The organism is Saccharothrix tamanrassetensis (assembly GCF_014203665.1).
GTDB classification, from domain to species: domain Bacteria; phylum Actinomycetota; class Actinomycetes; order Mycobacteriales; family Pseudonocardiaceae; genus Actinosynnema; species Actinosynnema tamanrassetense.
Genome location: NZ_JACHJN010000004.1, coordinates 227,556 through 342,898, shown reverse-complemented (window position 1 = coordinate 342,898; position 115,343 = coordinate 227,556). Strand labels below are relative to the sequence as shown.

Here is a 115,343-nt window from a genome sequence, read left to right as displayed (position 1 = left end):
GCATGAGGAAGTCTTTGAAGCCTTTGATCACAGTCGGCTCCTCCATTCGGGGGGACACAGGGGGCTAGCGGAGGGTAACGGCTTCGGTGTTCACCCGTGACGCAGTGGGTACGTGTGGCACGTCGAGCTTTCACGCCCCTTCTTCAGCGATCCGGGACCAGCGGTTCTGGACCAACAGCGGCGATGCGGTGGTCGTGTGGCGAGGTAGCGCAGCGCGGGAGGAAAGCGTCCTCAGCGACGTTCTGGGTAACGGTGGGGCAGCAGTAGATAGGCAGCAGTAGGCGGATAGCAGTGTGGTGGAGGCAGGTGCGGACGGGCGGAAGGTGGGATAGGCCCGCGCGGTTGTAAGGGCGCCCGACCCACCGCGCCTTCCGGCCCAGCCCTGCCAACTCCCGCCGCGCCAAGCCCCGCCGCGCCAAGCCCCGCCGCGCCAAGCCCCGCCGCGCCAAGCCCCGCCGCGCCAAGCCCCGCCGCCCCACGCCCGGCACCCGCCCGCTACGGAGTCGCTGCTCGGTGAGCTGAAGGGTGGCGGCTGTGAGGTCCGGAGTTGGTTGGGCTGGAGGACGACACGTCGTCACCACTTGGCCTGCCAGGACGACCAGCGCGCCGCGTTCAGGACAGTCAGGGCCGGGGCGGGCCAGGGCGGTGGGGTCGGGACGACCAGGGCAGCGTGGCCAGAACAGACAGCCAGGACAGCCAAGCCAGTCAGGGCGGTGAGGGGCCGGGACAGCCAGGACGGCGAGGCCCGGGCAGCCAGGATGACCAGGACGGTGATGCCTGGGCGGTCAGGGTGCGGCAGCCGGGGCGGTGAGGCCGGGGCGGCCAGGGCGGGGAGGTCAGGCAGCGTTCGGTGGGCACCGTCCTTTCCGTTAGCTCCGGTTCGGAACGCGATGTCGGCGGGCACCATCAGATGGCACCGTCGGGTGGGCACGATCGGATGGCACCGCCGGATGGCGCGTCGAGTGGGGCACCGCCGGATGGCGCGTCGAGTGGGACACCGCCGGATGGCGCGCCGAGTGGGCACCGCCGGATGGTGCCGCCGAGTGGGCACCGTCCCATACGGTCCGGTGGGCGAGGCGTCAGCGCAGGGTCAGCGCGACCGGTTGGGTCAGAGACTCCGAAGCGACCCGTGTCGCGGCCTCGCGGCTGACGGCCAGGACCGCCACCTCGTCGGCCTGTACCGCCACCACCGAGGCGTTGTCGGCCAGCACGCGCAGCTCGGCGCCCACCACGTCCACCCGGCTGCCTGTTCGCAGCAGCCGGGCCACCGCCGGGTCGGCCAGGCGCACGGCGACGGAGGCCGTGTCCGGGTCGGCGGGCAGCAGCCGCGCGTCGGTCAGGGGTTCGCCGGGTCTGGCGGCAGCGGCTAGGGCACGGCCGGTCGCCTCGTCACGGCTCAGCGCGCCGGTTGGGGATAACTCGGGTGGGACGTGGATGGTCCTGAGATCGTCAGGGGCCAGCGGGACGCCTGCGGGCAGGTCGTGCGCGGCCACCACGAGCTCCGCGCCGGACGGCGCCGGCCAGGCCGCTACCAGGGCTGCCAGCAGGGTCAATGCCAGGGCCAAGATCTTTCGCGTCAGGTTCATGGGGTCGACGTTAGGGATCTTCGGGGGCCTTGGAAAGCAGGAACCCCCGAGTTGTGGACAACTCGGGGGCCTGTGGACAACTTGGCTCAGGAGGCCGCTGCCGCCGGTGTCGAGGACGAGTCGCTCTTCTTCGGCGCGGACGTCGGAGAAGACGACGTCTCGGACTTGGACTCCGACTTCGACTCGGACTTCGACGAGGCCTCCGCCTTCGACGACGAGCCCGAGGACGACGACGTGCGGCTGTCGGTGCGGTAGAAACCGCTGCCCTTGAACACCACGCCGACAGCCCCGTAGAGCTTGCGCAGCTTGCCCTCGCACTCCGGGCACTCGGTCAACGCCGAGTCGGAGAAGGACTGCACCGCGTCGAACCGGTGGTCGCATTCGGTGCAGGCGTACTGGTAGGTCGGCACGGTTCGCCCCTCCGCGGGTCCTGGTTGGCACTCGGACATCACGAGTGCCAAGAACGATGATGCGCCGGCCGGCATACGTGGCGCAAACACCACAGGTCAACGTCACAGCGGTAGTCGGATCATCCCCGCCCGAGGCGTCAGCACCGCGTCCATCCGGACGTCGTGGGGCTCGGCGGGCAGTTCGGGGATGAACTCCTCGTCCCGCACCACGGCCACCAACGGGCAGCGCGCCAACGGCAGCGAACGGTCGTAGTGCCCCCCGCCCTGGCCCAGCCGCACACCCCGGTGATCCACCGCCAGCGCCGGGACCAGCACCAACGCCGCCTCCGCGATCGCCGAAGCACCCAGCGGCGCCCCCGACGGCTCACGGAGCCCGTGCGGCCCGGGACGCAGGGAACCGTCGTACAACGCCCAGTCCAACGGCGCGGCCCCGACCACGATCGGCAGCAACACCCGGTACCCCGCGGTCCGCAGTGCGTCGAGCATCGCCGCCGAACCCGGTTCACCCCCGATCGCCAGGTAAGCGCACACCGTCTGACCGGCAACGACGTCGAATGCAGCAACGGCCTTCAGCACCTCGGACGACAACGGCGCGGGTAGCGCGGTACGCCGGGCGGTCCGCAACCGTGTGCGCAGAGTCGTCTTCCGACTACGTTGATCGGACGTCATGGCAGGTCACCCTAAGCGCGGCGTTACGCTCGCTGTCCATGAGCGCCTTCCAGACAGCAATCGTGCCCGCGGCGGGATTGGGCACGCGCTTCCTCCCCACCACCAAAGCGGTGCCCAAGGAGTTGCTGCCGGTCGTCGACACCCCGGGCATCGAACTGGTCGCCGGCGAAGCCGCGCAGGCCGGCGCGACCCGGCTGGTGATCGTCACCTCGCCCGGAAAGGACGCGGTGGCCGAGTACTTCCGGCCGCAGCCCGAACTGGAGCGGACGCTCGAGGAGCGGGGCAAGACGGACCTGGTCGAGAAGGTCCGGCGGGCGTCCAACCTGCTGAAGGTCGAGACCGCGATCCAGGACAAGGCCCTCGGCCTGGGGCACGCGGTCGGCTGCGCCGAGGGCAACCTGACCGGCGACGACGACGCCGTGGCCGTGCTGCTGCCGGACGACCTGGTGCTGCCCGCGGGCGTGCTGACCCGGATGGCCGCGGTCCGCGAGCAGTTCGGCGGCAGCGTGCTGTGCGCGTTCGACATCCCCAAGGAGCAGATCTCCGCGTACGGCGTGTTCGACGTGCGCGAAACCGGTGAGGACGACGTCAAGCAGGTCGTCGGCATGGTCGAGAAGCCCAAGCCGGAGGACGCGCCGTCCACCTTCGCGGCGGCCGGCCGGTACCTCCTCGACCGGGCGATCTTCGACGCGCTCAAGCGGATCACGCCGGGCGCGGGCGGCGAGCTCCAGCTCACCGACGCCATCGCACTGCTGATCAACGAGGGTCACCCGGTCCACGTCGTCGTGCACCGGGGTGGGCGACACGACCTGGGCAATCCGGCGGGATTCCTCAAAGCTGCGGTTGACTTCGCCCTTGAGCACCCCGACTACGGGCCCGAGCTGCGGGAGTGGTTGCGGGAACGCCTCGGCAACTCCTGAACGAGGGTCAACACATGAGGTCAGTGGACGAGCAGCTCGCCAAGGTGATCGCCGCCGCCGTGCGGCCCGCCCCGGTGCGCGTGGCGATCTCCGAGTCGCAGGGCCTGCTCTGCGCCGAGGAGGTCGTCGCGGAACGCGCGTTGCCCGGTTTCGACCAGGCGGCGGTGGACGGCTACGCGGTGCGCAGCGTGGACGTGCAGGCCGCTGCCGAGGAGCCGGTGCAGCTGCCGGTGGTCGGCGAGATCCCCGCCGGATCCCGCCAGCCCAGACGGTTGCAGCCCGGCCAGGCGGTCCGGGTCGCGACCGGCGCGCCGCTGCCCACCCTGGCCGACGCCGTGGTGCCGGTCGGCTACACCGACGGTCACGCGGCGAAGGTGACCGTGCAACGGCCCGTGCCGTCCGCCGCGTACGTCCGCCGGACCGGTGAAGACGTGCAGACCGGTGACGTCGCGGTGCGCCGCGGCGCGACCATCGGCGCCGCCCAGGTGGGTTTGCTGGCCGCCGTCGGGCGCAACAAGGTGCTCGTCCACCCGAGGCCCCGGGTGTCGGTGATCTCGATCGGCGAGGAGCTGGTCGACGTCGACCGCACCCCCGGCCAGGGCCAGGTGTACGACGTCAACTCGTACGCGCTGGCCGCCGCCGCGCGGGACGCGGGCGCCGAGGTCAGCCGGGTCGGCATCCAGTCCGCCGACCCGCGCCGGATGCGCGAGGTGGTGGAAGGGCGGCTGCTGCTGTCCGAGATCGTGGTCATCGCGGGCGGGGTCGGCGGGGTGATCGGCGACGAGGTGCGCGCCGCGCTGGCCGACCTGGGCGACGTGGACCCCACCAGGGTCGCCATGCACCCCGGCTCGGTGCAGGGCTTCGGCCGGCTCGGGCCGGACGCGGTGCCGACGTTCCTGCTGCCCGCGAACCCGATGAGCGCGCTGGTCGTCTTCGAGGTGCTGGTCCGCCCGCTGATCCGGGCCGCGCTGGGCAAGCGCAACCCGTACCGGCGGGCGGTGAGCGCGCGGCTGCTGTCGCCGCTGACCTCCACCAAGGGGCGGCGCGGGTACCTGCGCGGCCAGCTGCTCCGGGACGCGGACAACGGGGAGTACCTGGTGCAGCCGCTGGGTATCTCCGGTTCGCACCTGCTGGCTTCGCTGGCCGAGGCGAACTGCCTGATCATGGTCGAAGAGGACGTCACCGACGTCGCGGTGGGTGAAGAAGTGATGGTCAGCTTCCTCGCCCAGAAGAGTTAGATGTGCCGAGAGTCATGTGCCGAGAGTCGGACCCGGCGAGACGATCACCGCGGAGCTGAGCGAGGACGGGCACTGAACGACAGAGGGGACGGATGAGCTCGGGTCTGGCGTGGGAGGGCGGTAGACATCCCGGCTGGCCCGTGCGGCTCGGTCCGCTGCGGGTGGACGCCGGCGTCGTCGCGCTGCGCCCGCCCAAGCTGTTCGACGCCTCCACCTGGTCCCGCATCCGGCTGCGCGACCGGGCGTACCTGGAGAACTGGGAACCCACCGCGATCGACGGCTGGCACGAGCGCAACGCGCCCCTGTCGTGGCCGGCGCAGTGGTCGTCGCTGCGCTCGCTGGCCCGGCGCGGCCAGGCGCTGCCGTTCGTGATCACCGTGGACGGCGACCTGGCGGGGCAGATCACCGTGGGCAACATCGTGCGGGGCTCCCTGCGGTCCGCCTGGGTGGGTTACTGGGTCGCCGCCGACCGGGCCGGGGGCGGCGTCGCCACCGCGGCCCTCGCGCTGGTCGTGGACCACTGCTTCGGCGAGGCCGGGCTGCACCGGCTGGAGGCCACCGCGCGGCCGGAGAACGCGGCCAGCCTGCGGGTGCTGACCAAGGCCGGCTTCCGCGAGGAGGGGCTGTTCCTGCGCTACCTGGACGTGGCCGGTGACTGGCGCGACCACATGTGCTTCGCGATGACCTCCGAGGAAGCCTCGCCGGAGGGGCTGGTACGCCGATTGGTCGCGCAGGGGTACGCCCGAACCGCCTGATCTCAGGGCCGAGCGGCTTATTCAGATCACCCGAAAGTGGGTGATACACCACACTTTGGTACGTACGCCGGTCGGCGTGGCTCCGACACAGGTGTGACTGTTGTGACTAGCGTGGCGTACGCAGTTCGCGTGCCACGGGGTAGGGGGAGGTGACGGGGATGCCGAGTTCGCTGATCGTCGTGGGACTGGTGGTGGCCTGGTTGGTCGTCCTCGTCCCGATGGTCGCGCGCAAGCGCGCCGACGCGCGGAGCAGCATGGAGGAGGAGTACGACGCCATGCCTGATGCCGAGTTCGACGAGTACGAGGACTTCGCCGACCCGGTCGAGGACTTCGAGGAGGAGATCGCCCACCGGCCCTACCGGCCCGGTCGCGGCGGCTACGACCCGGAGACCGCGGCCATCGTCGCCCAGGCGAAGTACGCGTTCCGTCGTCGCGTCGTCGGCACGCTGCTGCTCACCGCGCTGGTCACCGGCGTGGTCGCGGGCGTGCTGTACCCGCTCGTGTGGTGGGGCCACGCGGCCGTCGACCTCGCCCTGGTCGGCTACCTCGGGTACCTGCGCCGCCAGGTGCGCATCGAAGAGGACGTCCGCGCCCGCAGGGTGGCCCGGCTCGCCCAGGTCCGCCGCCGGCCGGTGCGCCCCGTCGAGGACGAACGCGCCACCGAGGACGAGGGGCACGAGGAGGAGCAACCCGGCCTGGCGCCGCAGCCGCGCTTCCAGCACCACGTCCGCCCCGGCACCGTCGTGGTCGACGCGGACGACGAGGACCCGGTGTTCGTCGAGTTGGACGGCCCGGACGCCCTGCCCTACCGCAGGGCCGTCGGCGAGTAGAGGGGGGTGGCAAAGCCACCCCCCGACTACTGATATGCTTCCTCCGCACCACAGGAGAACGACAACTGAACACGGGGCTGTAGCGCAGTTGGTAGCGCGACTCGTTCGCATCGAGTAGGTCAGGGGTTCGATTCCCCTCAGCTCCACCATTGCGGCTCTACTTGAACCCTTGTCCGCAAGGACAAGCGCAAGTAGCTCCGCATCGGTAGCCCGCTCAAAGGCGGCTTCCTCCACCGGGAGGGAGCCGCCTTCGGCGTTTCCGGGCCGTTCGACCCGCTGCCTCGCATCCCGGTCTAGACCAGTCCTGCGATGCCCAGCGCCACGCTGTCGCTCTCCACGACGCCCTCCGCGTCGGGACAACGTCGAAGTGCAGCTTCTCGAGCACACCTTGATCACCCCACGCTTCACCGCGCCGCCCCCCCGCGACGGTAAACGCCCTGTGGATCAGCGAGCAGCCGGAGCGCTGCAACGAAGATCTCCGCCCGACGTCTAGGTTGCTCGATGTGTCGGCGAGTTGCCCGTCGATCCCGCGACGCTCGCTGGCGATCTCCCCTAGGTTCGCCTTGCTGTTCGCCTTCGGCCAGTCGGTGTCACCCAGCAAGTCGAGCAAGCGGTCTTCCTGGCTTCCAACTTGTCAAGCCTGTCTAGCAGCCGCTTCGTGCCCGTCCACGGGGCGACCGCTCTACCCGCTTCCCTCGCACACCTAACTGCCTGCGCAGTCATCCTGGAGCACTTCGACCGGACCGTCCGATCACTGCTGGATCACCCGCGGGACGCCGTCGGCATCGCCAAGGAGCTGATCGAACCCACGGCGAAGGTTGTCCTGGTCGAGCTGGGCGAGCCGGTCGACGAACGCAACGAGGACTTGCCTAGTCTCATCAGTCGCGCGCAGCGGGCCCTCCACCTCTACCCGGCAAGCGCGCCAGGGCCCAAATGGTTTGGACGCCGTCAAGAAGATCCTCGGTGGTCTGACGTCAGCGGCTGTTGGTGTTACAGGGCTCCGCGAACGCGGGTGTTGCACCGGTCAGACTTCAGCTGCGCCACGCCTATCTGGCGGTCGGGGCAGCGCGGGCCTGGTGTCAGCTCATCCTCGACACACTGGCTGGTCCTGAAGCACCGTGGCAGCGGACCACGAGTAGCCGACACGCCGTGTTCAGCGCCCTTCGGCTTCAGCTCCCCGCGCATTCACAATTCACGGCTGCGGGCCCCGCCTCAGTTGACACTCGGTGGGTTGCGTACGCCAAGCGCCACACGCAGACGCTATGCCGCCCTTGTGGATCTTCATGTTCACCTCAGCTTCATCATAGCGGTCGTTCAAATGTGAACTTCTGTCGTATACCTCTACGGTGGGATATCGCGAAGTCGTGCTGTGGTACTCTTGTGCTGCGTCTTTAGGAGGTGATGCCAGATGAAGTTTAACCTGACATCCTTCCGCTCCCTGGGAGCTGTATAGCAGCATGGCCGGACGCATGGCGAGGTGGTTGGTTGGATCAGTGTGGCATTGCTGATCCATGTTTCGATCCCAGGGCACTCCTGCGGAGTAAAATAACAGGAGCAGGGTACGCCAACCAGCCCTGAGAGGCCGATTGAAAGGCCCGCCCTCGGCGGGCCTTTCGCATAAGGCCAACTTAGTCGCAAGCTACAATGGTTCCGTGGTCACGCTCGAGGCTTCGCACAGTCTGTACTATGTGTCGAGTGCAGATGAAGTTGTGTCTGCGGAAAGCGCAGACCTGCTCGCCCCGTTGTGTTTTGCGGGGGTGCAACCCCCGCAGCCCGCCCGGCGGGCTTTGCCCCCGGACCCCCGGCCGTACCCGGTTGCGTCGGGTGGTCGGGGCAGGAACCGCTGAAAGGGGCAGCGGCGGGAACCGGCGGTTTTCGCGGTGGTGCTCTGCGACCGGGTTTCACTGCGTCGGGGTTCGACGGGCTCGTTCTCGTCAGGTCCACAGAACGGCGGTTTGCCGGCGGAGCGCGGCTAGTGCCGAATCGGGGCTGTGCCTGCCGAGCAGTACCTGGACGGTCAACCCGTCGGCGAGGGTGATGAGGGCGTCGGCTTCGCTCGTGGCGTCGACCTCGGGGTTGATCCGCCCGTCCTGTTGGCCCGCCCGGAGCAGGGTGACGAGCAGTTCGGCCAGTCCGGCGTAGTGACCGCGTTGGACGGCGGCGAGGGTCGGGTCGACGACCGCCTGCGCGGTGAAGGCCATCCAGACGCGGGCGTCGGACAGGTCCTCGTCGTCCACCGCCAGCATGGCGACCAGCGTCTGCTCCAGCACGGTCGCGACCGACCCCGGTTCCGGGGACTCGGCGATCCGCGCCCGAGCGCGCTCAGTGCCCCGCTGGTTCACGTGCTCCTGCGCGAAGACCAGCATCTCCTCCTTGGTGCGGAAACACCGCTGCACGGCCCCCATGGACACCCCGCCTGCGCCGCGACCTCGCGCAGGGTCGCACTTTCCAGCCCGCCGGGGTTCGGGTCCGCGGTCACGGATGCGCTGTGGCAGACCACTCTCGGGGTCTCGGCCCTGCTCCGGGCGGTGGGTGCGCCCGCGTGGTCGGATTTCGTGGTCGGCGCGCTCGGTGTCGCGCTGCTCGTTCACGCGCTGGTCCGGCGCGGGACAGTGGCGAGGGCCGCACGTGGTTGAGCTGTCCCGTCGCAGGTTCCCGGGCACTGGCCTGGTCGGGATCGGGCACCGCCGACCCTGATCAACGGATCGGCCCCCAGCCGGACGGAACAGGGTTCTCCGCGTGCGTTGTTTGCCCGTGGAGTTCGGCAAGGCGAATTTCCGCACGGTGTCCGGGTGCGCCGGTCGGATTTTTCGTGGGTGCCACTGGAATCCCGAGCGGTTGCCAGGCATTCTGTCATGCCTGAAGGTGAAGATCGGGCTTCTTGGGGGACGGGATGAGTGCCGCCGATTCTCTTGATCTTGCGAGTGGGAGTGCTGCCCGGACGGGGTGGAATTCTGGCGTTGTCGGGTGGAATTCGATCACCGGCGGGATCGGGTGATGAACACCTTCGAGGCGCGGGTGCACCCCGAGGAATTCGACGACCTGCTGGGCCGGGGGCGGCCGGTCCGGTACGGGGCCGGCGACTACCTGATGCGACAGGGCGAGCAGAGCGACTGCGTGATGGTGCTGCGGCACGGTCACGTGAAGATCCTCAGCCAGGACGCGTCCGGGGGTGAGCGGCTCCTCGCGATCCGGCGCAAGGGGGAGCTGCTCGGCGAGTTCGCGTTCTTCCGGGAGGGTGCGCGGACGGCGTCGGTGAAGGCGCACGACGACGTGACGGTGGTGAAGGTGCCGGGGACGCGGTTCCTGGACTACCTCGCGGCGAACCCGGCCATCCAGCAGGACCTGCTGCGGCTGGCGATCGCGAAGCTGTGCGCGCTGGAGAGCAAGCGGGCCGAGGTGGGTCCGGGGACGGCGGTGCCGCGGCTGCTGCGGGTGCTGGTGGACGCGGCCGACGCGTTCGCGGACGACCCGACCTCCGGTAGGCTGCTGGTGCCGTTGACGCAACAGCAGTTGGGCGAGATGGCCGGAATGGCCGTCCTGACAGCCCATCGAGCCGTCAAGACGCTGCGCGAGCGGGGCATTCTCGGCGTCGGCGCGGGAAAGCGCAAGGTGTTGATCCCTTGCCTGGCCTGCCTCCGGCGAGCCGCGTTGTCAACGCAAATCTACGGAAATTCGGACAGAGATATCAACGGATGTGGTGGCGTCGGTCGGTGCCCTGAAAGGTGATCGGCACCGTTGTCGAACCCCGACCCAGCGAGGCACCGTGAGCGTTCCCCTTGCCACCGACTGCACCGTCGTGCGCCTGGACGTGGTGAACTCCAGTTCCGGCGGCCGGCGCAGGCAGGCGCACCTCGACCAGGCGCTGACCGACGCCCTGGACATCGCCCTCGACACCCTCGGCCACCACGCCCTGTACGCGCCCGTGCAGCGGTTCCAGCGGGATGACGGCGACAGCGTCACCCTGGCCTTCGGGTCCGGCATCCCCAAGGCCTGGGTGACGTCGGACATCGTGCTGCGCGAGTTCGACCTGGCGTTGGCCGAGGTCAACAAACCCTTCAACGACAAGTACCGGCTGCGGCTGCGGGTCGCCATGGACGACGGCGCGACCGTCATCGACCCGCCGCACATCAGCGGTGGGCCGGTGACCACGACGGCGCGGCTGATCGACGCCGAGCCGTTCCGGCAGGCCGTCGCGGACGCCCCGGAGGACTTCGGGGTGATCGTGTCCGACCGCTTCCACGCCGAGGTGGTGCTCAGCGGGGAGCGGGGGCTCGACCGCGTCCCGTTCCGACCGGTCGACGTGGTCGTGAAGGACTTCCACCAGACCGGCTGGGTCTACCTGCCCAAGCGCGACCTCGGATGAGGCCCGGTGGTGGGTGGGGCGCGCACCGCCTGCCCGCCACCGCCGTTGTCACCACTCTGTCCGCTTCTTGGCCGCTGTTCTCCCTATTATTTCGGGTTCGGGCCGCGTTTTGTGGTCGTACAGCGGATGAGTGGAAATACTGTCGGCGGTGGGGGCATTGTGTCGATCGGTTGAGCGATTGTGCGTCGGCGGGTGGGACCGTGGGCGGGGGTGGGGTCATTGGGTGAGGTGTTCGCCGCTCGGGTGCGCACCGCTGATCTGCGCGCGCTGCTGGAGTGCGGCCGGCCGGTCCGCTATGACGCCGGAGATCACCTGATGCGGCAGGGGGATCCGGGCGACTGCGTACTGGTGCTGAGTTCCGGGCACGTGAAAGTGGTGGCCCGGGACGGCGCCGGGCACGACCGGTTGCTGGGGATCCGGGGGCGCGGCGAATTGCTCGGCGAGATGTCCTGCGTGGACGGGGAGCCGCGGTCGGCTTCGGTGGTCGCGCACGACCCGGTGATGGCCACCAAGATCGCCAAGGCCAAGTTCGTCGGCATCATCGGCGAACGGCCCGAGCTCGCCCGCGAGGTGGTCCGGCAGGTCTCCGGGCGGTTGCGGGCCGCCGAGCGCAAGCAGTCGGAGCTGACCTCGGACACCGTGGAGACGCGGGTGTCGCGGGTGCTGGCGGAACTGGCCGAGGTGTTCGCCGAGGACTCTGCCGGGCGCGGGGTGTCCGTGCCGCTGGGGCAGGAGGAACTGGCCCAGCTCGCGGCCGCCGCGCACGTGTCGGCGCAGCGCGCGTTGCGGGGGCTGCGGGCCCGCCGGCTGGTGGTCACCGGGTACGGGAAGGTGGAGATCCCGTGCCTGCCCTGCTTCGTCGCACTGTCCGGTCTGAATCGGGCGAAAGACATCACCGGATGTGGTGGCGTGGGTGCCTGCCCTCAAGGGTGATCGCATCGCCAACACCCCTCCGACCACCTCAGAGAGGCAACGTGAGTTCACTCGCACTCGCCCGCACGGTGCTGCGGTTGGATGTCGTCGGCTCCAGCGCTGGAGGACGCGGCAGGCAGGTGCACCTGGACCGGGCGCTGGAGTCCGTGCTGGACCTGGCGTTCGCGGCGGTCCGGGATCCCCGGTACCCGATCGGCAGCGGCTCGTACCGGCGGGCGGACGGGGACAGCGCGACCCTGGTGATCGACGCCTGCATCGCCAAGGCGTGGATCGTGGCGGACTTCGTGCTGCGCGAGATCCCGATCGCGCTGGACGAGGTGAACCGCGCCGCGAACGCCGAGCACCGGCTGCGGCTGCGGATCGCGATCGACCACGGCGAGACGGTGATGAACCTGCCGCACGTGGGTGGCGACCCGGTGGTGGCGACCGCGCGGCTGGTGGACGCGCCCCGGTTCCGGCAGGCGTTGGCCGACGCGCCGGAACGCGACCTCGGGCTCATCGTCTCGGACCGCTTCCACACGGACGTGGTGCAGCGCGGTGAACGAGGCCTGGACCGCGTCGGGTTCCGCCCCATCCACGTGCCGGCCCGGGACTTCCGCCGGCTGGGGTGGCTGTGGGTGCCTCCCGGAGAGGAACAGGTGCTCCGGCGTGTCCGGGGGGTCAAGCCGGAGACGGCGTCCGTGAAGATCGCGGACGCCGTTCGTGTTTTCCGGGCCGGTGTGCCGGACGTGGTGCTCGGGCTGGTGCGCTCCGACGACCGGGACTGAGCCGTTCAGGGGTTGTTCGTATCAGGGTGGCGGTTGCGGTCTCTTCTCCTGCAGCGGGGACGGGGAGGCCGATGACTACCACGGTGAGTTTTGTCGCCCACCAGGACGACGACCTGTTGTTCATGAGCCCGGACATCCTGTCCGACGTGCAGGCCGGGTACGACGTCTGGGTCGTGTACCTCACTGCCGGGGACCTCCCTTGCGGGGAGGGGTTTCCGGCTTGCGGGATGGACTACGCCGACATGCGGGTCCGGGGCGAGCGGGCCGCTTACGCGAGGGCCGCCCGGGTCGCCAATCAGTGGACGTTCGAGTCATTGGTGTTCGACGGTCACCACGTCGCCACCAACACGCTGGACGGCACGAACGTGCGGCTCGTCTTCACCTTCATCCACGCGGCCGGTGGCAGTGACCAGACCGGGGACCTGGCGCGGATGGTGTTCGACGATTCCTTCGTGGCCCACCCGATCGACGGGCGCGCGCCGTACACGCGGGAGTCGTTCGTGGGGATGCTGCGGGACGTGCTGGCCGTGTCGCAGCCCGACTACATCCGCACGCTGAGCACCGTCGGCCACCGGGAGGTGGACCGCGACCACGTCGACCACGTGGCCGGCGCGATCCTGTCCTCGCAGGCGGATCTGGACCACGAGGGGCGGACCTGGATCCGGCGCGACGAGTACGACGGCTACGTGATCCGGGGGCGGCCGGAGAACTGGGACGGGTACTGGCGGGACGAGAAGTTCGCGGTGTGGAACGCCTACCGGCCGCACGACCCCAACCTGGACCCGACGAGCTGGAACAACGTCATGGGGCGGCAGTACCGGGAACGCGTCTTCGAAGCCGGTGATCCCTGGACGCCGCCGAACGACTTCTCGGTGTAGCCGCACCGCTAGGATCGGCCCGGTGCACTTTGTGGCCGATCTCCACATCCATTCCAAGTACTCGCGGGCTTGCAGCCGGGACTGCGACCTCGAACACCTGACCTGGTGGGCGCGCCGCAAGGGGATCTCGCTGGTCGGCACCGGCGACTTCACCCACCCCGCGTGGCACGACCACCTGCGGGAGAACCTGGTTCCCGCCGAGCCCGGGCTGTTCCGGCTGCGCGCGGACCTGGACCGGGACATCGACCGCACGCTGCCGCCGTCGCTGGCCGCCGCACCGGTGCGGTTCATGCTGTCGGTGGAGATCTCCACGATCTACAAGCGCGGCGACCGCACCCGCAAGGTGCACCACCTGGTGTACATGCCGGACCTGGACTCGGCGGCGGAGTTCAACCGCCGGCTGGCCAGGATCGGCAACATCGGGTCGGACGGGCGGCCGATCCTCGGCCTGGACTCCCGCGACCTGCTGGAGATCACCCTGGAGTGCGGCGGCTACCTGGTGCCCGCGCACGTCTGGACGCCGTGGTTCGCCGTGCTGGGCTCGAAGTCCGGCTTCGACGCGATCGCGGACTGCTACGTCGACCTCGCCGACCACGTCTTCGCGGTGGAGACGGGACTGTCCAGCGATCCGGAGATGAACTGGCGGGTCTCCGGGCTCGACCGGTACCGGCTGGTCAGCAACTCCGACGCGCACTCGCCGCCGATGCTGGGGCGGGAGGCCACCGTGTTCGACACCGAGTTGGACTACCACTCGGTGAAGCGGGCGCTGGAGACCGGTGACGGGCACGCCGGGTCGATCGAGTTCTTCCCCGAGGAGGGCAAGTACCACGTCGACGGGCACCGCAAGTGCGGCGTGCGGATGGAACCCCGGGAAACGCTGGCGCACCGGGGGATCTGCCCGGAGTGCGGCAAGCCGCTGACGGTCGGCGTGCTCAGCCGGGTGGAGGAGCTGGCCGACCGGCCGGAGGGCTCGCGGCCCGAGGGCGCCGCCGGCTTCCGGAACCTGGTGCCGCTGCCGGAGATCATGAGCGAGATCGTCGGCACCGGACCGAAGAGCAAGAAGGTGCTGGCGGAGGTCGACAAGCTGACCGCCGCGCTGGGGCCGGAGCTGGGGATCCTCCAGGACGTCCCGGTGGACGACATCGCGGCGCACTCGACGCTGCTGGGCGAGGCCATCGGGCGGTTGCGGCGCGGCGAGGTGGTGCGGGACGCCGGGTACGACGGCGAGTACGGGGTGATCCGGCTGTTCCAGCCGGGGGAGCTGAGCAGGCGCAGCGCGTCCCTGTCGCTGTTCGAGTTCGCTCCCGCCGAGCCGGCCCCGACCCCGGCGCGGGCTCCGGCCGCGTCCGCCGAGCCGCCGGCGGAGTCCCTTGTGGACTTACCGGGCGCCGTCGAAGGACCGAAGTCCTTGCTCGACGGGCTCGATCCCGAACAACGCGCCGCCGCGTCGTCCGACGACGGGCCGCTGCTCATCATCGCCGGTCCGGGCACCGGCAAGACGCGGACGTTGACGCACCGCATCGCGCACCTGGTGACCGAACGCGGTGTTCCGCCGGAGGAGTGCCTGGCCATCACGTTCACCCGTCGTGCGGCCGGGGAGATGGCCGAACGGCTGGCCGCGCTGGCTCCCGGGCACGCCGACCGGCTGACCGTGGCGACGTTCCACTCGCTGGGCGTGCGGATCCTGCGCGAGCACCACGAGGCGGTCGGGCTGACGAGGTCGTTCGGCATCGCGGACCCAGACCGGCAGCTGGAGGTGGCGGTATCCGTCGCGGGAGCGGAGAAGGAGGCCCGGCGGCTGGTCGCCGAGGGCGACGAGCAGTACAAGAAGGCGTTGCGGGCACAGGACCTGGTCGACTTCGACGACCTGATCGCGCTGCCGTTGTCGTTGCTGGAGCGCGATCCCGCGCTGGTCGCCGCCTACCGCGAGCGGTACCGCCGGATCTCCGTGGACGAGTACCAGGACGTGGACGAGCAGCAGTACCGGCTGCTGCGGCTGCTCGCGCCGGCCGACGGCAACCTGACCGCGATCGGTGACCCGGACCAGGCGATCTACCGGTTCCGCGGTGCGGACGTGGGGTTCTTCCTGCGGTTCCGGGAGGACTTCCCGGGCGCGCGGGTGGTCCAGCTGACCCGCAACTACCGGTCCAGCCCGCAGGTCGTCGCGGGCGCGTTGCAGGTCATCTCGCCGTCGACGCTGGTGCCCGGACGCGAGCTGCGGGCCATGGGCGAGCACGGCGACGCGCTGATCGGTGTGCACCACGCGGCGTCGGAGCAGGCCGAGGCGGCGTTCGTGGCGCGGACCGTGGAACAGGTCCTCGGCGGCGCGTCGTTCCACGCGTTCGACAGCGGCCGGGTGTCCGCGTCCGAGGGCACGCAGGGGCTGGGTTTCTCCGATTTCGCGGTGCTGTACCGGACGGACCGGCAGTCGCGGGCGCTGGTGGACGCGTTGACGCAGTCCGGCCTGCCGTTCCAGAAGCGCTCGCACGACCGGCTGGTGGACCGGCCCGGCGTGTCCCGGATCGTGCGCGAGCTCGGCTTCGCGTCGGGGGACTCGGTGGCGGCACGGGTGCGCGCGGTGGCGGGCGCGGACCACACCGCGTACGAGCTGCTCAAGCCCTTGGCCGTGGAGTGCGGCTCGGACTTCGAGCGGTTCCACACGACGCTGGCGCTGGGCGTGGAGGTGGACACCTGGGATCCGCGCGCGGACCGGATCTCGCTGCTGACCCTGCACGCGTCCAAGGGCCTGGAGTTCCCGGTCGTGTTCATCGTCGGGTGCGAGGACGGGCTGCTGCCGCTGCGGTGGCCCGGAGCCGCCGAGGACGACGACGTGGCCGAGGAGCGGCGGCTGATGTTCGTCGGGATGACCCGCGCCCAACGGCACCTGTTCCTCAGCCACACGGCGGGGCGACCGCGCTCGCCGTTCCTCGAAACGTTGCAAGAGTTCACCCGGATCGGGAACGCTCAGCCGAAGCGGAAGAAGCGCGGCACCCAGCTCAGCCTGCTCTGATGCCGCCCGTCAAGATCACAAGTGGACTGGACCATAAGCCGGCGATATGACTCTACTGGCATATCCGCCATCTCCCTCAGCCGGCTAGCGTCGTCCGCACGGCCCCGCATCCCGTGTCACCACCCCTGCAAGGAGACAACGGATGACTCGACGCATTGCCGCCGCTGTCGCCGTGGCGGTCCTGAGCGCTGCCGGTGTGGCAGCGACTCTGGCCACCACAGCGACCGCCGGTCCACCACCAACGCAAGAAGAGAGCGGTGTCATCGCCGCGATGGCACGTGACTTCAAGATCACGCCCGGTCAGGCGCGAGCACGCCTCGTCCGGGAAGCCAAGGCGACGCAGACCGAGAGCACCCTGAAGTCCCGGCTCGGCGCCGGCTACGCGGGTGCCTGGCTGAACGACGACGCCACCGAACTGGTGGTCGCGGTCACCGACCAGGCGCAGATCCAGGCGGTCAAGGACGCCGGCGCGACGCCCAAGGTGGTCAAGCGCAGCCAGATCCAGCTCGACGCCCTGAAGGCGAAGCTGGACGCCAACCCGAACGCGCCCAAGGACGTGCCCGCCTGGTTCGTCGACGTGAAGACCAACGACCTGGTCGTGCTGGCCCGCAACGTCGACAGCGCCAAGGCGTTCGCCAAGGCCAGCGGGGTCGACGAGGCCGACGTCCGGTTCGAGCAGTCGACCGAGCAGCCGCGGGCGCTGATCGACGTGATCGGCGGCAACGCGTACTACATGGGCAGCGGCGGTCGCTGCTCGGTGGGCTTCTCGGTCAACGGCGGCTTCGTGACCGCCGGCCACTGCGGCCGGGTCGGCACCACGACCACGCAGCCGAGCGGCACCTTCGCCGGGTCCACCTTCCCCGGCCGCGACTACGGGTGGGTCCGGGTCAGCGCGGGCAACACCATGCGCGGCCTGGTCAACCGCTACCCCGGCACGGTGCCGGTGAAGGGTTCCAACGAGGCGGCGGTCGGCGCCTCGATCTGCCGGTCCGGCTCCACGACCGGCTGGCGTTGCGGCACCATCCAGCAGAAGAACACCTCCGTGACCTACCCCGAAGGCACCATCTCCGGAGTTACCCGCACGAACGCCTGCGCCGAACCCGGCGACTCGGGCGGCTCGTGGCTCTCCGGTGACCAGGCCCAGGGCGTCACCTCCGGCGGTTCCGGGAACTGTTCATCCGGCGGCACCACGTACTTCCAGCCGGTGAACCCGATCCTCCAGGCCTACAGCCTCCAGTTGGTCATCGACGGCGGCGGCACTACAACCAGTCCCACCTCGCCGACGACGACGACCAGCAACCCTGGTGGCACGACCTGGCAGCCAGGCGTCGCGTACGCGGCCGGCTCCAACGTCACGTACGACGGCGCCGGGTACAGGTGCTTGCAGGGGCACACGTCCCAACCAGGCTGGGATCCGCCTGCCGTGCCCGCTCTGTGGGAGCGCGTGGGCTAGCGGCAAGCTTCACGCGCGGGGGAGGGGTCCGATTCGCGTCGGGCCCCCCTTCTCCGTCGCGTCTACCGGGGATGACGGGGCGTTTGCGGAGGCGCCCCGCCCCCACTTACCTCCCTGGCCGGCTCCACCGCGGTCAGGTGCCCGCGGGTCTCGACCGCCTCCGGGCGGGGCACCCGAGACCCGCCGGCGGGTTTCCCGGATCGGCCGGTACCCGGCTTCCGCGGCCTTCCGGCCAGCCGAGTCCGACCGGTCCGGTGCACCTCTCCCGCGACCCGGCCGATTCCGGCCGGGTCGACCGCGTGCGGACGGTGGACCGGCCGCGATCCGGTGTCTACCGGTGCGAGCCGCCCGTCGCGTCCAGCCACGCGCCGGTCACCCACCGGGCGTCGTCGGAGGCCACGAAGGACACCACGTCGGCGATGTCGGACGGTTCGCCGACGCGGCCCAGCACGGACCAGCCCGCCACGGCGGACCGGGCGGCCGGGTCGTCGCGCAGCCAGGCGGCGTTGATGTCGGTGTCCACCACGCCGGGGGCGACGGTGTTCACGGTGATGCCGCGCGGTCCCAGTGCGGCGGCCAGGCTGAGGGTGAAGGTGTCCAGGGCGCCCTTGGTCATGGCGTAGGCGATGCCTTCCGGGAACGGGATGCGCGTCACGCCGGACGAGATGTTGACGATGCGCCCGCCGTCGCGGAGCAGTGGCAGGGCCTTCTGCACCACGAAGAACGGTGCCCGCACGTTGACCGCGAACACCTCGTCGAACTCCTCCGCGGTCACCTCGGGGATCGGCTTCGACAGGCCGATGCCCGCGTTGTTCACCACGATGTCCAGTTCGGTCAGCGGCTCGAACAGCGCGTCGATCTCGTCCGGCAGCGTCGCCCGCACCGCGAACGCGCCGCCGCCCGCGAGCGACACGACCTCCTCGGCGGCCTCCGCGTCCCGCGCGTAGTGCACGACGACCCGCACCCCGTCCCTCGCCAAGCGCAGCGCGATCGCCCGCCCGATGCCTCTGCTCGCGCCCGTCACCAGTGCCGTCTTCACGTCTACCTCTTCTGTAGTGGACGTTACAGAATTGACTGTAGCGGTCGTTATAAAATGGTGGCGTGGCGGGGCGCAGACGTGGGTTCGACGCGGAGGCAGTGCTGGACCAGGCGATGTGCGCGTTCTGGCGGGCGGGCTTCGACGCGACCTCGGTCGCCGACCTGACCAAGCTCACCGGCGTCAACCCGCCCAGCCTCTACGCGGCGTTCGGGGACAAGAAGGCGCTGTTCGCCGAGGTCGTGGAGCGGTACCAGCGGACCTACGGCGCGTTCACCACCCGCGCCATCGAGGAGGAGCCGACCGCCCGCGCCGCCGTCGAACGGATCCTGCGCGAAGCCGCCGCCGAGTACACCGACCCCGGACACCCGCGCGGCTGCCTCGTGCTCAGCGCGCCGGAACTCGGTGAGCTGCGTGCCGCCGCCATCGACGTGGTGGAGGCCAAGATCCGCCGCGACATCGCGGCCGGGGTGCTCGCGCGGGACGTGGACGCGCACGGGCTCGCGGTGTTCGTCGCCGTGACCGTGCGCGGGATGTCCTGCCTCGCCCGCGACGGTGCGACCCGGGAAGAACTCGCTCACGTTGCACGTGCGGCCATGTCGGCATGGCCCGCACCCGTACCCTGAGAGTCGACGAGAAGGGGTGGTGGAGGGCGTGGAGCTGGCCGAGTCCCTGTTGGCGTGGCTGCACGGCTGGACCGGCGTCCCCCTCTGCCCCGGCGACTGGGCGTGGACCACGACGGCGCTGGGCGCGTCCATCGGCGTGCTGCCGACGGTCGCCGCGCTGCTGTCGATCATCGTCCGCCGGGTGGTCGGCAACTCGTACGGCCCGGTCACCGGGGCGATCTTCGCGGTGCTGGGCGTGACCGGCACGCTGGTGCTGCCCTGGGTCCTGTTCTCCGGCTCGTTCAACGCCCTGCGCACCAGCTCGCTGGACGGCGCGCAGTCGCTGGCCGAGTCGCCGTGCCGGGTGTTCACCCAGGGCCAGTACCTGGTGGGTGCGCCCTCGATCATCACGGCGTTCAACGACGGGCCCGGCACGGTGTACTTCTACGTGGGCCTGTCGACCGCCGTGCTCGCGCTGCTGAGCCTGCTGTTCGTGATGCTGCAAGCGGGTTCGGCGTTCCGGCTCGGTCCGAACTGGCCGCGCCGGGTGTTCTGGCCGCCGTTCGTGGTCCTGCTGGTAGCCACCTCGGCACTGCCCGTGACGCTGGTCGGCCACCTGCTGCTCGGATTCTTCCCGGTTGCGCTGATCGGCTCACTGGTGGTGCGGGTTTTCGGGTTGACTACCGCCATGCTGAACCGCCCCGGCCGGGACCGCGGCACGCCGGCCTCCTCGTCGCCGCCCGCCGCGTCGTCGCGCCACAACCCGCCGCCCTACCAGGGTCCGCCGAAGCCGCCGCCGTACCAGCCGGCCCAGGTCCCGCCGTACCGGCCGGTGCCGCCGTACAACCCGAACCTGCCGCAGACGCCGGTGCAGAAGCCGGTCCAGACGCCGGTGCAGCCCCGGCAGTACCCGCCGACGCGGATCGCCGAGGTGTCGCCGGCCGACCAGCAGCCGCCCCGGCCGACACGGGTGGAGCAGCAGCCGGCCAAGCTCGCGGACACCCCCGGACCGCTGCCGTTCGGCCCCGGTGCCGGCGCCGGGGCCGCGACGCCGGCGCCGAACCCGTCCGACTCCGGCCAGGTGTGGAACCCTGCGGGCGGTCGGTTCCGGCGCGTCCGGCAGCTGGGGCGCGGCGGGTTCGGCACCGTGTGGCTGGCCGTGGACACCCAGCTCGACCGCACGGTCGCGGTGAAGCTCGCGCACGCCCCGGACAACGACACCGAGCAGCGGATGCTGCGCGAGGCGCGGGCGCTGGCGGCGGTGCGGCACCCGAACTGCGTGCGGGTGTTCGACATCGTGCAGGACCCGGACGGGCTCGCCATCGTGATGGAGTACATCGACGGGCAGCCGCTGTCCGACGTGGTGCTGAAGAACGGGCTGCTCCAGGACAAGCTGGCCGCCCGGCTGTGGGTGAACATGGCCGACGCGCTGGCCGCCGCGCACGAGCGGGGCGTGCTGCACCGGGACGTGAAGCCGTCCAACGTGATCGTCGACGGCAGCGGCACGGCGCACCTGATCGACTTCGGCATCGCCCGGTCCAAGGGCGACAGCACGCTCACCGCCACCGGGATGATGGTCGGCACCCCCGACTTCCTCGCCCCGGAGACCGCGCGCGGCGAGGCGGCCAGCCCGGCGTCGGACGCCTGGCAGCTGGCCGCCACGGTGAGCTACGCGCTGACCGGCCACCCGCCGCGCGGGTCGCGGGAGAACCCGATCTCGTCGCTGATGGCCGCCGCGCAGGGTGAGCCGTGCGTGAAGCTGCCCCAGCACAGCGCCCACCACCGGCTGCTGACCACGGCGCTGGACGGGGATCCGAAGCGCCGCCCCTCGCTGGCGTCGATCCGGGCGGAACTGGGGTCGTGGCTGTCCCAGGCGGGCGTGAGCAAGGAAGGCCCGGTGACCCGGCTGATCGACCGGCCGGAGCCGCCGACCCGTCCCGTGCGCTGAACGGTCACGTGCGAAGAACGGTGCCGTGCGCTGAACGGTGCCGTGCGCTGAACGGTGCCGTGCGCTGAACGGTGCCGTGCGCTGAACCAGGCGGGCAGCACGCGAGCACGAGGGCGATCCTGGTAGGCGGCACAGGGCTGGTCCGTTCACTTGATCGGGTGGGATTCGGTCCGACGCCAGCCACCCGACCGCCCTGTTTCGGCCGTCGCCGAACCTAATTCGGCAGCGACTGCGGACATCGACCTGGCTGCGCTGAACCGCCCCGTGGAGGCCTTCGTGGCCTGCCGCGTGCGGCCGTTGAGCCATGCGGTGATCGACAACTTCAAGGGGGCGCTGACCGGCTTGCCGGAGGTCCTGGCGACCTACGTGCGCGGGCGACGACTTCCTCATCCACGTCGCGGTCCAAGACCTGGAACACCTCTACGAGTTCCTCATCCACCGCCTGAGTGAACGTCGCGAAGTCCTGAGCTTCCGCAGTCCGGTCATCTTCGAAAGCACCCGGAAGCCGGTCCTCACCGAACTGCCGGGCTGATCGGCGCCCGGCACTCGGCGTCACCGAGTGCCGGGCCCCGAGGTCACCGCCAGGACGGGAGCCAGCGTTGGGCTTCCCACATCTCCGGTGTGATGGGTATGCCGTTCAGGATGGGCCAGAGCCACACGAAGTTCGCCACCACCAGCCCCACGTACAGGGCCACGGCGAGCAGGCCGGTGCCCCGGCGTTCCTGACCGGCGGATGCCGAGCCCATGACCTCGCCCAGCGCCAGCGCGATGCCGAGCACCAGGAACGGCGCCATGGGCATCGCGTAGAAGTAGTACATCTGCCGGTCCACGTTGGTGAACCAGGGCAGGAAGCCCGCGCCGTAGCCGACCAGCACGGCCGCGTAGCGCCAGTCCAGCTTCGCGATCGACTTCCACAGCGCCCACGCCAGCACGGGGAACGCCAGCCACCACATCGCGGGCGTGCCGACGAGCATGATCGCCCCGATGCACGTCGCCGCGCCGCAGCCGGTCTGAGAGCCCTCGTAGTAGTAGAGCATCGGGCGCAGGCCCATGGGCCACGTCCACGGCTTGGACTCCCACGGGTGGCGGTTGGTGTCGGACGTGACGAGCTTGGTGTGGAAGTCCAGCACGTTGCCGCTGTAGTACCAGAGCGCCCGCAACGGCTCCGGGATCCACGAGTCCTGCGGGATCTTCACGCCCGCCACGTGCCGGTCGATCGCCGTCTCGCTGGCGAACCACGACCACCAGGTGGCCAGGTACGCCAGGACCGGGATCAGCGCCAGGGAGAACAGCGACGGCAGCAGGTCCTTGGCGAACGTGCCCAGCCACGGCCGCTGCACGCCCGCCGAACGACGTGCCGTCGCGCTCCACACCACGGACAGCACGCCGAAGAACGCGATGTACCAGGCACCCGACCACTTGACGCCGCACGCCAGGCCCAGCGCGACACCGGCCGCGAACCGCCACCACCGGAACCCGAGGGAGGGCCCGAACACCGAGTTGTCCACCCAGCCCTCGCGCACCGCCACGGCCAGCCGCGACCGCACCTGATCGCGGTCCACCACCAGGCACGCGAACGCCACCACCACGAAGAACACCAGGAAGCTGTCCAGCATCCCCATCCGGGACTGCACGTGCGTCATGCCGTCCGCGATGAGCAGCACGCCGGCGATCGCGGCCAGCAGGTCCGACCTGGTCAACCGGCGCGCGATGCGCACCACCAGCAGGATCGTGATCGTCCCGGCCAGCGCGGCGGCGAACCGCCAGCCCACGCCGTCGTAGCCGAACAGCCACTGGCCGATCGCGATGAGCTGCTTGCCCAGCGGCGGGTGCACGATCAGCTCGTAGCCGGCGTTGTCCTCGTACCCGCCGTTGCGCAGCACCTGCGCCGCCTGGGGCACGTAGTGCTTCTCGTCGAAGATCGGCGTGCCCTTGTCGGTCGGGAACCCGAGGTTCCAGAACCGCACCACGCCGCCGACCAGTGCCACGGCCAGCGTGACCAGCCACCCGCGCAGGGCGCCCGACAGCGGTCCGGGTTCGAGCTGTTTGGCCCGCTGTTCGCGGTCGTTGCCCGGAGGCGGGCTGGTCGGGGGCAGCTCCCCGACGTCGACCACGTCGTCTGCGGACTGCGGTGCGATCAGGCTCACGAGGGCGATCGTAGGGTGAAGGGTGTGAGACCTGTATCGGGATCAGGCCGTCTGGTGCTGGCCGCTACTCCACTCGGCGACATCCGAGACGCTTCACCACGCCTGGTGGACGCCCTCGGGACCGCCGACCTGGTGGCGGCCGAGGACACCCGGCGGCTGCGCTCCCTCGCCGCCGCCCTGGACGTGACGCTGAGCGGGCGCGTCATCAGCTTCTACGACCAGGTGGAGACCAGTCGCCTGCCCGGTCTGGTGCAGGCCCTGCACGCGGGGCAGACGGTGCTGCTGGTGACCGACGCCGGGATGCCCAGCGTGTCCGATCCGGGCTACCGGCTGGTGGCGGCGTGCGTGGCGGAGGGGATCACGGTGACGTGCCTGCCGGGCCCGTCCGCCGTGACGACCGCGCTGGCCGTCTCCGGGCTGCCGTCGGACCGGTTCTGCTTCGAGGGCTTCCCACCGCGCAAGCAGGGTGAACGGCAGCGCTGGTTCGCCGCACTGGCTTCGGAACCGCGCACGTGCGTCTTCTTCGAGTCCCCGCACCGGCTGGCCGCGACGTTGGCGGACGCGGCGGCGGTACTGGGGGACGACCGGCGGGCGGCGGTGTGCCGTGAGCTGACCAAGACCTACGAAGAGGTGAAGCGCGGCGGGCTGGGTGAGCTGGCCGAGTGGGCCGGGGAGGGGGTGCGGGGCGAGATCACGGTGGTGCTCGCGCCGGCGGAGGCCCGTGAGGGGCCGTCGATGGAGTCGCTGATCGCCGAGGTGAAGCAGCGGGTGGCCGATGGGGAGCGGTTGAAGTCGGCGGCGGCGGAGGTGGCGGCGGCGGCGGGGGTGAGCAAGAAGGCCCTGTACGACGCCGTGGTCAGCGGCGCCTGACCTCGACCAGCCGGACTTCGACCTGCGGTAGCTCATCGAAGCGGGCACGGCTGTCTGTGGTCACCAGAGTGCGGTTCGTCGCGCGCGCCGTGGCCGCGATGACGAGATCATGCGCACCGCGCGGTGAGCCTGTCCGCTTGACGTGCGCCAGCAGCGCCGCATGGTGCTCGGCGACAGCCGAGGTGTAGTCCTCGATCGGCACGGTTGACAACACGTCGTCCAAGAATGCGCGCTGTACCGCTCGGCGTGCGCGATCGTCGTCCAACAGGACTCCGGTCAGGTATTCGGCGAGCAGGATGGCCGGCAGTGCCACATCGTCCTCGTCCGTGATGGCGGCCAAGTCGAGCTTTCCCCGTGCGCCCGCGACCAGCACGCCCGTGTCGAGGATCAGTCGCGCCACGGGTCCTCATCCAAATCGGAAGCCGCCAGATCGCGCGCGTGAGTCACGTCGGCCTCGAACTTGGCATCCAACCCAGTGTGGTCCTGCCACCGGCGGAACACTTCGCGAAGTGACTTGCCGTTGGCCCGGGGAGCGGGGGTGATCATTGCGACTCGCCGACCGTTCCGCGTGACCACGATCGTTTCACCGTGCTCGGCTTCGTCCAGTACAGCGGAAAAGTTGCGCGACGCCTCGGACGCCGCCATCTCCTTCATGGTCTCAGACTATCAGAATCTGATTATCCAGTCACGGTCGAGCCGGACCGGTCGGGCTTCGCCAAGGAGTCGGTGACGTGCCGGCAGGGCGTCCGTGCTCGTCGACAGTCAGGTCCCGCCGTCCTCCGACCGGGGCACCGCACTGCGCGACTCCTCGAACTCCATGTCCTACGTCACGAAGCTCGGGTCATCCGGACGCCTTGATGGCGCCGTCTACGTGCAGGATCCGGACTACGTCCAGACTTATAGAATGGCGATGAAGAACCTGCAGACAGTCGCCATGTCGCCGCAGCAGACCTTTGTCGTACCTGAAGGTCTCCGCCAACGCCGGTTAGGTCGGGAGGCAGCCTTGTCCAGGCTCCGGTGGTTCAAGAGCAGCTACAGCACCAACAACGGAGCCTGCGTAGAGGTGGCGTTCACCCCCGGCACGGTCCTGGCACGTGACTCGAAGAACCCGCACGCCGGTCGGCTGGCCTTCTCGCCCACCGCCTGGCGCGCCCTGACCGCTCGCCTGGCCCGGTAGCCGCGGCCGGGCCTCGCTCGTCCGGCTGAACGGCACGGCTCACCCCGACGCAACCGCGAGCCGCTGAAAACCAGGTGGCGCCCCCTCCGTAGGCTTAACACATGAGTGCCTCCGTGTTGACCGCGGTGGCGTGGCCGTATGCGAACGGCCCGCGTCACATCGGTCACGTATCAGGGTTCGGTGTCCCCTCCGACGTCTTCTCGCGGTTCATGCGGATGTCGGGGAACCGGGTGCTGATGGTCTCCGGCACGGACGAGCACGGAACCCCCATCTCGGTCCAGGCCGAGAAGGAAGGTCTCACCGAACGCGAACTCGCGGACAAGTACAACCGGGTCATCGCGGAAGACCTGCAAGGGCTCGGGCTGTCCTACGACCTGTTCACCCGGACCACCACGGGCAACCACTACAAGGTCGTGCAGGACCTCTTCCTCGCCCTGTGGCGCAACGGCTACGTCATCCCCAAGACCGAGATGGGCGCGATCAGCCCGTCGACCGGCCGCACGCTGCCCGACCGCTACATCGAGGGCACCTGCCCCATCTGCGGCTACGACGGCGCGCGCGGCGACCAGTGCGACAACTGCGGCAACCAGCTCGACCCGATCGACCTGAAGAACCCGCGATCCCGGATCAACGGCGAGGTGCCGAAGTTCGTCGAGACCGAGCACCTGTTCCTGGACCTGCCGCAGTTCATCGACGCGCTCGGCGGCTGGCTCCAGACCCGCACCGAGTGGCGGCCGAACGTGCTCAAGTTCAGCCGGAACCTGATCAAGGACCTGCGACCGCGCGCCATCACCCGCGACCTGGACTGGGGTGTGCCGATCCCGCTCGACGGGTGGCGCGACCAGCCGCTGAAGCGGTTCTACGTGTGGTTCGACGCGGTCATCGGGTACTTGAGCGCGTCCGTCGAGTGGGCCCGGCGCAGCGGGGACGACGACGCCTGGAAGGAGTTCTGGACCGGCGACGCCCAGGGCTACTACTTCATGGGCAAGGACAACATCGTCTTCCACTCGCTGATCTGGCCGTCGCTGCTGCTCGGTCAGAACGGCCAGGGCGCCAAGGGCGGCGAACCGGGCGCGTTCGGCCCGCTGAACCTGCCCACCGAGGTCGTCTCCAGCGAGTTCCTCACCATGAGCGGCTCCAAGTTCTCCACCTCGCGCGGCACCGTCATCTACGTGACGGACTTCCTGCGCGAGTTCGGCCCGGACGCGCTGCGCTACTTCATCTCGGTGGCCGGCCCGGAGAACCAGGACACCGACTTCACCTGGGACGAGTTCGTCCGCCGGACCAACTTCGAGCTGGCCAACGAGTGGGGCAACCTGGTCAACCGGTCGATCTCGATGGCGCACAAGAACGTGGGCGCAGTGCCGACCCCGACCGCGCTGACCCAGGCCGACCACGACCTGCTCGGCCTCAGCCGGCGGGCGTTCGACCTGGTGGGCGCCAACCTGCGCCGGTCGCGGTTCAAGCAGGCCTCCGGCGAGGCGATGAAGGTGGTCGGCGCGGCCAACCGCTACCTGTCCGAGCAGGAGCCGTGGAAGCTCAAGGACGACCCGGCGCGCCGGGACACCGTCCTGCACACCGCGCTCCAGGTCGTCCAGGACGCGAACACGCTGCTCACGCCGTTCCTGCCGCACTCGGCGCAGAAGGTGCACGAGGCGCTCGGCGGCACCGGCGTGTGGTCGGCGCAGCCGCAGGTCAACGAGGTCACCGACCTGGACGTGCCGGAGCGCGAGTACCCGGTGCTGACCGGTGACTACGCGGCCGAGCAGGCCCGCTGGGCGTCCACGCCGATCGAAGTCGGCCGCCCGCTGGCCAAGCCCGCGCCGCTGTTCGCCAAACTGGACCCGGAGCTGGCGGAGAACGGCCCCGAGTGGGCCCCGATCGTGACGTGAGCAAGCGCGGAGGCGAACGGCCACCGGTCCCGGAAGCACTTCCGGTCCCGGTGGTCGACGCGCACACCCACCTCGACGCCTGCGGGGCGGAAACACCCGACCAGGTAAGGGAAATGCTCGACCGGGCGAACGCGGCGGGCGTCGACCGGGTGATCACGGTCGCGGACGACCTCGCCGCCGCCCGCTGGGCCGCCGAGGCGTCCACCTGGGACGAACGGGTGTTCGCGGCGGTCGCCCTGCACCCGACCCGGACGTCCGCGTTCACCGACGCCGACCGGGCGGAACTGTCCCGGTTGGCCGAACAGCCGCGGGTCGTGGCGATCGGCGAGACCGGCCTGGACTACTACTGGGACTACTCGCCGCCGGCCGCCCAGCACGACGCCTTCCGCTGGCACATCGAGCTTTCCAAGCGCGTCGGGAAGCCGCTGATGATCCACGACAGGGACGCGCACGACGACATCCTGAAGATCCTGGACGAGGAAGGCGCGCCGTCCACAGTGGTCTTCCACTGCTTCTCCGGCGACTTGGCCTTCGCGCGCGCGTGCGTGGAAAGGGGTTTCGTGCTGTCGTTCGCGGGCACCACGACCTTCCGCAACGCGCACGCCCTCCGGGAGGCCGCGGCCTGGACCCCGGCCGATCACGTGCTGGTGGAGACGGACGCGCCGTTCCTCACCCCGCACCCCTTCCGGGGACGGCCGAACGAGCCGTACTGCGCCAACTACACGCTGCGCGACCTGGCGACCCTGCGTCAGGTGGAATCGGCCGAACTTGCGTCAACTGTCACCCGAAACGCCGAACGGGTCTTCGGACTTCGTGACCAGGCGGGTTCGTGATGCTCCTTACGACAAATGGCCGACACCCTTGCTCCGCTGGGCGGGTGACTGATTTCACAACGCCAGTAGGGGTGTTTGCACAACCCCCGCGCACCCGTTACGGTCCCGTGACCGTGCCCCGAGTTCAGTCCTGAGGGGGCGCAGCCCGCAGTCGGGGCGGGTTACACACCAGAAGCGAGAAGACGAACACGTAGCGGGAGATGCCGGAGATCACTAGCTGACCGCCGACACCTAACGTGCGTGAAGCGCGGCTTCGCGCCTTCAGGAGGTATGGAACCCCGTGAACTCGTTCAACGAGGACACCGACTGGTTTACTCCCGTGCAGCCCGCACCGGCGCCACCCACCGCCGTCGACGTGCTGGACAGGCCGGAGTCCGGTTGGTCCGACTGGGACACCACGGTTTTCAGCATCACGCCGGACGACGTCCTGGAGGTCCTCGGACCTGACGCGGACGAACTGCTGGCGAGCGCCGATGTGGACGTCGACGAGCTGATCCGGCTGATCAACGCCGAGACCACGCTCCTCCCGCCGATCATCATCCCGGACGAGGTCTCCCAGGACCGGGTCGCGGGCAGCCTGGCCGCCGAGCAGCCGAGCGCCCCGCCCGCCGCCCTGGTCGAAGCCGCCGGGAAGTGGAAGCGCCGCTTCCTCAAGGCCGCGGTCGCCACCGTGCTGGTGACCATCTCCGGCGGTGGGGCCACCGCCATCGCGATGGACAAGTCCGTCACGGTCGACGTCGACGGCGAAGCCACCACCGTGCGCACCTACGAGTCCACGGTGGGCGAGATCCTCGCCGACGAGGGCATCACGGTCGGCGAGCACGACGCGCTCAGCCCGTCCCCCCAGGCCAAGGTCGGCGACGGCGGGAAGATCTCGCTGGACCGCGGCCGGCTGGTGAAGATGACGGTCGACGGCGAGCAGCGCGAGGGCTGGGTCCGCTCGGTCACCGTGGACGAGGCGCTGGACCAGCTCAAGGTCGACGACGAGGGCGCGTGGCTCTCCCACGACCGCGGCATGGCCGTCCCGCTCGACGGCCTCTCGCTGGAGGTCAAGAGCCTCAAGACGGTCACCGTCTACGACGGCGGCAACGAGCCGAAGCGGATCACCACGACCGCGGTGACGGTCGACGAGCTGATGAAGACCCAGAACCTCGCCCTGGGCCCCGAGGACAAGCTCGAAACCGCCGCGGACCTGCGCATCACCGACGGCGCCGAGGTCCACATCAGCCGCACGGGCGTGTCCGTGGTCAACGCGACGGAGGCCGTCGAGCCGGCCGTCGAGGAGATCCCGGACGGCTCGATGCCGAAGGGCCAGAAAGAGGTCCTGGAGCCGGGCGAGGCCGGCGAGCAGATCGTCACTTACCGGGTGACCATCAAGAACGGCAAGGAGATCAACCGCGAGAAGTTGGGCGCGAAGGTCACCAAGGAGCCGAAGGCCAAGAAGGTCAAGGTCGGCACCAAGCTCCCGCCGGACGGCGAGGTGTGGGACCGGCTGGCGCAGTGCGAGGCGACCGGCAACTGGGCCATCAACACCGGCAACGGCTACTACGGCGGCCTCCAGTTCAACAAGAGCACCTGGGACGCCTACGGCGGCAGCCAGTACGCCGCGTACCCGCACCAGGCCTCTCGCGAGCAGCAGATCGCGGTCGCGACCAAGCTGCGCGACGCGCGCGGCGGCTACTCGGCCTGGCCCCACTGCCGGCAGAAGCTGGGCCTGCCGTAACTTCTGACTGTGACTGGAGCTCCGTCCTCGGCCGGCCCCGGCAGCGCCAGTGCGCTGCTGGGGCCGGCCGACGTTCGTCGGCTGGCCGCCGAACTCGGCATCCGCCCCACCAAGAAGCTCGGGCAGAACTTCGTGCACGACCCGAACACGGTGCGCAAGATCGTGTCGGTGGCGGACCTCGCCGAGGACGACGTCGTGCTGGAGGTCGGTCCCGGGCTGGGCTCGCTGACGCTGGCGCTGCTGCCGTCGTGCCGCGAGCTGGTGGCCGTCGAGATCGACCCGGTGCTGGCGGCGAAGCTCCCGCGGACGGTGGGCGAACGCGCGCCGGACCTCGCCCGGAGGCTCACGGTCGTCGAGGCCGATGCGATGCGCGTCACGGCCGACCGGTTCCCGGCGGAGCCGACCGCCCTGGTGGCGAACCTGCCGTACAACGTGGCGGTGCCGGTGGTGCTGCACCTGCTGGCCGAGCTGCCGTCGCTGCGCACCGGGCTGGTGATGGTGCAGGCCGAGGTGGCCGACCGGATGGCCGCCGGGCCGGGCAGCAAGGTCTACGGGGTGCCGAGTGTGAAACTGGCCTGGTACGCCGACGCCCGGCGGGCCGGTCCGGTGTCCCGGTCGGTGTTCTGGCCGGTGCCGAACGTGGACTCCGCGCTGGTCGCGTTCACCCGGCACGAGCCGTTGTCCACAGTGGACAAGAAGGTGCTGTTCTCGTTGGTGGACGCGGCTTTCGCGCAGCGGCGCAAGACGCTGCGGGGCGCGCTGTCCGGGTGGGCGGGCTCGGCCGCCGAGGCGGAGCGGCTGCTGGTCGAGGCGGGGGTCGATCCGGGCGCCCGCGGCGAGCAATTGGCGGTCGGCGAATTCATCCGGATAGCCGAGGTTTGTTCACCGTAACGGCCGATGATCTTTCGGCCGATAGTGTGATTTGACGAACGATCCTCGCACAAGCTTGCGTTCGAGCCGGTGCGTCAGGTGTACTCGTGCTGCCATCCCGAGCGGCCGAGAGACCTGGCTCTACGACGCCGCAGCAACCACCTCCCCATGGAGGCAGGTGCTTCAGCCAGGATCGATGGAGGATCACGTGCCCAGGATGCTGCTCACACGCAGGCGAGTCGTCGACCACGGCCGCCGCACCGTTTCGGGCTGTCGCAGCTACTCCGCCTAGGCGCCTTTTTTCGAGTCCTCGCCGTCCTCTCCGGACACCCTTTCGAGCTGGCTTTCGGACGCGCACGCCACGAGCGTGCGCTGCCGCGTGCAGTCGTGGAGCGAAACGTGATCACTGTTGAGAACCTCACCAAGACCTTCCCCGGGAGTACCGGTCAGGTTCGCGCGCTGGACGGCGTGAACCTGGACGTCGCCGCGGGCACCGTCCTCGGCGTCGTCGGCCCCAGCGGGGCGGGCAAGTCCACCCTGGCCCGGTGCGTGGCCCTCCTGGAGCGGCCCGACAGCGGCGCGATCCGCGTCGACGGCACCGACCTGGTCTCCCTGGGCGGCCCCGCGCTGCGCGCCGCCCGTCGGCAGATCGGCGTTGTGCCGCAAGGGGATTCGCTGCTGCGCCAGCGCACCGCCGCGGGCAACGTGGCGCTGCCGCTGGAGTCCGCCGGCGTGCCCGGACCGCAGCGGCGGACCCGGGTCGCCGAACTGCTCGACCTGGTGGGCCTGACCGACAAGGCGGGTTCGTACCCCGACCAGCTCTCCGGCGGCCAGCGCCAGCGGATCGCCGTGGCGCGCGCCCTGGCGGCCAGCCCGTCGGTGCTGCTGGCCGACGAGCCGACCTCGGCCCTGGACCCCGACACCACCGGCTCGGTGCTCACCGTGCTGGACCGGGCGCGGGCCGAGCTGGGCGTGACGGTGCTCGTGGTCACCCACGACATGGGCGTGGTCCGGAAGATCTGCGACGACGTGGCGGTGCTGGACGGCGGGCGGGTGGTCGAGCACGGCAAGGTGCTGGACCTGGTCGCGGACGCGGGTTCGCGCACGGCCGCCTCGCTGCTGCCCGCGGTGGACCAGAACCCGGCCGCCGAAGGCGCCTACGACCGGGTCGCGGACGTGGTGCTGGTCGGCTTCGCGGCCGTCGGCGCGCTGCTGCCCGAGGCCACCAGCCGGTTCGGGGTGGAGCTCAACCTGCTGGGCGGCGGCCTGACGCGGCTCGGCGAGACCCCGGTGGCGCGGTTCCGGGTCGGTTTGAACGGTGAGCGGGCGGACTCGGCGCTGGAGTGGATCGCGGAGGCGGGTGGCGCGGTGCGCCGGACGCTGGCCGGTCCTCAGGGAGTAGCTGCGTGAGGTCTGCCACACCCTGGTCCACCGTGTTCGACTACACGCTGGTCGCGACCGGCCAGACGTTGTACATGGTGGGCGTCTCCACCCTGATCGCTGTTCTGCTCGGCACTCCCCTCGGCGTCTGGTTGCAGCTCACCGCTCCCGGTGGGCTGCGGCCCAGGCCCTTGGTGCACAAGCTGGTCGGCTTCGTGGTCGACCTCGGCCGCTCGATGCCCTTCCTGGTGCTGCTGGTCCTGCTGACCTCGTTGACCAGGCTGCTGCTCGGCCACACCATCGGACCCACGGCGGCCATCGTGCCGCTCGCGGTCGGCGCCATCCCGTTCGTCGGCAGGCTCGTCCAGAACGTCCTGTCGGAAGTGCACGTGTCGGTGGTGGAGGCGGCGGTCACGACCGGTGCCTCCACCCTGCGGATCGTGCGCAGCGTGCTGCTCCGCGAGTCGCTGCCCGCGCTGGTCAACGCGATCGGCGTGACCGCGATCGCCCTGCTCGGCTACTCGGCGATGGCCGGCGTCGTCGGCGGCGGCGGCCTCGGCGACCTCGCGGTGCGCGAGGGCTACCAGCGGTTCAACGACCGCTACCTGTGGGCGACGGTGGTCGTGCTGGCCGTCATCGCCACCCTGATCCAGTTCATCTCCAACCGTGTCGCGCGCGGCGTCGACCGCCGCCGGCACGCCTCCGTGTGACCTCCGCCGTTTTCAGTGATTAAGGAAATCCCATGCGTATTCGTGCTGCCCTCGTCGCCGTGCTGCTGACCGCAGTGGGCTGCGGAAGCGGCCAGACCGGCGGTGCCGCTTCCGACCCGGACGCGGCCCTCAAGGTGGGCGTCAGCCCCGTCCCGCACGCCCAGGTGCTGAGGTACGTGGCGGACAACCTGGCGAAGGACAAGGGCCTCAAGATCGAGGTCGTGGAGTTCACCGACTACGTGCAGCCGAACACCGCGCTGGTGGACGGCTCGCTGGACGCGAACTACTTCCAGACCGTGCCGTACCTGGAGACGTTCAAGGCGGAGAGCGGCGCGAAGCTGGAGTGGATCGGCCCGGTCCACCTCGAACCGCTCGGCGTGTACTCCAAGAAGCACAAGAAGCTGACCGACCTGCCGAACGGCGCGAAGGTCGCGGTGGCCAACGACGCCACGAACGAGGCCCGCGGCCTGCGCCTGCTCCAGGACAACGGCCTGATCAAGGTGAAGGCCGGCGCGGAGAAGACGGCGACCATCCGGGACATCGCGGAGAACCCGAAGAACCTGGAGTTCGTCGAGCTGGAGGCCGCCCAGCTGCCCCGGTCGCTGGAGGACACCGACGCCTCGGTGGTGAACGGCAACTACGCGATCGACGCCGGCCTCAAGCCGTCGACGGACGCGCTGGCGCTGGAGAAGTCCCAGGGCAACCCGAACGCGAACGGCCTCGTGACGCGGGCCGAGCTGAAGGACGACAAGCGGATCAAGGACCTGCTGGAGCTCCTCCAGTCGCAGCAGGTGAAGGACTACATCAAGGAGACCTTCTCGGGTTCCGTGCTGTCCGTGTGACGTCTTCCGCGTGATCTCTCGGGCGTGCCCTCCGTCGTGGTGTGAACCCCGGCGGGGGGCACGGCCGCGTTCGCGCCCGCCGGGCTTCCGGCGGGGTGGTCCGGCCGGTCCCGGAGACACGCCTGCTTCGGTGCTCCGCCGCTGGTGAGGGGCGGGTGGGAGCGAGGACTTGGCGGACGCCCGTAGGCTTCATGGCGTGCTCGCCGTAGTCCCACCCCCGGTCACCGTCCGCGTCCCGGCCAAGGTCAACCTGCACCTGGCGGTCGGCGAGGCGCGCGCGGACGGCTACCACGACCTGGTGACGATCTTCCAGGCGTTGTCCCTCACCGACGAGGTGACGGTCGCCATCGCCGACGAGCCGGGCGTGGAGGTGCGCGGGGAGGGCGCCGATTCGGTGCCCACCGGGCCGTCCAACCTGGCCTGGCGGGCGGTGCGGGTGCTGGCGGAGCACGTCGGGCGCGACCCCGACGACCCCAAGGTCCGGGTGGCGATCCGCAAGAGCATCCCGGTCGCGGGCGGCATGGCCGGCGGCAGCGCGGACGCGGCGGCGACGCTGGTCGGGCTGACCTCGCTGTGGCGACTGGAGATCGGCCGCGACGAGCTCGCCGGGCTGGCCGGCCGGATCGGCGCCGACGTGCCGTTCGCCCTGTACGGTGGCACCGCCCTGGGCACCGACCGGGGCGACCAGATCGTCCCGGTGCTCGCCCGGCACACGTTCCACTGGGTGCTCGCCTTCGACCGGCGCGGGCTGTCCACGCCCGAGGTGTTCGACGAGCTCGACCGGCTGCGGGCGGAGGGCGACCCGCCTCGGGTCGGCGCGGCGGAGGCCGTGCTGGAGGGCCTGTCGTCGGGGGATCCCCGGCAGCTCGCCCTGCTGCTGGGCAACGACCTGCAAGCCGCGGCGGTGTCGCTGCGGCCCAACCTGCGGCGCACGCTGCGGGCCGGGGTGAACGCGGGCGCGTTGGCGGGCATGGTGTCCGGGTCCGGACCCACCTGCGCGTTCCTCTGCACGGACGGCGACTCGGCGGTCCGGGTGGCGGCCGAGCTGGCGGGTGCCGGGGTCTGCCGGACGGTCCGGGTCGCGCAGGGGCCGGTGCACGGGGCGCGGGTGATCGGGACCGAGGAAGCGCCTCGGCCGACGCCGCCCGAGGTCCACGCTTAACTTCCCAACGAAGGTGTGTTGATGGCCAACTTGGTCAACTTGGAGAACGTCTCCAAGTCGTTCGGTGTGCGTCCGCTGCTGGCCGGGGTGTCCCTCGGGGTCGGTGAAGGCGACCGGATCGGCGTCGTCGGGCTCAACGGCGGTGGCAAGACGACCCTGCTGGAGGTGCTGGCGCAACTCGCCGAGCCGGACGAGGGCAGGGTCAGCCAGACCCGCGGCCTGCGGATGGCGGTGGTCACCCAGCGCACCGAACTGGCCGAGGGCTCGACCGTGCGCAACGCGGTGATCGACCCGCTCGGGTTCGACGCCGAGCACGAGTGGGCGGCCGACCCGCGGGTCCGGTCGATCCTGGACGGCCTGGGCATCACCGGCTTCGGCCTGGACTCGCCGGTCGGCACCATGTCCGGTGGCGAACGCCGCCGGGTCGCGCTGGCCGCCGCGCTGGTGCAGGACCTGGACCTGGTGGTGCTGGACGAGCCGACGAACCACCTGGACGTCGAAGGCGTGCGGTGGCTCGCCGAACACCTGCTGGCCCGCCGGACGGCGCTGGTGGTGGTGACCCACGACCGGTGGTTCCTGGACACGGTGTGCTCCCGCACGTGGGAGGTCGTGAACGGCCGCGTCGAGCAGTACGAGGGCGGCTACGCGGACTGGATCTTCGCCCGCGCCGAACGCGCCCGCCTGGCCGACGCCGTCGAGGAGAAGCGCCGCAACCTGGCCCGCAAGGAACTCGCCTGGCTGCGCCGAGGTGCCCCGGCCCGCACCTCCAAGCCCCGCTACCGCATCGAGGCGGCGGAGGCCCTCATCTCCGACGTCCCCGCGCCGCGCGACAGCGTCGAGCTGCTGGCGTTCGCCAAGCGCCGACTGGGCCGCACCGTCCTGGAGCTGGAGGACGTCACCCTGACCGTCGGCGACCGCACCCTGGTGCGCGACCTGACGTGGCGGATCGGACCGGGTGACCGGATCGGCATCGTCGGCGTGAACGGGTCGGGCAAGACGACCCTGCTCAAGGCGCTGGCCGGGGAGCGCGAGCCGGACACCGGCAAGCGCGTCCAGGGGCAGACGGTGAAGCTCGCGCACCTGAGCCAGGAGCTGCACGACCTGGACGGCTCGATGCGCGTGCTGGAGGCCGTGGAGGAGGTGGCGCGGCGGGTCGTGCTGGGCAAGCAGGAGATGTCGGCGTCCCAACTCGCCGAGCGCTTCGGCTTCTCGTCCCAGAAGCAGTGGACCCCGGTGGGCGACCTGTCCGGCGGCGAGCGGCGACGGCTCCAGCTGTGCCGGCTGCTGATGGCCGAGCCGAACGTGCTGCTGCTGGACGAGCCGACCAACGACCTGGACATCGACACCCTCCAGCAGCTGGAGGACCTGCTCGACTCGTGGCCCGGCACGCTGGTCGTGATCTCGCACGACCGTTACCTGGTGGAGCGGGTGTGCGACCAGGTGGTGGCGTTGTTCGGCGAGGGCGGCCTGACCGACCTGCCGGGCGGCATCGACGAGTACCTGCGCCGTCGCGACCAGCAGCGCGAGGCGGTGACCCCCGTCGCGGCCAAGACCCAGACCCAGTCGAACGCGGCTGACCAGCGCGCGGCGCGCAAGGAACTCGCGCGGCTGGAACGACGGCTGGAGGTGCTGCACAAGAAGGAGGCGAACCTCCACGCGGCCCTGGCGGAGGCGGCCACCGACCCCGAGCGGTTGATGGCCCTGGATGCCGAACTGCGTGCCGTGCTGGCCGAGGCGGCAGACGTCGAAGCCCAGTGGATGGCGGCAGCCGAGACAGCCGAAGGCTGACCACCACCGCGCCCGCTTCCCGAGAGCCACGCGCCGAGCCTTGCCTCCCTGCCGCTCCCGAGAGCCGTGCGCCGCACAGACCCGTGTCTTCGTGTTCTCCCCGTATGGCCTGCCCGGAGGGCTACCGCGCTTGTCGTGGGGGTGCAAGCACGCTTCACCGCTTGCACCCCCAGGACAAGGGTGGTCGTCTTTGACAGGTCATGCGGGGAGAACACGACGCCTTCCGTTTTTCCTCCCCGGAGGCCTGCCAAGCGGCGAGCGTCGCTTTTCTCTTTGACCGGCAGCGATCGAAATCCAAGTCGCCGACCGATCCCGCTAAAAGAAGAAAAGCGTCCTCGCCGGACGGGCAGGCCGCCAAGGATCCCATAAAACCAAAGCATAAAAGATACGAGCGGACTGTGTGTCATCCCCGCATGTCCTGGTCAAAGACAACCATCCTTGTTCGGGTAATGCAAGCGAAAGGCGTGCTTGCATTACCCGAACAAGGATGGTTCGCTGCGCGCAGGCCATACGGGGATGACACACAGCAAGGCAGAGGTGTGCGCGGGCGCGCTGGCCTGGGGCGGTGCGTTAGGTCGCGGGTGTGGAACGGGTGTGGGGTTGCGGGTGTGGCTGGGCTGGTCAGCGGCCTCGGCGGCGGAGTTCGGTGACGAGGAGAGGCATCAGTTCGTCGATGAATGTGCAGTCGTAGCCTTGGCCGTTCACCATGGACAGGGTGAAGCGGGTTTTGGCCACGTCGGCCGAGGATGCGCCGATCATGCCGTCCAGGGCGATGCCGACTTCCTCCAGCACGCGGTCGACCTGGGAAGTCCGGTAGCCGCGTTGGGTGGGGTCGGCGAGTGGCAGCTTGACGGCGCGCAGTTGTTTCCAGGACGTGATCGGCGGGATCGCGCTCGGCCTTGTGGGACCGTCGCCGAGTTGTTTCTCCACTCTGGCCAGGAAGGCGTCCACTTCGGTTTCGTCGTAGCCTCGTCGGCCGAAGATGGGGCGGCTGAACCTGACCTCGCGGATCTCCTGGGCGGTCAAGTCGCCCTGGCCCAGCAGGGTGTTCTCGATGCGGTCCAGGAACCTGTCGACCTGGGACTCCTGGTAGCCCCGTCTGCCCCGGGGCGGTTTGCCGAACTCCACCGTGCGGACGTCGCGGGCGGTCAGGGGTCTGGTGCCCACGCCGGGGCGGGGGCGGACGGGGGGAACGGGGGTGCGTTCCAGGGTGACGACGACCAGGTCCAGGAACGTGTCGACGTCGTCCTCGTCGTAGCCGACCTGACCCGGCGGGGCGAAGGAGAACTCCTCCTCCTGCACTTCGATCGCGGTCACCGAGTCGCGGCCGGCCAGGGTGGCTTCGATGCGCTCCAGGAAGGCGTCGATCTCACCCTCGGCGTAGCCGCGGTTTCCGGGTCTCGGCTTGTGGAAGCGCACGCCGCGCACGTCCTGGGGCGTCAGCCTCGGCGCGGGTCGCATCCCGGTCGACGTGGCGTGCGCACCCTGCGCGGGAGCCACCGCCTGTCTGCGCTGCGGTGTGGAGCGCAGGGTTTCCGCCACCAGGTCCATGAACACGTCGACCTCGGCCGCGTGGTACCCCGGCCTGGCCGGGCGGAACCGCATTCGGCGCACGTCCTGCTCGCCGACGTCGTCGCGGCCGAGCAGGGTGGCTTCGATGCGGTCCAGGAAGTCGTCCACCTGCTGCTCGTCGTAGCCGGGCTGGCCGGGTGGCGGGCGGTGGAAGGCGACCTGTCGCAGATCCTGCGCGCTCAACAGCGGCGCCGGATGTGCGGGCGTGTGCTGACGCGCTTCGAACCCGGCCACCCCGTTGCCTCCTTTGGTCGTATACCGGGGAGTATCGCCGGACGGTGGTGAAGTTGTTTCGTCCTATTGGCTCAATGCGGTGGAGATCGTTCTACGCTGACGGCCATGAGCCGGTTCGTGGACACCATGGTGGCAACCGCTGCGAGGGCCGAGGATCGTGGGATGACGACGGGGGAGCCGACCGCTCCGGTTCGTCGGACGTGGGGCGAAGTGCACGAGCGGGCCGCCCGGATGGCCGGTGCGCTGGTCGCCGGCGGCGTCGCGCGGGGCGCGTCGATCGCCGTGCTGGCGGGCGACCCGGCCGCCATCGCGCCCGCCGTGCAGGCGGTGTGGCTCTCCGGCGGCAGCATCACCATGCTGCACCAGCCGACCGCCCGCACCGACCTCGCCGAGTGGGCCGAGGACACCCTGCGCGTGCTGTCCATGATCGGCGCGAAACTGGTCCTGCTGGGCAGCCCGTTCGACGCGCTGGCCGCCGTCCTCGACGAGCACCACGTCGCCTACCGCACGCTCGACGACCTGGACGGCGAACCGCTCGCCGCGCCGGTCGAGGTGGACGAGTCGGCGACCGCCCTGCTCCAGCTCACCAGCGGCTCCACCGCCGACCCGAAGGCCGTCCGCATCACGCACGGCAACCTGTGGTCCAACGCGAAGGCCATGGAGGTGGCCGCGCGGCTCGACCCGCAGACCGACCGGATGGTGTCGTGGCTGCCGCTGTTCCACGACATGGGGATGGTCGGTTTCCTGACCGTGCCGATGCTGTTCGGCATCGACCTGGTCAAGGTCACCCCGGCGGACTTCCTCGGCCGCCCCACCCTGTGGCCGGACCTGATCAGCCGCTACCAGGGCACCATCACCGCCGCGCCGAACTTCGCCTACGCCATCGCCGCCCGCCGGATGGAGGGCGTCGCGGACGGCACGTGGGACCTGTCCCGGCTGCGCATCGCGCTGAACGGCGCGGAGCCGATCGACCCGACCGCGGTGAAGGCGTTCACCGACGCGGGCGCGCGGTTCGGGATGCCGGCGGAGTGCGTGCTCTGCGCCTACGGCATGGCGGAGACGACGCTGGGCGTGGCGTTCGCGCCCGTGTTCACCGGCATCTCGGTCGACGTCGTGGACCCGGACGAGCTGGAAGCGGGCCGGCGGGCCGTGCCGGTGGCGGCGGACAGCCCCAACGCGCGGGCGTTCCCCCTGCTGGGCCCGCCGTTGCCGGACCTGGAGGTGCAGGTGGTGGACGAGTCGGGCGCGGTGCGCGGTGAACGCGAGGTCGGCCGGCTGCGGGTGCGCGGCGAGGCCGTGACGCCCGGCTACCTGACCGTGGACGGCCCGCGGGACACCCAGGACGCCGAGGGCTGGCTCGACACCGGCGACGAGGGCTACCTGGCCGACGGCCAGGTCGTCGTCTGCGGGCGGCGCAAGGACGTCATCATCATGGGCGGCCGCAACATCTACCCCACCGACATCGAACGCGCCGCGACCTCCGTGGAGGGTGTCCGGGCGGGCAACGCGGTGGCCGTGCGGCTGGACGCGGGGACGCGGCGGGAGCGGTTCGCGGTGGTCGTGGAGTCCAGGCTGGCGGGCGAGGACGAGGCCGTGCGGGAGCTGGGCAAGCAGATCACCGCACGGGTCGTGGACGCGGTGGGCCTGCGCCCGTTCTCGGTGGTCGTGCTCAAGCCCGGCAGCCTGCCCAAGACCCCGTCCGGCAAGCTCCGCCGCTCGGCCGCGTCGTCCCTGGTACCGAGCTGAGCCCGTACTAGTGGAACTTGTTCTGGTGGAACTTGTTCCTGGTGGAACTTGTGCTAGTGGAACTTGTTCTGGGCGGCTTCCAGCCCCAGTTCCAGCAGCGCTTCCACCGCGTCCGCCGTCCGGTCCAGCTCGAACGCCAGCTCCTTGCGCTCGACCAGGGAGAAGTCCCGCAGCACGTAGTCGGCCGGGTCCATCCGGCCCGGCGGGCGGTCCACGCCGAAGCGCACCCGGTGGTAGTCCTTGGTGCCCAACGACTTCGTGATCGACCGCAGCCCGTTGTGCCCGTTGTCGCCGCCGCCGAGCTTCATCCGCACGGTCGCGAACGGCAGGTCCAGTTCGTCGTGCACCACGACGACGTTCGCGGGCGGGACCTTGTAGAAGTTGGCGGTCCCGGCCACCGGACCGCCCGAGGTGTTCATGTAGCCGCGCGGCTTGGCCAGCACGACCCGCTTCGAGCCCAGCCGGCCCTCCAGCACGTCCGCCCCGCCCCGGTGCGCCTTGAACCTCCCGCCGATCCGGTCGGCGAGCACGTCGAGCACCAGGAACCCGACGTTGTGCCGGTTGCCCTCGTACTTGGGTCCGGGGTTGCCCAGTCCCACGACCAGGCTCACGTCATCGGCCACGGGACCGGAACTCCTGCTCCAACTCGTCCAACAGGGCGTCCACCGCACGCGTCTGGTAGCCCCGCCGCAGACCCGACGTGGTGCTGAACCTGGTGTGGCGGACCTCGCTCGACGTCATCCGCCCCTGTCCGTCCAGCGACGTGGCGGCCCGCGCGAGGAAGGCGTCGACCTCGCGGGAATCGTAGCCGTTCGACGACCGCGGCAGCTTCACCGCCCGCAGGTCCGCACCGGTCCGCAACGTGGTGGGCGGCACCGACCCGGCGCGCAGCTGCCACTCCAGGCCGGCCAGGAAGTCGTCCACCGCCCGCTGGTCGTAGCCGCCGGGCATCTCGTGGAACACCACCCGGCGCACCTCGTCCGGGTGCATCCGGGTCCGGCCGGCGAGGGCGTCCGCGATCTTCAGCAGGAACGCGTTCACCTGCGCCGGGTCGTAGCCCTTGCCGCCGCGCTTGCGGGGGAACACCGTCCGGCGCACCTGCGCCGGGCTCAGAGACGAGAACGGCACGCCACCCCAGCCCGGAGGCGGGGGAGGCGTGCCGTTCGACCAGCCCGACGTGATAGGGCTCAGCTCTCCTCGGTGGCCTCGTCGTCCGCGGCCTCACCCTCGCCACCGTCCAGCTGGGCGGCGGTGGGGGCGGCGTTGACGGCGACGACCAGCGCGTCGGCGTCGGTCACCAGGGTGGAGCCCGACGGCAGCGCCAGGTCCGAGGCGTGGATCTGGGTGCCGGCCACGACGCCGGCCACCGACACCTCGACCTGGTCGGGGATGTGCAGCGCCTCGGCCTCGACCTGGATCGTGGTGAGGTCCTGGGTGACCAGGATGCCGGGGCCGGGCTCGCCGACGATGATCACCGGCACCTCGACGGTGACCTTCTCGCCCCGCTGCACCAGCAGCAGGTCGACGTGCTCGATGTAGTTCTTGATGGGGTGCGTGGTGACGGTCTTGGTCAGCGCGAGTTCGCTGGTGGACTCGATGTCCAGCGTGAGAACTGCGTTCTGACCGTGCTCGCGGACGACACGGGCGAACTCCAGCGCCGGCAGGGCCAGGTGCTTCGGGTCGGAACCGTGGCCATAGAGCACCGCGGGGATCTTGCCGGCACGACGGGTGCGGCGGGCTGCGCCCTTGCCGAACTCGGTGCGCTCCTCTGCGGCGAGACGGACCTCGGACACGGTGGGGCTCTCCTAACGGTCTGGCCTTGATACGTCGGGCGGGGCCGGGCGGGGTGCTGGCCTGCGGCGGCGGGCGGCGCGGAGGGTGAACACGCGCGGCATCACAACCGCCGCGTCGATCACGCCGAGCGTGATGCTCGCCCTCGCCGAGGCAACCCGACCAGTGTAGGCCGGGCCGAGGACGAGGCCTAATCGGGGGTGGCGGACCGCTCACAGCGGGCGATGGAGTCGATCTCCCCGAGGATCGCGGGCAGCACCTCGGGGTGCTCCCGGCACAACCTCGGTATCGCCGAGTGCCAGCCCGGATAGGTGCTCGCCACTCCGGCCGCCGACCAGTCGACCTGCCCGAGCACGGTCCGCTGCGCCTGTCGGTGCTCGTCCTGCGCCGCTCGGCGTGCCGCATCCTCGATGCGCACGAACTCGGAGTCGGCCGGCGGGTCGTCGGCCGGCGGGTCCGCTTCCTCGCGCTCCGGGCCGATGCGCAGCCGCTGGTGAGCGCCGTGCTTGTGCGCGGTGCGCCGGGTGACCTGGTCGCGGGCCGCCGCCGCGTGGGCGAGCAGTCGTCGGGCCTGGGCGGGGTCGCTCCGGTGGACCGGGTGCGCCATTCGCTGCATCGCCTCGCAGCGGAGAGCCGGATCCGACACGGCGAGGGCGCGGGCCTCGGCTTCGGCCAGGTCGCCGGTCGCGAGGACGGCTTCGACCAACGGCATCAGCAGCCGGGGCTTCGGCCAGGCGTCGGCCCTCGCCTTGGCGGACCGCTCGGCCTTGAGCAGGAGCGCGCCCGCGCGCTCCACGTCGAGTGCGGCGACCGCCCGGACCACGGTCGCGAGCGCCAACTCGTAGCCGGGGTGGCCCTTCAGGACGTCGAGCAGGGGTTCCGCGACCGCCGGCTCACCCGCCGCGACCGCCGCCCGCACGACGGCCAGGCACGCGTCCCCGCGCCGGATGCCCGACGTGATGGCCCTGGCGAGCCCTCCGGCACGTCCCGGGTGACCGGCGGTCGCCATCGCCTTGACCACCAGGTGCATCGCGAGGTCTCGGCGGCTCTTGCCGGGCACCGCCCGCGCGGACTCCTCCGCCCGGTGCAGCAGCCGGGTCACGCGGTGCGGATCGTCGGCCGCAGCGCGCAACGCCGCTCGGAGTTCACGGTTCGCGCGCGTCGGGTCCGCCGCGAACTCCGTCACGGGGTCGGCCGCGCCCGCGATGGGGGCCGGTGCGCCGCGCACCACCTCGGCGGCGTCACGCTCGGGGGGTGCGGGGACCGGCTTGCGCACGCCGGGGTCGCCCCGGTGCTTGAGGACGCCGGCGTCGCCCCGGTGCCGGAGCACCCGTTGCGCCGCCGCGGCCCGCTCCCGGTCATCGGCGATCGTGCCCGCCACCGCTTCCGCGCGGTCGAGGTCGCCGGTCTTCAGCAACAGCTTGACCGTCGCGGTGAGGTCGCTGTCGCGCTGCTTCGGGGGACCGGTGCGGACGCGGCGCGCAGCCATCGCCAGGAGCCGCCGCACGCGGTCGGACGCACCCCGTGCCAGCGCCTCCTCGGTGATCGCCACCAGGGCGGCGAAGAACGACGCGGTGTCCGCCACCGATTCGGCGACCGACTCGGCCCGGTCCAGGTCGCCGCGTCGGCACAGGGCCTGCACGAGCTGCCGCAGCGCCAGGCTCTGGGTGTCCCGGTCGGGTAACGACCTGGCCAGCGCCTCCGCGCGGTCGGGGTTCCCGACGAGGGCCCACAGCGCCGGCAGGACGGGTGGCACGTGCGCGTTGCGGTCGGTGAGCCGGTCCCGGTGCACGGCAAGCCGGCTCACCGCGACGAGGTCGGTCTCATCTGCCAGGGCCTGGGACGCCGCGCCGATCTCGGCCATCGCCGCCACGTCGCCGCCAAACCGGTCGCGCAGCCGGTCGTGCCGGGCCGGATCGGTGGCGCAGGCCAGCAGCCGGGGTGTGTCGCCCGCCGCGACGAGCATCGCGTGGTAGCCGTGCAGCAGGTAGGTGGGGGTGTCGGCGGGCCAGTCGCGGGCGCGGTGGTCGTCCGCCCAGGCGTGCACGCGGTCGCGGTAGGCGGTCAGACTGCGGCCGAGCATCTGCACCGTCTTGCGTTGCAGTTCCTCGTGGGTGAGCAGGTAGACGTCGGTCGGGTCGCCGAGGCGGTGGTCGCCGGCGCGGCGGGCGAAGCTGCGGCCGGTGACCGTGGTCAGGTGGTCCTCGACCTCCCAGGTGGACGCGCCGGAGAGGGTCGCCAGGTCGGCCGCCGTGAGGCCGCCGCCGGCGGCGGCGAGCAGGCCCAGCAGGTCCTGTTCCAGCGCGCTGCCGTGCAGCAGGCGCTTCAGCTCGCGCTCCATGTCGGCGCGTTCGGCCTGCGCCTTGGGCGACGGGCTCAGCACCCGCACGACGCCGGGCTCGCGCAGCGGGTGGTGACCGGGCACGTCGGCCGGGATCGGTGGGTTGGGGCGACCGGCGACCACGACCCGCATACCCGCCGGTGGCCGGGCAGGCAGCAGGGCGGCGACGCTGTGCGCGTCCGGCCGCGTGGTGACGCCCCGGTCCTCGTCCAGGCCGTCGACGACCAGCACGAAGTGCTCCCCGCGCGCCCGGCAGGCGTGGGCGGCCTCGGCGAGCAGCCCGAGCAGGTGCGCCTCCCTGGTCGCCTCGGTCAGGAACGGCGGGAGGTCCTGGTCCAGCAGGGTGACCAGCTGCTCCAGCACGTTGTCGATGAACGCGTTCCGGTCGTTCTGCGCCGCGAGGCGGGCCGTGATGAAGAACGACACCACCCGCACCCCGGGCGGCGGGTCGAGCACGAACCAGGACAGCAACGCGGACTTGCCCGACCACGGGTCCGCCCGCCACCACCGGTACGCGCCGGCCGTGCCGGCGGAGGTGCAGAACTCGGCCAGCTCCGCGAGCTCGGCCTCCCGGCCGACCAGCTCGGCCGGCGCGATGCGCGCCACCTGCTGCCGGTAGCGGGTCCGCACCGGGCTGCCGGTCAGCAGGTTGACGTCCCGGACCTGGAACACGTCGCCGGTCACCGTGCCGGACACCGAGTTGGCGACGGCCGGCGCGCCGTGGGGCGTGCCGGCCGTCGCTTCGCGTCTCCCGCTCACCGGCCGATCATCCCGCAGGAGCGGCCGGATCCGGGTCAGGCGTTGCCGTCGAACAGGCTGGTGACCGAACCGTCCTCGAAGACCTCCTGGATCACCCGGGCGAGCAGGGGGGCGATGGGCAGCACGGTCATGGCGTCGAAGCGCTTCTCCGCCGGGATCGGCAGGGTGTCGGTGAAGACCACCTCGCGGGCGCCGCACGACCGCAGGCGCTCGACGGCCGGTCCGGACAGCACCGGGTGGGTGGCGGCGATGACCACGTCGGCCGCGCCCTCGGCCAGCAGCTGGTCGACGGCCTTGGTGATGGTGCCGCCGGTGTCGATCATGTCGTCGATGACGACGCACAGCCGGTCCTTGACCTGGCCGACCACCCGGTTCGCCACGACCTCGTTGGGCCGCAGCGGGTCGCGGGTCTTGTGGATGAACGCGATCGGGGCGCCGCCGAGGGTGTCGGCCCACTTCTCGGCCAGCTTGGTGCGGCCGGCGTCGGGCGAGACGATGGTCATCTCCTGGCCCGCGTACTTGTGGCGGACGTGGTCGGCCAGCAGGGGCATCGCCCACAGGTGGTCCACCGGGCCGTCGAAGAAGCCCTGGATCTGGGCGGTGTGCAGGTCGACGGCCACCAGGCGGTCCGCGCCGGCGGTCTTGAACAGGTCGGCGACCAGGCGGGCGGAGATGGGCTCGCGGCCGCGGTGCTTCTTGTCCTGCCGGGCGTACGGGTAGAACGGCATGATCACGGTGATGCGCTTGGCCGAGGCCCGCTTCAGCGCGTCGACCATGATCAGCTGTTCCATCAGCCACTGGTTGATGGGCGCGCAGTGCGACTGGATGACGAACGCGTCGCAGCCGCGCACCGACTCCTCGAACCGGACGAAGATCTCGCCGTTGGCGAAGTCGTAGGCCGACTGCGGGGTCACCGACACGTTGAGGTGCTTGGCCACCTGCTCGGTCAGCTCCGGGTAGGCGCGTCCACCGAACAGCATCAGGTTCTTCTTCGGCGTTCCGGGCATGGTGGGGTTCACGGTCAGCGCCCTTCCTCGGTTGTGTCGGCGTCCTGCGGTGCGAGCGCCTCTTGCGCCGCCTGGGCGGCCGGGGTGCCGGGCCTGCGCCGCACCACCCAGCCCTCCAGGTTGCGCTGCGGACCCCCGGACACGGCGAGCGCGCCCGGCGGTACGTCCCGGCGCACCACGGTGCCGGCACCGGTGTACGCACCGTCCCCGACTGTGACGGGGGCGACGAACATGTTGTCGGAGCCGGTCCTGGCGTGAGACCCGATGACGGTGCGGTGCTTGTTCACGCCGTCGTAGTTCACGGTCACGCTGGCCGCGCCGATGTTGGAGTGCTCGCCGATGGTGGCGTCGCCGATGTAGCTCAGGTGCGGCACCTTCGAGCCGGTGCCGATCTCGGAGTTCTTCACCTCCACGAACGCGCCGATCTTGCCGTCCGCGCCCAGCCGCGTGCCGGGTCGCAGGTAGGCGAACGGCCCGACGGTCGCGCCCGCGCCGACCTCCGCCCCGGACCCGTGGGTCCGCACGACGGACGCGCCCGCACCGACGGAGCAGCCGCTCAGCGTGGTGTCCGGTCCGACGACCGCGCCTTCGCCGACCACCGTGCCGTCCCGCAGCTGCACGCCGGGCTCGACCAGCGCGTCCCGCCCGAGCCGCACGTCCGCGTCCAGCCAGGTGGTGGCCGGGTCGACCACGGTCACGCCCTCGCGCATCCACCGCTCGACGATCCGGCGGTTCAGCTCCGCACCCAGCCGGGCCAGCTGGACGCGGTCGTTGACGCCTTCGACCAGCCACGCGTCGGTGGTCACCACCGCGCCCACCCGCCGGCCGTCCGCCCGAGCGACGGACAGCACGTCGGTCAGGTACAGCTCGCCCTGCACGTTGTCGGTCGAGATCCGGGTCAGGGCGTCGCGCAGCACCGCCGCGTCGAACGCGTACACGCCCGAGTTGATCTCGGCGATGGCCTGCTGGGCCGGGGTGGCGTCCTTCTGCTCGACGATCCCCTCGACCTCCCCGGACGCCGAGCGCACGATCCGCCCGTAGCCGGTGGGGTCGGGCACGACGGCGGTCAGCACGGTGACCGCGTTGCCCGAGGCGCCGTGCTCGACCAGCAGGTCGCGCAACGTCGGGGCGTCGAGCAGCGGCGTGTCGCCGTAGGTCACGACGACCGTGCCGCCCAGGTCCTCGGGCAGTTCGGCGAGGCCGCAGCCGACCGCGTGGCCGGTGCCCTTCTGCTGCTCCTGCACCGCGACGGTGACCTTGCGGTCCAGCGCGGTGGACAGGCTGTCGAGGTGTTGGGTCACCGCGGCACGCCCGTGCCCGACGACGACGGCCAGATGGTCCGGATCGGTCCCGGCGGCGGCGCGGACCGCGTGCTCCACGAGGGAACGCCCGGCGATCCGGTGCAACACCTTCGGGGTGGCGGAGCGCATGCGGGTGCCTTCACCCGCCGCGAGGACGATCGTGCTGACTGGGGTGGGGACACCCTCGAGCATCAGCGCTCTCCCTAGCTGACTGAAAAGTGCGAGCCTGCCAGCGGGAATGCCTGGCTCCCGCCAGGTGCTGATACTAAGCCTCCGAGGACGGTCCGCCTTCCACGGCGGCAACCTGGCAGCCACCTCTGCGCTTCGCCAGGTACATCGCGGAGTCGGCTCGGGCCAGCGCCTGGTTGGCCGACTCGCGGGGCCGCACGGAGATCACCCCGACCGACAGGGTGACGCCCCGGGAGAGGTCGGAAGGCAAGCCCGCCACGGCATCCACCGCCCGACCGAGGGCCGCTTCGGCGGCGTGCAGGGGCGCGCCGGGCAGCAGCACGACGAACTCGTCGCCGCCGTACCGGGCCACCAGGTCGTCACCGCGCAGGGCCTGGCGGAGTGTGCTCGCAATCACGCGGAGGACATCGTCACCCTCGGCGTGCGAGTGCTTGTCGTTGACCACCTTGAACCCGTCCAGGTCGACCAGCGCGATCGCCATCGGGTGGGTCTGCGCGCTGATCAGCGCGCCGAGCCGGTCGTCCAGGGCACGCCGGTTGGGCAGCCCGGTCAGCGGGTCCTGCAGCGCCTGCTGCGCGATCGCGCCGTGCGCCCGGGTCAGCCGTTCGTGGTCGCGCCGGGTGACCAGCGTGGCGGTGCGGGCCTCCTGCATCTGCCACAGCTCCACCTCCAGCGCGTTGGCGTAGGTCTGGAGGGCGGAGATGGTGTGCTCCCCGTGCGGGCCGGACAGCTTCGCGTACTCGCGCACCAGGCACAGCATCAGCGTCGGCTCGGACGTGTCGTGCTCCAGCCGGGTGCGGGCGTCGGCGAGCACCTGCAACGCCTGCTGCGGCAGCTCCTCCAGCTCCAGGCACCGGGCCAGCGCGATGGACACGATGATCAGCTCGCGGGCGTACATGGACAGCTCGCGCAGCCGCCACAGCGGGGCGATGTGCTCCGGGCCGGGCTTGGCCAGCGCGTGCGCCGCGCCGATGATCGGCACCTGCTCGGCGGCCGACCGGTCCCGCCGGCCGGGGTAGAGGGACTCGCGGAACGGCCCTTCCACGACCTCGGCGATGGCGGACGCGGTGGCGAACTTGGCCGCCGCCTCCTCGATGTTCTCCACCCGTTCCAGCCGCAGGCCCCAGCCGATCAGCATCCGGGCCCGGTTCATCAGGTGGATGTAGATCAGGTGCGGGCCGGCGCTGTCCCGGATCGCGTTGTGCGCCCGCGCCAGCACCGCGTCGGCCATCTCGTAGACGCCCAGCTGGGTGAGCACCAGCCCGGTGGTCTGCAGCGCGTTGGCCAGCAGCCGGTCCCAGGTGCGCTTGTCCAGCACCGGGTCCGGGGTGAGGTTCTCCTCCAGCATGGCCAGCCCGCTGGCGACCTCGGTCAGCGCCTTGTCCTCGAACCCGCCGAGCAGGTACCGGCGACCGCGCAGCGCGTGCGCCTCCGCCTCCAGCACGACCAGGCCGTGCCGCCGGGTGTGCGCGAGCAGTTCGTCCAGCATGGAGTCGGACAGGTCCACCAGACCGGGCGTGACCAGCCGGACCACGGCCGCCGCGCGCAGGAGCTGGCCGACGATCCGCGGCTCGCCGCGGGCCTGGGCCTCGCCGAGCAGCTCGTCCACCTCGTGGCAGGCGTCGAGCTGGTCCGAGAGGTGGCTGCTCTGGGCCACGGCCACGAGCTCACTCGCGCGGCCGACCAGCCACGCGTCGGACATCTCGTGGAGCGCCGGCGCCACGTTGCCCTGCTCGTCGACCGCTTCCTCGTGCAGCGACTCACACCCCCCAGGCAGACGCGGGCCGGGACCGGTAGGGCTCGGCCTTTCTCGCTCCGCCACCAGGATTCGAACCTGGACCATCGGAACCAAAATCCGAGGTGCTGCCTTTACACCATGGCGGAACGGGCGGAGGTCTCCCTCGCACCGCGCGAACACATGTTGTCACGACTGGTCCCCGAAGGTCAGCAGCACCACTCAACTGGCGGCAATCCGTCCGTAATTCGATCATGACCGTGCGTGTTTCCGCTGGTCAGCTCGGCCCTGTCAGCGGGGCCAGAAAGTCGGTCACGGTTCGTTCGTACCCTTTCGGGTCGACGTTCCAAGCGGCCGTGTGCTCGGCGGCGGGCACTTCGACGTACCGGATCGGCCAGCCCAGGCCCGCCGCGGCGGCGGCCAGGTCCCGCGAGGCCTGCACCGGCACCGTGCCGTCGGCGGTGCCGTGGATCAGCAGGGTCGGCGGGGTGCGCGCGGGCGGGTGCGCGGCCAGGTCGAAGCGGTCGAACTCCAGGTCGGCGCGCCAGTCGGAGACGAGTTCGGCGATCGGCACGAGCTGGGTCGGCACGCCTCGGTTGCGGGACTGGAGCTCCAGGGTCCTGGTCCAGCTGGTGACCGGCGCGTCCAGCACCGCGCCTACCACTTTCGGGGCAATCTCGGACCGGGCCAGGAACTGCCCGACGATCGCGCCGCCCATCGACCAGCCGTACAGCACGACCTGGCGCGCGCCCCGGTCGAGCGCGTACCGGGCGGCGGCCTCGACGTCGCGCCACTCGGTGTCGCCGAGGTGGAACAGGCCGTCCGGGGACGCGGGCGCGCCGGCGTCATTGCGGTAGGTCACCGCCAGAACGGGTATCCCGGCTGCGTGCAGCGCGGGGATGATCCGAAGCGACTCGGCCCTGGTGCCGCCGCGGCCGTGGACGGCGATCACCCAGGTGGACGACGTGCCGGGCACCAGCCAGGCGGGTGCGTCGCCCAGCTCCGTGCGCACCCGCACGTCCTGGAAGTCCAGCCCGTGGGCGGCTTTCGGGTCGCCGGTCCACACCGACGCCTCCATGCGCACGTTCGTGCCGTCGGGCGGGGGAGTGCCGTCGAGCACCTCGCGCAGCACGGTCGTGCCCTTGCGCTCGGTCACCCGGCCCACCCGAGCCGTTCCGTGCGGCCACACGAGACCCCATGTGCCCGGAAGCACAGTGATCCTGGACTCCGCCAACGCGACGGACCGTTCAGTCGACCCGGTGACGGTGTCGGGAAAGCCCGGACGGGCCCGGCCCGGCTCCAGGAGCTGACCGCTGTAGTACCAGCCGACGCCCATCACACCTGCGCTGAGCAGCAGCAACACCACGCCCAAGACGATGAGCGCGATCCGCGCGCGGCGTCCGCGGCGAACGTTCGGTGACCCCATCAGCGCATGATGCGCCGTCGATGATCGACACGCCCGGGATCCTGAGAACACGCCATGGATTCGCCCGCCGCTCTGGCGGGACAAGGCCGCCCTAACTTACGCTTCCGTAAGTTACGGTTCCGTAGGTAGCCCCCGAACATCCAAGAGGTACACGTATGACCAGCACCCTTGAGAGCAGGTCCACGCCGCCGAGCCCCGACAAGGGGCCCAAGCCGATGATCGACGGCCGTCGCGGCCACGTAGAGCAGTTGGGTGTCTACGTGTTCGTCATCGTGCCGTTCCTGGCGCTCGTCGCGGCTGTGCCGTTCGCCTGGGGCTGGGGGCTGGGCTGGGTCGACGTCGCGCTCTTCGTCGCCTTCTACTACCTCGCCGGCCTGGGCGTGACGATCGGCTACCACCGGTACTTCACGCACGGCTCGTTCAAGGCCAACCGGGCGCTCAAGATCGCCCTGGCCATCGCGGGCAGCATGGCGTTGCAGGGCCCGGTCATCGTCTGGGTGGCCGACCACCGCCGGCACCACGCGTTCTCCGACCGCGAGGGCGACCCGCACTCGCCGTGGCTGTTCGGCAACGGCCCGGTCGCGCTGGCCAAGGGCTTCTGGCACGCCCACATGGGCTGGCTGTTCGAGCGGGACAAGACCAACGCGCAGCGCTTCGCGCCGGACCTGCTGGCCGACGAAGACCTGGTGAAGATCGACAAGCTGTTCTGGCTGTGGACGATCATCAGCCTGCTCGCCCCGGCCGCGCTCGGCGGCCTGATCACCATGTCGTGGGCCGGCGCGCTGTCCGCGTTCTTCTGGGCGGGCTTCGTCCGGGTGGCGTTCCTGCACCACGTGACCTGGTCGGTCAACTCCATCTGCCACATGGTCGGCGACCGCCCGTTCGCCGCGCGGGACCGCTCCGCGAACGTGTGGGCGCTGGCGATCCTGTCCTTCGGCGAGTCGTGGCACAACCTGCACCACGCCGACCCGACCTGCGCGCGGCACGGCGTGAAGCGCGGCCAGATCGACACCTCCGCGCGGCTGATCTGGCTGTTCGAGAAGTTCGGCTGGGCGACCAACGTGCGCTGGCCGAACGAGCAGCGCCTCGCCCGGATCAGCGTGAAGAAGTAAATCCTTAACCCGCCCCTCGCCTGCTCGGCGAGGGGCGGGTGTTTAGGGTGACCGGGATGGCGGGCAGACGACGCGATGGCGACAACCCGGTCCCGCGCGTGCGGATGACCGGCAAGGAGCGGCGCGAGCAGCTGCTCGACGTCGCCCGGGCCCTCTTCGCGGAGAAGGGCTTCGAAGTCACCTCGATCGAGGAGATCGCCCACCGCGCCGGCGTGTCCAAGCCGGTGGTGTACGAGCACTTCGGCGGCAAGGAAGGCATCTACGCGGTCGTGGTCGACCGCGAGATGCAGTACCTGATGGACCACATCGTCAACGCCCTGTCCGGCGGCCACCCGCGTGAGCTGCTGGAACAGGCCGCGTGCGCGCTGCTGGACTACATCGAGGGCTCCACGGACGGCTTCCGCATCCTGGTCCGCGACTCGCCGGTGGCGTCGTCCACCGGCACGTTCTCGTCGCTGCTCAACGACATCGCGTCCCAGGTGGAGTCGATCCTGGGGCTGCACTTCTCGCGGCAGGGCTACGACCGCAAGCTCGCCGCGCTCTACAGCCAGGCGCTGGTGGGCATGGTCGCGCTGACCGGCCAGTGGTGGCTGGAGGTGCGCAAGCCGAAGAAGGACGAGGTGGCCGCGCACCTGGTCAACCTGGCCTGGAAGGGCTTGTCGCACATGGACCACAAGCCCAAGCTGCGCACCCGCCGCTGACCGTTCCGCCGACCGCAGCCGTGCCGACCGCCGTGCGACCGCTCGCGGCGTGCCACGCCGATCCGGTGCGCGGGCTCAGCCCCGGCTCACCTTGAGGATCTTGTCGTCCGAGCCGTTCGACGTGGTCAGGTAGAGCGCCTTGTCCGGGCCGAGTTCCGCGCCCCGGAGCCTGCCGTGGGTGCCGTCCAGCTCGTCGGGGATCGAGACGGAGTGCACGCCGCCCTCCTGGGTGACGGTGAAGAACAGCACCTTCGAGCCCTTGAGCGCGGTGACGGCCAGCACGCCGTTCAGGCCACCCCACTCGTCGCCGGTCAGGAACACCGCGTCGGAGATCGCCTCGGTGGGGCTGCCGGACGACCACACGGCGGGCACGGCGCCCGGGAAGCGCTCCAGGTCGGTCATCGGGACGTCCTCGTCGTACCGGTCCTCCGTGCCGCCCCGCGACGGATCCCAGCCGTAGTTCGCGCCCGCCTTGAGGACGTTCACCTCGTCGTCCACGTCCGGCCCGTGCTCGGCGGTGAACACCAGCCCGTCCTGCCGGACGGCGATGCCCTGCACGTTGCGGTGGCCGTAGGTGTGGACCCCGCCCTCGCCGGTCGCGAGGTCCAGCTTCAGCACCTTGCCGCCGAGGCTGCCGCGGTCCTGGGAGAGCGAGGCGCGGGCGGTGTCCCCGGTGCCGACGAGCAGCTTGCCGTCCTTGTCGACGGCGAGGCGGCAGCCCGAGTGCCGGCCGCTGGGGTTGGCCGGCAGCCCGGCCCTGAGCGGGTCCTTGACGCGCTTGGCCGCGGAGCCGGTCAACTCCCAGGTCACCAGCCGGATGTCACCCGACGTGTTGAAGCACGTGGTGAACCTCCCGGTGGTCGCGAAGTCCGGGTGCACCACCAGGCCCATCAGCCCGCCTTCGCCGCGTGCCACGACGTCCTCGAGATCGGCTTCGACCTCGGTCTTCAGGCCCTTGTCGACCAGGGTGAGCTTGCCGGGGCGTTCGGTGACCAACATCCGCCCGTCGGGCAGGAACCCGATCTCCCACGGGTGGGTGAGGCCCGCGGTGACCACCTCGACCTTGATCCCCTTGGGCGCTTCACTGGCCGGCACGTTCCCGCCGGGAGGGGCGCTGGAACACCCGGCGAGCAGCAACACGGCGGCAAACCCGACAACCCGGCGCATACCGTTCAGCATGCCAAGGTCGGTGTGAGAACGCCTTACAGGAAGTACGGCCGTTCGGGCGGTAGCAGGGCCGTGGCGGCGTCCAGGTCACCGGCCCGCACGTGGCCGTGGATCTCGCGCACCAGCGGCGTGATGTCGGTGATGCCCACGATCCACTCCCGCACGTACCGCTCGGAGGCGGTACCCGCCAGCCCGAGCTGGATGGACCGGTGGTCCAGCGGCCGGTGGTGCAGGTCGCGTTCCGGATCCCACTGGACGCGGACCTCGGGCTTGCGGCCGACGCCCTCCGAGCTGGGCACCGCCTCCCGGACGGCCCGGTCGAAGCCCTCCCGCGTCATCCGGACCGCCAGCACCCGTTCCTGGTCCGGCTTCGACGCCCAGCCGCAGCGGTACACCATCCACCGGAACGACGGCTTGATCCACGTCATCCGCCCGGCCCGGAACGGCGGCACGAACGTGCCCGCCGCCACCGCCGCGTCGGCGATCGCCGCGTTGTACGCCTGGTAGACCGTGATGTGCCGATCGTCGTAGTCGGCCCTGATCTCCTTGTGCTCCACCCTTCAAGGGTGCGGCACCCGGTCAAGCGACTAATCGGCGCGCAGGGTGTCGGTGGGTGGACGTACGCTGGACGTGAGCACCCCTCCCGGTGGGCACAGGTCCTGGGCAGGGGTCTGTCCTCGTTGCCTTTGGGAGCCACGCAATGCCCCAGCCCGGCCCGCTGTCCGGCCTGCTGACCGCTGTCCTGTCCGACAAGGCGCTGCGCGCCCTCATCGACTCGCTCGGCGTGCCGTCCCTGGAACTGGAAGGCGCGCCCGCGGCCCGGCCGATGGTGGTCGCCGCGCTGGCCCGCCGCACGCCGGTGCTGGCCGTCACCGCCACCGGCCGGGAGGCCGACGACCTCACCGACGTTTTGCGCGACCTGCTCGGGCCGGACGCGGTGGCGATCTTCCCGAGCTGGGAGACGCTGCCGCACGAACGCCTGTCGCCGCGCGCGGACACGGTGGGTGCCCGGCTCCAGGTGTTGCGGCGGCTGCGGCACCCCGGCGACAACCCGCTGCGGGTCGTCGTGGCGACCGTGCGCAGCCTCATCCAGCCGATGGCGCCGAACCTGGGCGACCTCCGGCCGGTGGACCTCGCGGTCGGCGGCGAGCACGACTTCGAGCAGCTGCTGACCGACCTCACCGACCTCGCCTACGTCCGGGTGGACATGGTGGAGAAGCGCGGCGAGTTCGCGGTCCGGGGCGGGATCCTGGACGTGTTCCCGCCGACCGCCGAGCACCCGCTGCGGGTCGAGTTCTGGGGCGACGAGGTCAGCGAGATCCGGCCGTTCTCGGTGGCCGACCAGCGCTCGCTGCCGCAGCAGGTCGACGGGTTCACCGCGCCGCCGTGCCGGGAGCTGCTGCTCACCGGACGGGTGCGGGAGCGCGCCGCCGAGCTGGCCCGGCAGCACGAGTCGGACGCCCAGCTCACCGAGATGCTCGACAAGATCGCGAGCGGCATCCCGTCCGAGGGCATGGAGGCGTTGATCCCGGTGCTGTGCGAGGGGGAGTTGCAGCTCCTCACCGACGTCGTCCCGGACGGCACGCACGTGCTGGTCAACGACCCGGAGAAGATCCGCGCCCGCGCCCACGACCTGGTGCGCACCGGGCAGGAGTTCCTGGAAGCGTCCTGGATGGCCGCCGCCGGCGGCGGGAAGGCGCCGATCGACCTGGGCGCGTCGGCGTACCGGAGCCTGGCCGACGTCGCGGACGCGGCCAGGGCCAAGGGGCGGCCGTGGTGGACGTTGAGCCAGCTCACGTCCGAGGGCACCGACGTGGTCCGGCTGGAGTTCAAGCACGTCGAGGCCTACCAGGGCGACATCGACCGGGCGTTCGCCGACCTGCGCGCGCACACCGCGTCCGGCGGCACGGCGGTGCTGGTGGTCCCGGGCGCGGGCACGGCGCAGCGCGCGGTCGAGCAGCTGGCCGACGCGGAGGTGCCCGCGGTGCCGGCCGAGAGCCTGGTGGACAAGCCGCGACCGGGCTCGGTCACGGTGGTCCGGGGCGCGCTGGAGGACGGCTTCTCGCTGCCGGACCTCGCCCTCGTGGTGCTGACCGAGACCGACCTGACCGGCGGGCGGCACGGGACGTCCACCAAGGACATGCGGCGGATGCCGTCGCGGCGGCGCAACGCGGTGGACCCGCTGGCGCTGCGCCCCGGCGACTTCGTGGTGCACGAGCAGCACGGCATCGGCAAGTACGTGGAGATGGTGCAGCGCACGGTCGCCAACGCGACCCGCGAGTACCTGGTGCTGGAGTACGCCTCGTCCAAGCGCGGCCAGCCCGGCGACCGGCTGTTCGTGCCCACCGACCAGCTGGACGAGGTGTCCCGGTACGTCGGCGGCGAGCTGCCCACCCTCAACAAGCTCGGCGGCGGCGACTGGAAGAACACCAAGGCCAAGGCGCGCAAGGCGGTCAAGCAGATCGCGGCCGAACTCGTGCAGCTCTACGCCGCCCGGCAGTCCGCGCCCGGCCACGCGTTCGCGCCGGACACCCCGTGGCAGCGGGAGCTGGAGGACGCCTTCCCGTTCACCGAGACGGTCGACCAGATGGCGGCCATCGACGAGGTGAAGGCCGACATGGAGCGCACGGTCCCGATGGACCGGGTGATCTGCGGCGACGTCGGCTACGGCAAGACCGAGATCGGCGTGCGCGCGGCGTTCAAGGCGGTGCAGGACGGCAAGCAGGTCGTGGTGCTGGTGCCGACGACGCTGCTCGCGCAGCAGCACCTCAACACGTTCACCGAGCGGATGCGGGCGTTCCCGGTGAACGTCAAGGGCCTGTCCCGGTTCACCGACCCGCAGGAGGCCGAGCAGGTCGTCGCCGGCCTCGCCGACGGTGAGGTGGACATCGTCATCGGCACCCACCGGCTGTTGCAGAAGGGCCTGCGGTACAAGGACCTCGGCCTGGTGATCGTGGACGAGGAGCAGCGGTTCGGCGTCGAGCACAAGGAGCACATCAAGGCGCTGCGCACGCACGTCGACGTGCTCACCATGTCCGCCACGCCCATCCCGCGCACGCTGGAGATGTCGCTGGCGGGCATCCGGGAGATGTCCACCATCCTCACCCCGCCCGAGGAGCGGCACCCGATCCTGACCTACGTCGGCACGTACGACGACAAGCAGGTCGGCGCGGCCATCCGCCGCGAGCTGCTGCGCGACGGCCAGGTGTTCTACGTGCACAACCGGGTGTCGTCGATCGAGAAGGCCGCCCGGCGCATCCGCGAGCTGGTGCCGGAGGCCCGGGTGATCACCGCGCACGGCCAGATGAACGAGGACAAGCTGGAGAAGATCATCCAGGGCTTCTGGGAGAACGAGTACGACGTGCTGGTGTGCACGACGATCGTGGAGACCGGCCTGGACATCTCCAACGCCAACACGCTCATCGTGGAGCGCGGCGACCTGCTCGGCCTGTCCCAGCTGCACCAGCTGCGCGGACGCGTCGGCCGCGGCCGGGAGCGCGGCTACGCCTACTTCCTGTACCCGCCGGAGGCCCCGCTCACCGAGACCGCGCACGACCGGCTGGCCACCATCGCGCAGAACACCGAGCTGGGCGCGGGCATGGCGGTCGCGATGAAGGACCTGGAGATCCGCGGCGCGGGCAACATCCTGGGCGCGGAGCAGTCCGGCCACATCGCGGGCGTCGGCTTCGACCTGTACGTGCGGCTGGTCGGCGAGGCGGTGGAGGCGTTCAAGCGGCACGCGGGCGCGGAGGTCGAGGGCGACGAGGACCTGGCCGACGTCCGGGTCGACCTGCCGGTGGACGCGCACATCCCGCACGACTACGTGCCGGGTGAGCGGCTGCGGCTGGAGGCGTACCGCAAGATCGCGGCGGCGGGCGACGCGGCGGCGCTGCAGGCGGTGTGGGACGAGCTGAAGGACCGCTACGGCGCCCCGCCGCTGCCGGTCGAACGGCTGCTCGCGGTCGCCCGGTTCCGGCAGACCTGCCGGGCGCACGGCGTGACCGAGGTGGCCGTGCAGGGCCCGACCATCCGGTTCGCGCCGCTGGAGCTGAAGGATTCGCAGCTGGTGCGGCTGGCCAGGCTGCACCCGAAGGCCGTCTACAAGCAGGTCACGCACACCGTGTCGGTGCCTAGGCCGACGGAGGGAGCGGCCGGCGGCCGGATGGGCGCACCGCAGCTGCGTGACCAGGAGTTGCTGGATTGGTGCGCGCACTTCCTGGAATCCTTGGCGGGTACTCCCGTGAGGTCGGTCACGGGGTCGTGAGAGGGTAACGGCCGTGAGGACTGTGCAGAGGCGCTTCACCCTGGTCGGCGCGGCCGTCGCACTGCTGGTGGCGGGCTGCGGTAGCGGCCCCAGCCAGGTCGGCTCGGCCGCCATCATCGGCGACACCGTGATCCCGCTTGAGCAGGTCCAGCAGCGCCTGGACACCGTGCTGAAGAAGGAGCCCGAGGCCCAGAAGCTCCAGGAGCAGCGCAAGCTCGACCAGGTGTCCCGCCAGCTGGTGACCCTGGGCGTGCAGCACGAGCTGGTGGAGCGGGCCGCGCAGCGCGAGGGCGTCACCGTGTCCGAGGAGGCGGTGACCGAGTCCGTGCAGAGCGCGGGCGGTGCCGAGATCGCCTCGCAGAACACGGTCTACGACGCCGCGACGTTCCGCGAGCGGGCCAGGGACCAGCTGCTGCTGGTCGAGCTGGCGCGCAAGTACGTGGACAAGATGGAAGTCACCTTCGACTACTTCTTCACCAAGGACAACAAGGACGCCATCGAGAAGGCCAAGCAGATCGCGGCCGACCCGTCGAAGATGGCCGAGTTCGTCAGCTCCGGCCCGCAGGGTCCGGAGGGGCAGCGGCTGTCCAAGCAGGGCCAGAAGGTCAGCTCCGCGGAGTCGCCGCAGGCCGCGGGATCGCCGCTGTTCGGCGTGCAGCCGGGCACGGTGGTGGCGTTCGCGCCGGATCCCGGCAGCGCCCAGTGGCTGGTGGCGCACGTGACCGGTCGCAACGACAACGCCAGGAGCAGCGGCGAGTCGTCCACCGAGCAGCTCACGCCGCAGTTGCTGGAGCAGATCGGGCTGCGGCTCGTGCAGCGGCTCGCCGGTGACCCGCAGATCCGGGTGAACCCGCGCTACGGCGTGTGGGACGCCACGGCGATCGCGCTGGCGCCGAGCGACAAGGAGCTGTCCGGGTACCAGGCGGTCGTCCGCGAGCCGAAGCAGTGACGTCCCGAGCGGTGACCGGCCCGGCAGTGACTCGCCGGGCGGTGACTGCCCGGGTGGCGGTTTCCCGCTCGGTGGTTGACTTCACCGCGTGACGAACACTGTCGTACTGCTCAGCTCCGGACACGACTCGGTACTGCCCGCCGCCGCGCTCCCCGCTATCAGGGGCGCGGCGGCGGTGTTCGCCGCGGAGGATCTCGACCGGTCCTACTGGGACGCGCTGGGCGTGGCCCCGGTGTCGCCGGTGGACGGCCCGGTCGTCTACCTCACCGCGGACCCGGACGACCCGTACGCGCGTGCCCTGATCTCCGACGGTGCCTCGGTGGTGCGCAACCCCGTGGGCACGGCGCTGGTCGACGCGGTCTCGGTGATGGACCGCCTGCGGTCGCCGGGCGGGTGTCCCTGGGACGCGGAGCAGGACCACAAGTCGCTGCGCCAGTACCTGGTGGAGGAGACCTACGAACTGCTCGAAGCCATCGAGGACGGCGACCGGCCCGCGCTGCGCGAAGAGCTCGGCGACGTGCTGCTGCAAGTCCTGTTCCACTCCCGCATCGCCGCCGAGGACGTCGAGCCGTTCGGCATCGACGAGGTGGCCGGCGACCTGGTCCGCAAACTCGTCGGACGGCACCCGCACGTGTTCCAGGGCAACGACCCCTCGATCCGCGACGCGACCACCCAGCAGCACCGGTGGGAGGAGTTGAAGCAGGCGGAGAAGCAGCGCGAGTCCAGCGTGGACGGCGTGGCGACCGGCCAGCCCGCGGTGGCCCTGGCCGGGAAGCTGGCCCAGCGCACGGCCCGCGCCGGCCTCCCGGTCGACCTGCTGCCGGAGGGCGACGACGCCGGGACGACGCTGTTCGCGGTGGCGGCTCTGGCGAAGCTGGCCGGTGAGGACCCGGAGACCGAACTGCGCGCGGTGGCCCGCGAGTTCGAGTCGCGCGTGCGGGCAGCGGAGAAAGCCGCCCGCGCGGCCGGCATCACCAGTCTGAGCGCCGAGGACTGGCGCACCTACTGGCCGGCGTGAGCCTTCTCCTGGTCCTCCAGGGCTTCCGCGCCTATGGCGAGGAAGCGGCGCAGCGCGTCGGGCGTGCCGACGATCTCGAACTCGGGCAGGTTCCCGAGCGCGAGCACGACCTCGTGCGGGTGCACCGACCACTCGATCTTGGTCTCCTCCTCGACCCGGACCCACGCCTGGACCTCTGCCTTGGGCTTGAACATGTCCGCTCCTCTCGTATTCTTGAGACAATCTTGGCAAGGACTGAGAATTCTCAACAGTGCACGTTTGGGTGAAGTCCTAGGCTGAGCCGTATGGAGAGCAACGCACGGGCGCGGACGCTGGGCGCGGAGCTGCGGGACCTGCGCAAGGTCAAGCGCGTGCGCATGGTCCAGCTCGAAGAGCAGGTGGGCATCAGCAAGAGCATGCTCAGCCGCATCGAGCGCGGTGAACGCCTGGCCGCCGAGACCGAGGTGGCCACCATCCTCGGTGCGCTGGGCGTGGCTGGGGCGAAGCGGCGCGAACTGCTCGCGCTGGCCCGCGAGGCCGCCAAGTCGAACTGGTTGGCCACCGGATCGGGCCTGCCCCAACAGCTCAAGGCGCTGGTCGAGTACGAGCGCGTGGCGGTCTCCATCACGGATGTCACGTCGCTGGTGATCCCCGGCCTTCTCCAGACGCCCGACTACATCCGCGCGATCATGACCGAGGGCGGCCTGCCGCACGCCGAGGCCGAGGAGCGTTTGCGACTCCGGCTCGACAGGCAGGAGGTGCTCACCCGCGAGGATCCGGTGCAGTACTTGGCGATCATCGACGAGTTCGTGCTGCGACGGCCGGTCGGCGGTCGGTCGGTGATGGCGGACCAGGCTCGTCACCTGCTCGCGTTGGCGGAGCGGGACAACGTGACGATCCGGGTGGTTCCGGAGGATCGCGGCTGGCACCCCGGCCTCTACGGGTCTTTCGAGATGCTGGAGACAGCACGGACCAGCCCGGTGGTGCATCTGGAACATCTTCGATCAAGTCTGTTGCTCGACAAGCTCCAGGACGTGCAGGCTTACCTCGACATCAAACCCACGCTGTTGGCTGCGTCAGCCAACGTCGAAGACTCGATGGGCTTGATCTTGCAGTGCGCCGAGTTCCTGGAAGGGCACGAGACGTGACGACGTGGCGGAAGTCGAGCCGGAGCACGACCGAGACCAACTGCGTCGAGATGGCGCGCGTGCGGCACCGGGTCGCGGTGCGGGACTCGAAGAACCTGGCGGGACCGGTGCTGGTGTTCCCGGCACCGTCCGCGGCGAGCTTCCTCGCCTCGCTCAAGAAGGACTGATACCACCGACCGATACCCACCGACCGATAACCACCGACCGATACCCACCGGATGGGCCGGGCATGGTCCAACATGATCCCGAGTGTCACAGGGTCGCGCTAACGTCGATCACGTGAACGAACCCGCCTACCTCCGTTACCCCCACCTGCACGGCGACCTGGTGACCTTCGTGGCCGAGGACGACGTGTGGCTGGCTCCGCTCGCGGGCGGCCGGGCCTGGCGCGTCACCGCCGACCAGGTGCCCGTGTCGTCGCCCCGCTTCGACCCGTCCGGCACGCGGCTGGCCTGGGCCAGCCGGCGGGACGGCGCGCCCGAGGTGCACCTCGCACCGGTCACCGGCGGCGAGGCCACCCGGCTCACCTACTGGGGCAACGCGACCACCGGCGTCCGGGGGTGGACACCGGCCGGCGAGGTCGTCGCGGTCACCTCGGCCGGCGAGGCGTCCGGCCTGCGGCGGTGGGCGTACGCGCTGCCGGTCGACGGCGGACCGCCGCGCCGGCTGCCCTACGGCTGGGTGGGCGACGTCGGCCACGGGCCGGCCGGCCGGGTCGTGGTGACCTCCATGTACGGCAAGGACCCCGCCTACTGGAAGCGCTACCGGGGCGGTTCGGCCGGTCGGCTGTGGGTCGACACGACCGGCGACGGGGAGTTCACCCGGATCCTGCCCGAGCTGACCGCGTCCCTGCACTCGCCGATGTGGGTCGACGGGCGGATCGTGTTCCTGTCCGACCACGACGGCGTCGGCAGCCTCTACTCCGCGCTGCCCGACGGGTCCGACCTGCGCCGGCACACCGAGCAGGAGTTCTACGCCCGGGCGGCCACCACGGACGGCGAGCGGATCGTCTACCAGTGCGCGGGCGACCTGTGGCTGCTGGACGGCCTGGACGCCCGGCCGCGCAAGCTGGACATCGCCCTCGGCGGTCCGCGCAGCGCGACCCGGCCGCGCCCGATCAGCCCCCGCCCGGACGACGTGCACCCGGACAAGACGGGACGCGCCAGCGTGGTCGAGGTGCGCGGCACGGTGCACTGGGTGACCCACCGGGACGGACCGGTGCGGGCGTTGGCCGAGCAGCCCGGCGTCCGTGCCCGGCTGCCGCGCGTGGTCGGTGACGGCGTGGTGTGGGTGACGGACGCGGACGGCGAGGAAGGCCTGGAGTTCGCGCCCGCCGGCGGCGTCGAGCCGGGCAACACGCCGCGCCGGGTCGCGGTCGGCAAGGTCGGGCGGGTGCTCGAACTGGAGGTCGCGCCGGACGGGCGGCGGCTGGCCGTCGCCACCCACGACGGGCGGCTGCTGCTGGTCGACGTGGAGTCCGGCGAGGTGCGGGAGGTGCTCAAGGGCGCCAACCCGCACGTGTCGGACCTGGCGTTCTCGCCCGACTCGAACTGGCTGGCGTGGTCGCACCCGGGCCCGGGACCGTTGCGGCACATCAGGATGACCAACACCACCGACCTGTCCGTGGTGGACGTGACGCCGCTGCGGTTCGCCGACTTCTCGCCGACGTTCACCGAGGACGGGCGGTTCCTGGCGTTCCTGTCCGTGCGCACGTTCGACCCGGTGTACGACGCGCACGTGTTCGACCTGGCGTTCCCGACCGGCTGCCGGCCGTTCCTGCTGCCGCTGGCCGCGACCACGCCCTCCCCGTTCGACCCGCTGCGGCTGGGCCGCCCGGTCGGGGACGACGAAAAGGACAAGGACAAGGACAAGGAGCACGAGGAGAACCCGATCACCGTCGTCGACCTGGACGGCCTCGCCGACCGGTTGGTGCCGGTGCCGGTCGCGGCGGCGGGCTACTCGTCGCTGACCGCCGCCAAGGGCGGGCTGCTGTGGCTGCGCAGCCCGGTGCAGGGCGTGCTGGGCGACACCCTGGCGACACCGTCCGCGCGTCCGCCGCGTTCGGTGCTGGAGCGGTTCGACCTCGCCAAGTCGCGGACCGACGTGCTGGTGGACGGCCTGGACGGGTTCGCGGCGACCGGCGACGGGCAGCGGGTCGTCGTGCTGGACAGCGGTGACCTGCGGGTCGTGCCGTCGGACCGGAAGGTCGACGTCGACGACCCGGACTCGATCGACGTCGACCTGTCCCGGATCCGGGTCGTGGTGGACCGCGCCGCCGAGTGGCGGCAGTCGTACGCGGAGGCCGGCCGGCTGATGCGCGACCTGTTCTGGCGCACCGACATGGGCGGCGTGGACTGGGCCGGCGTGCTGGACCGCTACCGGCCGCTGGTGGACCGGCTGGGCAGCTACTCGGACCTGGTGGACCTGCTGTGGGAGGTGCAGGGCGAGCTGGGCACGTCGCACGCGTACGTGATCCCGTCCGGCGGCGGCTCGTACGGCCGTCCGGTGGGCCTGCTGGGTGCGGACCTGGAACGCGACGAGTCGGGCGCGTGGCGGGTGACGCGGGTGATCCCCGGCGAGACGTCCGACCCGGCGGCCCGGTCGCCGCTGGCCGCGCCCGGCGTGGCGGTGCGGGCGGGCGACGCGATCGTGGCGGTCGACGGGCGGCAGGTGGACCCGCTGACCGGTCCCGCGCCGCTGCTCGTCGGCACGGCGGGCAAGCCCGTGGAGCTGACCGTGCGACCGGGCGGCGGCGGCGAACCGCGCCGGGTCGTCGTCGTGCCGCTGGAGGACGACGAACCGCTGCGCTACCACGCGTGGGTCGCCGACCGGCGGGCGCGCACGCACGAGCTGTCCGACGGCCGCGTGGGCTACCTGCACGTGCCGGACATGATGGGCGCGGGTTGGGCGCAGCTGCACCGCGACCTGCGGGTGGAGCTCCAGCGCGAGGCCGTCGTGCTGGACGTGCGGGAGAACGCCGGCGGGCACACGTCGCAGCTCGTGGTGGAGAAGCTGGCGCGGCGGATCATCGGCTGGTCGGTGGCACGCGGCTTCACGACGTCCGAGAGCTACCCGGCGGACGCGCCACGGGGTCCGGTGGTGGCGATCGCGGACGAGTTCGCCGGGTCCGACGGCGACATCGTGAACGTGGCGATCAAGGAGTTGGACATCGGCCCCGTCGTCGGCACGCGGACGTGGGGCGGGGTGATCGGCATCGACCTGGCGTTCGACCTCGTGGACGGCACCGTGGTCACGCAGCCCCGGTACGCGCTGTGGTTCGCTGGGCACGGCTGGGGCGTGGAGAACCACGGCGTCGACCCGGACATCGAGGTGGTGATGACACCGCAGGACCGCGTCGCGGGCCGTGACCCGCAACTGGACACGGCGGTGAAACTGGCGCTGGAGTCGTTGGCGGACCGCCCGGCGGCCGTTCCACCGCAGCTCCCGCCCCTCACCTGATCGAAGCCAACCGGCTGTGTGACGCGTTGGTGGTTGCGGCTGCATATCCCCGAACCGGTCGGGTCACAGGGTGAACCGGGCCAGTTCGGTTCGCTTGGTGATGCCGAGCTTCGGGTAGGCGCGGTAGAGGTGGTGCCCGACGGTGCGGGGGCTGAGGAACAGCTGGGCGGCGATGTCGCGGTTGCTGAGCCCGCCGGCCGCGAGCCGGACGACCTGGAGTTCCTGTGGGGTGAGCCGGGCGGCGGGATCCCGGTCGTGTGAGCGGGCGACCGGCCGGGAGCCGAGAGCGGCCAGCTCGGTTCGGGCTCGCGCGGCCCAGCCGTGGGCGCCGAGCCGTTCGAAGCCGGTCAGCGCGTCGGTCAGGTGCGTGCGCGCGTCGGTTCGCCGGCGTTGGCGGCGCAGCCACGCGCCGTACAGGAGTGCGGTCCGGGCGTGGTCGTACGGTCGGTCGGTCTCCTGGTGCAGCCGCAGCGCGGCGTCGTAGTGCGTTCCGGCATCGGGACCGGCGGCGAGCAGGGCGTGGCAGCGGCGGGCCAGCGCGGCGGCGTGCGGTTGCCCGGTGTGGTCGGCCCAGTCGTCCAGGGCGGGCAGGTGCCGCGCGGCCCGGGTGGCCTGGCCGCTGCGCACCGCAGCTTCCACGTGGTCCGGGACGGCCCGGATGAGGAAGTCCTGGCGGGCTGGGCCGGCGCACACCGCGTCGAGGGTGTCCGCCGCCGTGTCGAACCGGCCGCGGCCGAGGTCGAGCAGGCCGAGCGCCCAGGTGGCCAGTGCGGCGTTGGTGGGGTGCCTGGCCTCGTTCCGGAGGATGACCTCGGCGTGGGATCGACAGGTGTCCGCGTCGTCGGCGACCGCGGCCAGCCAGGCCGGGATGGCGTTCATGATCAGGGCCTGGGTCTCCTGACCGAGGTCGGTGGACACCGCCAGGGCTTCGGCCACGGTGGTCCCGGCGTCGCGGAACCGGCCGCGGAGCAGTTGGGCGATGGCCAGCGGCTCCAGCGCGTACGGCAGCCAGCCCAGCGCACCCTGCCGGCGGACGTCGGCCGCCAGCGCGTCGAGGACTTCGGTCGCGGCCTGGTCGTCGGCGATGACGAGGGCCAGGTACCCGGCCAGCACGCGCTCGACCAGTCCTCGGACCTGCCCGTCCTGGGCGGCGGCCACCAGCTTGCGCATCCCCGCGACGGCCGATCGGGTCGCGCCGTTGAACAGGTCGTCCAAACCGATCATGCCCTCGACCACCGGCCGCAACGCGGAGCCGGGTGGCAGCGACACCTTCGCCAGCAGTTGGGCGGCGCGGTGGACCAGGTGGTGCGCGCAGGCGTCCTTGGCGCACCCGATCGCGTCGGTGAGGATCGACACGGCCTGCTCGGGGTGGGAGCCGACGATGGGCGCGGTGCCGTCCAGCATGAGCGCGGCGGCGGTGGCCGGGTTGTCGCGCTCGTAGGCGACCTGAGCCCGGATCCAGGCGGCCTCGGCCAGCAGGGACTCGTCGGCGCTGACGTCCGCAGCGGCTGCGGCGAGCCCGGCGGCCCGGTCGAGCCGGCTGATGTCGTAGGCGGCCCTGGCGGCGCCGACCTGCCGCCGGGCCCGGCGGTCCGGGTCCGTGGTGAGCTGGGCGGCGCGTTCGAGCGCGATCGCGACGGCGGCCGACCCGCCCCGCTGCCCGGCGCGCAGGGCGGCCTGCTCCAGCGCGTCCGCGGCGTTCTCGTCCGGGCCCGTGGCGGCGGCGGCCAGGTGCCAGGCGCGGCGGTCGGCGTACTGGTCGCCGGTCAGGGTGTCGGCCAGGGCCAGGTGCGCGGCGAGCCGCCAGCCGCGCGGCGCGCCCTGGTGGGCGGCGGCCCGGATCAGCGGGTGCCGGAACGCGACCGTGTCGGCGGACAGCGTGAGCAGGTGCGCGTGCTCGGCCGGCTCCAGGTCCGCGGCGGTCAGCCCGAGCCGTTCGGCGGCGCGCAGGAGCACCGTGAGGTCGGCGGTGTCGTCGGCCGCGGCGAGCAGCAGCAGCCGCTGGGCCGGCTCGGGCAGTTCACCGATGCGGGCCCGGAAGGCGTCCTGGACCTGGGTGGCGACCGGGAGCGGCTCGACGGGCAGGGACCAGCCGTGGTCGTCGCCGTGCCGCCGGTCGGTGAGCGCGGCGGTGAACTCGATGATCGCCAGCGGGTTGCCCCTGGCCTCGGTCAGGATTCGTGCCCTGGTCGGGCCGGCCAGGCCGCGCGCACGCTCGTTGAGCATGGCGATGGCGCTGTCCCGGTCCAGGGTGGGCAGCACCACCGTGTCGATGCCCTCGGCCGGGAAGTGCCCGGTCCCGTCGCGCACGGCGAACAGCATGGCCACCGGCTCCTGCCGCAGCCGCCGGGCGGCGAACAGCAGCGCGTCCGCGGATGCCCGGTCGAACCACTGGGTGTCGTCGATCAGGCACACCAGCGGCCCGTCGCCGGCCAGTTCGGAGAGCAGCGACAGGGTGGCGGCGCCGATCAGGAACCGCTCGACGGTGTCGGCGTCGACCAGCCCGAAGGCGGCTCGCAGCGCCTTGCCCTGCGGTCGCGGGAGGGCGTCGACGTGCTCCAGGTACGGGTGCAGCAGCAGGTGCAGGCCGGCGAACGGCACCTCGATCTCCGACTCGATCCCGACCCCGCGAAGCACCCGCAGGTCGGCTCCCGCCACGGCGGCGTGATCGAGGAGAGCGGTCTTGCCGATCCCCGCCTCGCCGCGGATCACCAGCGCACCGCCGGTTCCGCCGCGGGCATCGGCCAGCAGGCCGTCGATCCGGGCCTGTTCGACCGAACGCCCGAGGATCACCCGGGAAGAGTAACAACCGCACCGCCGCCGGGCCTGTGTGCCGAGGCGGGCCGGCGCCACGATCGCGGCGCCGGCCCGCTCGATCAGCGGTGGTGGGTGTCATGGGTGCGTGCTGACGGTCGTGTCCGGTGGTGCGCTGACCGTTCATGCGCGGGCCGAGGTCACCGGTCCGCGTCCGCGGGCGTGATCCGGGTGCTCGTGGTGTCGTAGCCACCCCCGCCCGGGTAGACCCAGGCCCCGGCCAGCACGTCGCCGGCCTCGTTGAACGTCGACCGCATGTACGCCGGCGAGCCCTTCTCCCCGCCCCAGATGACGAGGACGTCACCGTCCATCTCGTAGACGTAGTCCAGCGTCTCGCCCTTGTTGCCGTAGAAGCGGCTCTTGAGGTCCGGGCCGGCCTCTTCGGCGCCGAACGGTCGTTCCCGGCCGATCACCTCCATGCCCCTGATCCGCTCGCCCGCCTGCTCCAGGTCCACGTCCTGGATCAGGAAGTGGCCGCCCTCCAACCAGCGGTAGGTGACGGTGCCCTCGGCGCCGCCGGTGACCTTCCAGGTGCCGACCAGGCGGTCCAACGCGGCCAGCTCGGCGTCCTGGACCGGGTTCGTGCTCTCGCTCATCTCGCAGTCACTCCTCTCGGGAACCCGCCGCGGGCAGCGGCGGCGTCGCTGATCGGAAACCTACGAGCGAGGCCATCAGTACCCGCATCGGTCGAAATACTGGCGGCAACCCACGACCACGGGGCGGAGTGCTCACGAGGAGTCGACCCGGGATCGTTGGGCTCGGGCAGCCCCAGTCGGCTGCCTGGGCTCGGACACATCGCATGACCAGCGAGTTCGTTCACCACGGGCGTCCGGTGCCGTCGTTCCGCCCGGAAACGCATGGTGAGCACGTAGCCTGGGGTGCGTGGTCGTCCCGCCGCCCCCCAGAACGACACCGCGCACCCCGCAGCGCGGTCGCGTCGGCAACCTCGTCGGCCGGTTGGCCCTGGTTGCCGTCCTGCTCGCCGTGGTCGCCGGCGGCGCGTGGGCCCTGAGCGTGTTCAACCGCCGCGAGGTGCAGGCCACCGATCCGCCGTTCCCGGTGCCGTTCCAGCAGGTCGAGCCCGGCGTGGCGGTGCCCGGTGAGGCCGGTGGGGTGCCACCCCAGGCGTCCGCCACCCAGCAGACCGTGTCCGCCGAACCCCTCACCGCGTGGGCGGTGGCCTTGTCGGAGAAGACCGACATCCCGGCCCGTGCCCTGCGCGCCTACGCGATCGCCGACCTCGTCATGCGGTCCGCCCAACCCGCGTGCCGGGTGTCCTGGGCGACGCTGGCCGGCATCGGTCGCATCGAGTCGCACCACGGCACCATCGGCGGCCTGCGCCTGGGCGAGGACGGCCGACCGTCCAAGCCGATCATCGGGATCCCGCTCGACGGCGGTCCGGGTGTGAAGGCGATCGCCGACACCGACGGCGGCGTGCTCGACGGCGACACCACCTGGGACCGCGCCGTCGGCCCGATGCAGTTCATCCCGACCACGTGGGCGCGCTACGCGACCCGCGCCAACGGCGACGGCAACCCGCCCGACCCGCAGAACATCGACGACGCCGCCCTCGCCGCCGCGCGCTACCTGTGCTCGGACGGCCGTGACCTGGCCACCGGGCAGGGCTGGTGGGCGGCCGTGTTGGCGTACAACAACTCCGTCGAATACGGCCAGAACGTCTACAGCGGCGCCGACGCCTACGCCCGCGCCAGCCAGGGCTGACTCCGCCCGAACCCCGGGTTGCCCGAACCCCGGGTTGCCCGAGGTCGGTTGTCCGGGACCGCTTGCCCGAGCCCTAGGTTGTCCGGGCCTCAGTCGTCCGAGTCCCGTTCAGCGGTCGCGTTCGACGGCGATGCGGGCGCTCACCTCGCCCAGCGCTTCCTGGTACTCGGGGGTCGGGTTCATCGCGGCGGCCATGCGCAGTTGCGCCAGCGCCTCGGGCAGCCGGCTCTGGCGTTGCAGCGTCCGCCCCAGCGCGAACCGGGCGTAGTAGTCGCTCGGGTCGAGTTCGAGGACCTTGCGGAACGCTTCCTCGGCTCTCTTCAGCTGCGCCGAGCCCAGGTAGGCGCGGCCCGCGAGGAGTTGGACGCTGGGTTCGTTCGGCGCTGCGTCGAGCACGACTCGCAGCTCGCGCAGCGCCTCCAGTGGCCGGCGCTCCGCGAGCAGCGCCTCGGCTCGGCGGAACGCCTCGAAGGTGCTGTCGGTCATGGTCCGATCAACGCTACCTGCGCAACCGGCCGTTCATCAGCAGCCGACCGGATGACGGGACGTGCTCTACCCGGTGATCAACCGTTCGAGCACCGGTTTGATCGACTCGGGTTGCTCCACATGGGCGTTGTGGCCCACGCCTGCCAGCACCATTCCACCCGGCGCCGCGTCGAGCAGGTGCTCGCGCGGGCACATGTGGTCGGCGTCCCCGGCGGCCAGCGTGACCGGGGCCTTCGACGCCGCCAGCAGCCCGGGCACGTCGGGCGCACCGACCCCGAACGCGGCCACGTCCAGCGACGCCCGCCACCCGTCCGCGGTCTCCACCACGCCGTGCGACAGCGGCACACCGGCCAGTTTCGACGCCCACCCGGCGGCCTCGTCGGCGGTCGGGAACACCCGGGCGGGCCTGCTCGCGAGGGCGGCGGCCTTGGCCAGGTCGTCGTCGGACCAGCGCAACTTGACGCCCACGCCGGCCACCGCCCGGACGTCCACCCCGAACCAGCCGCTGGCCAACGCCAACGCCACGACACCGCCCAGCGAGTGACCCAGCACCGCCACCGGACCGGCCGGGACCACCGAGGCGACCGCCGCCGCGAACGAGCCGAACGAGTACCGCTCCAGCGCCGAGGAACGGCCGTGACCGGGCAGGTCCACCGCCAGCCACGAGCCGGGCCACCGCGCCGCCACGCCCTCCCACACCTCGGCGGTCGCGCCCAGGCCGTGCAGGAGGACCAGGAGCGGCCCGTCGCCGCCGCGCTCCACGTGAATCACGCCAGAATCCTCCTATGCCCACCGACGGTGATCCCGGCGCCCGGACCGCCGACGCCCGGCCCGCCGGCGCCGGAACCGCTGATGACGAGATCGCCGACATCGGGATCATCATCGACCCGGACACGTATACCCGTGCCGTGCCCCACGACGCACTCACCCGGTTGCGCCGGCGGGGTGTCGTCCGCGCGGACGACTTCGTCGCGGTGTTCCGGCACGCCGACGTCCGGACCGTGCTGCGCACCCGAGACCTTCTCCTCCTGGCCGAACCCGCAGGCGAGCCCACCCGCCTCCGGTCGAACTTCCGGAACGGGGCCAGGAGCCTCCCGGTGCGCCACCAACTAGGCTCGTCACCGATACAGAGATGGTCTGACTAGGGAGCGCACGTGGCGGTCATCGAGCAGGTCGGCGCCCGCGAGATCCTGGACTCGCGAGGCAACCCCACCGTCGAGGTAGAGGTGGCGCTGGACGACGGCACGCTGGAGCGCGCCGCCGTGCCGTCGGGCGCGTCGACGGGTGAGCACGAGGCGGTCGAGCTCCGCGACGGAGACAGCAAGCGCTACCTGGGCAAGGGTGTCGAGCGGGCGGTCACCGCCGTGCTCGACGAGATCGGCCCCGAGCTGGTCGGCATCGAGGCCGTCGAGCAGCGGGTGGTGGACCAGAAGCTGGTCGACCTGGACGGCACGCCGGACAAGTCCCGGCTCGGCGCGAACGCCATCCTCGGCGTGTCGCTGGCGGTGGCGAAGGCGGCGGCGGCGTCCAGCGGCCTGGAGCTGTTCCGGTACGTCGGCGGCCCCAACGCGCACGTGCTGCCGGTGCCGATGCTGAACATCCTCAACGGCGGCGCGCACGCCGACACCGACGTGGACATCCAGGAGTTCATGATCGCGCCGATCGGCGCCGACTCCTTCCGCGAGGCGCTGCGCTGGGGCGCGGAGGTCTACCACGCGCTCAAGTCCGTGCTGAAGAGCAAGGGCCTGGGCACCGGCCTGGGCGACGAGGGCGGCTTCGCGCCGGCGCTGTCCAGCAACCGCGACGCGCTGGACCTGATCCTGGTCGCCATCGAGAAGGCGGGCTACACGCCGGGCCGCGACATCGCGCTGGCCCTGGACGTGGCCGCCACCGAGTTCTTCTCCGACGGCGCCTACACCTTCGAGAAGACCAAGCGCAGCGCCGAGCAGCTGACCGGGTACTACACCGAGCTGGTCGACGCCTACCCGCTGGTGTCCATCGAGGACCCGCTGTCCGAGGACGACTGGGACGGCTGGGTGCGGCTCACCGCCGAGCTGGGCGAGAAGGTGCAGATCGTCGGCGACGACCTGTTCGTCACCAACCCGGAGCGGCTGGAGGAGGGCATCTCCCGCCGCGCGGCGAACGCGCTGCTGGTGAAGGTCAACCAGATCGGCACGCTGTCCGAGACGCTGGACGCGGTCGCGCTGGCCACCTCGTACGGCTACAAGTCGATGATGTCGCACCGCTCCGGCGAGACCGAGGACACCACCATCGCGGACCTCGCGGTGGCCACCGGCGCGGGTCAGATCAAGACCGGTGCACCCGCCCGCGGCGAGCGCACCGCGAAGTACAACCAGCTGCTGCGCATCGAGGAGGCGCTGGGCGACGCCGCGCGTTACGCGGGCGACCTGGCCTTCCCGCGGTACACGCCGGAAAGCTGATGGCAGACCGGGAACGGGGCTCCCGGCGCGGCGGAAGAGCCACGCCGGGGCCCCGCCCTGACCGCTCCGGCCGGGCCGACCCGCGAGACGCCGGCCGGTCCGGCGGCTCCGGTTCGACGGGCCGGGCCGGTTCCGGCTCGACGGCCGGTGCCGGCTCCACGGGCAAGGCGACCGGTTCGGGACGGGCGGGTGGTGCCGGCTCCACGGGCAAGGCCGCCGGCTCGGGCCGGTTCCGCCGAGCCGGCGGCGAGCGCGGCGCGGCGGGCGGATCCCGGCGTGGCGCGCGGTCCGCGCGGCAGGCGGAGCAGGCGCGGGCGACCCAGGCGGCACGTGCGGCGCGGGCCGCGCGCCCGCAGTCGAAGGCCCGGTCGCGGGAGGGCACCGGCGGCGCGTTCGGCATGACCGGCACGCGGCGGGCGGCACTGCTGGCCATGGTGGTGTGCGCGTTGGCGCTGAGCATCGCCGTGCCGCTGCGCACCTACCTGGCCCAGCGCGAGGAGCTGCGCGAGGTCAACGCCTCGCAGGAGACGCTGCGCGCCGAGGTCGGGCAGCTGGAGCAGCGCAAGAGGGAACTGGCCGATCCCGCGCACCTGGAGGCGGAGGCGCGCCGGCGGCTGCACTACGTGCGGCCCGGCGAGACGCCCTACATCGTCCAACTGCCCGGTGACGCGGAGCGGAAACTGGAAGAGGAGCGGCCGGCGGCGGCGCCGGCGGCGGACAAGGCGTGGTACGAGCAGTTGTGGGATTCGGTGGCGGCGCGATGACGGTGGACGACGAGGACCTGGCGGTCGTCGCCGAGCAGTTGGGGCGCACTCCGCGCGGCTTGCGGGCGGTGGCGGCGCGGTGCCCGAGCGGGCACCCGGCGGTGGTGCGGACCAGCCCGAGGCTGGAGGACGGCACGCCGTTCCCGACGCTGTACTACCTGACGTGCCCTCGGCTCAACTCGTTCGTCAGCCGGCTGGAAGGTGCCGGGCTGATGAAGGAGATGACCGATCGGCTCGCGGCGGATGAACAGTTGGCGGAACGCTACCGCCGGGCGCACGAGTCGTACTTGGCTGAGCGGGACGCGATCGAACCGCTGGGCACCACCGTCACCGCGGGCGGGATGCCGACCCGGGTGAAGTGCCTCCACGTCCACGTGGCGCACTCGCTGGCCGTCGGGCCGGGGGTGAACCCGTTCGGCGACGAGGCCCTGGAGCTGCTCGCGCAGTGGTGGCCCAGCGGGGAATGTGCGTCAAAGGTGAAGAACTGACCGCAGGGGCAGTTCTTGGTACGTAGGGGCAGTTCTTGGTACCCGGAACCCGCCACGCCCGTGACAGGGCTGTTCGGATCAGGCAGGCTGGGTTCCGGAGCCGAAGCGGGATTCGCCGAGGAGTGGAGTTCGTGGCTGTGCCGAAGCGACGGGGACGCAAGCGGAAAGCGACACGCCGGCCCACGCTGACCCCACGCCAGTGGGGCCTGGCCGCGACGGCGACGTGCGCGATGCTGGTGCCCACCCTGCTGCACACGGCGGGCGGCATCGACTGGGTCAACGTCGCCGGCCACTCGGACCTCGAAGCGTTCCCGCCGGGCGCGGGCGACGTGCTGGGCACCATGGCGTTGCAGGACTCGGGCGGGCTGGGCGTGTCCGGCCGGCTGCCGGAGACCGACGAGCTGAGCGCGGCGCTGCTGGCGGAGGCCGACGAGCCGTCCGAGTTCGGTGACGACCTGCCGTTCGACGGCCTCGACGGCGAGCTGGGCCAAGGTCAGCTGGGCATCCCCGGCGTCATGCTGGACGCGTACATGAAGGCCGCCGACCGGCTGGCCGTCACCACGCCGGACTGCAACCTGCACTGGTCGCTGCTGGCGGGCATCGGGCGGATCGAGTCCGGCCACGCGCGCGGCGGCCGGGTGGACACCCGCGGCAACACGGTGAACCCGATCCTGGGCCCGGTGCTCAACGGCGGTCCGGGCATGGCGGCGATCCGCGACACCGACGGCGGCCGGTTCGACGGCGACTCGACGTGGGACCGCGCGGTCGGCCCGATGCAGTTCATCCCGTCCACGTGGGCCGGGTACGCCGCGGACGGCAACGACGACGGCCAGTCGAACCCGAACAACGTCTACGACGCGACCGTGGGCGCGGGCAACTACCTGTGCGCCTACAACGCGAACCTGAGCGACCCGGAGCAGCGCGCGAAGTCGGTGTTCCGCTACAACCACTCCGAGGAGTACGTGAAGACGGTCCTGTACTGGGCCGACGCGTACGCCGACGGCGTGACCCCGCTGCCCGGCCTGCTCGGCTCGGACGACGACTTCCTGCCGGTGGACGACGAGGACCCGGCCGGCGGCACGCCCCCGACGGACAACGGCACCGCTCCGCCCGGTGGCGGCACCCCGCCCGGCGGCGGCACCACCGTCCCGCCGTCGAGCACCACCAACCCGACCACGACCTCGCTGCCGGGCTCGACGCCGACGACGATCACGCTGATCCCGACCACGCCGTCGAAGTCCACCACGACCACGCCGCCCACCACGACGACGACGTCCTGCCCCACCGCCCCGCCGTCGACCACGACCAGCACGACGGCCCCGACCACCACGGTCCCGATCCCGCCGGGCTGCCCGACGCCGACCACCACGACGTCCACGACGCCCGTGCCCGCGCCCGGCTCGACCTCGCCCGCGCAGACCTCGGCCCAGTCGTCGTCCCCGTCCGGTTCGGCGCCCGGCTCGCTGCCCGCGTCGGTGTCGCAGGCGACGTCCTCGATGAAGCCCGCGTAGCGCTCCTCGTCCCGCGACCAGCCCTTCGGCGCCGACTCCGGCACCGGAGGGCTGGTCGCGTCCAGGCCCGTCACCCGTGCGCCCGGGCACTTCGATCGGCTCGGCGGCCGGCCCTTCGCGGTCGGGCCCGACGCGGCCGGCGTAGTTTTCCCGGCGGCGGCACGGTGCCGCCGACGACGGGAGGGGCGACATGGCGCGCGTGGCCGCGATCGACTGCGGGACGAACTCGATCCGCTTGCTGGTGGCCGACGTGACCGTGTCCGACGACGGCTCGCGGTGGCTGCGGGACGTGCACCGGGAGATGCGGGTCGTGCGGCTGGGCGCGGGGGTGGACGCGACCGGTGTGCTGGCCGCCGAGGCGCTGGAGCGGACCCGCGTGGCGCTGGCCGACTACGCGAACACCCTGCGGCGCAAGGGAACCGAGCGGGTGCGGATGGTCGCGACCTCGGCCACCCGGGACGCCGCGAACCGGGACGAGTTCTTCGCCATGACCCGTGCCGTGCTGGGCGTCGAGGCCGAGGTGATCTCCGGCGACGAGGAGGCGCGGCTGTCGTTCACCGGCGCGGTGTCGGACCTGGACGCGTCGGACGGGCCGTTCCTGGTGGCCGACGTGGGCGGCGGGTCGACCGAGCTGGTGCTGGGCTCCTGGGACGGCGTGCGGGGCTCCGTGGAGGCCGCGCGGTCGGTCGACATCGGGTGCGTGCGGCTGACCGAGCGCTGCCTGCACGACGACCCGCCGACCGAGCGGCAGGTGGACCAGGCGGTCGCGGTCGCGCAGGAGGTGCTGGCCGGGGCGTTCGCGGCGGTGCCGACGGCGAAGGCCAACACCTGGATCGGCGTCGCGGGCACCGTGACGACGCTCGTCGCGCTGGCGAAGGAGCTGCCGGCGTACGACTCGGCGGAGATCCACCTGGCCCGGCTGGGCATCGACCGGATCCGCGAGATCACCGCCCGGCTGCTCACCATGAGTCACGACGAACGCGCGGCGCTCGGCCCGATGCACCCCGGACGGGTGGACGTCATCAACGGCGGTGCGCTCGTCGTGCGCACGCTGGCCGAACACCTGGCCGGCCAGGGCATCACCGAACTGGTCGCGAGCGAGCACGACATCCTCGACGGGATCGCCTTCGCGCTGAGCTGAGCCGCTGGTCGCAGCCGGTCTTGGGCTGTTCGCGAACGATCTTCCTACCTTATTCGAATGTCAACTGGGATTCTTCGTGACTAGGTTGTAACCGCATCACCCATGTGGCCTGCACCACTGCCCTAATAGCGTCCTCGACACGCTGTGGAGGCGGTCGAGTCTGCTCGGTTACCCCGACAGGTGGGAGGACGCATGTCACGTGGTCTGTTAGTTCCGGCGGCACTCGCGGTGGCTCTGGTCGCGGCTGGTTGTGGCGCGTCCGAGGCGCCGCCGGCGTCCGGCGGCGACACCGAGGCCGGGATCACCATCTTCAACACCGAGCCGGAGAACCCGCTGGTGCCGGGCAACACCACCGAGGTGGGCGGCAGCCACGTGCTGGACCCGCTGTTCACCGGCCTGGTGGAGTACCGCAACGAGGACGCGCAGCCGGTGAACGCGATGGCCGAGTCGATCAAGACCGACGACTCGAAGCTGTTCACCGTGAAGATCAAGCAGGGCTGGAAGTTCCACGACGGCAGCGCGGTCACCGCGAAGAGCTTCGTGGACTCCTGGAACTGGACGGCCTACGGGCCCAACGCCACCCAGGGGGCGTCGTTCTTCGCGCAGATCGCGGGCTACCAGGACGTCCACCCGGAGGACCCGGACGGCGCGGAAGGCCCGCAGAAGGCCCCGATCCCCACCACGGACAAGATGTCCGGCCTGGAGGTGGTGGACGACCACACGTTCACCATCACGCTGTCCGAGCCGTTCGCGGTGTTCCCGGTGACCATCGGCTACGAGGTGTTCGCGCCGCTGCCGGAGGCGTTCTTCAAGGACCAGAAGGCGTTCGAGGCCAACCCCATCGGCAACGGGCCGTTCAAGTTCGTCTCGCGCACGGTCGGCACCGAGATCAAGCTGACCCGCAACGACGACTACCAGGGCGAGGACAAGCCGAAGTTCAAGGACCTCACGCTGAAGGTCTACCAGAGCCGCGAGTCGGCCTACGCCGACCTGGTGGCGAACAACCTGGACTTCATGGAGGAGTTGCCGCCCAACGCGCTGGCGGGCCAGAAGTACGAGACGGACCTCGGTGACCGGGTGGTGTCGCGGGAGACGCTGAACCTCCAGACCATCGCGTTCCCGCTGTACACCAAGCCCTACGACAACGCGGCGCTGCGGCGGGCGATCTCCATGTCGATCAACCGCGAGGAGATCACCCAGCGGATCTTCGAGGGCACCCGCAAGCCCGCCGACGGCTGGGTGCACCCGCTGATGAAGGGCTACCAGTCCGGGCAGTGCGGCGAGTACTGCGAGTACAACCCGGAGAAGGCCAAGGCGGAGTTCGCGAAGTCCGGCTACACCGGGGAGATCCTGATGCTGTCCAACACCGACGGCGGGCACCAGGAGTGGGCCGAGGCGGTCGCCAACAACGTCAAGCAGACGCTCGGGGTCGAGGCTCGGTTCGTGCCGTCCACCAGCTTCGGCGAGTTCCGGCAGAAGGTGAACGCGCACGAGATGACCGGCATGTACCGGGCGGGGTGGATCGCGGACTACCCGTCGATCGAGAACTGGCTGACGCCGCTGTACCGCACGGGTTCCTCGTCCAACGACGGGCTCTACACCAACCCGAAGTTCGACGCGAAGCTCGCCGAGGCGGACAAGGCGCCCAGCGAGCAGGAGGCGATCCGGCTCTACCTGGAGGCGGAGAAGATGCTGGCCGAGGACATGCCGGCGATCCCGCTGTGGTCGCAGAAGACCATCGCGGGCAAGTCCAACCGGTTGAAGGTGGCGAACCTGCACCCGTTCCGCAAGCTCGACCTGGAGTCGGTCGTAGTCGGCTAGCACATTGGATCCCGGGCCGGCCCGCCACGTGCGCGGGCCGGCCCTCCGCCGCTGGGAGTGCGTGTAATGGGCTTCTACGTGCTGCGCAGGCTGTTGCAGATGGTCCCGGTGTTCCTCGGGACCACGTTCCTGATCTACGCCTTGGTGTGGGCGGTTCCGGGTGACCCGTTCGAGGGCAAGTGCGGTGAGCGGGACTGCCCGGCGAGCTACGTCTCGGCCATGCGCGACAAGTTCAACCTCGACGACCCGTTGGTGGTGCAGTACGGCAAGTACCTGTGGAACCTGGTGCAGGGCGACTTCGGCCAGACCTCGTCGGGCCTGCTGGTGGGCGAGCGGATCGCGACCGCCTTCCCGGTGACGCTGCGGCTCGCGCTGGTGGCGTTGCTGATCGAGGCGGTCATCGGCATCACCGCCGGTGTGGTGAGCGGTCTGCGCAACCGGGGCTTCCTGGACAGCCTGGTGCTGGTGTCGACGCTGTTCCTGATCTCCATCCCGGTGTTCGTGACCGGGTACGTGGTGCAGTTGGTGTTCGGCCTGCAGCTCGGGCTGATCTCGCCGACGGTGACCACGCCGACGTTCGGCAACCTGATAGTGCCCGGCTTCGTGCTGGCGTCGCTGTCCATGGCCTACGTGGCGAGGCTTTCGCGCGCCAGCATCTCGGAGAACCGGCGGGCCGACTACGTGCGGACCGCGCTGGCCAAGGGTCTGCCGACCCGGCGGGTGGTGGGTGTGCACATGTTGCGCAACTCGCTGATCCCGGTGATCACGTTCCTGGGCACCGACCTCGGCGCCTTCCTGGGCGGTGCGATCGTCACCGAGGGCATCTTCAACGTGCCCGGCGTGGGCGGGCTGGTGTTCCGCTCGATCCTGACCAAGGACGGCGCGATGGTGACCGGTGTGGTCACCGTCCTGGTGCTGGTCTACCTGCTGATGACGCTGCTGGTGGACCTGCTCTACGCCGTGCTCGACCCGAGGATCCGCTATGACTGAGCAAATCTCGGTGCTGGCGCTGGACAAGCCGCGCGGCCTGTTCGGCGACGCCTGGTACACGCTGCGGTCCCGGCCGCTGTTCTGGGTGTCTGTGTCGCTGATCCTGCTGATGGTGCTGATGGCGCTGTTCCCCGCGCTGTTCACCGCCAAGGACCCGACGCTGGCGCAGTTGTCGCTCAGCCGGCAGCCGCCGTCCGCCGATGCGTGGTTCGGCTACGACAACCAGGGCTACGACATCTACGCGCGGGTCATCTACGGGGCGCGGGCGTCCATCGTGGTCGGTGTGCTGGCCACGTTGGGCGTGGTGCTGGTCGGCGCGTCGGTCGGCATCCTGGCCGGGTTCTACGGCGGCTGGCTGGACTCCGTGGTGTCGCGGATCGCGGACGTGTTCGTCGGGGTGCCGTTCGTGCTCGGCGCGATCGTGATCCTGACGACGCTGAACGCGGGTGGTGACGCCGGGCCGGCGCGGATCGTGGCGCAGGTGGTGCTGTCCATCGCGGCGCTGTCGTGGCCGGTGTCGATGCGGATCATGCGGTCCACCGCGATCGCGGCCAAGCAGCAGGACTACGTGAAGGCGGCGCGGGCGCTGGGCGCCTCGCCGAGGCGGATCATCACCAAGCACATGCTGCCCAACTGCATCGCGCCCGTGCTGGTGTACTCGACGATCGCGCTGGGTGCCTTCATCGGGGCCGAGGCGACGCTGTCCTACCTGGGCATCGGGCTGCGCCAGCCGGTGGTGTCGTGGGGCGTGATGATCAACAGCGCCAAGGACTACCTGCGGGTCGCGCCGCACGCCCTGCTGTTCCCGGCGGGTTTCCTGACCGCCACGGTGCTCGCGTTCGTGATGCTGGGCGACGCGGTGCGCGAAGCCCTCGACCCGAAACTCCGGTAGGAGGCCAGTGTGACGGCGTTGTTGGAGGTCGAGGACCTGCACGTCGAGTTCCGCACGCGGGACGGCGTCGCGCGGGTCCTCAACGGCGTGGGCTACCACGTCGACGCCGGGGAGACCCTCGCGGTGCTGGGCGAATCCGGGTCCGGCAAGAGCGTGACCGCGCAGACGGTGATGGGCATCCTGGACACGCCTCCGGCCTACGTGATGCGGGGCGCGGTGCGCTTCCACGGCGAGGACCTGCTGTCGGCGACGGCGGAACGGCGGCGGGAGGTGCGCGGCGAGGGCATCGCGATGATCTTCCAGGACGCCCTGTCCGCGCTGAACCCGGTGTTCACGGTGGGCTTCCAGATCGAGGAGCAGTTGCGGCTGCGGCGCGGGATGAGCCGGTCCGAGGCCCGCAAGCGGGCCGTCGAGCTGCTCGACCTGGTGCGGATCCCCCATGCCCGGCAACGGGTCCGGGAGTACCCGCACCAGTTCTCCGGCGGGATGCGGCAGCGCGCGATGATAGCGATGTCGCTCGCGCTGGACCCCGAGGTGCTGATCGCGGACGAGCCGACGACCGCGCTGGACGTGACCGTGCAGGCGCAGATCATGGACCTGCTGGCGGAGATCCAGCGGGAGCGGCACATGGGCCTGGTGCTCATCACGCACGACCTGGGCGTGGTGGCGGAGGTGGCCGACCGGATCGTCGTCATGTACGCGGGCCGGATCGTGGAGCAGGCCGACGCGGTGTCGCTGTTCCGCTCGCCCGGCCACCCGTACACGGAGGCGCTGATGAAGTCGTTGCCGCGCTTGGACGCCAAGGGCACGACCCTGGACACCATCAAGGGCCTGCCGCCGAGCCTGCTGCGGATCCCGCCGGGCTGCCCGTTCCACCCGCGCTGCCCGCGCGCGGAGGCCGTGTGCTCGGTGGACGTGCCGCCGCAGGAGCGGCTGGGGTTCGGCCGGACCAGCGCGTGCCACTTCGCCGAGGAGGTGCTCAATGGCTGAGCTGCTGGAGGTCCGGAACCTGGTCAAGCACTTCCCGGTGACCAGGGGAGTGCTGTTCAAGAAGACCGTGGGGCACGTGCGGGCGGTCGACGGCGTGTCGTTCACCCTGGCGGCGGGCGAGACCCTCGGTGTGGTGGGCGAGTCCGGGTGCGGCAAGTCCACCCTCGCGCAGGTGCTGATGATGCTGGAGCCGCCGACCGCCGGGGAGGCGCTCTTCGAGGGCCGGCCGATGTTCGCCATGCGCGGCAACGCCTTGCGGGACCTGCGGCGGAACATGCAGATCGTGTTGCAGGACCCGTACACGTCGCTGAACCCGCGCATGACGGTCGGCGACATCGTGGGCGAGCCGTTCGAGATCCACCCCGAGGTCGCGCCCAGGGGGTCGCGCGCCGCACGGGTCCGTGAACTGCTCGACGTGGTGGGGCTCAACCCCGAGCACATCAACCGGTACCCGCACCAGTTCTCCGGCGGGCAGCGGCAGCGCATCGGCATCGCGCGGGCGTTGGCGCTGCGCCCCAAGGTGATCGTCTGCGACGAGCCGGTGTCCGCGCTGGACGTGTCGATCCAGGCGCAGGTGATGAACCTGCTGCGGGAGCTGCAGGGCGAGTTCGGGCTGGCGTACGTCTTCATCGCGCACGACCTGTCCGTGGTTCGACACCTGTCCGACCGGGTAGCCGTGATGTACCTCGGGAAGATCGTGGAGATCGGCACCGAGGACGAGATCTACCGGCACCCCACCCACCCCTACACGCAGGCCCTGCTGTCCGCCGTGCCGGTGGCGGACCCGGCGCTGCGCGGGCAGCGGGACGTGATCCGGCTGACCGGGGACGTCCCCTCGCCGATCGACCCGCCGTCGGGCTGCCGGTTCCGCACCCGGTGCTGGAAGGCCCAGGACGTGTGCGCCGAGCAGGAACCGGCGCTGGTGGACCGGGGCGGCCACCCCAGCGCGTGCCACTTCGCCGAGGAACGATCCGTCGTGCCGTGAGGGAGAGGACACCCGAATGACCGACCGCACCGCGCTCCGCGCCGCTGCCCAGGGCGGGGACGCCGACGCGATGGTCGAGTTGGCCCTGCTGCTGGAGGAGGACCTCACCGGTGAGGACGACGAGGACGAGCTCCAGGACGAGGTCGGCGGCTGGCTGAGCCGGGCCGCCGCGACCGGGCACGTGCGGGGGATCGCCGAGTTCGGTTCGTTCCTCTGGCACGTGTGGAAGGACGAGGACGCCGCGCTGCCGTGGCTGCGACAGGCCGCCGACGCCGGCCAGGCCGACGCGATGGCGGTGCTCGGCGACGTCTACGACTTCCTCGGCGACGTCGAGCAGGCCAGGCGCTGGTACGGCCAGGCGGCGGAACGCGGTGACGAGCACGCGGCGGACAACCTGGCCGCGCTGGACCGGCTCATCGGCTGACGCATCCCATTTTCGTCCGGTCTCATCCCACGCCCGATCGACGCGGCACGCGACCGGTGTCCGGTGCGTGCCGCGTCGGCGGTGGGCTATCCGTTGTGCCTCAACGGTTGGCGGAGGCTTGCACGAACGCCGCGAGGTCCTTCGACTGCTGGACCCGGGACGGCTCGTGGACGTACATCATGTGGCCGGCGGGGTAGTACGCCGCCTCGATGTTGTCGAGCAGTTCGGTCGGGACCTGGAGGTGTGCCACGACGTGCTCGGCCGCGTAGTACGGCGTCGCGCCGTCGAAGTGGCCGTACGCGATGTGCACCTTCAGGTCCGGGTTGGCCCGCATCGCCGCCGACAGCTTGTTCGCCACGGTGACGTGCGTGCCCTCGAACTCCTTGTACGACCAGGGGTGCACGGACCGGGTCAGGATCTCGTACGGCAGGTCGTTCCGGTACTCCAGCTCCGCCCGCAGGTAGTGGTTCAGCGCGGCCGTGTACGGGCCCATGATGGCCGAGTACGACGGGTCCTCGCTGAACAGCTCGCGACCGTAGTCGGTGTCCGCCCCGGTGAACCGGGAGTCCAGCCGGCCCACCACCTTGCGCTGCGAGCGCAGCACCTCGGTGAAGAACCGGACGTGCTCGACCCGCAGGTTGACCCGGTCCACGTAGTCCTCGGACAGCCCGGTCAGCGCCGCGTACCGGGACACCGCCGAAGCGCGCTCCTCCTCGGACAGCCGGTGCCCGCGCGCCAGCGCCCACGGGTAGTCGCGGGACGCGAACTCCTCGGCCTCGGCCAGCACGTCCGCCAGCGGGCGGTCGCCGTGCAGGCCGTGGTAGTGCGCGATCGCCGCGTAGGTCGGCAGGAACAGCGAGTGCGGCAGGTCGTTGCCCTCGCTGAAGTCCAGCGTCCCGAAGTCCAGCACGGACGAGATGAGCATCAGGCCGTTGAGGTACATGCCGTAGCGGGTCTGGAGGTGTTCCGCCAGCGCCGCCGCGCGGGTCGTGCCGTAGGACTCGCCGGCGAGGAACTTCGGCGACAGCCAGCGGCCGTGCCGCGAGGTCCACAGCCGGATCACCTCGCCGACCGACTCGACGTCGCCCTGGAACCCGTGGAACTCGCCGGGCTTCTCGCCCTTCACGGCCCGCGAGAAGCCGGTCGACACCGGGTCGATGAACACCAGGTCGCTGTGCGCGAGCAGCGTCTCCGGGTTGTCCACCAGGTCGTACGGCGGCGGCACCAGTTCGCCCACGTCGCCGGACACCACCCGGCGCGGGCCGAGCAGCCCCAGGTGCAGCCACACGCTGGACGAGCCCGGCCCGCCGTTGAACGCGAAGGTCACCGGCCGCTTGGCCGGGTCCGCGCCGTCCAGGGTGTACGCGGTGAGGAAGACCTCCGCCTTGGCCAGGTGCCCGTCGAACTTGCCGTCGGTCAGCACCTCCTTGCGCAGCACCACCCGACCGGTGGTCGTGGTGTAGTTCAGCTTGCGCCGCTTGACGGTGATGCTGTGCTGAGTGGTGACGAGGTCGTCGACAGGGGTGTCCTTGTCGGTGGCCTCGGGGGTCTTCTCGTCCCCGGTGTCCTTGTCGGTCATGGTCGAACTCTACGGTCGGAACGGAGATGCGTGCGCGAGCTTCACGACCTGGACCTGCGGGTTACCACCTGTCGGGCGTGTCCCCGGCTGGTCGCCTGGCGGGAGGAGGTGGCGCGGGTCAAGCGGGCCGCGTTCGCCGCCGAGACGTACTGGGCGCGCCCGGTGCCCGGCTTCGGCCCGGCCGACGCGCGGCTGGCCCTGGTCGGCCTGGCCCCGGCCGCGCACGGCGGCAACCGCACCGGCCGGATGTTCACCGGAGACCCGTCCGCCGACTTCCTGTACGCCGCGCTGCACGCGGTGGGCCTGGCGTCCCAGCCCACGTCGGTGCGCGCGGACGACGGGCTGGAGCTGTACGGCACGCGGATCACCGCGCCGGTGAAGTGCGCCCCGCCGGACAACAAGCCGACCGCGGAAGAGCGGGACAACTGCCGGCCGTGGCTGATCGGGGAGCTGGAGCTGCTCCGGCCGACCTTGCGCGCGGTGGTGGTGCTGGGCGGGTTCGGCTGGCAGGCGCTGCTGCCGGTGCTGGCCGCGTGCTGGGAGGTGCCCCGCCCCGCGCCGAAGTTCGGGCACGGCGTGTCGTTCGAACTGCCCGCCCTGGACGGTGGCGCGCCGCTGGAGCTGTTCGGCAGCTACCACGTGAGCCCGCACAACACCTACACCGGCCGGCTCACCCCGGACATGCTCCAGGACGTGCTGCGCCGGGCTGCCCGAGCCGCCGGGCTCTGAGCCCACCCGAGCCGCCGGGCTCTGAGCCCACCCGAGCCGCCCGGTGGTCCGCGGGGACACCGTGGATCGGCGAAATCACGGGCGTCGGGTCGGGGCGCCAGGCATCCTTGCCGGTATGAGACCCCGGCTCGCGCTCGCGCTGCTCGTGGGCATCGCGCTGGTCGTGGTCGCCCTGGCGGCCAGCGGGACGTCGCCGGTGCCCTACGTGGACCGCGACCCCGGTGACGACGCCGCGCCCACCAACCTGGTGTCGTCCCAACCGCGGCAGGTCGACCAGGTCGGCCCGTCGGCGGCCGGCGGGTCGCTGGTGGTGGTGCTCGTCGTGCTGAGCGTGCTGGCCCTGGTCGTGTTCATCGGCCTGATCACCGCCCTGCGCACCCCGAAACGACGGCGGCGGGGCGTCGGCATGGTCGCCGAGGTGACCGAGGATGGCGGTTCCACCGCGCCCGACGTGCTGGTGCGCGGCGCGCGCGAGGCGTTGGAGGAGCTGCGGACGCGGACCGGCGGACCGCCACGCGACGCCGTGGTCCTCGCGTGGCTGCGGCTGGAGCAGGCCGCCGCGGACAGCGGCGCGGCCCGTGCCCCGCACGAGACGCCGACCGAGTTCACCGGGGCGTTGCTCGCCCGGCACCACGTGGACGAGGACGCCACCGGCGCGCTGCGGAAGGTGTACCAGCGGGCCAGGTTCGGCGTCACCGAGGTCACCGACGAGGACTCGCGGACCGCGCAGGACGCCCTGGAACGGATCGTCCGCGACCTCGCCCCGGCCCGGGACGCCGGATGACCACCGACGTGACGGCCACGACGGGCGAGCGGATCAAGCCGCTCATGGGCATGGGCGGCGCGATCGCGGTCGGCCTGGTCGCGGGCGCCGCCACCGGGTTCACCGTGTTCCGGGTCGGCGCGCCGGTCCAGTGGGCCGCGCTGGTCGCGCTGCCGGTCATCGCGCTGGCCGTCCTCGTCGGCCGGCTGCCGCGGGCCACCGACATCGTGTGGGCGCCGCCGCCAGCGCACTTCGCCACGGCCACGTCCGTGCAGGCGAGCAACCTGGCGAGCCGGCTCGCCGAAGCCGTCGTCGACCAGGACCGCTTCGCCGTCCGCGTCCAGCCCCGGCTGCGCCGGCTGGTGGAGGCGCGGCTGCGGCAGCGGCACGGCGTGCCCGACCTGGCCGACCCGCGCGCCGCCGCGCTGCTCGGCCCCGAACTGCACCGCCTGGTCACCGATCCGGGTGCGACCATGCCCGAACCCCGGAAGCTCACCGAGCTGTTGGAGAACCTGTGACGTCTGCAACCCGCATCGGCATCGAGGGCAAGTCCGTGCTGGACGCCGTCGGCACCGTCGTCGTCGGACGGCAGCGCTCGCTGCGGTTGGCGCTGGCCGCCATCCTGGCCGGCGGCCACGTGCTGCTGGAGGACGTGCCCGGCCTCGGCAAGACGCTGATCGCGCGGTCGCTGGCGCAGGCGCTGAAGCTGGACTTCAAGCGCCTCCAGTGCACCCCCGACCTGCTGCCGGCCGACGTCACCGGCTCGTTCGTCTACGACCCCGGCGACCGCGAGTTCAACTTCCGGGCCGGCCCGCTGTTCACCGGCCTGCTGCTGGCCGACGAGATCAACCGGACCCCGCCCAAGACCCAGTCCGCGCTGCTGGAGGCGATGCAGGAGCGGCAGGTCACGGTGGAGGGCCGGACGTTCCCGCTGCCCAGGCCGTTCCACGTGCTGGCCACCGCCAACCCGGTGGAGTACGAGGGCACCTACCCGCTGCCCGAGGCGCAGCTCGACCGGTTCCTGCTGCGGCTGGACATCGGCTACCCGCCCGCCGAGGAGGAGGTGGAGGTCCTGCGCCGCCGGCTGGCCCGCCGGCAGGAGGACGCGACGGTGGAGGCGGTGCTGGACACCGACCGGCTGCTCGCCCTCCAGCGGGGCGTCGAGCAGGTCGCGGTGGACGACGACATCCTGCGGTACTGCGTGGACCTGGTCGTGGCGACCCGTGCCCACACGGCCGTGGAGGTCGGCGCGTCACCGCGTGGCGCACAGGCACTGGTGCTGGTCGGCCGAGCCCTGGCGGTGCTCGACGGCCGGGACTTCGTGCTGCCCGAGGACGTCAAGGAGTGCGCGGTCCCGGCACTGGCGCACCGCCTCACCCTGCGCCCGGAGACGTGGACGTCCGGCACGACCGGCGTGGAGGTCGTCACCGAGCTGCTGGGCCGGGTGGCCGGCCCGACCAGCGCCCGGTCATGAACCGGGGGCAGCGCATCCGGGAGGCGATGAGCAGCGGACGGGGCGCGCACTGGCACCCCACCGACGCGCTCGTGCGCGGGGCGGCGCTGGGCGTCGGCATGGTCGTGCTCGGCGGCCTGATCCACCGGGTGGAGCTGGTGCTGCTCGGCGCGCCGTTGCTGATCTCGACGCTGGTCGCGCTGGTCACCGCGGTCGGCGGGAAGCCGGACGTGCGGGTGCGGGGCCTGCCCCGGACCGGCGAGACGGGCGCGGCGAAGTCCGTCGTGGACGTCGATCCCGGGGTGGGCGCGGAGGTCCTGGTGATCCGGCTGCCCGCCGGTCGGACCGGTCTGGGACCGCTGCACCTGCTGCCCGCCTCGGCCCGGTCCATCGAGGTCGTGCTGCGGCGCGACGCCTGGGGCGAGGGCGTCGACCTGCGGCCGGACCACCTGGTGGCCGGGCCGGACGCGCTGCTCGTGCACGGCCCGGTGACGGCGGCCGAACGGGGGCGGGTGATCCTGCCCCCGGTGCACCAGCTGCCGGCCGGGTTGCTGCCCGCCCGTGCGATGGGGCTCGTCGGCGTCCACCGGGCGGGGCGGCCGGGCGACTCGGTGGAGCTGCGGGACATCCGGGCCTTCGCGCCGGGGGACCGGCTGCGGCGGATCGACTGGCGGGTGTCGTTGCGGGCCGGGAACCTGCACGTCCGGGAGCACCACGCGGAGGCCGACGCGGACGTCGTGCTGGCCCTGGACACGCGCTTCGACGTGGACCGGGAGGTCGGCGACTGGGCGGTGGCGGCGAAGGGCGTGACCACCCGGGCGGACGGCAGCCTGGACCTGGCGGTGCGCGCGGCGGCGTCGCTGGCGGCGGGGTACCTGCGGCAGGGCGACCGGGTCGGCCTGGTGGACCTCGGGCGACCGCAGCTGGGCGTCCGGCCGGGGGTCGGGCGGCGGCAGCTGCTGCGGCTGCGCAACCAGCTGGTGGTGTGCGCGCGATCGGCGGGGTGGGCGCAGAAGCCCGTGCTGCGGGCCGAGCAGGTGCCGTTCGGGGCTCTCGTGGTGGTGCTGTCCCCGTTCCTGGATGCCGACGTCGTGGAGCTGACCGTGCACGCGGCTCGGCGGGGGAACGTGGTGCTGGCCGTCGACGTGCTGCCGGCCGGGTTGCGCCCGGACCCGGAGACCGCCTGGGGTGGGCCGGCACTGCGGATCCTGGAGCTGGAGCACGAGGTGCGGCTGGAGGCCATGCGGCGGCACGGGGTGGCCGTGGTGACCTGGGACGCCCGTGCGGCGGCCATCGCGGGAGTGCTGCGGCAGGCGGCTCGTCCGGGACGGCGGCGGTGAGCCGGGTGGCCGGGGGTCGTGCGGTGTGGCAGGCGGCGGGTGGCGGGGACCGACCCGGCACGAACGCCCAGGACTTGGAGGGTGGGCGCGTGGCTGCCGTTGAGCTGGGAACCGGGTTGCCCGGATGGGTGTTGCGGGCCGCCGTCGTCCTGACCGGGCTGGCGGTCGCCGCCGTCCTCTACGCCGAAGGGGTGTCCCTCACCCCGTTGGTGCTCTACGTGATCCTGATCGGTGTGGCCGGGGCGATCCCCGCCTCAGCCGCCGTGGCCCTGGTCATCGCGTACCCCGCCGTGGCGATCGTCGTGGTGGGAGGCGCGCCCGTGCGTCCCGGCGTGCTGGCTCTCGTCGCGCTCCTGCACCTGCTTCACATCACCTGCGCCTACGCGGCGCTCATCCCGACTCGATCCCGAATTCACCCGAAAGCGCTACTTACTCCAGGCCTCCGGTACCTCGCCGTGCAAGCCGGGGTACTCGCTTTGGCGGGTATCGTGCTCCTTCTGCCCGGCGGCCGGACGGCGGAAGCCGTCGAGGTCGTCGGGGTGTTCTGCGCGGTCGGACTGGTCGCCGGAGCGGTCGCGTTGATGCGCCGGAGAAGCTGAGAGCCGAAGCCCGACAACTCAGCATCAGCTGAGCGTCTGGATCGTTCCTCTCAGCAGGTTCACCCGAAATCACGCCTCAGGCGCTGGTCAGCGCGCCGCGTGTTCCGCATCACCCGGCGACTGTGGTCACAACGGGCCTCGCGGAGCCGTCGGAAACGGCCGTCCGGTGCGACCATAGGCGTATGGCTGCTGTGAAGTCGCAACCCACACGGATCGTGATTGTCGGCGGTGGGTACGTCGGCATGTACACCGCGCTGGGATTGCAGAAGAAGCTGCGTTCCGGTGAGGCGTCGGTCACGGTCATCGACCCACAGCCCCACATGACCTACCAGCCGTTCCTCCCCGAGGCGGCGGCCGGTTCCATCGAGCCCCGCCACGTCGTCGTGCCGCTGCGCAAGGTCCTCAAGCGCTGCCACGTCGTCACCGGCCGCGCGACCAGGATCGAGCACGCCCGCAAGGCCGTGACGGTCGAACTCGCCGACGGCCACGTGGAGGAGTACGAGTACGACGTCCTCGTCTCGGCCCTGGGCGCCATCTCGCGCACCCTGCCGATCCCCGGCCTGCCCGAGGTCGGCATCGGCATGAAGACCATCGGCGAGGCGATCTACCTGCGCAACCACGTGCTGTCGCGGCTCGACCAGGCCGCCAGCACGAACGACCCGGAGCTGCGGCGCAGGCTGCTCAGCTTCGTCGTCATCGGCGGCGGCTTCGCGGGCATCGAGACGCTGGCCGAGCTGGAGGACATGGCGCGCTACGCGCTGCGCTACTACGAGGGCCTCAAGCAGGAGGACATGCACTGGGTGCTGGTCGAGGCCACCGGCCGGATCATGCCCGAGGTGAGCGCGCGGCTCGGCGTCTACACGGTCGAGCAGCTGGAGAAGCGCGGCATCAAGTGCTACCTGGACACCAGGGTCAAGTCGATGGAGGGCGGCCACGTCGTCCTCGACGACGGCACCGAGTTCGACTCGGACACCATCATCTGGACGGCCGGCATGAAGGCCAACCCGATGCTGCGCAACACCGACCTGCCGCTGGACGCGCGCGGCCGGGTGCAGTGCACGGCGGCCATGCAGGTGGTCGGGCTGCCCGGCGTGTGGGCGGCGGGCGACTGCTCCGCGGTGCCGGACCTGTCGCGCACCGAGGAGGACCCGACGGCGACCTGCGTGCCGAACGCCCAGCACGCGATCCGGCAGTCGAAGCTGCTGGCGAAGAACATCGTGGCGACCTTGCGCGGCAAGCAGCCGAAGGACTACTTCCACAAGTACCTCGGCTCGGTGGCCGGCCTCGGCCTCTACAAGGGCGTCGCCGACGTGTTCGGGCTGCGCTTCAAGGGCGTCGTCGCCTGGTTCATGCACCGCAGCTACCACGTCATGTTCATGCCCACGGTGAACCGCAAGTTCCGCGTGTTCGTGGACTGGACGCAGGCCCTGTTCTCGGGCCGCGAGGTGGTCGCGCTCGGCCAGATCCACGACCCGAAGGCGGAGTTCGACCGGGCCACGAAGAGCTGATCGGGTTCGGCTGCTGAGCCGTTCGGTGGCGGTGACCAAGCACCCGTCTGGCTTAGCGCCGTAACTTGAGCCCCCAATAGGAGTAATGGGCAGCGCGTCACCTTGACATTGCGTAACGTGAACCCGAGACTACGACTGGTGCGCCACCAAAAGTGTGACGCGCCCGTGGGGAGAGAGGTGACCGCGATGTCGCTTGAGGAGCTGGCCGCACAGCTTCGCCGCGGTGAGATCGAGGACCGTGCCCTGGCGGAGTACGCCGCCGAGTACGCCACCGCCGGAAAGGTCTTTCGCAGCAAGAAAGACGACTGAGCATGTCCGCTTCCGGGTGGGGGAACGAGTTGGTTCCCCCACCCGAGGCCGTCCGGCCCGTCAAGCCCGCCCCACTGCTGTTGCAGGGCCAGGACTACATCTTCCGGTCGCCCGCCAGGAACCTGGACTTCCAGGAGCAGGTGCACCGCCTCGGCATGGTCGACGAGGGTGACGGCAGCCCCGTGCCCTGCGTGCTGGTGCTCGCCCGCGCCGCCGACATGGAGATGAACGCCCTCTCCGTCGCGCTGGCCGAACGGGGCGTCCGGATGGCCCGCATCGACGCCGACCGCTGCGTCGACCTGCCGCTCACCGTCTACACCGACGCGCCCCTGCTGGAACTCGACCGCTGGCTGCTGCGCCCGCTGCTGGTGTGGCGCAGGCACTTCGAGCTCTCCGCGCTCCAGGTCGAGCCGGGCACGCTGACCGCCGCCTACGCGGTGGACCAGTGGGGTGCGGTGGCGAACTGGCTGTCCACCCGCGGCGACTGGGCGCACGTGAACCCGGTCCGCGCCAGCGCTCACCTCGACCGCCTCACCCAGCTGTCGGACGCGTCCGCGTTCGGCCTGAAGGTCCCGCGCACCACGGTGACCACCCGTCCGGGCCGCACCAGGCCGGGTGGCGCGCGGTGCATCGTCAAGACCACCGGACGGCACCTGCTGGAGCCGCGCCCGGGAATGCAGCACGGGCTGTTCCCACGTCCGCTGGAAACCAGCCGCTCGGGCGACGTACCGGAATCCGCACCGGTCATCGTCCAGGAGTACGTCCCCTCGGACACCGAACTCCGGGTGTTCGTGGTCGGTGAGCAGACCCTGGCCTTCCAGGTCGACAAGCTGGACCCGGCGCAACTGTGGGTGGATCCTGAAGCGGTTCGGGTCACCCCGGTCGAAGTGCCGGCCGGGCTGGCCGACCGGCTGCTCGCCTTAGCCAGGCACTGGCGGTTGCAGGTCGCGGCGTTCGATCTTCTCGTCGCGGGTGGCGACCACGTGTTCCTCGAAGTCAACGTCAACTGCGATTGGCGTTGGTTCGAGCACCGGGCCGAGGACGAACGGGTGTCCGACGCCGTGCACGAGTGGGTGGCGGCGCGTTTCAAGGAGCTTCTCAGTGCGGGTAAAGGTCGCTGAGCACGCAGCGCTGTTCTACCAGGACGGTGCCGTGGTGTGGGACGACTACCTCCACCACCGGCAGTTCGCGATCAGCGAGACGGCCGAGCTGCTGTGCCGCAAGTTCACCGAGTTCACCGACGTCGACGCGCTGCTGGCGCCGCTGGGCGAGGCGGACCAGACCGCGCTGCGCAAGGTGCTGGACGAACTGGTCGACGCCGGCGTGCTGCTGGTCGAGGGCTCGCCGCGGCACGAGGCGGAGCGCCGGATGCTGGCGGGCTGGGGCGCGTGGGGCGCTTCCGCGCGGCACTTCCACTTCGCCAGCCGCACCCTCGGCGACGCGCCCTACCTGGGTCCGGACGAGCACGACGCGGTGCTCGACGCGAAGCTGACCAGCGAGCCGCCGCCCGCGCCGTTCCGCACCTCCGGCGGTCCGGCGGTGCCGCTGCCGCCGCTGTCGGACGACCCGTCGTGGGGCACCAGCCGCCTGCTGGACGTGCTGCTGTCCCGCCGCACCACGCGCGAGTTCGGACCGGGTCCGGTCGGGCTGGGCCAAGTGGGCGAACTGCTCGGCGTGCTGGGCGCCCCGTCGCCCGCGCGGTCCCGGATCGGGCGCTCCGGCACGGTGTTCAAGACCAGCCCGTCGGGCGGCGGGCGGCACCCGGTGGAGATCTACGCGCACGTGCGCGGCATCGACGGGCTGACCCCCGGCTGGCACCACTACGACGGGCTCGCGCACGCGCTGGAGCCGTTGGACGTGCTGTGGTCGGCGGAGGAGATGGCGGAGGCGGCGGGTGACCAGGACTGGGTCGGCCAGGCCCCGCTGGTGCTCGCGTACACCGCCGTCCTGGAGCGGACCAGGTGGCGCTACGACACGTCACGGGCATATCGGGTTGTGCAAATGGACGTGGGCCATCTGTCGCAAACCGCTTATCTGGTTGCTACCGCTATGGGTTTTGGTATCGGCTTCACCGCAGCATTGCGGGATGAACTCGTGGAACAAGCTCTCCGCTGTGACCCTTATCACGAAGTGGTACTTGGCATGAGTGCCATGGGTCCATTACCTCAATGAGCGCAATAGCGGATCGCATTGAGCCGTGCGGGGGACTTGTGACGTACCAGCCCCACGAACGCTCGGTAACGGTTTAGGCTCCACGCTGCCCCCGTAGCCCAATCGGTAGAGGCAGGCTCCTTAAAAGAGTCACAGTACGGGTTCGAATCCCGTCGGGGGCACGTCAACCACAACCTTCGTCTTCACTCGTCTGCCGAGTGATCACGAACGGGCGGTGCGGTTAGCCAACAGTGGCTACTTTCGGTTATCCAGGCACTTTCCCGCAGATGGGCGTGTCAATGCTCCAATAGGGCAGTTTTTCACCCATAGGAGCATCCAATGTCCGGACCGGACGCCACCGGCTGCCCGGTGCCCGATCCGGCGGCTGCCGGTGCGCTGTTCGGCGCACAGTTCGGCGTACCCACCGGACCGCGCCCGGGGTCGCGGCGGGGACCGGCAGACCCGGTCCCCGACCGCCTCCGTCACCTCCGGGACGCCACCCAGTCCCGCACGACCTCGTCCAGCACGGCCAGCGGCAGCGGTCCGCCGCCGATCACCACGTCGTGGAACGCCCGGATGTCGAACCGATCGCCCAGCGCCCGCTCCGCCTCGACCCGCACGCGCTGGATCTCCAGGCGCCCCACCATGTACGCCAGCGCCTGGCCGGGCGCGGCGATGTAGCGGTCCACCTCGGACTCGATCTCCACCTGCGCCAACGGCGTGTTCTCCCGCAGGTACGCGACGGCCCGCTCGCGGCTCCAGCCGTGCGCGTGCAGCCCGGTGTCCACCACCAGCCGCCCCGCCCGCAGCGAGTCCATGGCCAACATGCCCAGCCGTGCCACGTCGTCCGAGTACAGCCCCATCTCGTCGGCCAGCCGCTCGCAGTACAGGCCCCAGCCCTCCAGGTAGCCGGTGACCGTGGCGACCCGGCGCAGCATCGGCAGCCCGGTCAGCTCCTGCGCCAGCACGATCTGGAAGTGGTGCCCCGGCACGGCCTCGTGGAACGCGATCGCCTCGGCCTGGTACCGGAACCGCTCCTCCACCCGGTGCGTGTTGGCGTAGTACGTGCCCGGTCGCGTGCCGTCCATGGCCGGCGGCGCGTAGTACGCGGTGGGTGCGCCCGGCGCGTCGGCGGCGGGCACCGGCTCGACCTCGCACCGCTTGTCCGGCACCCGGCCGAACCACCGCGGCGCGGCCTCCTCGGCCCGCGCCACGGCCTCGCGCGCGGCGGAGATCAGCTCGTCCTCGGACTTCCAGCGCAGCGCCGGGTCGTCCCGCATCCGTTCGAAGACCTCCGCGGTCTCCCGCGTGCCGAAGACCCGTTCGCCCAACTCGGCGTACTCGGCGGCCAACGACGCCATGATGTCCAGCCCGGTCCGGTGCAGCTCCTCGGGAGACCGGTCGGTGGAGGTCTGAGCGCGCGCCAGGCCCGCGTAGACGGCTTTCCCGCCCGGAAGCCAGCACAGGCCGGCTTTGTCCGCGGGACGGCCGCTCAGGCCCGCGACGGCGGTGCGGTACGCGGCGAACGCCGGCCGCACCTCCTCGGCGATCAGCCGGTCCCGTTCGGCGGTGAACGCCTCGCCGCCCCGCGGACGTGCGAACGGGTCCTCGTCGGCGGCCAGGTACCGGTCCAGGTACGCGAGGGACGCGTCCAGCAGGTGCTGCACCGGCGTGCGACCCGCCCGGGAACCCGCGACGTGCCGCGCGGCGACCGTGCGCAGCAGTTCCGGGATCGCGGCCAGCCGGGACAGGTAGGCCCGCTCCTGCTCCTCGTTGGTGATCACGGTCATCGGCAGGACGTTGAGCAGTTCGCCGGCGTGCGAGAAGAACGAATCGGTGATCGTGTACTCGACGGCACGCGCGTCGAGCAGGTCCACCGTCGTTTCGGCCTGCTGGACGATCACGGCGCGGGTCACCGGATCGTCGTCGTCGGGCAGTGCCCGCGCGCGTTCGGCGATCCGCACGGCGGCGGCGCGTGCCGATTCCTCGGCTTCCGGGCGCTGATCGGAGAGCAGGTGGTCATAACCGGGCAGACCGAACACGGTCGCGCCCAGCGGCTCACGCCGGGACATCAGGTCGAGCAGTTCGTCGGCGAGCGCAGCCGTGTTATCCATCGGTGGACCCCTGAGCTTGGGTGTGAAGGCCAGTACGGTACTTAGCCTAAGTAATTACTTACAGCCGGTCCAAATAGGCCAGCACCGCCAGCACCCGCCGGTTGTCGTCCTCCGACAACGGCAGGTCCAACTTGCCGAAGATGTTCGCGGTGTGTTTGCCGACGGCTTTCTCGGTGACGAACAGCCGTGCGGCGATCGCGCCGTTCGACCGCCCCTCGGCCATCAGCGACAGCACTTCGCGCTCCCTCGGCGTCAACGTGGCCAGCGGCCGGTCCCGCCCGCTGCGCGCGAGGAGCTGGGAGATCACCTCGGGGTCCATGGCGGTGCCGCCCGTGGCGACCCGGCGGATCGCGTCCACGAACTGCTTGACGTCCGAGACCCGGTCCTTGAGCAGGTAGCCCACACCGCCGCCCCGGTCGGACAGCAGCTCGCGGGCGTAGAGCTGCTCGACGTACTGGGACAGCACCAGCACCGGCAGCCCCGGCACCCGCTTGCGCGCCTCGATCGCGGCCCGCAGCCCCTCGTCGGTGAACGTCGGCGGCAGCCGCACGTCGACCACCGCCACGTCCGGCCGGTGGTCGACCATGGCCTTGAGCAGCGCCGGCCCGGTGTCGACCGCCTCCACCACGTCGAAGTCGTAGGCCTGGAGCAGCCGGATCAGGCCGTCCCGGAGCAGGACGAGGTCTTCACCGAGGACAACTCGCACGGCAACTCCATGATCGCGATCGGCCCGCCCCTCGGACCCCGTGGCCGAGTCTGCCCGGACCGACTGTCGAGCGGTGCTCATTTCGGCCGGAATCCGGCGCCTCCGGTTTGGACCGGCCGGTCGGCGGTTCGTCGCCGGCCGGTCGCTGCCCGGCCGGGACTCCGTGCCCTTCCAGGTGCCCGGCCGGGGTGCTGGTCCGTGCGCTCGCGGCCCGATCCCGGCTGTCGCGGGGTGGGACCGCGAGCGCGGAGGGGTCAGGCCGAAGCCGGCCGAAGCGGCGTGGCCGACGAACGGTCGGCGCGTGGACCGCGAGCGCGGAGGGTCAGGCCGAAGCCGGTGCCGGGGACAGGGCGCAGGGCAGCTCCATGGTCACGATGGTCGGACCGCCCGACGGGCTGGCGATGCCGAGCGTCCCGTCGAACGCCCCGAGCCGCCGCTCGATCCCGCGCAGCCCGCCGTCCTCGGTGGCCTCCGCCCCGCCCCGCCCGTTGTCCCCGATCATCAGCGCCAGCCTGCCGTTCTCGTGCCGCACCCGCACCCACGCACTGGTCGCACCGCTGTGCTTGGCCACGTTCGTCAGCGTCTCGGCCACCGCGAAGTACGCCGCCGACTCCACCGGGGCCTCCGGCCGGCCGTCCAGCACCAGGTCGACCTCGACGGGCAGCGGGTGCGCCAGGGCCAAGGCCCGCAGCGCGCCGTCCAGCCCCCGGTCGGCCAGCACCGGCGGGTGGATGCCGCGCACCAGGTCGCGCAGTTCGGCCAACGCCTGGGACGACGACTGCCGCGCCTCCACCAGCAGGTCGCGCGCCGCGTCCGGGTCGCGGGCCAGCAGCTCCTCCGCCATGCCGAGGCTCATGCCCAGCGCCACCAGCCGGGCCTGCGCGCCGTCGTGCAGGTCGCGCTCGATCCGGCGCAGCTCGGCGGCCTGCGCGTCCACCGTGTCGGCCCGCGAGTCGGACAGTTCCCGCACCCGGTCGGTCAGCGCGGCCGTGGCGCTGGGCGCGAGCATGAACCGCACCAACATCGCGTGCCACCGCACGATCCGGGACGTGCCCCACCACGCCAGCCCCAGGTACGCCATGCCCAGCAGCGGTGCCAGGACGACGCCACCGGGCGTGTCGATGCTGATCCCGCTGAACTCCGTCTCGTCGGCTCCCAGCAGCCACAGCAGCGGCGTCAGCACGCCGATCGCGCCACCCAGCCAGAGCGCGAGCGGCAGCACGCCGGCCAGCACGCCGACGACCGCGTTCACCGGCAGGAACGCCAGGTCCTTCCACGTCGCCGGGTCGGTGGCGATGGTCCGCACCCTGGTCATCGGCCCCCGGTTGGCGGGCCGGCGGTACGGCGGCTCGATCACCTGCTCCAGCACCCGTCCCGCCCAGCGCCGGTGGACCGCCAGGTAGCGGCGGGCGAGCGCGGTGAACACCAGCATCAGCGGCACGCCGACCGTGACCAGGATCAGCGGGTAGGTGTAGAGCTGCAACGGGATCAGGATCAACCCGATCACGCACAGCGGCACCCGTGCGAACGCCAGCGCCGCGGTCCTCAGCCGTGTTCCCGCGCCGCGCACGAGGTCGTGGTCCGTCATGCCGCTGATTCTTCCGGCCTGCCGGGGGGAAAGCGGTGGGTCTAACCCCCCGATCGGACCGCGGTCACACCCCGGTCACACCTCGATCACGGCACCGTCCGGCAGCACCTCCACGCCCGCCTCGCGCAGCTTGGCGTGCTCGGCGGAGTCCGGGTCGAGCACCGGGTTGGTGTTGTTGAGGTGCGTGTAGACCCGCCGCACGTGCGGGTGCCGGCGCAGCTCGGGCAGGCTGTGCGTGATCGGCAGGTGCCCCATCGCGGACTGCCCGCCGGGCTGCCCGGTCGCCGCCCCCATCTCCGAGGGCGCGTAGAACGTGCCGTCCAGCAGCGCCACGTCGGCCTCGGCGACCAGCTCGTCGAACCCAAGCGGCCACCCGGCCAGGCACGGCGCGTACAACACGATCCCGCCGGTGGCCGGGTCGAACAGCCGGTAGGCCATCACCCAGTGGCCCGCCACCGGGGACTCGCCCGCGTACTTCGGCCGTTTGCCGCTGACCGGGAACGCGGTCACCTCCAGCCCGCCCGCCAGCGTGAACGTCTGCTCCGGCTCGACCTGCCGCCACGTCCACGCGGCGTACTTGTCCAGCACACCCCGCGTGTCGGTCAACGCGTGCAGCACGGTCGCGGGCGCGTGAACCCGCAGCCCCGCCGCACCGCGCAACGTCAGCAGCCCGAGCGTGTGGTCGAGCTCGGCGTCGGTGAACAGCACGCCGCGCACCGGCGTGTCACGCGGGCCGGGACCGGGGTCGAGGCAGGGCGTCGCGGTGAGCTGGGTCCGGATGTCGGGGGAGGCGTTGAGCAGCCACCAGTCCACCCCGTTGCCGCTGACCGCCAGGCAGTCCTGGGTACGCGCGGGCAGCCTGCCCGCCCGTACCTCGGCGCACGGCCCGCACGCGCAGTTCCACTGCGGCACACCACCGCCCGCCGCCGTCCCGAGCAGCACGACCTTCACCGCGCCACCTTCCGCACGGCCAGCGGCGCGGGACCGGTCTCGGTGTCCAGCACCAGGTCGACCTTGGCCCGCTCGGGCGACAGCGAGCACACCGGGTCGGTGTTGGCCGCGTCGCCGGTCAACTGGAACGCCTGGCACCGGCACCCGCCGAAGTCGATCTCCTTGCGGACGCAGGACCGGCACGGCTCACGCATCCAGTCGAACCCGCGGAACGCGTTGAACGCCGAGGACTCGTACCAGATCTCGGCCAACGGCCGGTCCCGCACGTTCTCGATCCCGAGGTGCTCGATCACCGTCGCGGCCGGGCACGGCAGCACGTCGCCGTTCGGCGCCACGGTCAACTGCCGCGCGCCCCACCCGTACATGCACGGCTTGGGGTGCGCCTCGTGGTAGTCCGCGATCACGTAGACGATCTCCATCCGCGACCGGGCACGGGCCTGCGCCACCACCAGGTCCGCCTGCCGCAACTGCTCCTTCGTGGGCAGCAGCGCGGCCCGGTTGCGCAACGCCCACCCGTAGTACTGGGTGTTGGCCAGCTCCAGCCGGTCCGCGCCCATCCGCTCGGCGAGCGCGATGATGCCGCCGACGTGGTCCAGGTTCATCCGGTGCAGCACGACGTTGACCGTCAGCGGGAGCCCGGCCTCCCGGATCAGCCGCGCCGCCACCAGCTTGTGGTCGAACGCCTTCACCCCGGCGATCAGGTCGGCGTTGCCGGGATCCGCGTCCTGCACCGACAGCTGCACGTGGTCCACACCGCGGCGGCGCAGGTCGTCCAGCCGGGCCGCGGTCAGGCCCAGCCCGCTGGTCACCAGGTTCAGGTACGCCCCGAGCCCGCTCGCGTGGCTCACCAGCTCGGGCAGGTCCCTGCGCGCCAACGGTTCCCCGCCCGAGAGGTGGAACTGCAGCACCCCCAGCGCGTGCGCCTGGTCGAACACCGAGCACCACTCGGCGGTGTCCAGCTCCGCGTCCCGCCGCACCAGCTCCAGCGGGTTCGAGCAGTACCCGCACTGCAACGGGCAGCGGTGGGTGAGCTCGGCGAGCAGCCCGAACGGCGCCTCAGCCATCGGTCTCGACCACCCTGCGGGCGGCCAGCCGGGTCACCAGCTCGGCGACGTCCTCCGGCAGGACCCCGGCGAAGTCCTCGCCGAGCCGGGCCGCGATGTCGGCGATCGTCCGGCGCCCGTCGCACAGCCCGACCACCGCCGCGGCGGTTTCGTTGAGCACCAGCACGCCTTCCGGGAACAGCACGACGTGGCTCTCCCGGGTCCGGTCGTAAGCGGTCTTCACACCCTTGCCCAGCCGGGGTGTCGCGGCGAGATTGGTCATGATCGTCCCGAGTGGTAGTCGACGGCGTCGAGGATCGCCCGCAGCACGTCGCATTTGAACGCCAGGGCGGCCACCGCCGCCTCCTGCTGCTCCCTGGTGGCGCAGTTGCGCACCACGAGGTCCAAAGTGGACCGGCCTTCGCCCTCGATCACCTTGAGCCGGGTGGTGAAGTAGGCGAACCCCTCCTCGGCGATCCAGGGGTACCGCGCCCGCATGTCCGCCAACCGCCGGGTCATCAGGCCGCGCGAGAACATCTCGGTGAGCCCCGACGCCACCGCCTCCACCCACGGCTTGCTCCGGGCGAAGTTCACGTAGGCGTCGACGGCGAACCGGGTGCCGGGCAGCACGTGTCTCTCGTCCAGCACTTCTTCCCTGGTCAGGCCGAGCGCTTCGGCCATCCGCAGCCAGTTCTCCGCGCCGCCCTCGCCGGCCCGCGCGCCGTCGTGCCAGACGATCCGCTCCCCCCACTGCCGCCGGACGTCCGGGTCGGGGCAGTTGGCCAGGATGGCGGCGTCCTTGCGCGGGATGCAGCGCTGGTAGTACCACCGGTTGGCCGCCCACAGCTGGAGCTCGTCCTTGGACAGCGTGCCCGCGTGCATCCGGACGTGGAACGGGTGGGTGTCCCAGTAGCGGGAGGAGAGCGCCCGCAGCCGCGCGGTGAACTCCTCCTCGGGCAACGGCTCGGACATACAGCGCCTCCCTAGGATTTCCGGCTCGCCGGTCCCGCGCCGGGCGCAGGACGTCGTGACTCCGGTGGCGGACCGGAGCCACGACGCGGACGGGCTCAGCCGCGCGCGGCGTACGCGGTGACTTCCATCGGGGTGTCGATGTCGCGGAAGTCCGGCTTCACCCAGGTGGGCTTCGACGTGGGCTTCGGCGTCTTCTCGGCTGGCATGGCGCGACTCCTCGGATTGTCGTGTCTCTCCGTGGGTCGGCGGCGGAGTCCCCACGGTAGAGCGTTCGGTGGTCCGCGCGCTAGATCGTAAGGACCGTTGCCCAACGCCGCAGTGGTCTGTCCTCCGATGAATCTTGCCCGTTGCGCGCGGGGTGTGGTTGCATCGGAGCAGCCGCCGTTCCGCCGCCGTCACAGTGCGGACTACGAGGAGCGCACATGCGTGCTCGTCCAAGCGCGGTTCTGGCCATGGTGCTGTTGGGCGCGTCCGTCGCGGCCCCGGCCCAGGCCGAACCGTCGGCGCTCGCTGTACGGACCCTGGCCACCGGCCAGGACGTCCCGTGGGACATCGGTTTCCTGCCGGACGGCAGCGGCGTCTTCACCGAACGAGACACCAGGCAGATCAAGAAGATCACCGGTACCGCGGTCACCACGCTGCACACCGTGGCCGACGCGGTGCCGGCCGGCGAAGGCGGCCTGATGGGCATCGCCGTGTCACCGACCTTCGCCACCGACAACACCGTCTACGTCCACTACACGGCCGCCTCCGACAACCGGATCGTCAAGCTGAGGCTGGGCGCCGGCGGCACGGCGGAGCCGATCGTCACCGGCATCCCGAAGAACCGCTTCCACAACGGCGGCGGCCTGGAATTCGGTCCGGACGGCTTCCTGTACGCCACCACCGGCGACGCGGGCGTCAGCGCGAACGCGCAGAACCTGAACAGCCTGGCCGGCAAGGTCCTGCGGGTCACGACGACCGGCGAGCCGGCCCCCGGCAACCCGTTCGGCACCAGGGTCTACTCGTACGGCCACCGCAACCCACAGGGCATCACCTGGGCGAACGGCCGGGCGTACGCGACGGAGTTCGGCAACAACCGGCTCGACGAGCTGAACTGGATCCAGTCCGGCAAGAACTACGGCTGGCCGACCTGCGAAGGCCCGTGCAACGACAGCCGGTACACCAACCCGCTGAAGACCTGGCCGACCTCGCAGGGCGGGCCCTCGGGCATCGCGTTCTTCAACAACAACCTCTACCTCGGCAGCGTCACCGGCAGGCGGGTCTACAAGATCCCGGTGACGGGCACGAACCTGGGCACTCCCCAGTCGGTGTTCACCGGCTACGGCCGGGTCCGCTCGGTCGCCTCGGCCCCGGACAACACCCTGTGGCTGGGCACCTCCAACCAGGACGGCCGGGGCACCCCGGCGGCCGGCGACGACCGGATCCTGAGCACGGACGGCTGACACGTCCGGCACGAGGCCCACGGTCCGCGCGGCGGCACGACCGTGGGCCTCGTGCGCCGGACCTGGGGCTTCGTGTGTCGGCTCGGGGTCTCGCCTGTCGGGCCGGGTCATGCGCCGGTTCGGCGACTGCGGTCAGTTGCGCGCGGCGGGCATCCGGCGGAGCTGTTCCAACACGACGGGGTCCTGCAACTGCATCCACTGGATGACCTCGGTGTACGTGGCGCACACGGTCTCCTCGCGGACGCAGACCTCCCCCATGAAGCGTTCCACGGCCTGGCTGAACGCCCCACCGGCCCACTCGTTGAAGTGGTTGCCGACCACCATGGGCGCGCGGTTGCCGTTGAGGGCGGCCAGGTACACCGACCGGTAGGTGTCCAGCACGACCTGCGTGTACTCGCCGGGCGGACCGGGATCGTCCTTCGCCCCGTTCAGCGCGTACCAGAGGTTGAAGTCCATCATCACCACCTGCCGCCCCAGCGCGGGCACCCGGACCTCGGGCATCGGGAACTCCCAGATCCCGTCCTCCACCGCCGGCCAGGACACGCCCAGGCTCACGTGGCTGGTGTCGTAGACCAGCCCGTGGCCGCGCATGGACGGGAACGCCTGCGCCCAGTCGCCTTCGAGGCACGGCGTGCGCCCACCCCGCACCGCGGAGGGTTCCAGCCGGAACCCCTGCTCGCGGGCCTTCTCCAGGATCTCGAAGAACTGATCCAGCTCCCGGTCCCACTCGGCGGTGCTCCACCGCCCCACGCTCGGCTCGTCACCGACGCAGTAGTGCCCGTTGTAGTGCGTCCCGATCTCGTGCCCGGCGGCCAGCGCGTCGTTGAGGTAGGCGATCCGGGCCGCGACCTCCTCGCGCGTGCCGCCGAACCCGATGGACGAGTACCCCGCCCGGTGCCCCGGCCCGGCGTAGGTGGAGGCATCCGCGTCCGGCACCAGGTACACCCCGGACAGCAACCCGGTGACGTGCGCGTCGACCTGTTTCGCCAACGGCATCACGCGGTCCCAGTGGGCTTTCGACGCCGCGCCGTCGAACGAGAACAGCACGAACTGCGGCGGCTTCTCGCCGGGTTGCATCCGGCGCATCCACTTCGGGGAGGTGGCCGGAGGCGACACCGAGGGCGTCGGGCCGCTGGGACTGGACGACACCCGAGGGGCGATCGGCAGCGGCGCGGCCACCTCACCGGGCGATCCACCGGGGCGGGGCTCCTGCGCGCCCAGCACCGCCAACACCACCAGGGTGAGTGCCAACGCGACGCCCGTGGTGAGCCAACCCCAACGCTTCACATCCCAAGGACGACTCATCGTGGTCGAAGGTTGCCTGTGCGCAACCGAAGAGGGCGGCTAGATCGGCGTGGCGACGACGACCTGGTTCTCCTCGTACCCGGTGTCACCGCCGACCCACCGGCCGCCGCACGTCACCAGGACCAGCCGGTGGGGGCCGCGAGGCCCGAACAACTCCACCGCGCGCTGCGGCAACTCCTCCTTCGGGACGGTCAGCACCTGGCTCACCCGGAACCGGAACGTCTTGCCCGCGGTGTCCACGACGGTCACGTCACTGCCCACCGCCGCCCGCCACAACTCGTCGAACGGCCCGGCGAGGCCCTTCCAGTTCACGTGCCCGGCCAGCACGGTCGCGCCTTCGGCGGCGGCCAGGTCGACGCCCCACCAGGTGGCCTCGCCGACCCCTTCCGGGACCGGCAGCACGCCGTCGGCGGTGACCTCCTTGCGGATCAGCGTGGCCAGCCCGCCTTGGGGCAGCCGGACGGTGCCGGGAGCCTGGGTCGGCGGAGCGGCCGGGGCCGTGGTGGTGGCCGTCGGCGTCGTCGGCGTCGTCGGGTCGGCGGGAGGGTTCGCGCCGGCGGGCATCCCCGCGAGGTCGACGCCCCGGCCGGATCTCAGGCTGTCACCCAGCGGGTGGGGCACCACGGCGTCGCCGGGCCGGGGCAGGCCCTGGACGGACTCCGGGGTGACGGGCGTGAAGACCAGCGCGGCGGCGGCGAGCACGCCCGCCACCACCGCGCCGGTCAGGAAAGCCTTCACGACCGGGCAGCCACCCTGCGCCGGGCGACGAACCCGAGCAGCGCCGCACCGATCAGCACGGCCCCGCCGAACCCGACCACCGCCCCGGTGTCGACCGAGGTGGTGAACGCGCCCTTGGCCACCACGCCGGCACCGTCGGCGCCGGCGGGGATGGTGATCGGCACGATCGGCTTGTTGGGCTTGTTCGTCAACGCCAGCGCAAGCGTTTGGCCGGCCTCGACCTTCCCGCACGCCTTGGGCGGCGCGGCGGGGTCGAAGCTCTCCTCGTAACCCTTGGCCGCGGCGACCTCGGTCACGCACACGTCCTGCGGGGTGCGCAGGTCGGGCACCGAGACCGAGCCGTCGTCGGCGGTCTGCAACACGATCGGCTTGCCGTCCGGGCCGGTCAGCGGCGCGTCGTCCTGCCCGACCGCCGGAGCCGTGCCGTCGGCCGCGGTGATCCGCAGCGCCACGCCCGAGATGCCCTTGGCCGTCTCGGTGTCGGTCTTGCCGACCCTGAGCACGCCGGGGGCCGTCTTGGCGGACGTGGCAGCTTCGGCGGTGAGTTTCTTCTCACCCCCGGTGGTGACGATCCGCTGCATGTCGGTGTTCGCCGGCACGTGCACGATCGGCCGGTCCGCCGGGCTGTCCAGCCGAACCTTGAACGTCGGCTTCGCGCCGGTCGGGACCACCTTCACCGCCAGCGGCTTGCCGTCGGCGGGCGTCCGCAGCTCGACGGTGTTCGTGCCGTCCTCCAGCGTCGCCTGGTCCAGCTCCACGGTCACCGGCACGTCGCCGACGCCGGAGCCGTTCGCCTTGGCGATGTCGACGGTCCAGCTGTCCGGCGAGCCGATCAGCTGGTCCTTGGTCGGCGCGGTGACCTGCGCCGTCCACGGGCCCCGGTTGCTCTCGGCGTCCGCGCGCAGCCTGCCCACCGCGTCCTTCGCCGACTGGGGCAGCTGGTCGAAGTGGAACCGCTCGTCGTACGCGATGTGCCGGAAGTCGTTGCCCGGGTCGAGCGAGATGCGGCCGTGCGGCGACGCCGTCCACGTGTGCAGCAGGTGCGCCAGCGCCGCGGCCTCGTCGGCCGTGGGGTTGGTCGTGTACCGCAGCAGCAGGTAGGAGATGTTCGCCGCGACCTCGGGCGCCAGCGGCTCGCCGGCCTTGGTCTTCAGTTCGTCGCGGTCCTTGTACTGCTCGGTGCTGTCCGGGGCGAGCAGCGAGTACTGGACGCACCAGACGTGCTTGCCCTGCCAGAGGTAGGACCCGAGCCAATCGGTGTCGCTGGGCTTGTCCCGGTATCCCTGGGCGGTCGTGCTGTAGCCGATGCCTTCCTGGACCTGGGCGTCGGATGTCGCGGGAACGGCGAGCAAGGCCACACCGGACGCGAGCAGCGCGCCGGCGAGTCGTCTCCACCCCATGTCTTAACCTGACCCCTCGGGTATCTGTGTGCAACGAGCGCCGGTTCGGCGGGCTGCCGGGGGAGAGCCTTACGGGTCGTGTCGGGTGGGGACAAGCCACCAGGGGAGTGGGAAGGATGACTACGCTCCGCAGCGTGGGGTGTGGATCCGAGATCGACAACCCGGGTAAAGTCGCTTTTACCCGACGGGAACCGATCGACTCGTGTGGTCGTTGAACCCCGTGACGGCGTCAAAACGCCACAGGAGGACGAGGTGCGTACCACCAGCAACCCCGCGTTCCGGAACCTGCCGACCAGCGGCGGTTCCGGGAGCTACGCAGGTTTCGGCCAGCCGTACGAGGCACAGCAGTACGGGGGCTTCCAGGGTGCCCCGCCGACCACCGGCGAGCGCCCCATCACCATTGACGACGTGGTCACCAAGACCGCGATCACGCTGGCCACGACGCTGCTGACCGGTCTGGTCTCGGCGTGGCTGGTGCTGTCCGGCCAGGTCGCGCCGTTCGCGCTGATGCTGCCGGGCCTGATCGTGGGCCTGGTCGTGTCACTGATCATCATCTTCAAGCGCACCCCGAGCGCTCCGCTGGTCATGACCTACGCGGTCGCCGAGGGCGTGTTCCTCGGTGCGATCACCGGTGTGTTCGAGGCGCTGTACAGCGGTATCGCGTGGCAGGCGATCCTGGGCACGTTCGGCGTGTTCGGCGCGATGCTCGTGGTCTACAAGACGGGTGCGATCCGCGTCACGCCGCGCCTGACCAAGTGGATCATCGGCGCCACCGTCGGTGTGGTCGTGCTCATGCTCGGCAACCTGGTGCTCGGCCTGTTCGGCGTGAACTCCGGGCTGCGGGACGGCGGCACGCTGGCCATCGTGTTCAGCCTCGTGGTGATCGGGATCGCGGCGTTCAACTTCCTGCTCGACTTCGAGGCCGCGAACGAGATGATCCGTTCGGGTGTGCCCGCGAAGTGGGCGTGGTGGGCGGCGTTCGGCCTGATGACCACGCTGGTGTGGCTGTACCTGGAGATCCTGCGACTGCTGTCGTACCTGCAGCGCGATTAGTCTGTTGGGTGTGCGCGGGGCGTCCGGCCGGTTGGCCGGGCGCCCTGTGTGCTTTCCGGGGGTGTGAGGGGCGCTGGGAGCGGTTCAGCGGGTTCTCAGGTTCGTGGGGCGGGATGTCGTACCTGGGTGGTTGGGTGTGTGTCGGGGGCGTTCACTTCGAGGGGACGCCTGCGAAGCGTGGCCTGCGGCGGTTTGTGCACCTATCTGGTGGTGAGAATCCTCCGGCTGGGGCGGAGCCCCGGTGCTGGCGGAGCCTTGGTGCTGGTGGAGCCTTGGTGCTGGTGGAGCCCCGGTGCTGGTGGAGCCTTGGTGCTGGCGGGTCGCGTCGGTGAATGGGTCTACGGGCTTGAAAAGCGTCCTCGCCGGACGGGCTGGCCGCCAAGGATCTCCACAAGAGCCCTGCGAAGCTCTTCGAGCTTTGGGGTGCGGTGTGGGCGGTGGTCTGCGTGTCATCCCCGTATGGCCTGGTCGGAGACAACCACATGCGTCAAGGGCAGATCGTGAAGCGTGTGCGGTGGTCGCGGGTTCGATCTGCCCTTGACACATGCGGTTCGCTGGCGCGCAGGCCATACGGGGATGACACGCAGGCGGAGAGGTGTGCGCTGCGCGCGGCTGGCTGGCGGGGCTGGCTGGCGCGGCTGGCTGGCGAGGTGCTGTGGGCAGCGACTGGCGTGCGGCGTGCGGCGGGCGCGTGGCGAGCGGCGAGTCTGCGGTGGCTGCTTAGGGCGAAGGCGCGGGTGTCACTCGGTGGGGTGGCGTGGTGAAGCCCGAAGGGTGGTGGCGCAGGAGTCAACCCAGAAGGGGGAGGCCGGCGGTATGAGCCCGGAAGGGTGAGGGCGCAGGGGTGAGGGCGCAGGGGGAGGCGCAGGGTTGAACCCGTAGAGGTGCGGGTTAGTCGCGCCAGCTGTTGCCGACTCTGGTCGGGTCCTCGGCGGGCAGGTCCGAGCCGACCTTGATCAGGCACGGTACGCAGAGTGGGCCGGTGGGTTCTCGTACCAGGTGTTCCGGTGGCACGGAGTGGGTGCAGGCGGCCTCGAAGTAGGTCCTGGACCGTTGGGTCGCTGGAAAAGCGTGGCACAGCGAGTCGTACCCGCTGTGCCACCACACGTACGGCATCTGATCCCCACCTCTCTACTTGAGGTAAGGACGATTCTCGCCTCGTTCCGTGACGCGCGTCAGCTCAACCGCTCGATGACCATCGCCATGCCCTGGCCGCCGCCCACGCACATCGTCTCCAGGCCGAACTGCTTGTCGTGGAACTGGAGCGAGTTGATCAGCGTCGTGGTGATCCGCGCACCCGTCATGCCGAACGGGTGGCCGACGGCGATGGCGCCGCCGTTCACGTTCAGCCGGTCGAGGTCGATGCCGAGGTCCCGGTACGACGGGATGACCTGGGCGGCGAAGGCCTCGTTGATCTCCACCAGGTCGATGTCGTCGATCGACATGCCGGCCAGGGCCAAGGCGCGCTTGGACGCCTCGACCGGACCGAGGCCCATGATCTCCGGGGACAGGCCGGACACGCCGGTCGACACGACGCGGGCCAGTGGGGTGATCCCCAGTTCGCGCGCCTTGGTGTCGCTCATGATCACGAGGGCCGCCGCGCCGTCGTTGAGGGGGCAGCAGTTACCCGCCGTGACGCGGCCGTCGGGGCGGAAGACGGGCTTGAGGCCGGACACGCCCTCGTAGGTCACGCCGGGGCGGGGGCCGTCGTCGGTGCTCACCACCGTGCCGTCGGGCAGCGTGATCGGGGTGATCTCCCTCGCCCAGAACCCGTTGGCGATCGCCTTCTCCGCCAGGTTCTGCGAGCGGACGCCGAAGTGGTCCATCTCCTCCCGCGTCACGCCCTTGGCGAGCGCCAGGTTCTCCGCCGTCTGCCCCATCGCGATGTAGACGTCGGGGACGTTGCCCGTGGTGCGCGGGTCGGTCCACGAAGGGGCGCCCTGCTCGGCCACGGACGCGGTGCGCGCCTCCGCTTCGGCGAAGAACGGGTTGTGGGTGTTCGGCCAGCTGTCGGAGCTGCCGCGCGCGAAGCTCGACACGGTCTCGACGCCGGCGCTGATGAACACGTCGCCCTCGCCCGCCTTGATCGCGTGCAGCGCCATCCGGGTCGTCTGCACGCTGGACGCGCAGTACCTCGTCACGGTGGTGCCGGGCAGGTTGTCGTAGCCCGCCAGCACGGCCACCACCCGCCCCATGTTGAAGCCCTGTTCGCCGCCCGGCAGGCCGCAGCCCAGCATCAGGTCGTCGATGTCGTTCGGGTCCAGCTGCGGCACCTTCGCCAAGGCCGCCCGCAGGACCTGCAAGGTCAGGTCGTCTGCCCGGACGTCCTTCAGCGATCCCTTGCCCGCACGCCCGATGGGGGACCGGGCTGCGGAGACGATCACGGCCTCAGGCATTACGGAACTCCTTTGTTTCGCCGCCATCTCGGGTCAGAAGCCTAGTTAACGCCTGTTCAGCCCGGCTACCACTCGTGACCTACGACGCCGCGCGTCCGCCGTCCGGTCTACGACCGTGCGTCAGGGCTGGTCACGACGGCCCAGAGCGGCGCCAGCAGCACCGAGGCGGCGGCCTCGTAGCCCGCCGCACTGGGGTGGAACCGGTCGCGGCTGAAGTAGTCGACGTGGCGGGCGGTGAACTCGGCCGCCAGCAGGTCGCCCAGCGCCACCGCCACGCCGCCGACCCGCTCGACCTCGCGGCGCTGGGCGCGGGCCAGCCGCAGGCTCCACTCGTGGGCCACCGAGCGCAGCGGTTGGGCGATGGGCCGGATGGAACCGAGGTCGGGGCAGGTGCCGACCACCACGCCGATGCCGGCCTCGCGGAGCCGGTGGACCTGGGTGCCCAGCAGCGCCGCGGACGCGGCGACGGACATGCGGGTGGTCACGTCGTTCCCGCCGATGATCACCAGCGCCACGTCCGGCGGGTCGGCCACCACGCGGTCGACCTGCGCGGGCAGGTCGCGGGTGGTCGAGCCGCTGACCGCGTGGGTCTCCAGGCAGACCGGGCGGCCCGTCTCGTCGGCCAGCCCGTTCGCCAGCAGCACGCCGGGCAGTTCCGCCGGGTCGTCGACGCCCAGGCCCGCGGCCATCGAGTCGCCGAGGACGGCGAACCGCAACGGCTCGCCCGCGCCCCGCCCGTACACGCCGTCGGCGCGCAGCGGTGGCCCGTCGGGCAGGCCGATGACCACCCTGGCCCGCCGCGACTGCGACGTGAACAGCCCGTACGCCACCCCGGCCAGCCCGCCCACGGCCACCCCGGTCAGCGCGATGAGACGCCTCCACCTCACGACCGACCACCCCCTTGCGGTCGATCTTCCACCGGGACGCGCGGATTGCCCGCCATCCGCGCGTGACTCGCGGGACACATCGCAGCAAGTACGCTCATCGGGTCATTTCGCGCAGTGGGAAGGGACCTTCGGTGGAGTACGTCGAGAGCATCGTCGACCTGGTCGGCAACACGCCGCTCGTGAAGCTGAACGCGGTTGCCGAGGGGCTCCGGCCGCTCATCCTGGCCAAGGTCGAGTACTTCAACCCCGGCGGCAGTGTGAAGGACCGCATCGCACTGCGCATGGTGGAGGCGGCCGAGCGGTCCGGGGAGCTCGAGCCGGGCGGCACGATCGTGGAACCCACCTCGGGCAACACCGGGGTCGGGCTCGCGCTGGTGGCCCAGCAGAAGGGCTACAAGTGCGTCTTCGTCTGCCCTGACAAGGTCAGCGTGGACAAGCGCAACGTGCTCAAGGCGTACGGCGCCGAGGTCGTGGTGTGCCCGACGGCCGTCGCGCCCGAGCACCCGGACTCCTACTACAACGTGTCGGACCGGCTGGTCGCCGAGATCCCCGGCGCGTGGAAGCCCAACCAGTACGCCAACGCGGAGAACCCGGCCAGCCACTACCACGGCACCGGTCCCGAACTGTGGCGGCAGACCGAGGGCCGCATCACGCACTTCGTGGCGGGCGTCGGCACCGGCGGCACCATCTCCGGCACCGGCAAGTACCTCAAGGAGGCCTCCGGGGGCCGGGTGAAGGTCATCGGCGCGGACCCGGAGGGTTCCGTGTACTCCGGGGGCACCGGCCGGCCGTACCTCGTGGAGGGCGTCGGCGAGGACTTCTGGCCGGACGCGTACGACCGGAACGTGTGCGACGAGATCGTCGCGGTGACGGACAAGGACTCGTTCGACATCACCCGCCGGCTCGCCCGCGAAGAGGGCCTGCTCGTCGGCGGCTCGTGCGGCATGGCGGTCGCGGCGGCGCTGCGCGTCGCGGAGAACTGCGGCCCGGACGACGTGGTCGTGGTGCTGCTGCCGGACGGCGGGCGCGGCTACCTGTCGAGCGTGTTCAACGACAAGTGGATGGCGCAGTACGGCTTCCTGTCGCCCGACACGTCCGGCGCGACGGTCGGGGACGTGTTGCGGCGCAAGGACGGCACCATGCCGGACCTGGTGCACGGCCATCCCAATGAGACGGTCGCCGAGGCGGTCGCGATCATGCGCGAGTACGGCGTCTCGCAGATGCCGGTGGTCAACGCCGAGCCCCCGGTGATGGCCGCCGAGGTGTCCGGCGCGGTCAACGAACGGGACCTGCTGGACGCGCTGTTCACCGGCAAGGCGCAGCTCACCGACCGGCTCGACGCGCACATGTCGCTGAAGCTGCCGACCATCGGCTCGGGCGAGTCGATCAGCGCCGCGATGCAGGCACTGTCCTCAGCGGACGGTGCGCTGGTGCTGGACGACGGCAAGCCGGCGGGCGTGGTCACCCGCCAGGACGTGCTGACTTTCCTCGCCGGACGCTGATCACGACACATTGTCCGGTTGCTGGTGGCGGGCGTGTTCCCATCCGCTAGCGTTGGCCACCGACTCATACGCCTACGGCCCACGCCAAGGGGGTTGGAAACTCCGATGAACGCTCCGCAGCCGCCAGAGAACCAGCAGTTCGGCGGCCAACACCAGCAGGAGCAGGGGCAGGGTGCCCAGCCCCCGAACGCCGACGCGACCCAGGTCGTGTCGAGCGGTGGGCAGTCCCCTGCGTTCCCGCCCCCGGAGGCGACCCAGGTCGTGCCCTCCGGCCAGCAGCAGGCGAACCCGGACGCGACGCAGGTCGTGCCGCCGAGCGCGACCCAGCAGCAGAACCCGTACGGCCAGCAGCCGCCGTCGGGCGCCTTCCCGGCGCAGCAGCCGCCGTCGGGCGGGTTCGCCGCCCAGCAGCCGCCCGCGTACGGGCAGCCGCCGCAGCAGCAGCCGGGTCAGTACGGCCAGCCCCCGCAGCCGCCCGCCTACGGCCAGGTCCCGCAGTCCAACCCGTACGGCCAGCCCCAGCAGAACCCTTACGGCCAACCGCAGGCGAACCCGTACGCGCAGCAGCAGAACCCGTACGGCCAGCCGCAGCAGCAGGCGTGGGGCGGGCAGCCCGGCTACGGCCGGCCCGCGTTCGCGCCGCCCGCCACCGGCTACGCCGAGTGGGGCTCGCGCGCCGTGGGCGCCCTGATCGACTACGTCGCACCCGGTGTCATCGTGGCGATCCTGGTCATCGTCGGCTCGGTCAGCGGCGACCCGACGATCGCGTTGGTGCTCAGCGGTGTGGGCTACCTGGCGTTGCTGGGTTGGCTGATCTACAACTCCTGGTACCTGGCGGGCACCACCGGCCAGTCGTACGGCAAGAAGATGGCGAAGATCAAGCTGTTGAAGGAGGAGACCGGGCAGCCGATCGGCTTCGGCAACGCGTTCGTCCGGCACCTCTGCCACGCCGTCGACTCGCTGCCCTGCTACGCGGGCTGGTTCGCGCCGCTGTGGGAGGCCAAGAAGCAGACCTGGGCGGACAAGATCCTCGGCACCATCGTGGTGAACGCCCCCGACACGGGCGCCCCCGGCGGCGGCATGCCGGGCGGCTACCCCGGTCAGCAGCCCAACCCGTACGGCCAGCCGCAGCCCGGCTACGGCCAGGCCCCGCAGGCCAACCCGTACGGCCAGCCGCAGCAGCAGAACCCGTACGGCCAGCAGCCGCCGCAGCAGCAGTGGTGACGCCCGCGCCGAGGTCCTGACCACGGGCTGGGCGCAGCCCGACCGACTGCCCGTCAGCCGTCCCGGCTGGCGGGCAGTCGCTTTGGGACACCCTCTACGCTGGAGCTATGACGGAAACCGGCCACTATGGTTTCGCGACCAGGGCTATCCACGCCGGACAGGACCCGGACCCCACCACGGGTTCGGTCATCGTGCCCATCCACGCCACCTCCACCTACGCCCAGGACGGCGTCGGCGGGCTGCGCGGCGGCTTCGAGTACTCGCGCACCGGCAACCCCACCCGGGCCGCGCTGGAGGAGTGCCTGGCCGCGCTGGAAGGCGGGCGGCACGGCCGCGCGTTCGCCTCGGGCATGGGCGCGACCGACGCCGCGCTGCGCGCCCTGTGCCGTCCCGGTGACCACGTCGTCATCCCGAACGACGCCTACGGCGGCACGTTCCGCCTGATCGACAAGGTGTTCGGCCACTGGGGCATCGAGCACACGCCGGTCGCGCTGTCCGACGTGGACGCGGTGCGCGCCGCGATCCGGCCCAACACCAAGGTCGTCTGGCTGGAGACGCCCACCAACCCGCTGCTGAACATCGCCGACATCGCGCTGCTGGCGCAGGTCGCGCACTCGGCGGGCGCGCGGCTCGTGGTGGACAACACGTTCGCCTCGCCCTACCTCCAGAGCCCGCTCGCGCTGGGCGCGGACGTCGTGCTGCACTCGACCACCAAGTACGTGGGCGGCCACTCGGACGTCATCGGTGGCGCGCTGATCACCTCGGACGACGAACTGGACGCCGCGTTCGGGTTCCTCCAGAACGGCGCGGGCGCGGTGCCCGGCCCGTTCGACGCCTGGCTGACGCTGCGCGGCATCAAGACGCTCGAAGTGCGCATGGAGAAGCACTCGGACAACGCCGAGCTGGTCGCGGACGCCCTGTCGCGGCACCCGCGCGTGACGTCCGTGCTCTACCCCGGCCTGCCCGACCACCCCGGGCACGAGGTGGCGGCCAAGCAGATGCGCCGGTTCGGCGGGATGGTCTCGTTCACCGTCGAAGGCGGCGAGGAGGCGGCGCTGGCGGTCTGCTCGCGCACGAAGCTGTTCACCCTGGCCGAGTCGCTGGGCGGGGTCGAGTCGCTGATCGAGCACCCCGGGAGGATGACGCACGCCAGCACCGCCGGCTCGCTGCTCCAGGTGCCGGCCGACCTGATCCGCATCTCGGTGGGCATCGAGTCCGGCGAGGACCTGGTCGCCGACCTGCTCGACGCCCTGGGCTGACGTTCCCGGACTGCCCACGCGCGACCTGCCGGAGGCTCACGGTCCCGGCCGGGCGTCCGGTGGACGTCCGGCCGGGCTGCTAGCGGCCGAAGCGGGCGGCGGAGCGTTCCTTCGCCTTCGCGGCCTCCACCTCGCGGTCACGGGGCGGTGCCTTGGTCACCAGGGACTCCAGCAGGACCCTGGTGGCCTCGGTCACCGCCGCCACCGCGGCGTCGAACGCCTCCTGGTTGACCGCGGACGGGTGGGTCGCCCCGCTGACCTTGCGCACGTACTGCACCGCCGCCGCCTGGATCTCGTCCTCGGTGGCGGGCGGTTCGAAGTTGTGGAGCACCCGGATGTTTCGGCACATGCACCCACTATCGCCGAAATCCGCCCGGTGCACGTGGTGTCCCGGCAACCCGTGCCCGAACCCGTGCCGTCCGGCTCCCGTTCCACCCACACGGCTTCGCCGGCCCTGGTCCGCCGGGTGGTCCGCCCGGACCGGTGGACCGGCTCAGGGCTTGACGTCGTAGCGGAGGTTCTCCACCTTCGGCACGGCGGGCAGGTCCTGCCCGTCCACGCAGCCGCCGACGAACTCGACCACGCCGTCCCGCTCCACGAACCGGCCCGTGTCGGCGCAGCCCGCGTGGGCCACGGTGAAGAAGGCCGCACCGGTCAACGCCACGGCCGTGGCCACCGCTCCGACGAGCGGGACCACCGCGGTGACCCGTCGCGCGAGCGCCATGCCACCTCCCGAGTGAATGCTGTGTGAGATATCCCCGCTTCCGAGGGTACCGGTCAGACCCGGCGCGGAGAGCGCGTCTCAGCGTTCCCACAGGAAAGGCCGGCCCGGGGGTGTCCCGGACCGGCCTTCGCACGTGTCACGACGTCAGAGGTTGCCCCGACGCTCCTGCTCGCGCTCGATCGCCTCGAACAGGGCCTTGAAGTTGCCCTTGCCGAAGCCGAGCGACCCGTGCCGCTCGATGAGCTCGTAGAAGACGGTCGGCCGGTCGCCGATCGGCTTGGTGAAGATCTGCAGCAGGTAGCCGTCCTCGTCCCGGTCGACCAGGATCCGGTGCTCCTTCAGCTGCTCGATGGGCACGCGCACCTCGCCGATGCGAGCCCGCAGCTCCGGGTCGTCGTAGTACGAGTCCGGGGTCTCCAGGAACTCGACGCCGGCCGCGCGCATGGCGGTCAGCGTGGCGACGATGTCGTTGGTGGCGAGCGCGATGTGCTGCACGCCGGCACCGGTGTAGAACTCCAGGTACTCGTCGATCTGCGACTTGCGCTTCGCCACGGCGGGCTCGTTGAGCGGGAACTTCACCCGGTGGTTGCCGTTGGACACCACCTTGCTCATCAGCGCCGAGTAGTCGGTGGCGATGTCGTCGCCGACGAACTCCGCCATGTTCACGAAGCCCATCACGCGGTTGTACCACTCGACCCAGTAGTCCATCTTGCCGAGTTCCACGTTGCCCACGCAGTGGTCCACCGCCTGGAACAGCCGCTTCGGCGCGCCCTCGGGCCGGACCACGGTGCTCTTGCGGGCCACGTACCCCGGCAGGTAGGGGCCGGTGTAGCGGGACCGGTCGACCAGCGTGTGGCGGGTCTCGCCGTAGGTCGCGATCGCGGCCCGGCGCACCACACCGTGCTCGTCCTCGACGTCGTGCGGCTCTTCCAGGACGGTCGCGCCCTGGCTGCGGGCGTGTGCCACGCACTTGTCGACGTCGGCGACCTCGAGTGCGAGGTCGACCACGCCGTCGCCGTGCTTGCGGTGGTGGTCGAGCAACGGGCTCTCCGGCTGCACCCCGCCGTTGATCACGAACCGCGCCGACCCGGACTTGAGCACGAAGGACTTGTGGTCCCGCTGCCCGGTCTCCGGCCCGGCGTACGCGACGAGCTGCATCCCGAAGGCGACCTGGTAGAACCACGCGGTCTGGGTCGCGTTGCCGACCACGAAGACCACGGCGTCCATGGAGCGGACGGGGAACGGATCCCGCGTCCCGTCGTAGTCGACCAGGCCCACGAGTTGGCGGAGCTGGTCGTAGCTCACGTCGTCAAGCTGCTGCGTCATAGCTCACAGCATGTGGCTGTTAGGCAGGATGAGCAACAGTCTGGTTTTCCACTGGGCAGGTTGTACAGTGATCTATGGCTTCCGACGGACAAGCTGAACACTCTGACCAGGTCC

Annotated in this window: 105 protein-coding genes, 3 tRNA genes and 1 riboswitch (2 of these 109 cut by a window edge); of the genes, 65 read left to right on the top strand and 43 right to left on the bottom strand. The window is 71.3% G+C overall.

Translation table 11 applies throughout. From position 1 onward, the window contains the following. From mscL to FHS29_RS14630, 4 genes are all read right to left on the bottom strand, one after another. Positions 1–31, bottom strand: partial view of a large-conductance mechanosensitive channel protein MscL gene (gene mscL / locus FHS29_RS14645; RefSeq protein WP_184691176.1) — the 5' end (the start) only. The gene continues 374 nt to the left of window position 1, outside the view; the window shows 31 of its 405 coding nt (coding positions 1–31); the start codon lies at positions 29–31; its stop codon lies beyond the left edge, outside the window. Positions 32–1,079: 1,048 nt separating this feature from the next. Then, the gene (locus tag FHS29_RS14640) at positions 1,080–1,586 is read right to left on the bottom strand and encodes an SAF domain-containing protein (protein ID WP_184691175.1); all 507 of its coding nucleotides are present in this window, start codon (positions 1,584–1,586) and stop codon (positions 1,080–1,082) included. Between the two features lie 86 nt (positions 1,587–1,672). Beyond that, the gene (locus FHS29_RS14635) at positions 1,673–1,996 is read right to left on the bottom strand and encodes an FmdB family zinc ribbon protein (RefSeq protein WP_184691174.1); all 324 of its coding nucleotides are present in this window, start codon (positions 1,994–1,996) and stop codon (positions 1,673–1,675) included. Between the two features lie 102 nt (positions 1,997–2,098). Then, entirely contained in the window at positions 2,099–2,665 is a 567-nt protein-coding gene (locus tag FHS29_RS14630) for a 5-formyltetrahydrofolate cyclo-ligase (RefSeq protein WP_184691173.1), read from the bottom strand. Positions 2,666–2,703: 38 nt separating this feature from the next. On the opposite strand from FHS29_RS14630, the gene FHS29_RS14625 reads away from it, so the two are divergent. The 5 genes from FHS29_RS14625 to FHS29_RS14605 all read left to right on the top strand — a co-directional run bounded on the left by FHS29_RS14625 (position 2,704) and on the right by FHS29_RS14605 (position 6,557). After that, the gene (locus FHS29_RS14625; protein WP_184691172.1) at positions 2,704–3,585 is read left to right on the top strand and encodes a UTP--glucose-1-phosphate uridylyltransferase; all 882 of its coding nucleotides are present in this window, start codon (positions 2,704–2,706) and stop codon (positions 3,583–3,585) included. Positions 3,586–3,599: 14 nt separating this feature from the next. Next, positions 3,600–4,823: a molybdotransferase-like divisome protein Glp gene (glp, locus tag FHS29_RS14620; RefSeq protein WP_184691171.1), complete on the top strand. Its 1,224-nt coding sequence runs from the start codon at positions 3,600–3,602 to the stop codon at positions 4,821–4,823. Between the two features lie 92 nt (positions 4,824–4,915). Beyond that, positions 4,916–5,578 carry a GNAT family N-acetyltransferase gene (locus FHS29_RS14615; RefSeq protein ID WP_184691170.1) on the top strand — a complete coding sequence of 221 codons (663 nt, stop codon included), beginning with the start codon at positions 4,916–4,918 and terminating at the stop codon, positions 5,576–5,578. A gap of 158 nt (positions 5,579–5,736) precedes the next feature. Then, positions 5,737–6,408 carry a divisome protein SepX/GlpR gene (sepX, locus tag FHS29_RS14610; protein ID WP_184691169.1) on the top strand — a complete coding sequence of 224 codons (672 nt, stop codon included), beginning with the start codon at positions 5,737–5,739 and terminating at the stop codon, positions 6,406–6,408. Between the two features lie 73 nt (positions 6,409–6,481). Continuing rightward, positions 6,482–6,557: transfer RNA gene (locus tag FHS29_RS14605), tRNA-Ala, on the top strand. 1,785 nt (positions 6,558–8,342) lie between these two features. Here the strand turns inward: FHS29_RS14605 and FHS29_RS14600 are convergent. Continuing rightward, a complete protein-coding gene (locus FHS29_RS14600; RefSeq protein ID WP_184691168.1) occupies positions 8,343–8,813 on the bottom strand; it encodes a TetR family transcriptional regulator C-terminal domain-containing protein in 471 nt (156 codons plus the stop codon). Between the two features lie 592 nt (positions 8,814–9,405). Between FHS29_RS14600 and FHS29_RS14595 the strand changes: the two genes are divergently transcribed. The 7 genes from FHS29_RS14595 to FHS29_RS14565 all read left to right on the top strand — a co-directional run bounded on the left by FHS29_RS14595 (position 9,406) and on the right by FHS29_RS14565 (position 17,815). Beyond that, positions 9,406–10,137, top strand: a complete 732-nt coding sequence (locus tag FHS29_RS14595; RefSeq protein WP_184691167.1) for a Crp/Fnr family transcriptional regulator — start codon at positions 9,406–9,408, stop codon at positions 10,135–10,137. Between the two features lie 37 nt (positions 10,138–10,174). Then, complete coding sequence (locus FHS29_RS14590) at positions 10,175–10,774, top strand: hypothetical protein (protein WP_184691166.1); 600 nt, start codon at positions 10,175–10,177, stop codon at positions 10,772–10,774. Positions 10,775–11,002: 228 nt separating this feature from the next. After that, the gene (locus FHS29_RS14585) at positions 11,003–11,707 is read left to right on the top strand and encodes a Crp/Fnr family transcriptional regulator (protein ID WP_312864945.1); all 705 of its coding nucleotides are present in this window, start codon (positions 11,003–11,005) and stop codon (positions 11,705–11,707) included. 41 nt (positions 11,708–11,748) lie between these two features. Then, on the top strand, positions 11,749–12,474 hold the full coding sequence (locus FHS29_RS14580) for a hypothetical protein (protein WP_184691164.1): 726 nt from the start codon (positions 11,749–11,751) through the stop codon (positions 12,472–12,474). Between the two features lie 71 nt (positions 12,475–12,545). Then, positions 12,546–13,352, top strand: a complete 807-nt coding sequence (locus tag FHS29_RS14575; protein WP_184691163.1) for a PIG-L family deacetylase — start codon at positions 12,546–12,548, stop codon at positions 13,350–13,352. A 22-nt stretch (positions 13,353–13,374) separates the two neighbouring features. Further along, positions 13,375–16,362: a UvrD-helicase domain-containing protein gene (locus tag FHS29_RS14570; protein ID WP_184691162.1), complete on the top strand. Its 2,988-nt coding sequence runs from the start codon at positions 13,375–13,377 to the stop codon at positions 16,360–16,362. 142 nt (positions 16,363–16,504) lie between these two features. Further along, positions 16,505–17,815 carry a carbohydrate-binding protein gene (locus FHS29_RS14565; protein ID WP_184691161.1) on the top strand — a complete coding sequence of 437 codons (1,311 nt, stop codon included), beginning with the start codon at positions 16,505–16,507 and terminating at the stop codon, positions 17,813–17,815. Positions 17,816–18,146: 331 nt separating this feature from the next. On the opposite strand, the gene FHS29_RS14560 is transcribed toward FHS29_RS14565, so the two are convergent. Further along, positions 18,147–18,854 (bottom strand): SDR family oxidoreductase, encoded by a 708-nt coding sequence (locus FHS29_RS14560; RefSeq protein WP_312864916.1) that lies wholly within the window; start codon positions 18,852–18,854, stop codon positions 18,147–18,149. A gap of 62 nt (positions 18,855–18,916) precedes the next feature. Between FHS29_RS14560 and FHS29_RS14555 the strand changes: the two genes are divergently transcribed. The 3 genes from FHS29_RS14555 to FHS29_RS38660 all read left to right on the top strand — a co-directional run bounded on the left by FHS29_RS14555 (position 18,917) and on the right by FHS29_RS38660 (position 21,936). Next, positions 18,917–19,477 (top strand): TetR/AcrR family transcriptional regulator, encoded by a 561-nt coding sequence (locus tag FHS29_RS14555; RefSeq protein WP_312864915.1) that lies wholly within the window; start codon positions 18,917–18,919, stop codon positions 19,475–19,477. A gap of 16 nt (positions 19,478–19,493) precedes the next feature. After that, the gene (locus FHS29_RS14550; protein ID WP_184691160.1) at positions 19,494–21,404 is read left to right on the top strand and encodes a serine/threonine-protein kinase; all 1,911 of its coding nucleotides are present in this window, start codon (positions 19,494–19,496) and stop codon (positions 21,402–21,404) included. Positions 21,405–21,792: 388 nt separating this feature from the next. Further along, positions 21,793–21,936 carry a hypothetical protein gene (locus FHS29_RS38660; protein WP_512700866.1) on the top strand — a complete coding sequence of 48 codons (144 nt, stop codon included), beginning with the start codon at positions 21,793–21,795 and terminating at the stop codon, positions 21,934–21,936. Between the two features lie 43 nt (positions 21,937–21,979). Here the strand turns inward: FHS29_RS38660 and FHS29_RS14545 are convergent, their stop codons facing one another. Next, positions 21,980–23,551: a dolichyl-phosphate-mannose--protein mannosyltransferase gene (locus tag FHS29_RS14545; protein WP_184691159.1), complete on the bottom strand. Its 1,572-nt coding sequence runs from the start codon at positions 23,549–23,551 to the stop codon at positions 21,980–21,982. Positions 23,552–23,575: 24 nt separating this feature from the next. On the opposite strand from FHS29_RS14545, the gene rsmI reads away from it, so the two are divergent. Next, entirely contained in the window at positions 23,576–24,421 is an 846-nt protein-coding gene (rsmI, locus tag FHS29_RS14540; RefSeq protein WP_184691158.1) for a 16S rRNA (cytidine(1402)-2'-O)-methyltransferase, read from the top strand. On the opposite strand, the gene FHS29_RS14535 is transcribed toward rsmI, so the two are convergent. Continuing rightward, positions 24,408–24,821, bottom strand: coding sequence for a PIN domain-containing protein (locus FHS29_RS14535; protein ID WP_184691157.1), 414 nt, complete (start codon positions 24,819–24,821; stop codon positions 24,408–24,410). The genes rsmI and FHS29_RS14535 overlap by 14 nt on opposite strands. Next, a complete protein-coding gene (locus tag FHS29_RS14530) occupies positions 24,809–25,075 on the bottom strand; it encodes a type II toxin-antitoxin system Phd/YefM family antitoxin (protein WP_184691156.1) in 267 nt (88 codons plus the stop codon). Before FHS29_RS14530 ends, FHS29_RS14535 begins: the two co-directional genes overlap by 13 nt. A 94-nt stretch (positions 25,076–25,169) precedes the next feature. Between FHS29_RS14530 and FHS29_RS38115 the strand changes: the two genes are divergently transcribed. The 10 genes from FHS29_RS38115 (at position 25,170) to FHS29_RS14480 (ending at position 36,798) form a co-directional block, all read left to right on the top strand. Next, on the top strand, positions 25,170–25,598 hold the full coding sequence (locus tag FHS29_RS38115) for a DUF397 domain-containing protein (protein ID WP_312864914.1): 429 nt from the start codon (positions 25,170–25,172) through the stop codon (positions 25,596–25,598). Positions 25,599–25,699: 101 nt separating this feature from the next. Beyond that, on the top strand, positions 25,700–27,490 hold the full coding sequence (gene metG, locus FHS29_RS14520; RefSeq protein ID WP_184691155.1) for a methionine--tRNA ligase: 1,791 nt from the start codon (positions 25,700–25,702) through the stop codon (positions 27,488–27,490). Continuing rightward, positions 27,487–28,323 carry a TatD family hydrolase gene (locus FHS29_RS14515; RefSeq protein WP_184691154.1) on the top strand — a complete coding sequence of 279 codons (837 nt, stop codon included), beginning with the start codon at positions 27,487–27,489 and terminating at the stop codon, positions 28,321–28,323. Before metG ends, FHS29_RS14515 begins: the two co-directional genes overlap by 4 nt. Before the next feature lie 280 nt (positions 28,324–28,603). Next, positions 28,604–30,046 (top strand): resuscitation-promoting factor, encoded by a 1,443-nt coding sequence (locus FHS29_RS14510; protein WP_184691153.1) that lies wholly within the window; start codon positions 28,604–28,606, stop codon positions 30,044–30,046. 9 nt (positions 30,047–30,055) lie between these two features. Beyond that, the gene (gene rsmA / locus FHS29_RS14505) at positions 30,056–30,937 is read left to right on the top strand and encodes a 16S rRNA (adenine(1518)-N(6)/adenine(1519)-N(6))-dimethyltransferase RsmA (RefSeq protein WP_184691152.1); all 882 of its coding nucleotides are present in this window, start codon (positions 30,056–30,058) and stop codon (positions 30,935–30,937) included. A gap of 89 nt (positions 30,938–31,026) precedes the next feature. Then, a riboswitch (SAM riboswitch) is annotated at positions 31,027–31,119 on the top strand. Positions 31,120–31,315: 196 nt separating this feature from the next. Continuing rightward, positions 31,316–32,326 (top strand): methionine ABC transporter ATP-binding protein, encoded by a 1,011-nt coding sequence (locus FHS29_RS14500; RefSeq protein WP_184691151.1) that lies wholly within the window; start codon positions 31,316–31,318, stop codon positions 32,324–32,326. Beyond that, on the top strand, positions 32,323–33,006 hold the full coding sequence (locus tag FHS29_RS14495; RefSeq protein WP_184691150.1) for a methionine ABC transporter permease: 684 nt from the start codon (positions 32,323–32,325) through the stop codon (positions 33,004–33,006). Before FHS29_RS14500 ends, FHS29_RS14495 begins: the two co-directional genes overlap by 4 nt. A 32-nt stretch (positions 33,007–33,038) precedes the next feature. Then, positions 33,039–33,848 carry a MetQ/NlpA family ABC transporter substrate-binding protein gene (locus FHS29_RS14490; protein ID WP_184691149.1) on the top strand — a complete coding sequence of 270 codons (810 nt, stop codon included), beginning with the start codon at positions 33,039–33,041 and terminating at the stop codon, positions 33,846–33,848. Positions 33,849–34,044: 196 nt separating this feature from the next. Beyond that, positions 34,045–35,010: a 4-(cytidine 5'-diphospho)-2-C-methyl-D-erythritol kinase gene (locus tag FHS29_RS14485; RefSeq protein WP_184691148.1), complete on the top strand. Its 966-nt coding sequence runs from the start codon at positions 34,045–34,047 to the stop codon at positions 35,008–35,010. Positions 35,011–35,031: 21 nt separating this feature from the next. Next, the gene (locus tag FHS29_RS14480; RefSeq protein WP_184691147.1) at positions 35,032–36,798 is read left to right on the top strand and encodes an ABC-F family ATP-binding cassette domain-containing protein; all 1,767 of its coding nucleotides are present in this window, start codon (positions 35,032–35,034) and stop codon (positions 36,796–36,798) included. A 621-nt stretch (positions 36,799–37,419) separates the two neighbouring features. On the opposite strand, the gene FHS29_RS37670 is transcribed toward FHS29_RS14480, so the two are convergent. Then, a complete protein-coding gene (locus FHS29_RS37670) occupies positions 37,420–38,604 on the bottom strand; it encodes a DivIVA domain-containing protein (RefSeq protein ID WP_221455978.1) in 1,185 nt (394 codons plus the stop codon). A 105-nt stretch (positions 38,605–38,709) separates the two neighbouring features. Here FHS29_RS37670 and FHS29_RS14460 point away from each other — a divergent pair, with 105 nt between their 5' ends. Then, positions 38,710–40,350 (top strand): fatty acyl-AMP ligase, encoded by a 1,641-nt coding sequence (locus FHS29_RS14460; RefSeq protein WP_184691146.1) that lies wholly within the window; start codon positions 38,710–38,712, stop codon positions 40,348–40,350. A 53-nt stretch (positions 40,351–40,403) separates the two neighbouring features. Here the strand turns inward: FHS29_RS14460 and pth are convergent, their stop codons facing one another. The 9 genes from pth to FHS29_RS14415 all read right to left on the bottom strand — a co-directional run bounded on the left by pth (position 40,404) and on the right by FHS29_RS14415 (position 50,899). Beyond that, entirely contained in the window at positions 40,404–40,973 is a 570-nt protein-coding gene (gene pth, locus FHS29_RS14455; protein WP_184691145.1) for an aminoacyl-tRNA hydrolase, read from the bottom strand. Beyond that, on the bottom strand, positions 40,963–41,478 hold the full coding sequence (locus tag FHS29_RS14450) for a DivIVA domain-containing protein (RefSeq protein ID WP_184691144.1): 516 nt from the start codon (positions 41,476–41,478) through the stop codon (positions 40,963–40,965). The genes pth and FHS29_RS14450 overlap by 11 nt, the downstream gene beginning before the upstream one ends. 59 nt (positions 41,479–41,537) lie before the next feature. Then, positions 41,538–42,143: a 50S ribosomal protein L25/general stress protein Ctc gene (locus FHS29_RS14445; protein WP_184691143.1), complete on the bottom strand. Its 606-nt coding sequence runs from the start codon at positions 42,141–42,143 to the stop codon at positions 41,538–41,540. Positions 42,144–42,331: 188 nt separating this feature from the next. Continuing rightward, complete coding sequence (locus FHS29_RS14440) at positions 42,332–45,241, bottom strand: hypothetical protein (protein ID WP_184691142.1); 2,910 nt, start codon at positions 45,239–45,241, stop codon at positions 42,332–42,334. Between the two features lie 35 nt (positions 45,242–45,276). Then, positions 45,277–46,248, bottom strand: coding sequence for a ribose-phosphate diphosphokinase (locus FHS29_RS14435; protein ID WP_184691524.1), 972 nt, complete (start codon positions 46,246–46,248; stop codon positions 45,277–45,279). Between the two features lie 14 nt (positions 46,249–46,262). Next, positions 46,263–47,741, bottom strand: coding sequence for a bifunctional UDP-N-acetylglucosamine diphosphorylase/glucosamine-1-phosphate N-acetyltransferase GlmU (gene glmU / locus FHS29_RS14430; RefSeq protein WP_184691141.1), 1,479 nt, complete (start codon positions 47,739–47,741; stop codon positions 46,263–46,265). 73 nt (positions 47,742–47,814) lie between these two features. Then, a complete protein-coding gene (locus tag FHS29_RS14425; RefSeq protein ID WP_184691140.1) occupies positions 47,815–49,461 on the bottom strand; it encodes a GGDEF domain-containing protein in 1,647 nt (548 codons plus the stop codon). Positions 49,462–49,551: 90 nt separating this feature from the next. Then, positions 49,552–49,622: transfer RNA gene (locus FHS29_RS14420), tRNA-Gln, on the bottom strand. 128 nt (positions 49,623–49,750) lie between these two features. Continuing rightward, the gene (locus tag FHS29_RS14415; protein WP_184691139.1) at positions 49,751–50,899 is read right to left on the bottom strand and encodes an alpha/beta hydrolase family protein; all 1,149 of its coding nucleotides are present in this window, start codon (positions 50,897–50,899) and stop codon (positions 49,751–49,753) included. 155 nt (positions 50,900–51,054) lie between these two features. Between FHS29_RS14415 and FHS29_RS14410 the strand changes: the two genes are divergently transcribed. Together FHS29_RS14410 and FHS29_RS14405 are read left to right on the top strand one after the other, a co-directional pair. After that, positions 51,055–52,011 carry an acyl-CoA desaturase gene (locus FHS29_RS14410; protein WP_184691138.1) on the top strand — a complete coding sequence of 319 codons (957 nt, stop codon included), beginning with the start codon at positions 51,055–51,057 and terminating at the stop codon, positions 52,009–52,011. A 104-nt stretch (positions 52,012–52,115) separates the two neighbouring features. Then, entirely contained in the window at positions 52,116–52,712 is a 597-nt protein-coding gene (locus FHS29_RS14405) for a TetR/AcrR family transcriptional regulator (RefSeq protein ID WP_184691523.1), read from the top strand. A gap of 75 nt (positions 52,713–52,787) precedes the next feature. Here the strand turns inward: FHS29_RS14405 and FHS29_RS14400 are convergent, their stop codons facing one another. Further along, positions 52,788–53,879, bottom strand: coding sequence for a PQQ-dependent sugar dehydrogenase (locus tag FHS29_RS14400; RefSeq protein ID WP_184691137.1), 1,092 nt, complete (start codon positions 53,877–53,879; stop codon positions 52,788–52,790). Positions 53,880–53,914: 35 nt separating this feature from the next. Further along, positions 53,915–54,436: a DUF4291 domain-containing protein gene (locus tag FHS29_RS14395; protein ID WP_184691136.1), complete on the bottom strand. Its 522-nt coding sequence runs from the start codon at positions 54,434–54,436 to the stop codon at positions 53,915–53,917. A gap of 143 nt (positions 54,437–54,579) precedes the next feature. Between FHS29_RS14395 and mfd the strand changes: the two genes are divergently transcribed. From mfd to FHS29_RS14380, 3 genes are all read left to right on the top strand, one after another. Continuing rightward, the gene (mfd, locus tag FHS29_RS14390; RefSeq protein WP_184691135.1) at positions 54,580–58,143 is read left to right on the top strand and encodes a transcription-repair coupling factor; all 3,564 of its coding nucleotides are present in this window, start codon (positions 54,580–54,582) and stop codon (positions 58,141–58,143) included. A 13-nt stretch (positions 58,144–58,156) separates the two neighbouring features. Further along, positions 58,157–59,092 carry a SurA N-terminal domain-containing protein gene (locus tag FHS29_RS14385; RefSeq protein WP_184691134.1) on the top strand — a complete coding sequence of 312 codons (936 nt, stop codon included), beginning with the start codon at positions 58,157–58,159 and terminating at the stop codon, positions 59,090–59,092. An 88-nt stretch (positions 59,093–59,180) separates the two neighbouring features. After that, complete coding sequence (locus FHS29_RS14380) at positions 59,181–60,110, top strand: nucleoside triphosphate pyrophosphohydrolase (protein ID WP_184691133.1); 930 nt, start codon at positions 59,181–59,183, stop codon at positions 60,108–60,110. Here FHS29_RS14380 and FHS29_RS14375 read toward each other — a convergent pair. Next, positions 60,095–60,304 (bottom strand): hypothetical protein, encoded by a 210-nt coding sequence (locus FHS29_RS14375; protein ID WP_184691132.1) that lies wholly within the window; start codon positions 60,302–60,304, stop codon positions 60,095–60,097. The genes FHS29_RS14380 and FHS29_RS14375 overlap by 16 nt on opposite strands. A gap of 90 nt (positions 60,305–60,394) precedes the next feature. Here FHS29_RS14375 and FHS29_RS14370 point away from each other — a divergent pair, with 90 nt between their 5' ends. The 3 genes from FHS29_RS14370 to FHS29_RS14360 all read left to right on the top strand — a co-directional run bounded on the left by FHS29_RS14370 (position 60,395) and on the right by FHS29_RS14360 (position 64,696). Continuing rightward, positions 60,395–61,237, top strand: a complete 843-nt coding sequence (locus FHS29_RS14370; protein WP_184691131.1) for a helix-turn-helix domain-containing protein — start codon at positions 60,395–60,397, stop codon at positions 61,235–61,237. Beyond that, positions 61,234–61,404 carry a DUF397 domain-containing protein gene (locus tag FHS29_RS14365; protein WP_184691130.1) on the top strand — a complete coding sequence of 57 codons (171 nt, stop codon included), beginning with the start codon at positions 61,234–61,236 and terminating at the stop codon, positions 61,402–61,404. Before FHS29_RS14370 ends, FHS29_RS14365 begins: the two co-directional genes overlap by 4 nt. Positions 61,405–61,516: 112 nt before the next feature. Beyond that, positions 61,517–64,696: a S41 family peptidase gene (locus FHS29_RS14360; protein WP_184691129.1), complete on the top strand. Its 3,180-nt coding sequence runs from the start codon at positions 61,517–61,519 to the stop codon at positions 64,694–64,696. A gap of 63 nt (positions 64,697–64,759) precedes the next feature. On the opposite strand, the gene FHS29_RS14355 is transcribed toward FHS29_RS14360, so the two are convergent. Both FHS29_RS14355 and FHS29_RS14350 read right to left on the bottom strand, forming a co-directional pair. Then, positions 64,760–67,489 (bottom strand): ATP-binding protein, encoded by a 2,730-nt coding sequence (locus FHS29_RS14355; RefSeq protein ID WP_184691128.1) that lies wholly within the window; start codon positions 67,487–67,489, stop codon positions 64,760–64,762. Between the two features lie 161 nt (positions 67,490–67,650). Beyond that, complete coding sequence (locus tag FHS29_RS14350) at positions 67,651–68,106, bottom strand: hypothetical protein (protein WP_184691127.1); 456 nt, start codon at positions 68,104–68,106, stop codon at positions 67,651–67,653. A gap of 286 nt (positions 68,107–68,392) precedes the next feature. Between FHS29_RS14350 and FHS29_RS14345 the strand changes: the two genes are divergently transcribed. Further along, complete coding sequence (locus tag FHS29_RS14345) at positions 68,393–69,232, top strand: lytic transglycosylase domain-containing protein (protein ID WP_184691126.1); 840 nt, start codon at positions 68,393–68,395, stop codon at positions 69,230–69,232. 108 nt (positions 69,233–69,340) lie between these two features. Here the strand turns inward: FHS29_RS14345 and FHS29_RS14340 are convergent, their stop codons facing one another. Both FHS29_RS14340 and FHS29_RS14335 read right to left on the bottom strand, forming a co-directional pair. Next, positions 69,341–69,718, bottom strand: coding sequence for a tetratricopeptide repeat protein (locus FHS29_RS14340; RefSeq protein WP_184691125.1), 378 nt, complete (start codon positions 69,716–69,718; stop codon positions 69,341–69,343). Between the two features lie 66 nt (positions 69,719–69,784). Next, positions 69,785–70,489, bottom strand: coding sequence for an alpha/beta fold hydrolase (locus FHS29_RS14335; RefSeq protein ID WP_184691124.1), 705 nt, complete (start codon positions 70,487–70,489; stop codon positions 69,785–69,787). A 14-nt stretch (positions 70,490–70,503) separates the two neighbouring features. Here FHS29_RS14335 and FHS29_RS14330 point away from each other — a divergent pair, with 14 nt between their 5' ends. The 12 genes from FHS29_RS14330 (at position 70,504) to FHS29_RS14275 (ending at position 82,165) form a co-directional block, all read left to right on the top strand. Then, positions 70,504–70,863 (top strand): hypothetical protein, encoded by a 360-nt coding sequence (locus FHS29_RS14330; RefSeq protein ID WP_184691123.1) that lies wholly within the window; start codon positions 70,504–70,506, stop codon positions 70,861–70,863. Between the two features lie 9 nt (positions 70,864–70,872). Continuing rightward, a complete protein-coding gene (gene eno, locus FHS29_RS14325; protein WP_184691122.1) occupies positions 70,873–72,159 on the top strand; it encodes a phosphopyruvate hydratase in 1,287 nt (428 codons plus the stop codon). After that, entirely contained in the window at positions 72,159–72,923 is a 765-nt protein-coding gene (locus tag FHS29_RS37665; RefSeq protein ID WP_281391584.1) for an FtsB family cell division protein, read from the top strand. The genes eno and FHS29_RS37665 overlap by 1 nt, the downstream gene beginning before the upstream one ends. After that, positions 72,920–73,411 (top strand): DUF501 domain-containing protein, encoded by a 492-nt coding sequence (locus tag FHS29_RS14315; RefSeq protein ID WP_184691121.1) that lies wholly within the window; start codon positions 72,920–72,922, stop codon positions 73,409–73,411. The genes FHS29_RS37665 and FHS29_RS14315 overlap by 4 nt, the downstream gene beginning before the upstream one ends. 131 nt (positions 73,412–73,542) lie before the next feature. Further along, complete coding sequence (locus tag FHS29_RS14310) at positions 73,543–74,922, top strand: lytic transglycosylase domain-containing protein (protein WP_312864913.1); 1,380 nt, start codon at positions 73,543–73,545, stop codon at positions 74,920–74,922. A 190-nt stretch (positions 74,923–75,112) separates the two neighbouring features. Continuing rightward, positions 75,113–76,063 carry a Ppx/GppA phosphatase family protein gene (locus tag FHS29_RS14305; protein ID WP_184691120.1) on the top strand — a complete coding sequence of 317 codons (951 nt, stop codon included), beginning with the start codon at positions 75,113–75,115 and terminating at the stop codon, positions 76,061–76,063. Between the two features lie 192 nt (positions 76,064–76,255). Further along, positions 76,256–77,884 carry a peptide ABC transporter substrate-binding protein gene (locus FHS29_RS14300; protein ID WP_184691119.1) on the top strand — a complete coding sequence of 543 codons (1,629 nt, stop codon included), beginning with the start codon at positions 76,256–76,258 and terminating at the stop codon, positions 77,882–77,884. 66 nt (positions 77,885–77,950) lie between these two features. Continuing rightward, positions 77,951–78,874 carry an ABC transporter permease gene (locus tag FHS29_RS14295; protein WP_184691118.1) on the top strand — a complete coding sequence of 308 codons (924 nt, stop codon included), beginning with the start codon at positions 77,951–77,953 and terminating at the stop codon, positions 78,872–78,874. After that, positions 78,867–79,766, top strand: coding sequence for an ABC transporter permease (locus tag FHS29_RS14290; protein WP_184691117.1), 900 nt, complete (start codon positions 78,867–78,869; stop codon positions 79,764–79,766). Before FHS29_RS14295 ends, FHS29_RS14290 begins: the two co-directional genes overlap by 8 nt. 9 nt (positions 79,767–79,775) lie before the next feature. Beyond that, positions 79,776–80,756 (top strand): ABC transporter ATP-binding protein, encoded by a 981-nt coding sequence (locus FHS29_RS14285; RefSeq protein WP_184691116.1) that lies wholly within the window; start codon positions 79,776–79,778, stop codon positions 80,754–80,756. Beyond that, on the top strand, positions 80,749–81,741 hold the full coding sequence (locus tag FHS29_RS14280) for an ABC transporter ATP-binding protein (RefSeq protein WP_184691115.1): 993 nt from the start codon (positions 80,749–80,751) through the stop codon (positions 81,739–81,741). Before FHS29_RS14285 ends, FHS29_RS14280 begins: the two co-directional genes overlap by 8 nt. Positions 81,742–81,757: 16 nt before the next feature. Then, positions 81,758–82,165, top strand: a complete 408-nt coding sequence (locus FHS29_RS14275) for an SEL1-like repeat protein (RefSeq protein WP_184691114.1) — start codon at positions 81,758–81,760, stop codon at positions 82,163–82,165. Positions 82,166–82,265: 100 nt separating this feature from the next. Here FHS29_RS14275 and FHS29_RS14270 read toward each other — a convergent pair whose 3' ends face one another. Continuing rightward, positions 82,266–83,744 carry a S10 family peptidase gene (locus FHS29_RS14270; RefSeq protein ID WP_184691113.1) on the bottom strand — a complete coding sequence of 493 codons (1,479 nt, stop codon included), beginning with the start codon at positions 83,742–83,744 and terminating at the stop codon, positions 82,266–82,268. A 30-nt stretch (positions 83,745–83,774) separates the two neighbouring features. On the opposite strand from FHS29_RS14270, the gene FHS29_RS14265 reads away from it, so the two are divergent. From FHS29_RS14265 to FHS29_RS14220, 11 genes are all read left to right on the top strand, one after another. Further along, positions 83,775–84,473, top strand: a complete 699-nt coding sequence (locus FHS29_RS14265) for a uracil-DNA glycosylase (RefSeq protein WP_184691112.1) — start codon at positions 83,775–83,777, stop codon at positions 84,471–84,473. Positions 84,474–84,588: 115 nt separating this feature from the next. Next, positions 84,589–85,257 (top strand): DUF4129 domain-containing protein, encoded by a 669-nt coding sequence (locus tag FHS29_RS14260; protein WP_184691111.1) that lies wholly within the window; start codon positions 84,589–84,591, stop codon positions 85,255–85,257. Next, entirely contained in the window at positions 85,254–85,754 is a 501-nt protein-coding gene (locus tag FHS29_RS14255) for a hypothetical protein (RefSeq protein ID WP_184691110.1), read from the top strand. Before FHS29_RS14260 ends, FHS29_RS14255 begins: the two co-directional genes overlap by 4 nt. Beyond that, positions 85,751–86,710, top strand: a complete 960-nt coding sequence (locus FHS29_RS14250) for an AAA family ATPase (RefSeq protein WP_184691109.1) — start codon at positions 85,751–85,753, stop codon at positions 86,708–86,710. Before FHS29_RS14255 ends, FHS29_RS14250 begins: the two co-directional genes overlap by 4 nt. Next, a complete protein-coding gene (locus FHS29_RS14245; RefSeq protein WP_184691108.1) occupies positions 86,707–88,029 on the top strand; it encodes a DUF58 domain-containing protein in 1,323 nt (440 codons plus the stop codon). The genes FHS29_RS14250 and FHS29_RS14245 overlap by 4 nt, the downstream gene beginning before the upstream one ends. 89 nt (positions 88,030–88,118) lie before the next feature. Continuing rightward, positions 88,119–88,628 (top strand): hypothetical protein, encoded by a 510-nt coding sequence (locus FHS29_RS14240; RefSeq protein WP_184691107.1) that lies wholly within the window; start codon positions 88,119–88,121, stop codon positions 88,626–88,628. Between the two features lie 182 nt (positions 88,629–88,810). Further along, entirely contained in the window at positions 88,811–90,136 is a 1,326-nt protein-coding gene (locus tag FHS29_RS14235; RefSeq protein WP_184691106.1) for an NAD(P)/FAD-dependent oxidoreductase, read from the top strand. Positions 90,137–90,322: 186 nt separating this feature from the next. Next, a complete protein-coding gene (locus FHS29_RS37660; RefSeq protein ID WP_015098199.1) occupies positions 90,323–90,445 on the top strand; it encodes a hypothetical protein in 123 nt (40 codons plus the stop codon). A gap of 2 nt (positions 90,446–90,447) precedes the next feature. Continuing rightward, a complete protein-coding gene (locus FHS29_RS14230) occupies positions 90,448–91,566 on the top strand; it encodes an ATP-grasp domain-containing protein (RefSeq protein ID WP_184691105.1) in 1,119 nt (372 codons plus the stop codon). Then, on the top strand, positions 91,547–92,617 hold the full coding sequence (locus FHS29_RS14225) for a SagB family peptide dehydrogenase (RefSeq protein WP_184691104.1): 1,071 nt from the start codon (positions 91,547–91,549) through the stop codon (positions 92,615–92,617). Before FHS29_RS14230 ends, FHS29_RS14225 begins: the two co-directional genes overlap by 20 nt. Before the next feature lie 87 nt (positions 92,618–92,704). Then, a tRNA-Leu gene (locus FHS29_RS14220) sits at positions 92,705–92,778 on the top strand. A 300-nt stretch (positions 92,779–93,078) separates the two neighbouring features. Here FHS29_RS14220 and FHS29_RS14215 read toward each other — a convergent pair. The 8 genes from FHS29_RS14215 to pqqA all read right to left on the bottom strand — a co-directional run bounded on the left by FHS29_RS14215 (position 93,079) and on the right by pqqA (position 100,176). Further along, positions 93,079–94,710: a DUF885 domain-containing protein gene (locus FHS29_RS14215; RefSeq protein WP_184691103.1), complete on the bottom strand. Its 1,632-nt coding sequence runs from the start codon at positions 94,708–94,710 to the stop codon at positions 93,079–93,081. Positions 94,711–94,768: 58 nt separating this feature from the next. Continuing rightward, positions 94,769–95,416, bottom strand: a complete 648-nt coding sequence (locus FHS29_RS14210; protein ID WP_184691102.1) for a LuxR C-terminal-related transcriptional regulator — start codon at positions 95,414–95,416, stop codon at positions 94,769–94,771. A gap of 322 nt (positions 95,417–95,738) precedes the next feature. Continuing rightward, positions 95,739–97,004, bottom strand: a complete 1,266-nt coding sequence (locus tag FHS29_RS14205) for a sensor histidine kinase (RefSeq protein ID WP_184691101.1) — start codon at positions 97,002–97,004, stop codon at positions 95,739–95,741. A gap of 75 nt (positions 97,005–97,079) precedes the next feature. Continuing rightward, entirely contained in the window at positions 97,080–97,955 is an 876-nt protein-coding gene (gene pqqB, locus FHS29_RS14200) for a pyrroloquinoline quinone biosynthesis protein PqqB (RefSeq protein ID WP_184691100.1), read from the bottom strand. After that, complete coding sequence (gene pqqE / locus FHS29_RS14195; RefSeq protein WP_184691099.1) at positions 97,952–99,019, bottom strand: pyrroloquinoline quinone biosynthesis protein PqqE; 1,068 nt, start codon at positions 99,017–99,019, stop codon at positions 97,952–97,954. Before pqqE ends, pqqB begins: the two co-directional genes overlap by 4 nt. Next, positions 99,012–99,281, bottom strand: coding sequence for a pyrroloquinoline quinone biosynthesis peptide chaperone PqqD (gene pqqD, locus FHS29_RS14190; RefSeq protein ID WP_184691098.1), 270 nt, complete (start codon positions 99,279–99,281; stop codon positions 99,012–99,014). Before pqqD ends, pqqE begins: the two co-directional genes overlap by 8 nt. Beyond that, positions 99,278–99,970, bottom strand: coding sequence for a pyrroloquinoline-quinone synthase PqqC (gene pqqC / locus FHS29_RS14185; RefSeq protein WP_184691097.1), 693 nt, complete (start codon positions 99,968–99,970; stop codon positions 99,278–99,280). Before pqqC ends, pqqD begins: the two co-directional genes overlap by 4 nt. A 95-nt stretch (positions 99,971–100,065) precedes the next feature. After that, complete coding sequence (gene pqqA / locus FHS29_RS14180; RefSeq protein WP_184691096.1) at positions 100,066–100,176, bottom strand: pyrroloquinoline quinone precursor peptide PqqA; 111 nt, start codon at positions 100,174–100,176, stop codon at positions 100,066–100,068. A 216-nt stretch (positions 100,177–100,392) separates the two neighbouring features. Between pqqA and FHS29_RS14175 the strand changes: the two genes are divergently transcribed. Further along, positions 100,393–101,415, top strand: coding sequence for a PQQ-dependent sugar dehydrogenase (locus tag FHS29_RS14175; protein ID WP_184691095.1), 1,023 nt, complete (start codon positions 100,393–100,395; stop codon positions 101,413–101,415). A 132-nt stretch (positions 101,416–101,547) separates the two neighbouring features. Here FHS29_RS14175 and FHS29_RS14170 read toward each other — a convergent pair whose 3' ends face one another. From FHS29_RS14170 to FHS29_RS14160, 3 genes are read right to left on the bottom strand one after another with little or no spacing between them, the layout of a single operon-like run. Then, positions 101,548–102,702 (bottom strand): polysaccharide deacetylase family protein, encoded by a 1,155-nt coding sequence (locus FHS29_RS14170; protein WP_184691094.1) that lies wholly within the window; start codon positions 102,700–102,702, stop codon positions 101,548–101,550. A 57-nt stretch (positions 102,703–102,759) separates the two neighbouring features. Then, positions 102,760–103,458: a class F sortase gene (locus FHS29_RS14165; protein WP_312864912.1), complete on the bottom strand. Its 699-nt coding sequence runs from the start codon at positions 103,456–103,458 to the stop codon at positions 102,760–102,762. Further along, the gene (locus FHS29_RS14160) at positions 103,455–104,858 is read right to left on the bottom strand and encodes a collagen binding domain-containing protein (protein ID WP_184691093.1); all 1,404 of its coding nucleotides are present in this window, start codon (positions 104,856–104,858) and stop codon (positions 103,455–103,457) included. Before FHS29_RS14160 ends, FHS29_RS14165 begins: the two co-directional genes overlap by 4 nt. Positions 104,859–105,110: 252 nt before the next feature. Between FHS29_RS14160 and FHS29_RS14155 the strand changes: the two genes are divergently transcribed. Further along, entirely contained in the window at positions 105,111–105,911 is an 801-nt protein-coding gene (locus tag FHS29_RS14155; protein WP_184691092.1) for a Bax inhibitor-1/YccA family protein, read from the top strand. 1,175 nt (positions 105,912–107,086) lie between these two features. On the opposite strand, the gene FHS29_RS14150 is transcribed toward FHS29_RS14155, so the two are convergent. After that, entirely contained in the window at positions 107,087–108,307 is a 1,221-nt protein-coding gene (locus FHS29_RS14150; RefSeq protein WP_184691091.1) for an acetyl-CoA C-acetyltransferase, read from the bottom strand. A gap of 107 nt (positions 108,308–108,414) precedes the next feature. Beyond that, positions 108,415–109,194, bottom strand: coding sequence for an SGNH/GDSL hydrolase family protein (locus FHS29_RS14145; RefSeq protein ID WP_184691090.1), 780 nt, complete (start codon positions 109,192–109,194; stop codon positions 108,415–108,417). A 131-nt stretch (positions 109,195–109,325) separates the two neighbouring features. Between FHS29_RS14145 and FHS29_RS14140 the strand changes: the two genes are divergently transcribed. From FHS29_RS14140 to FHS29_RS14130, 3 genes are all read left to right on the top strand, one after another. After that, positions 109,326–110,696 carry a cystathionine beta-synthase gene (locus FHS29_RS14140; protein WP_184691089.1) on the top strand — a complete coding sequence of 457 codons (1,371 nt, stop codon included), beginning with the start codon at positions 109,326–109,328 and terminating at the stop codon, positions 110,694–110,696. Positions 110,697–110,801: 105 nt separating this feature from the next. Next, on the top strand, positions 110,802–111,920 hold the full coding sequence (locus tag FHS29_RS14135) for an RDD family protein (protein ID WP_221455976.1): 1,119 nt from the start codon (positions 110,802–110,804) through the stop codon (positions 111,918–111,920). A 107-nt stretch (positions 111,921–112,027) separates the two neighbouring features. After that, entirely contained in the window at positions 112,028–113,179 is a 1,152-nt protein-coding gene (locus FHS29_RS14130) for a cystathionine gamma-synthase (protein WP_184691088.1), read from the top strand. A gap of 79 nt (positions 113,180–113,258) precedes the next feature. Here the strand turns inward: FHS29_RS14130 and FHS29_RS14125 are convergent, their stop codons facing one another. The 3 genes from FHS29_RS14125 to hppD all read right to left on the bottom strand — a co-directional run bounded on the left by FHS29_RS14125 (position 113,259) and on the right by hppD (position 115,229). Continuing rightward, the gene (locus FHS29_RS14125; protein WP_184691087.1) at positions 113,259–113,528 is read right to left on the bottom strand and encodes a DUF2277 domain-containing protein; all 270 of its coding nucleotides are present in this window, start codon (positions 113,526–113,528) and stop codon (positions 113,259–113,261) included. 144 nt (positions 113,529–113,672) lie between these two features. After that, a complete protein-coding gene (locus tag FHS29_RS14120; RefSeq protein ID WP_184691086.1) occupies positions 113,673–113,903 on the bottom strand; it encodes a hypothetical protein in 231 nt (76 codons plus the stop codon). Between the two features lie 144 nt (positions 113,904–114,047). After that, complete coding sequence (hppD, locus tag FHS29_RS14115; protein ID WP_184691085.1) at positions 114,048–115,229, bottom strand: 4-hydroxyphenylpyruvate dioxygenase; 1,182 nt, start codon at positions 115,227–115,229, stop codon at positions 114,048–114,050. Positions 115,230–115,303: 74 nt separating this feature from the next. Between hppD and FHS29_RS14110 the strand changes: the two genes are divergently transcribed. After that, positions 115,304–115,343: the 5' portion of an Lrp/AsnC family transcriptional regulator gene (locus tag FHS29_RS14110; RefSeq protein ID WP_184691084.1), read on the top strand. The gene runs 455 nt beyond the window's last position; the window shows 40 of its 495 coding nt (coding positions 1–40); it begins with the start codon at positions 115,304–115,306; its stop codon lies off the right edge, out of view.

Coding starts and splice junctions, on each gene's coding strand:
- FHS29_RS14600 (WP_184691168.1), bottom strand. CDS start 8,813: ATGGGGGCCGTGCAGCGGTGTTTCCGCACCAAGGAGGAGATGCTGGTC.
- FHS29_RS14160 (WP_184691093.1), bottom strand. CDS start 104,858: ATGGGGTGGAGACGACTCGCCGGCGCGCTGCTCGCGTCCGGTGTGGCC.
- FHS29_RS14435 (WP_184691524.1), bottom strand. CDS start 46,248: ATGCCCGGAACGCCGAAGAAGAACCTGATGCTGTTCGGTGGACGCGCC.
- FHS29_RS14235 (WP_184691106.1), top strand. CDS start 88,811: ATGGCTGCTGTGAAGTCGCAACCCACACGGATCGTGATTGTCGGCGGT.
- metG (WP_184691155.1), top strand. CDS start 25,700: ATGAGTGCCTCCGTGTTGACCGCGGTGGCGTGGCCGTATGCGAACGGC.
- FHS29_RS14135 (WP_221455976.1), top strand. CDS start 110,802: ATGAACGCTCCGCAGCCGCCAGAGAACCAGCAGTTCGGCGGCCAACAC.
- FHS29_RS14295 (WP_184691118.1), top strand. CDS start 77,951: ATGGGCTTCTACGTGCTGCGCAGGCTGTTGCAGATGGTCCCGGTGTTC.
- FHS29_RS14595 (WP_184691167.1), top strand. CDS start 9,406: ATGAACACCTTCGAGGCGCGGGTGCACCCCGAGGAATTCGACGACCTG.
- FHS29_RS14255 (WP_184691110.1), top strand. CDS start 85,254: ATGACCACCGACGTGACGGCCACGACGGGCGAGCGGATCAAGCCGCTC.
- FHS29_RS14350 (WP_184691127.1), bottom strand. CDS start 68,106: ATGAGCGAGAGCACGAACCCGGTCCAGGACGCCGAGCTGGCCGCGTTG.
- FHS29_RS14615 (WP_184691170.1), top strand. CDS start 4,916: ATGAGCTCGGGTCTGGCGTGGGAGGGCGGTAGACATCCCGGCTGGCCC.
- hppD (WP_184691085.1), bottom strand. CDS start 115,229: ATGACGCAGCAGCTTGACGACGTGAGCTACGACCAGCTCCGCCAACTC.
- FHS29_RS14290 (WP_184691117.1), top strand. CDS start 78,867: ATGACTGAGCAAATCTCGGTGCTGGCGCTGGACAAGCCGCGCGGCCTG.
- FHS29_RS14375 (WP_184691132.1), bottom strand. CDS start 60,304: ATGTTCAAGCCCAAGGCAGAGGTCCAGGCGTGGGTCCGGGTCGAGGAG.
- FHS29_RS37665 (WP_281391584.1), top strand. CDS start 72,159: ATGGCAGACCGGGAACGGGGCTCCCGGCGCGGCGGAAGAGCCACGCCG.
- FHS29_RS14575 (WP_184691163.1), top strand. CDS start 12,546: ATGACTACCACGGTGAGTTTTGTCGCCCACCAGGACGACGACCTGTTG.
- FHS29_RS14490 (WP_184691149.1), top strand. CDS start 33,039: ATGCGTATTCGTGCTGCCCTCGTCGCCGTGCTGCTGACCGCAGTGGGC.
- FHS29_RS14280 (WP_184691115.1), top strand. CDS start 80,749: ATGGCTGAGCTGCTGGAGGTCCGGAACCTGGTCAAGCACTTCCCGGTG.
- FHS29_RS14125 (WP_184691087.1), bottom strand. CDS start 113,528: ATGTGCCGAAACATCCGGGTGCTCCACAACTTCGAACCGCCCGCCACC.
- glmU (WP_184691141.1), bottom strand. CDS start 47,741: ATGCTCGAGGGTGTCCCCACCCCAGTCAGCACGATCGTCCTCGCGGCG.
- FHS29_RS14330 (WP_184691123.1), top strand. CDS start 70,504: ATGCCCACCGACGGTGATCCCGGCGCCCGGACCGCCGACGCCCGGCCC.
- FHS29_RS14275 (WP_184691114.1), top strand. CDS start 81,758: ATGACCGACCGCACCGCGCTCCGCGCCGCTGCCCAGGGCGGGGACGCC.
- pqqA (WP_184691096.1), bottom strand. CDS start 100,176: ATGCCAGCCGAGAAGACGCCGAAGCCCACGTCGAAGCCCACCTGGGTG.
- FHS29_RS14405 (WP_184691523.1), top strand. CDS start 52,116: ATGACCGGCAAGGAGCGGCGCGAGCAGCTGCTCGACGTCGCCCGGGCC.
- FHS29_RS14120 (WP_184691086.1), bottom strand. CDS start 113,903: ATGGCGCTCGCGCGACGGGTCACCGCGGTGGTCCCGCTCGTCGGAGCG.
- FHS29_RS14305 (WP_184691120.1), top strand. CDS start 75,113: ATGGCGCGCGTGGCCGCGATCGACTGCGGGACGAACTCGATCCGCTTG.
- FHS29_RS14260 (WP_184691111.1), top strand. CDS start 84,589: ATGAGACCCCGGCTCGCGCTCGCGCTGCTCGTGGGCATCGCGCTGGTC.
- FHS29_RS14400 (WP_184691137.1), bottom strand. CDS start 53,879: ATGCGCCGGGTTGTCGGGTTTGCCGCCGTGTTGCTGCTCGCCGGGTGT.
- FHS29_RS14245 (WP_184691108.1), top strand. CDS start 86,707: ATGAACCGGGGGCAGCGCATCCGGGAGGCGATGAGCAGCGGACGGGGC.
- FHS29_RS14150 (WP_184691091.1), bottom strand. CDS start 108,307: ATGCCTGAGGCCGTGATCGTCTCCGCAGCCCGGTCCCCCATCGGGCGT.
- FHS29_RS14530 (WP_184691156.1), bottom strand. CDS start 25,075: ATGAAGGAGATGGCGGCGTCCGAGGCGTCGCGCAACTTTTCCGCTGTA.
- FHS29_RS14480 (WP_184691147.1), top strand. CDS start 35,032: ATGGCCAACTTGGTCAACTTGGAGAACGTCTCCAAGTCGTTCGGTGTG.
- FHS29_RS14415 (WP_184691139.1), bottom strand. CDS start 50,899: ATGGGGTCACCGAACGTTCGCCGCGGACGCCGCGCGCGGATCGCGCTC.
- FHS29_RS37660 (WP_015098199.1), top strand. CDS start 90,323: ATGTCGCTTGAGGAGCTGGCCGCACAGCTTCGCCGCGGTGAGATCGAG.
- FHS29_RS14270 (WP_184691113.1), bottom strand. CDS start 83,744: ATGACCGACAAGGACACCGGGGACGAGAAGACCCCCGAGGCCACCGAC.
- mfd (WP_184691135.1), top strand. CDS start 54,580: ATGCCCCAGCCCGGCCCGCTGTCCGGCCTGCTGACCGCTGTCCTGTCC.
- FHS29_RS14300 (WP_184691119.1), top strand. CDS start 76,256: ATGTCACGTGGTCTGTTAGTTCCGGCGGCACTCGCGGTGGCTCTGGTC.
- FHS29_RS14230 (WP_184691105.1), top strand. CDS start 90,448: ATGTCCGCTTCCGGGTGGGGGAACGAGTTGGTTCCCCCACCCGAGGCC.
- pqqC (WP_184691097.1), bottom strand. CDS start 99,970: ATGTCCGAGCCGTTGCCCGAGGAGGAGTTCACCGCGCGGCTGCGGGCG.
- sepX (WP_184691169.1), top strand. CDS start 5,737: ATGCCGAGTTCGCTGATCGTCGTGGGACTGGTGGTGGCCTGGTTGGTC.
- FHS29_RS14175 (WP_184691095.1), top strand. CDS start 100,393: ATGCGTGCTCGTCCAAGCGCGGTTCTGGCCATGGTGCTGTTGGGCGCG.
- FHS29_RS14630 (WP_184691173.1), bottom strand. CDS start 2,665: ATGACGTCCGATCAACGTAGTCGGAAGACGACTCTGCGCACACGGTTG.
- FHS29_RS14340 (WP_184691125.1), bottom strand. CDS start 69,718: ATGACCGACAGCACCTTCGAGGCGTTCCGCCGAGCCGAGGCGCTGCTC.
- FHS29_RS14370 (WP_184691131.1), top strand. CDS start 60,395: ATGGAGAGCAACGCACGGGCGCGGACGCTGGGCGCGGAGCTGCGGGAC.
- FHS29_RS14215 (WP_184691103.1), bottom strand. CDS start 94,710: ATGGATAACACGGCTGCGCTCGCCGACGAACTGCTCGACCTGATGTCC.
- glp (WP_184691171.1), top strand. CDS start 3,600: ATGAGGTCAGTGGACGAGCAGCTCGCCAAGGTGATCGCCGCCGCCGTG.
- FHS29_RS14315 (WP_184691121.1), top strand. CDS start 72,920: ATGACGGTGGACGACGAGGACCTGGCGGTCGTCGCCGAGCAGTTGGGG.
- FHS29_RS14460 (WP_184691146.1), top strand. CDS start 38,710: ATGAGCCGGTTCGTGGACACCATGGTGGCAACCGCTGCGAGGGCCGAG.
- FHS29_RS14625 (WP_184691172.1), top strand. CDS start 2,704: ATGAGCGCCTTCCAGACAGCAATCGTGCCCGCGGCGGGATTGGGCACG.
- FHS29_RS14205 (WP_184691101.1), bottom strand. CDS start 97,004: ATGACGGACCACGACCTCGTGCGCGGCGCGGGAACACGGCTGAGGACC.
- FHS29_RS14410 (WP_184691138.1), top strand. CDS start 51,055: ATGACCAGCACCCTTGAGAGCAGGTCCACGCCGCCGAGCCCCGACAAG.
- FHS29_RS14130 (WP_184691088.1), top strand. CDS start 112,028: ATGACGGAAACCGGCCACTATGGTTTCGCGACCAGGGCTATCCACGCC.
- FHS29_RS14565 (WP_184691161.1), top strand. CDS start 16,505: ATGACTCGACGCATTGCCGCCGCTGTCGCCGTGGCGGTCCTGAGCGCT.
- pqqE (WP_184691099.1), bottom strand. CDS start 99,019: ATGGCTGAGGCGCCGTTCGGGCTGCTCGCCGAGCTCACCCACCGCTGC.
- pqqD (WP_184691098.1), bottom strand. CDS start 99,281: ATGACCAATCTCGCCGCGACACCCCGGCTGGGCAAGGGTGTGAAGACC.
- FHS29_RS14640 (WP_184691175.1), bottom strand. CDS start 1,586: ATGAACCTGACGCGAAAGATCTTGGCCCTGGCATTGACCCTGCTGGCA.